The sequence below is a fragment of the Pseudomonas sp. S2_F07 genome (assembly GCF_054668325.1).
On the sequence record NZ_CP162758.1, the window covers coordinates 110,613 to 225,955 of the forward strand.

At 59.4% G+C, this 115,343-nt stretch carries 95 protein-coding genes and 3 pseudogenes (2 of these 98 cut by a window edge); 45 read left to right on the forward strand and 53 right to left on the reverse strand.

The window, feature by feature from the left end; all coding sequences use genetic code 11:
- Both AB4O40_RS00555 and AB4O40_RS00560 read right to left on the reverse strand, forming a co-directional pair.
- Positions 1-511: the 5' portion of an ABC transporter permease gene (locus AB4O40_RS00555; protein WP_046040455.1), read on the reverse strand. 179 nt of this gene lie to the left of the window's left edge; 511 of the gene's 690 nt are visible here — the first part of the coding sequence; its start codon is at positions 509-511; its stop codon lies beyond the left edge, outside the window.
- Positions 512-627: 116 nt separating this feature from the next.
- Positions 628-1,404, reverse strand: coding sequence for an ABC transporter substrate-binding protein (locus AB4O40_RS00560; protein WP_056722964.1), 777 nt, complete (start codon positions 1,402-1,404; stop codon positions 628-630).
- A gap of 441 nt (positions 1,405-1,845) precedes the next feature.
- Between AB4O40_RS00560 and AB4O40_RS00565 the strand changes: the two genes are divergently transcribed.
- A complete protein-coding gene (locus AB4O40_RS00565) occupies positions 1,846-2,685 on the forward strand; it encodes a hypothetical protein (protein ID WP_460160121.1) in 840 nt (279 codons plus the stop codon).
- 116 nt (positions 2,686-2,801) lie between these two features.
- Here the strand turns inward: AB4O40_RS00565 and arsH are convergent, their stop codons facing one another.
- Genes arsH through AB4O40_RS00585 form a run of 4 tightly spaced genes read right to left on the reverse strand, consistent with a single transcriptional unit; the run spans position 2,802 to position 5,659 of the window.
- Positions 2,802-3,494: an arsenical resistance protein ArsH gene (gene arsH, locus AB4O40_RS00570; RefSeq protein WP_056722956.1), complete on the reverse strand. Its 693-nt coding sequence runs from the start codon at positions 3,492-3,494 to the stop codon at positions 2,802-2,804.
- A gap of 11 nt (positions 3,495-3,505) precedes the next feature.
- Positions 3,506-3,976, reverse strand: a complete 471-nt coding sequence (locus AB4O40_RS00575) for an arsenate reductase ArsC (protein WP_056722955.1) — start codon at positions 3,974-3,976, stop codon at positions 3,506-3,508.
- A 28-nt stretch (positions 3,977-4,004) separates the two neighbouring features.
- A complete protein-coding gene (locus AB4O40_RS00580) occupies positions 4,005-5,288 on the reverse strand; it encodes an arsenic transporter (RefSeq protein ID WP_056722954.1) in 1,284 nt (427 codons plus the stop codon).
- Between the two features lie 23 nt (positions 5,289-5,311).
- Complete coding sequence (locus AB4O40_RS00585) at positions 5,312-5,659, reverse strand: metalloregulator ArsR/SmtB family transcription factor (protein ID WP_056722953.1); 348 nt, start codon at positions 5,657-5,659, stop codon at positions 5,312-5,314.
- A 157-nt stretch (positions 5,660-5,816) separates the two neighbouring features.
- Between AB4O40_RS00585 and AB4O40_RS00590 the strand changes: the two genes are divergently transcribed.
- Positions 5,817-6,320, forward strand: coding sequence for a GNAT family N-acetyltransferase (locus AB4O40_RS00590; RefSeq protein WP_460056715.1), 504 nt, complete (start codon positions 5,817-5,819; stop codon positions 6,318-6,320).
- A 42-nt stretch (positions 6,321-6,362) separates the two neighbouring features.
- Here the strand turns inward: AB4O40_RS00590 and AB4O40_RS00595 are convergent, their stop codons facing one another.
- From AB4O40_RS00595 to AB4O40_RS00615, 5 genes and pseudogenes are all read right to left on the reverse strand, one after another.
- Complete coding sequence (locus AB4O40_RS00595; RefSeq protein ID WP_056722951.1) at positions 6,363-7,196, reverse strand: DUF2950 domain-containing protein; 834 nt, start codon at positions 7,194-7,196, stop codon at positions 6,363-6,365.
- A gap of 80 nt (positions 7,197-7,276) precedes the next feature.
- Positions 7,277-8,806: a DUF3300 domain-containing protein gene (locus AB4O40_RS00600; RefSeq protein ID WP_460056711.1), complete on the reverse strand. Its 1,530-nt coding sequence runs from the start codon at positions 8,804-8,806 to the stop codon at positions 7,277-7,279.
- 156 nt (positions 8,807-8,962) lie between these two features.
- Positions 8,963-10,240, reverse strand: a complete 1,278-nt coding sequence (locus tag AB4O40_RS00605; protein ID WP_460056709.1) for a tyrosine/phenylalanine carboxypeptidase domain-containing protein — start codon at positions 10,238-10,240, stop codon at positions 8,963-8,965.
- 87 nt (positions 10,241-10,327) lie between these two features.
- Positions 10,328-12,454 carry a TonB-dependent receptor family protein gene (locus AB4O40_RS00610; protein ID WP_460160122.1) on the reverse strand — a complete coding sequence of 709 codons (2,127 nt, stop codon included), beginning with the start codon at positions 12,452-12,454 and terminating at the stop codon, positions 10,328-10,330.
- Positions 12,455-12,562: 108 nt separating this feature from the next.
- Positions 12,563-13,303: pseudogene (locus tag AB4O40_RS00615) on the reverse strand (Mut7-C RNAse domain-containing protein).
- A gap of 664 nt (positions 13,304-13,967) precedes the next feature.
- Between AB4O40_RS00615 and AB4O40_RS00620 the strand changes: the two are divergent.
- Positions 13,968-14,612, forward strand: a complete 645-nt coding sequence (locus AB4O40_RS00620) for a hypothetical protein (protein WP_460056703.1) — start codon at positions 13,968-13,970, stop codon at positions 14,610-14,612.
- A gap of 392 nt (positions 14,613-15,004) precedes the next feature.
- Here AB4O40_RS00620 and AB4O40_RS00625 read toward each other — a convergent pair whose 3' ends face one another.
- Positions 15,005-17,500 (reverse strand): arylsulfatase, encoded by a 2,496-nt coding sequence (locus AB4O40_RS00625; protein ID WP_223541872.1) that lies wholly within the window; start codon positions 17,498-17,500, stop codon positions 15,005-15,007.
- A 181-nt stretch (positions 17,501-17,681) separates the two neighbouring features.
- On the opposite strand from AB4O40_RS00625, the gene AB4O40_RS00630 reads away from it, so the two are divergent.
- The gene (locus AB4O40_RS00630) at positions 17,682-18,797 is read left to right on the forward strand and encodes a formylglycine-generating enzyme family protein (protein ID WP_223541873.1); all 1,116 of its coding nucleotides are present in this window, start codon (positions 17,682-17,684) and stop codon (positions 18,795-18,797) included.
- Positions 18,798-19,231: 434 nt separating this feature from the next.
- Here AB4O40_RS00630 and AB4O40_RS00635 read toward each other — a convergent pair whose 3' ends face one another.
- The 3 genes from AB4O40_RS00635 to AB4O40_RS00645 are packed head-to-tail and all read right to left on the reverse strand — an operon-like array spanning position 19,232 to position 22,103.
- The gene (locus AB4O40_RS00635) at positions 19,232-20,092 is read right to left on the reverse strand and encodes a phytanoyl-CoA dioxygenase family protein (protein WP_223541874.1); all 861 of its coding nucleotides are present in this window, start codon (positions 20,090-20,092) and stop codon (positions 19,232-19,234) included.
- 10 nt (positions 20,093-20,102) lie between these two features.
- Positions 20,103-20,882, reverse strand: coding sequence for an ABC transporter substrate-binding protein (locus AB4O40_RS00640; protein ID WP_223541875.1), 780 nt, complete (start codon positions 20,880-20,882; stop codon positions 20,103-20,105).
- A gap of 45 nt (positions 20,883-20,927) precedes the next feature.
- Positions 20,928-22,103 (reverse strand): M20 aminoacylase family protein, encoded by a 1,176-nt coding sequence (locus tag AB4O40_RS00645; protein ID WP_460056697.1) that lies wholly within the window; start codon positions 22,101-22,103, stop codon positions 20,928-20,930.
- A gap of 235 nt (positions 22,104-22,338) precedes the next feature.
- On the opposite strand from AB4O40_RS00645, the gene AB4O40_RS00650 reads away from it, so the two are divergent.
- The gene (locus AB4O40_RS00650; RefSeq protein WP_223541877.1) at positions 22,339-23,253 is read left to right on the forward strand and encodes a LysR family transcriptional regulator; all 915 of its coding nucleotides are present in this window, start codon (positions 22,339-22,341) and stop codon (positions 23,251-23,253) included.
- Between the two features lie 184 nt (positions 23,254-23,437).
- On the opposite strand, the gene AB4O40_RS00655 is transcribed toward AB4O40_RS00650, so the two are convergent.
- On the reverse strand, positions 23,438-24,604 hold the full coding sequence (locus AB4O40_RS00655) for an MFS transporter (RefSeq protein ID WP_460056694.1): 1,167 nt from the start codon (positions 24,602-24,604) through the stop codon (positions 23,438-23,440).
- Between the two features lie 94 nt (positions 24,605-24,698).
- On the opposite strand from AB4O40_RS00655, the gene AB4O40_RS00660 reads away from it, so the two are divergent.
- The 3 genes from AB4O40_RS00660 (at position 24,699) to AB4O40_RS00670 (ending at position 29,269) form a co-directional block, all read left to right on the forward strand.
- Positions 24,699-25,592: a LysR family transcriptional regulator gene (locus AB4O40_RS00660; RefSeq protein WP_460160123.1), complete on the forward strand. Its 894-nt coding sequence runs from the start codon at positions 24,699-24,701 to the stop codon at positions 25,590-25,592.
- A 514-nt stretch (positions 25,593-26,106) separates the two neighbouring features.
- Positions 26,107-27,558, forward strand: a complete 1,452-nt coding sequence (locus tag AB4O40_RS00665) for a DUF1254 domain-containing protein (protein WP_411741806.1) — start codon at positions 26,107-26,109, stop codon at positions 27,556-27,558.
- Positions 27,559-27,814: 256 nt separating this feature from the next.
- Entirely contained in the window at positions 27,815-29,269 is a 1,455-nt protein-coding gene (locus AB4O40_RS00670) for a TrkH family potassium uptake protein (RefSeq protein ID WP_223541879.1), read from the forward strand.
- Positions 29,270-29,335: 66 nt separating this feature from the next.
- Here the strand turns inward: AB4O40_RS00670 and AB4O40_RS00675 are convergent, their stop codons facing one another.
- A complete protein-coding gene (locus AB4O40_RS00675; protein ID WP_460056690.1) occupies positions 29,336-30,142 on the reverse strand; it encodes a lytic transglycosylase domain-containing protein in 807 nt (268 codons plus the stop codon).
- Between the two features lie 261 nt (positions 30,143-30,403).
- Between AB4O40_RS00675 and AB4O40_RS00680 the strand changes: the two are divergent.
- Positions 30,404-30,496: pseudogene (locus tag AB4O40_RS00680) on the forward strand (LysR family transcriptional regulator); the annotation flags it as partial.
- 123 nt (positions 30,497-30,619) lie between these two features.
- Here the strand turns inward: AB4O40_RS00680 and AB4O40_RS00685 are convergent.
- Positions 30,620-31,570 carry a LysR family transcriptional regulator gene (locus AB4O40_RS00685; protein ID WP_056722936.1) on the reverse strand — a complete coding sequence of 317 codons (951 nt, stop codon included), beginning with the start codon at positions 31,568-31,570 and terminating at the stop codon, positions 30,620-30,622.
- A 238-nt stretch (positions 31,571-31,808) separates the two neighbouring features.
- Between AB4O40_RS00685 and AB4O40_RS00690 the strand changes: the two genes are divergently transcribed.
- Positions 31,809-32,234: an ester cyclase gene (locus tag AB4O40_RS00690; RefSeq protein ID WP_223542269.1), complete on the forward strand. Its 426-nt coding sequence runs from the start codon at positions 31,809-31,811 to the stop codon at positions 32,232-32,234.
- A 233-nt stretch (positions 32,235-32,467) separates the two neighbouring features.
- Here AB4O40_RS00690 and AB4O40_RS00695 read toward each other — a convergent pair whose 3' ends face one another.
- Complete coding sequence (locus tag AB4O40_RS00695) at positions 32,468-33,142, reverse strand: DUF3313 domain-containing protein (protein WP_460056686.1); 675 nt, start codon at positions 33,140-33,142, stop codon at positions 32,468-32,470.
- Positions 33,143-33,474: 332 nt separating this feature from the next.
- Between AB4O40_RS00695 and AB4O40_RS00700 the strand changes: the two genes are divergently transcribed.
- Together AB4O40_RS00700 and AB4O40_RS00705 are read left to right on the forward strand one after the other, a co-directional pair.
- Positions 33,475-34,449, forward strand: a complete 975-nt coding sequence (locus AB4O40_RS00700) for a quinone oxidoreductase family protein (RefSeq protein WP_056722931.1) — start codon at positions 33,475-33,477, stop codon at positions 34,447-34,449.
- Entirely contained in the window at positions 34,446-35,372 is a 927-nt protein-coding gene (locus AB4O40_RS00705) for a LysR family transcriptional regulator (RefSeq protein ID WP_056722929.1), read from the forward strand. The genes AB4O40_RS00700 and AB4O40_RS00705 overlap by 4 nt, the downstream gene beginning before the upstream one ends.
- 262 nt (positions 35,373-35,634) lie before the next feature.
- Here the strand turns inward: AB4O40_RS00705 and AB4O40_RS00710 are convergent, their stop codons facing one another.
- Positions 35,635-35,790, reverse strand: coding sequence for a hypothetical protein (locus tag AB4O40_RS00710; RefSeq protein WP_177336460.1), 156 nt, complete (start codon positions 35,788-35,790; stop codon positions 35,635-35,637).
- A 547-nt stretch (positions 35,791-36,337) separates the two neighbouring features.
- Positions 36,338-36,676 (reverse strand): hypothetical protein, encoded by a 339-nt coding sequence (locus AB4O40_RS00715; RefSeq protein ID WP_056723139.1) that lies wholly within the window; start codon positions 36,674-36,676, stop codon positions 36,338-36,340.
- A gap of 315 nt (positions 36,677-36,991) precedes the next feature.
- Here AB4O40_RS00715 and AB4O40_RS00720 point away from each other — a divergent pair, with 315 nt between their 5' ends.
- The 5 genes from AB4O40_RS00720 to AB4O40_RS00740 are packed head-to-tail and all read left to right on the forward strand — an operon-like array spanning position 36,992 to position 42,038.
- Complete coding sequence (locus AB4O40_RS00720) at positions 36,992-38,470, forward strand: c-type cytochrome (protein WP_460056682.1); 1,479 nt, start codon at positions 36,992-36,994, stop codon at positions 38,468-38,470.
- Positions 38,471-38,513: 43 nt separating this feature from the next.
- Entirely contained in the window at positions 38,514-40,286 is a 1,773-nt protein-coding gene (gene ctaD / locus AB4O40_RS00725; protein ID WP_223542271.1) for a cytochrome c oxidase subunit I, read from the forward strand.
- Positions 40,283-40,975, forward strand: coding sequence for a cytochrome c oxidase subunit 3 (locus tag AB4O40_RS00730; protein WP_056722919.1), 693 nt, complete (start codon positions 40,283-40,285; stop codon positions 40,973-40,975). Before ctaD ends, AB4O40_RS00730 begins: the two co-directional genes overlap by 4 nt.
- A 6-nt stretch (positions 40,976-40,981) precedes the next feature.
- Complete coding sequence (locus AB4O40_RS00735) at positions 40,982-41,707, forward strand: heme-copper oxidase subunit III family protein (RefSeq protein ID WP_460056678.1); 726 nt, start codon at positions 40,982-40,984, stop codon at positions 41,705-41,707.
- A 13-nt stretch (positions 41,708-41,720) separates the two neighbouring features.
- Complete coding sequence (locus AB4O40_RS00740) at positions 41,721-42,038, forward strand: cytochrome C oxidase subunit IV family protein (RefSeq protein WP_008053359.1); 318 nt, start codon at positions 41,721-41,723, stop codon at positions 42,036-42,038.
- Positions 42,039-42,068: 30 nt separating this feature from the next.
- Here the strand turns inward: AB4O40_RS00740 and AB4O40_RS00745 are convergent, their stop codons facing one another.
- The 4 genes from AB4O40_RS00745 to AB4O40_RS00760 all read right to left on the reverse strand — a co-directional run bounded on the left by AB4O40_RS00745 (position 42,069) and on the right by AB4O40_RS00760 (position 44,263).
- Positions 42,069-42,629 (reverse strand): hypothetical protein, encoded by a 561-nt coding sequence (locus tag AB4O40_RS00745; protein WP_056722916.1) that lies wholly within the window; start codon positions 42,627-42,629, stop codon positions 42,069-42,071.
- A gap of 137 nt (positions 42,630-42,766) precedes the next feature.
- Positions 42,767-43,057 (reverse strand): hypothetical protein, encoded by a 291-nt coding sequence (locus AB4O40_RS00750; protein ID WP_056722915.1) that lies wholly within the window; start codon positions 43,055-43,057, stop codon positions 42,767-42,769.
- 175 nt (positions 43,058-43,232) lie between these two features.
- Positions 43,233-43,445, reverse strand: a complete 213-nt coding sequence (locus AB4O40_RS00755) for a hypothetical protein (RefSeq protein ID WP_223542267.1) — start codon at positions 43,443-43,445, stop codon at positions 43,233-43,235.
- 143 nt (positions 43,446-43,588) lie between these two features.
- Positions 43,589-44,263, reverse strand: a complete 675-nt coding sequence (locus AB4O40_RS00760) for a methyltransferase family protein (RefSeq protein ID WP_460056674.1) — start codon at positions 44,261-44,263, stop codon at positions 43,589-43,591.
- Between the two features lie 118 nt (positions 44,264-44,381).
- Between AB4O40_RS00760 and AB4O40_RS00765 the strand changes: the two genes are divergently transcribed.
- The 3 genes from AB4O40_RS00765 (at position 44,382) to AB4O40_RS00775 (ending at position 46,063) form a co-directional block, all read left to right on the forward strand.
- The gene (locus AB4O40_RS00765; protein WP_460056672.1) at positions 44,382-44,822 is read left to right on the forward strand and encodes a hypothetical protein; all 441 of its coding nucleotides are present in this window, start codon (positions 44,382-44,384) and stop codon (positions 44,820-44,822) included.
- Positions 44,823-44,930: 108 nt separating this feature from the next.
- Positions 44,931-45,317: a YkvA family protein gene (locus tag AB4O40_RS00770; RefSeq protein WP_460056669.1), complete on the forward strand. Its 387-nt coding sequence runs from the start codon at positions 44,931-44,933 to the stop codon at positions 45,315-45,317.
- 203 nt (positions 45,318-45,520) lie between these two features.
- A complete protein-coding gene (locus AB4O40_RS00775) occupies positions 45,521-46,063 on the forward strand; it encodes a DinB family protein (protein ID WP_223542264.1) in 543 nt (180 codons plus the stop codon).
- Positions 46,064-46,311: 248 nt separating this feature from the next.
- Here the strand turns inward: AB4O40_RS00775 and AB4O40_RS00780 are convergent, their stop codons facing one another.
- The 6 genes from AB4O40_RS00780 to AB4O40_RS00805 all read right to left on the reverse strand — a co-directional run bounded on the left by AB4O40_RS00780 (position 46,312) and on the right by AB4O40_RS00805 (position 58,473).
- Positions 46,312-48,537, reverse strand: coding sequence for a calcium-binding protein (locus AB4O40_RS00780; RefSeq protein ID WP_263291782.1), 2,226 nt, complete (start codon positions 48,535-48,537; stop codon positions 46,312-46,314).
- A gap of 829 nt (positions 48,538-49,366) precedes the next feature.
- Positions 49,367-52,465 carry an efflux RND transporter permease subunit gene (locus AB4O40_RS00785; protein ID WP_460056665.1) on the reverse strand — a complete coding sequence of 1,033 codons (3,099 nt, stop codon included), beginning with the start codon at positions 52,463-52,465 and terminating at the stop codon, positions 49,367-49,369.
- Positions 52,462-53,574 (reverse strand): efflux RND transporter periplasmic adaptor subunit, encoded by a 1,113-nt coding sequence (locus AB4O40_RS00790; RefSeq protein WP_223542262.1) that lies wholly within the window; start codon positions 53,572-53,574, stop codon positions 52,462-52,464. Before AB4O40_RS00790 ends, AB4O40_RS00785 begins: the two co-directional genes overlap by 4 nt.
- A 30-nt stretch (positions 53,575-53,604) precedes the next feature.
- Positions 53,605-55,122, reverse strand: coding sequence for an efflux transporter outer membrane subunit (locus tag AB4O40_RS00795; RefSeq protein WP_460056662.1), 1,518 nt, complete (start codon positions 55,120-55,122; stop codon positions 53,605-53,607).
- Positions 55,123-55,239: 117 nt separating this feature from the next.
- Complete coding sequence (locus AB4O40_RS00800) at positions 55,240-55,455, reverse strand: hypothetical protein (protein ID WP_460160124.1); 216 nt, start codon at positions 55,453-55,455, stop codon at positions 55,240-55,242.
- A 120-nt stretch (positions 55,456-55,575) separates the two neighbouring features.
- Complete coding sequence (locus AB4O40_RS00805) at positions 55,576-58,473, reverse strand: ATP-binding protein (RefSeq protein ID WP_460056659.1); 2,898 nt, start codon at positions 58,471-58,473, stop codon at positions 55,576-55,578.
- A 278-nt stretch (positions 58,474-58,751) separates the two neighbouring features.
- On the opposite strand from AB4O40_RS00805, the gene mhpA reads away from it, so the two are divergent.
- The 7 genes from mhpA (at position 58,752) to AB4O40_RS00840 (ending at position 67,630) form a co-directional block, all read left to right on the forward strand.
- Entirely contained in the window at positions 58,752-60,410 is a 1,659-nt protein-coding gene (gene mhpA / locus AB4O40_RS00810; RefSeq protein ID WP_414913065.1) for a bifunctional 3-(3-hydroxy-phenyl)propionate/3-hydroxycinnamic acid hydroxylase MhpA, read from the forward strand.
- 2 nt (positions 60,411-60,412) lie between these two features.
- On the forward strand, positions 60,413-61,057 hold the full coding sequence (locus AB4O40_RS00815) for a TetR/AcrR family transcriptional regulator (protein WP_223542091.1): 645 nt from the start codon (positions 60,413-60,415) through the stop codon (positions 61,055-61,057).
- A gap of 270 nt (positions 61,058-61,327) precedes the next feature.
- Positions 61,328-61,942: a TetR/AcrR family transcriptional regulator gene (locus AB4O40_RS00820; protein ID WP_223542092.1), complete on the forward strand. Its 615-nt coding sequence runs from the start codon at positions 61,328-61,330 to the stop codon at positions 61,940-61,942.
- 84 nt (positions 61,943-62,026) lie between these two features.
- Entirely contained in the window at positions 62,027-63,118 is a 1,092-nt protein-coding gene (locus tag AB4O40_RS00825; RefSeq protein WP_223542093.1) for a VOC family protein, read from the forward strand.
- 172 nt (positions 63,119-63,290) lie between these two features.
- Positions 63,291-64,247 (forward strand): fumarylacetoacetate hydrolase family protein, encoded by a 957-nt coding sequence (locus AB4O40_RS00830; protein ID WP_223542094.1) that lies wholly within the window; start codon positions 63,291-63,293, stop codon positions 64,245-64,247.
- Positions 64,247-66,148, forward strand: a complete 1,902-nt coding sequence (locus AB4O40_RS00835; protein WP_460160125.1) for an acyl-CoA synthetase — start codon at positions 64,247-64,249, stop codon at positions 66,146-66,148. Before AB4O40_RS00830 ends, AB4O40_RS00835 begins: the two co-directional genes overlap by 1 nt.
- 162 nt (positions 66,149-66,310) lie before the next feature.
- Positions 66,311-67,630: an outer membrane protein transport protein gene (locus AB4O40_RS00840; protein ID WP_223542096.1), complete on the forward strand. Its 1,320-nt coding sequence runs from the start codon at positions 66,311-66,313 to the stop codon at positions 67,628-67,630.
- Positions 67,631-67,908: 278 nt separating this feature from the next.
- Here AB4O40_RS00840 and pcaG read toward each other — a convergent pair whose 3' ends face one another.
- From pcaG to AB4O40_RS00870, 6 genes are all read right to left on the reverse strand, one after another.
- On the reverse strand, positions 67,909-68,511 hold the full coding sequence (gene pcaG / locus AB4O40_RS00845; protein ID WP_223542097.1) for a protocatechuate 3,4-dioxygenase subunit alpha: 603 nt from the start codon (positions 68,509-68,511) through the stop codon (positions 67,909-67,911).
- Between the two features lie 12 nt (positions 68,512-68,523).
- A complete protein-coding gene (gene pcaH / locus AB4O40_RS00850; protein ID WP_223542098.1) occupies positions 68,524-69,243 on the reverse strand; it encodes a protocatechuate 3,4-dioxygenase subunit beta in 720 nt (239 codons plus the stop codon).
- A gap of 126 nt (positions 69,244-69,369) precedes the next feature.
- Complete coding sequence (pcaQ, locus tag AB4O40_RS00855) at positions 69,370-70,293, reverse strand: pca operon transcription factor PcaQ (RefSeq protein WP_460056648.1); 924 nt, start codon at positions 70,291-70,293, stop codon at positions 69,370-69,372.
- 164 nt (positions 70,294-70,457) lie between these two features.
- Positions 70,458-71,459: a fatty acid desaturase family protein gene (locus tag AB4O40_RS00860; RefSeq protein ID WP_223542100.1), complete on the reverse strand. Its 1,002-nt coding sequence runs from the start codon at positions 71,457-71,459 to the stop codon at positions 70,458-70,460.
- A 33-nt stretch (positions 71,460-71,492) separates the two neighbouring features.
- Positions 71,493-72,287, reverse strand: coding sequence for a PaaX family transcriptional regulator C-terminal domain-containing protein (locus AB4O40_RS00865; RefSeq protein WP_409079328.1), 795 nt, complete (start codon positions 72,285-72,287; stop codon positions 71,493-71,495).
- Positions 72,288-72,590: 303 nt separating this feature from the next.
- Positions 72,591-73,544, reverse strand: coding sequence for a LysR substrate-binding domain-containing protein (locus tag AB4O40_RS00870; protein WP_056722914.1), 954 nt, complete (start codon positions 73,542-73,544; stop codon positions 72,591-72,593).
- A gap of 132 nt (positions 73,545-73,676) precedes the next feature.
- Here AB4O40_RS00870 and AB4O40_RS00875 point away from each other — a divergent pair, with 132 nt between their 5' ends.
- A complete protein-coding gene (locus AB4O40_RS00875; protein WP_409079329.1) occupies positions 73,677-74,846 on the forward strand; it encodes a M20 aminoacylase family protein in 1,170 nt (389 codons plus the stop codon).
- 59 nt (positions 74,847-74,905) lie between these two features.
- A complete protein-coding gene (locus AB4O40_RS00880; protein ID WP_056722910.1) occupies positions 74,906-75,694 on the forward strand; it encodes an ABC transporter substrate-binding protein in 789 nt (262 codons plus the stop codon).
- 138 nt (positions 75,695-75,832) lie between these two features.
- Here AB4O40_RS00880 and AB4O40_RS00885 read toward each other — a convergent pair whose 3' ends face one another.
- Positions 75,833-76,153: an isochorismate lyase gene (locus AB4O40_RS00885; protein ID WP_223542103.1), complete on the reverse strand. Its 321-nt coding sequence runs from the start codon at positions 76,151-76,153 to the stop codon at positions 75,833-75,835.
- 144 nt (positions 76,154-76,297) lie between these two features.
- On the opposite strand from AB4O40_RS00885, the gene arsN2 reads away from it, so the two are divergent.
- Entirely contained in the window at positions 76,298-76,747 is a 450-nt protein-coding gene (gene arsN2 / locus AB4O40_RS00890) for an arsenic resistance N-acetyltransferase ArsN2 (protein ID WP_460056643.1), read from the forward strand.
- A gap of 95 nt (positions 76,748-76,842) precedes the next feature.
- On the opposite strand, the pseudogene mhpT reads toward arsN2, so the two are convergent.
- Positions 76,843-78,059, reverse strand: a pseudogene (mhpT, locus tag AB4O40_RS00895) (3-(3-hydroxy-phenyl)propionate transporter MhpT).
- 345 nt (positions 78,060-78,404) lie between these two features.
- Here mhpT and AB4O40_RS00900 point away from each other — a divergent pair.
- The gene (locus AB4O40_RS00900; protein WP_223542105.1) at positions 78,405-79,712 is read left to right on the forward strand and encodes an OprD family porin; all 1,308 of its coding nucleotides are present in this window, start codon (positions 78,405-78,407) and stop codon (positions 79,710-79,712) included.
- Positions 79,713-79,772: 60 nt separating this feature from the next.
- Here AB4O40_RS00900 and AB4O40_RS00905 read toward each other — a convergent pair whose 3' ends face one another.
- Positions 79,773-80,261, reverse strand: a complete 489-nt coding sequence (locus tag AB4O40_RS00905; RefSeq protein WP_056722902.1) for a MarR family winged helix-turn-helix transcriptional regulator — start codon at positions 80,259-80,261, stop codon at positions 79,773-79,775.
- Positions 80,262-80,475: 214 nt separating this feature from the next.
- Here AB4O40_RS00905 and AB4O40_RS00910 point away from each other — a divergent pair, with 214 nt between their 5' ends.
- From AB4O40_RS00910 to AB4O40_RS00925, 4 genes are all read left to right on the forward strand, one after another.
- On the forward strand, positions 80,476-81,306 hold the full coding sequence (locus AB4O40_RS00910; RefSeq protein WP_056722899.1) for a p-hydroxycinnamoyl CoA hydratase/lyase: 831 nt from the start codon (positions 80,476-80,478) through the stop codon (positions 81,304-81,306).
- A gap of 83 nt (positions 81,307-81,389) precedes the next feature.
- Positions 81,390-82,838 carry an aldehyde dehydrogenase gene (locus tag AB4O40_RS00915; RefSeq protein WP_056722897.1) on the forward strand — a complete coding sequence of 483 codons (1,449 nt, stop codon included), beginning with the start codon at positions 81,390-81,392 and terminating at the stop codon, positions 82,836-82,838.
- A gap of 90 nt (positions 82,839-82,928) precedes the next feature.
- The gene (locus AB4O40_RS00920; protein WP_223542104.1) at positions 82,929-84,812 is read left to right on the forward strand and encodes a feruloyl-CoA synthase; all 1,884 of its coding nucleotides are present in this window, start codon (positions 82,929-82,931) and stop codon (positions 84,810-84,812) included.
- A gap of 8 nt (positions 84,813-84,820) precedes the next feature.
- On the forward strand, positions 84,821-86,062 hold the full coding sequence (locus AB4O40_RS00925) for a thiolase family protein (protein WP_460058016.1): 1,242 nt from the start codon (positions 84,821-84,823) through the stop codon (positions 86,060-86,062).
- Between the two features lie 93 nt (positions 86,063-86,155).
- Here AB4O40_RS00925 and AB4O40_RS00930 read toward each other — a convergent pair whose 3' ends face one another.
- From AB4O40_RS00930 to AB4O40_RS00960, 7 genes are all read right to left on the reverse strand, one after another.
- The gene (locus AB4O40_RS00930; protein ID WP_056722892.1) at positions 86,156-88,372 is read right to left on the reverse strand and encodes a DUF3604 domain-containing protein; all 2,217 of its coding nucleotides are present in this window, start codon (positions 88,370-88,372) and stop codon (positions 86,156-86,158) included.
- Between the two features lie 39 nt (positions 88,373-88,411).
- On the reverse strand, positions 88,412-89,410 hold the full coding sequence (locus AB4O40_RS00935) for a HupE/UreJ family protein (protein WP_056722890.1): 999 nt from the start codon (positions 89,408-89,410) through the stop codon (positions 88,412-88,414).
- Complete coding sequence (locus AB4O40_RS00940; RefSeq protein WP_413966573.1) at positions 89,407-90,318, reverse strand: peptidyl-prolyl cis-trans isomerase; 912 nt, start codon at positions 90,316-90,318, stop codon at positions 89,407-89,409. Before AB4O40_RS00940 ends, AB4O40_RS00935 begins: the two co-directional genes overlap by 4 nt.
- 244 nt (positions 90,319-90,562) lie before the next feature.
- Entirely contained in the window at positions 90,563-91,735 is a 1,173-nt protein-coding gene (locus AB4O40_RS00945) for a helix-turn-helix transcriptional regulator (protein ID WP_056722886.1), read from the reverse strand.
- A gap of 121 nt (positions 91,736-91,856) precedes the next feature.
- The gene (gene cysN / locus AB4O40_RS00950) at positions 91,857-93,749 is read right to left on the reverse strand and encodes a sulfate adenylyltransferase subunit CysN (RefSeq protein WP_460056636.1); all 1,893 of its coding nucleotides are present in this window, start codon (positions 93,747-93,749) and stop codon (positions 91,857-91,859) included.
- Entirely contained in the window at positions 93,749-94,645 is an 897-nt protein-coding gene (cysD, locus tag AB4O40_RS00955) for a sulfate adenylyltransferase subunit CysD (RefSeq protein WP_460056633.1), read from the reverse strand. Before cysD ends, cysN begins: the two co-directional genes overlap by 1 nt.
- Positions 94,646-94,757: 112 nt before the next feature.
- The gene (locus AB4O40_RS00960) at positions 94,758-95,228 is read right to left on the reverse strand and encodes an SRPBCC domain-containing protein (RefSeq protein WP_223541643.1); all 471 of its coding nucleotides are present in this window, start codon (positions 95,226-95,228) and stop codon (positions 94,758-94,760) included.
- Between the two features lie 209 nt (positions 95,229-95,437).
- Between AB4O40_RS00960 and AB4O40_RS00965 the strand changes: the two genes are divergently transcribed.
- From AB4O40_RS00965 to AB4O40_RS00995, 7 genes are all read left to right on the forward strand, one after another.
- Positions 95,438-96,553, forward strand: a complete 1,116-nt coding sequence (locus AB4O40_RS00965) for a DUF1214 domain-containing protein (RefSeq protein ID WP_460160126.1) — start codon at positions 95,438-95,440, stop codon at positions 96,551-96,553.
- The gene (locus AB4O40_RS00970; RefSeq protein ID WP_460056630.1) at positions 96,550-97,719 is read left to right on the forward strand and encodes a sulfotransferase family protein; all 1,170 of its coding nucleotides are present in this window, start codon (positions 96,550-96,552) and stop codon (positions 97,717-97,719) included. The genes AB4O40_RS00965 and AB4O40_RS00970 overlap by 4 nt, the downstream gene beginning before the upstream one ends.
- A 32-nt stretch (positions 97,720-97,751) precedes the next feature.
- Positions 97,752-98,540 carry an SDR family oxidoreductase gene (locus tag AB4O40_RS00975; RefSeq protein ID WP_460056628.1) on the forward strand — a complete coding sequence of 263 codons (789 nt, stop codon included), beginning with the start codon at positions 97,752-97,754 and terminating at the stop codon, positions 98,538-98,540.
- 12 nt (positions 98,541-98,552) lie between these two features.
- On the forward strand, positions 98,553-99,521 hold the full coding sequence (locus tag AB4O40_RS00980) for a DHH family phosphoesterase (RefSeq protein WP_460160127.1): 969 nt from the start codon (positions 98,553-98,555) through the stop codon (positions 99,519-99,521).
- A gap of 189 nt (positions 99,522-99,710) precedes the next feature.
- Positions 99,711-100,532, forward strand: coding sequence for an ABC transporter substrate-binding protein (locus tag AB4O40_RS00985; protein WP_409079466.1), 822 nt, complete (start codon positions 99,711-99,713; stop codon positions 100,530-100,532).
- Positions 100,529-101,374, forward strand: coding sequence for an amino acid ABC transporter permease (locus AB4O40_RS00990; RefSeq protein ID WP_460056622.1), 846 nt, complete (start codon positions 100,529-100,531; stop codon positions 101,372-101,374). Before AB4O40_RS00985 ends, AB4O40_RS00990 begins: the two co-directional genes overlap by 4 nt.
- Before the next feature lie 34 nt (positions 101,375-101,408).
- On the forward strand, positions 101,409-102,782 hold the full coding sequence (locus tag AB4O40_RS00995) for an LLM class flavin-dependent oxidoreductase (RefSeq protein ID WP_056722857.1): 1,374 nt from the start codon (positions 101,409-101,411) through the stop codon (positions 102,780-102,782).
- Positions 102,783-102,850: 68 nt separating this feature from the next.
- On the opposite strand, the gene AB4O40_RS01000 is transcribed toward AB4O40_RS00995, so the two are convergent.
- Both AB4O40_RS01000 and AB4O40_RS01005 read right to left on the reverse strand, forming a co-directional pair.
- Positions 102,851-104,023 (reverse strand): DUF1624 domain-containing protein, encoded by a 1,173-nt coding sequence (locus AB4O40_RS01000; RefSeq protein WP_460056618.1) that lies wholly within the window; start codon positions 104,021-104,023, stop codon positions 102,851-102,853.
- Between the two features lie 198 nt (positions 104,024-104,221).
- Positions 104,222-104,620, reverse strand: a complete 399-nt coding sequence (locus AB4O40_RS01005) for a hypothetical protein (protein WP_460056615.1) — start codon at positions 104,618-104,620, stop codon at positions 104,222-104,224.
- 276 nt (positions 104,621-104,896) lie between these two features.
- Between AB4O40_RS01005 and AB4O40_RS01010 the strand changes: the two genes are divergently transcribed.
- The gene (locus AB4O40_RS01010) at positions 104,897-106,234 is read left to right on the forward strand and encodes a Wzz/FepE/Etk N-terminal domain-containing protein (RefSeq protein WP_460056612.1); all 1,338 of its coding nucleotides are present in this window, start codon (positions 104,897-104,899) and stop codon (positions 106,232-106,234) included.
- Positions 106,235-106,446: 212 nt separating this feature from the next.
- Here the strand turns inward: AB4O40_RS01010 and AB4O40_RS01015 are convergent, their stop codons facing one another.
- The 4 genes from AB4O40_RS01015 to AB4O40_RS01030 form a co-directional block, all read right to left on the reverse strand.
- Positions 106,447-108,306, reverse strand: coding sequence for an ABC transporter ATP-binding protein (locus AB4O40_RS01015; protein ID WP_056722851.1), 1,860 nt, complete (start codon positions 108,304-108,306; stop codon positions 106,447-106,449).
- 83 nt (positions 108,307-108,389) lie between these two features.
- Positions 108,390-108,716 carry an AzlD domain-containing protein gene (locus AB4O40_RS01020; protein ID WP_056722846.1) on the reverse strand — a complete coding sequence of 109 codons (327 nt, stop codon included), beginning with the start codon at positions 108,714-108,716 and terminating at the stop codon, positions 108,390-108,392.
- Entirely contained in the window at positions 108,713-109,453 is a 741-nt protein-coding gene (locus tag AB4O40_RS01025; RefSeq protein WP_056722844.1) for an AzlC family ABC transporter permease, read from the reverse strand. The genes AB4O40_RS01020 and AB4O40_RS01025 overlap by 4 nt, the downstream gene beginning before the upstream one ends.
- A 381-nt stretch (positions 109,454-109,834) precedes the next feature.
- Positions 109,835-110,500 (reverse strand): LuxR C-terminal-related transcriptional regulator, encoded by a 666-nt coding sequence (locus tag AB4O40_RS01030; RefSeq protein ID WP_056722842.1) that lies wholly within the window; start codon positions 110,498-110,500, stop codon positions 109,835-109,837.
- A gap of 202 nt (positions 110,501-110,702) precedes the next feature.
- Between AB4O40_RS01030 and AB4O40_RS01035 the strand changes: the two genes are divergently transcribed.
- A complete protein-coding gene (locus tag AB4O40_RS01035; RefSeq protein ID WP_223541634.1) occupies positions 110,703-110,990 on the forward strand; it encodes a PilZ domain-containing protein in 288 nt (95 codons plus the stop codon).
- A gap of 89 nt (positions 110,991-111,079) precedes the next feature.
- Positions 111,080-115,343 carry the 5' portion of a beta strand repeat-containing protein gene (locus AB4O40_RS01040; protein WP_460056605.1) on the forward strand. The gene runs 1,226 nt beyond the window's last position, so 4,264 of the gene's 5,490 nt are visible here — the first part of the coding sequence; its start codon is at positions 111,080-111,082; the stop codon falls past the right edge of the window.

Genomic DNA, 115,343 nt, shown 5'->3' on the forward strand with positions numbered 1-115,343 from the left:
CGGAGATCAGCGCAGTGGATTTGGTCAGCACCAGCCAATTGTTGGTGAACCCGGGGATGGCGAAGCGAATCATCTGCGGCACCAGGATTCGCCAGAACACCTGCGCACCGCCCATGCCATAGGCCACGCCAGCCTCGGCCTGACCCTTGGGGATCGCCATGAAGGCGCCACGAAAGGTTTCCGAGAGGTAGGCGCCAAAAATGAAGCCCATGGTGCAGACGCCGGCAATAAAGGGGTTGATGTCGATATAGCGGGTGTAACCGAGCGCCAGGGCAATTCGGTTCACCAGATCCTGGCCGCCGTAGAAGATCAGCAGGATCAGCACCAGGTCTGGAATGCCGCGAATCAGGGTGGTGTAGCTTTCCCCGAGCAGGGCCAGCCATTTGAGCGGTGACAAGCGAAAGGCCGCGCCGATCAGGCCCAGGGCAATCGCCATGGACATGGACGTCAGGGCCAGGTTTATGGTCAGCCAGGCGCCATCGAGAATGCTCGATCCGTAGCCGTGAAGCATGATGAAGTTCCTCAAGCGAGCGCCGCGAGGCGCGCAAGACAAGCCCCGACAGGTGCCTGCGCAGGGCCGGCGCAGGGCCGGCGCCGGGGCTGGGGTCAGTGGGGCAGGGGTAAGGCCTACTCGCCGTAGATATCGAACGCGAAGTACCTGGTCATCACTTGCTGGTACTTGCCATTGGCGCGAATGGCGTCAATCGCGGCACTCAGGCGCGCAACGTTGGCACTGTCGCCCTTGCGCACGGCGATCCCGGCGCCCCGGCCAAAATACTTCGGGTCGTTGATGTCGGGCCCCGTGAGTGCGAAGCCCTGGCCGGCGGGTGTCTTGATGAAGCTCTCATCGGTGTTGACGATGTCGGCGAGGGTGGCGTCCAGACGACCCGAGGCGAGATCGAGGAAGGCTTCATTCTGTGAGCCGTAGCGCACCACGACGACGCCGGCTTTTTCCAGTTGCTCGGTGGCAAAGCGATCGTAAGTCGAGGAGCGTTGCACGCCGACTTTCTTGCCCTTGAGGTCGATCAGGGGGTCATTGATCACGTTGCCGGCCTTCATCGCGAACTTGCCAGGCGTGTGGTAGTACTTTTTGCTGAAGTCCACGGACTTCATCCGGTCTTCGGTGATCGACATCGACGACAGCACGGCATCGATCTTGCGCACTTTGAGCGACGGGATCATGCCGTCGAACTCCTGAATGACCCACTCGCACTTGACCTTCATTTCTTCGCACAAGGCGTTGCCGATGTCGTAGTCGAACCCGCTGACGTTGCCTTCGGGTGTCTTGAAGGAGAAGGGCGGGTAGGCGGCTTCGATACCGATACGCAGGCTGTCTTCGTCGGCATGTGCCAGGAAACTGAAGGCGCATAGCGCCAGAGCACCTAGAAGTTCTGTCTTGTTCATATTGTTGACTCCTGGAGGGCATTTGGGGGAACGGGTGCCCGCCATCCGGGTTGGCGCGGTGGATCAGTCCTGTGATCGGCGAGGCTATAAATGACACAATAAAATTCTATATGCAAGATATCTGAAAATAATCATATCAGTTTGCGGCGTGGCGATGCTCCAATGAGTCGGGTTGAAGTGGTTGCTCAATCCATGCGTCAGTCCCTGAAGCTGTTTTTTTGAACTCGGGCTGAAAGTACTTATCCAAAAAAAATGTGGGAATGTTTCCCACGCAACGATGCCAGCTGGCTTTCAGGGATCGTGCGGATACCGCAGCAGCTCGATAATGCTGCAGATTGATGGCCGTGCCGGTTGGCCGGCTGCTCCAATGGGCGGCCGGGAACTCACTGGACATTGCGTTCGATACGGAGATGAGTACGCAACTCCATGCGGAGGTGCATCATGCTGCTCAAGAAATGTTTATTGGCTCTGGCCATCGGTGGAGTCCTGTCGGCATCGACTGTCCTGGTGCCCGACTACATCGGTAGTTTCTCCAGCGTGTATGCCAAGGATGGCGGCAGCGGTGGAGGCGGTGGAGGTCACGGTGGCGGTGGCGGTGGCGGTGGCGGTGGCGGCGCTGGAGGTGGTGGCCACGGCGGTGATGGAGGTGGTGACGGTGGAGGCGGTCACGGTGCTGGCGGTGATGGAGCCAAGGGTGGCGATCATGGCGCTGCCGGCCATGACGGTGACGGTCATGGAGGTCCGGGGCGCGGCGACGCTGACCATGGTGGTGTAGCCGGGAACAAAGGCCCGGGCAATGCCCATGACAACGACGCTGACGACGCTGATCACGATGCAGACAACGATGCCGCCGATGCAGCCCGGGACGCTGCCAAGGCTGATGCCAAGGCAGCCCGTGACGCGGCCAGAGCGACTGCGGATGCAGCCCGTGATGCGGCAAAAGCGACTGCGGATGCCGCCCGGGACGCCGCCAGGGCTGAAGCTGATGCAGCCCGGGATGCCGCAAAAGCTGCTGGCTTGGCGGACGAAGACGCAGACGCCGCCGGGGACGCTGCCCGTGCCGCTGCAGATGCAGCGAGGGACGCGGCCAAGGCCGACGCAGATGCCGCCGGGGATGCTGCCCGGGCTACCGCGGATGCCGCGAGGGACACCGCCAAAGCCGAGGCGAAGGCAGCCAGAGAGGCCGCCAAGGCCGTGGCGAAGGACGCCGGGGAAGATATGGCGGACGCCCCGGATGCCCCGGACGAGCCGGATTTCGACGCGGTCGAGGTAGAGAACTAAGCCTGCACGTTCGGCAATGAACACCGCAGGCATAGCAGTAAAGAGTCGCAAGCCCTGAAACGTCGTGGGGTTTGCGACTTTTTTCGGTTATCGGGCCTGGGGGAACATTTCTACAGTCAGATCGACCGCTGATTCACGCGCTGAGTCAGTTCCTCTGCGGACTCTTTGCGTTCCGAGTAGCGGTCTACCAGATCGGGGCGATCCCGTAGCAGCAGGGTAAATTTCACCAGTTCCTCCATGACGTCCACCACCCTGTCGTACAACGACGAGGGTTTCATGCGATTGGCGTCGTCAAACTCCAGAAAAGCCTTTGGCACGGAAGATTGATTGGGGATGGTGAACATGCGCATCCAGCGGCCCAGCACACGAAGCTGATTCACCACATTGAAGGACTGGGAACCGCCGCAGACCTGCATGACCGCGAGGGTTTTCCCCTGGGTCGGGCGAACGGCGCCCAACGCCAACGGCACCCAGTCGATTTGCGCCTTGAACACTGCAGACATGGAGCCGTGGCGCTCTGGCGAACACCAGACCTGGCCTTCGGACCATTGCATCAGTTCGAGCAGTTCCTGGACTTTCGGGTGATCGGAGGGCGCGTCGTCCGGAAGCGGCAGGCCTGATGGGTTGAAGATCCGAGTCTCGGCGCCGAAGTGTTCGAGCAACCGGGCCGCTTCCTCGACCAGCAGGCGACTGAACGACCGTGCACGAGTCGAGCCGTACAGCAGCAGGATGCGTGGCTTGTGCTGGTCGTCGCGTCCGGCGATGGGCTGGGTCAGTGACGTGTCGAGATTGGGCAGGGGATGGGTCATGGGGGCTCCGGTCAAAGCGTGCCGATGCGGTCGAGTTCCCGCTTCAGCGCATCGCGGTCAAGTTGTGCAAAAGGCAGGTCGAGCAATGCCCGGCAACGCGTTTCGATGTGCGCCAGGGTTGAGTGGAACGCCGCCGATACCGTCGCTTCATCGCCCTTGATGTCCGATGGGTCTTCCAGGCCCCAATGAGCTTTCAGCGCCGGCCCGAAGTACACGGGGCACGCCTCACCGGCGGCCTTGTCGCAGACCGTGATGACGATGTCCGGCGGGTTGGCTTCGAACGCCTCATTGCCTTTGCTGCTCAAACCGTCGATGGCGATGCCGGCCTCTTGCAACGTGCTCAGGCTGCGGGGCAACACCTGGCCCTTGGGGAAGCTGCCGGCACTGACCGCCTCAAAACCTTCGGGGGCGAGATGGTTGAACATGGCTTCGGACAGGATGCTGCGACAGCTATTGGCGGTACACATAAACAGAACGCGCATGGTGATTCCTCTTTGCAGTCGCACAGGGCTAGACGCTCAGGCGCAGGGCCAGGGCAGACAAGGTGATGAACAGGATCGGCAGGGTCAGGACCACGCCGACCTTGAAGTAGTAACCCCAGGTAATGCGGATGCCCTTGCGCTCCAGGACATGCAGCCAGAGCAGGGTGGCCAGGCTGCCGATAGGGGTGATCTTGGGGCCCAGGTCGGAACCGATGACATTGGCGTAGATCATGGCCTCGCGCACCACACCGGTGGCGTCGCTGGCCTGGATCGACAGGGCACCCACCAGCACCGTGGGCATGTTGTTCATGCCCGATGACAGCAAGGCCGTGAGCAGGCCAGTGCCGAGCGCGGCGCCCCAGATACCGAATTCGGCCAAGTAGTTCAGGGCCATGGTCATGTAGGTGGTCAGTCCGGCGTTTTTCAGCCCGTACACTACCAGGTACATGCCCAGTGAAAAGATCACGACCTGCCAGGGCGCTTCACGCAGTACCCGTCGCGTTGAAATCACATGCCCACGCGCCGCCACGGCGAACAGCATCGCGGCACAGACCGCTGAGATGGCGCTGATGGGAATGCCCAAGGGTTCCAGGGCAAACAGCCCGATCAGCAGCAGCGCCAGGACAAGCCAGCCGACGCGGAAGGTCAGGGGATCACGCACGGCGCGTCGCGGATCCATCACGTCATCGAGCGCGTAATGCCTGGGAATGTCACGCCGGAAAAACCAGTACAGCACCACGAGCGTGGTCGCCACGGCAACGAAGTTGACCGGCACCATGATGGCGGCGTATTCGCTGAAGCCCAGGTTGAAGTAGTCGGCCGAAACGATGTTGACGAGGTTGGACACCACCAGGGGCAAGCTCGCCGTGTCGGCAATGAAACCGGCCGCCATGACGAACGCCAGGGTAGAGGCTGGCGAAAAGCGCAGTGCGAGCAGTATTGAAACGACGATGGGGGTCAGGATCAGGGCGGCACCGTCGTTGGCAAACAGGGCGGATACGCCGGCCCCCAGCAGTATCGTGAAGACGAACAGGCGCCGCCCGTCACCCTTGGCCCAGCGCGCCACATGCAGTGCCGCCCACTGGAAAAACCCGGCCTCATCGAGCAGCAGACTGATGATGATGAGCGAGATGAAGGTCGCGGTGGCGTTCCAGACAATGCCCCACACCAGTGGGATATCGCCCAGCGTCACGACGCCTGCCAGCAGGGCCAGGACGGCCCCCAGGGAGGCGCTCCAGCCGACGCCCAGGCCCTTGGGTTGCCAGATGACCAACACCATGGTGAGCAGGAAAATGGTAAACGCAGTAAACATGCACAGTCTCGATGAATGAAGGGTTAGCAGCAGGCGGAAGTGTTGAGCGGACGGTCGCCCATCGCGGCAAGGCGAGTACTGTCGTTCGCAAGCCAGTCGGCGTTTGCCAGCAAGGTTGTCTCGAGAACGTCGCGAACCCACGCGGGCAGTTCGGGGTTCAGTCGGTAATACACCCACTGTCCCTGGCGGCGGTCGAGAAGCAGGCCGCAGCCGCGAAGCTGGGCAAGATGGCGGGAAATCTTGGGCTGGCTGTCGTCCAGGGCGCAGACCAGCTCACACACGCACAACTCGCCTTCACGGGTGATGAGCAAGGTGGCCCGGGCGCGGGTTTCGTCGGACAGGCATTTGAATACGGCAGCAGGATTGAGCATTGGCGTGGCTCGACACATATGGTTATTCGAATATACGATTTTCCATATGTTTTGTGCAAGCCGCTCTGACTGAGAAGGTAAGGCTCGGTCCGGCCAGGATGTTCAGGTATGGGATAGACTCGAGCCAATTCGGCACAAGACAAAGGAGAGGTGGTGAATGGAATCGTTTAGCGTACGCGAGCTGAAAATGACTGACGCTCAAGCGTTGCTGGCTTTCGAAATCCAAAACCGTGAATGGTTCGAATCCCATATCGATGCGCGCGATCCTGCTTTTTACTCGTTGCAGGGTGTCGCCGATCATATCGAAAGCTATTTGTCCGATTTTGCCATCGGCGCCTGGCACCCCTTTGTCATCGAGGATTGCAGTCAGAGAATCGTCGGTCGAGCCAATCTGAAAAGCATCGATTCATCGACGGGTTCTGCGCAGGTGGGCTATCGGATTGATCAGCGCGCATGCGGCCAGGGGCTGGCAACACTGGCGTTGAGACACCTGATCCAGGAGGCACGGATGCGCTGGGGACTGGTGCAACTGGTTGCGTATGCTTTCAGGGAGAATGCCGGTTCCAGAAAAGTTCTGGATCGGTGCGAATTCAAGCTTGAGCAACCCTCCTGTAACGACAACACCGGGGGCGAAGACCGATTCGTCCTGTCGATCAGATAACTGCCTTGAGCCGTTCTGAAGGCTTGCAGCAGGTCGCGCCTGCTACTCCTGGTCCTCAGCCACCTCTTTCCAGCTGTCATCCGGATCAAAGCGCTTCATCGCCAGAGCCAGTTTTTCACTCTCGGGCCCCAGGTCTTTCTCGAACACCTGGCCTTCATGACTGATCATGAAACTCATCACGCCGGTGTCGTTGTACTTCACCGGCCAGGCGATCAGCGCAAAGCCCCGGCTCATCTTGTCACCGATGAGGTAACTGTAGGCGCCGCCAGGTGCCGAAGGACCCTGGCCATTAAGGATGCGGAAGCGGTAGCCGTGCCACTCTTCATCGGCAATGGCTTTGCCGAACGATGGCCCCAACGGGCTGATCTGGTCGCTGTCGTCTTCGGCCCAATAGAGTCCGTCGTGCTGGCCGGGGGTGCTGAAGATTTTCTGCGCATACTCGAGTGCGCCGTCATGGTCCCGATCCACTGACGCATAGTCCATCTGGGCATCGTGATAGGCCAGCACCGATTGCACCGCGGCAAGTTCATTGCGGCCGATTTGACGTGCACGGATCTCGGCACTGCCGGCCTTCATGTCGAAGCGCCAACCGTCCGCGGCTTTGGTCATGGGGATGGGCAGTGTCCAGTTGTTGCTGCCAACCGCCAGGATGGCCTTGCGGTCGCTGGTGTTTTCAATGTGGTGTTGCTCGCGGTATTGCTGCAAAAATGCATCCACATCTTCGCGCTGCACGCCTTCGCGGGGGATGTAGCTGTGCCAGTCGCTGCCTAGCAGCTCGGTCAGGCGTACCTGGTCGGAGTGCTCCGTGCCCAGTGCCTCGACGAAGGCTTCGGCGGCCTTTTCCGGGGTTGGAAAGGCCTGCTGTGCCGTCGCCATGCACGACCACAACAAGCCGGCGGCTATAACCAGGACATGAGGGAGCAAGCCCGTGAGTCCCTTCAATCGAGGATGGTTTTTCAACGGCGGCCCCCCCTTTGACGCGCTGGTGGATTGGACGGCCGGCTGACCTGGTGACCGGCTGATCGCGAGGCACTGGGGCGTTGGGCGGATGCCTGGCTGGCCCGGCCTCGATTGGCCTGGACGTTGGCCTGGGACGGTGACCGTGCGCCGGCGAACGCATTGTTGCGGGCACTGCCGGCACTGGCGGCGGGCCGTTTGTTCGTCGCTTGCCGCGTCTGCGCGGAGCCTTCCCGGCGCTGATTCAACTGGGAACTCTGGTTCCTGGCCTGCTGGGTCTCTCTCCTGGGCTGCTGGTTCTCCCGGGTGTTTCTGGTCGTGCCCTGGCTTCTGTCCGCTGCCTTGGGCCTGTCTGCACCGGCCTGCCGTCGATCGCCGCCCGCAGTTGCGGACTGGAGTTTGCGCGTTTGATCACGGGCTTCGCGGTTGCTGGTGGCAGGTCGTTCGATACCGTGCTTGTCCATTGAGGTGCGGGCATTTTCACGGGCCTGGGCGCGTTGGGCATTGTCTCCGCGATAGGCTTCCCGCTGATTGGCACCATTGAGTTGGCGACCGTACTGTGCGCGGCTCGCATTGTCCCGATAGGGCACGCCATTGCGATGCACCGGGTTGTGCTGCCATTTGTTGTTGTTGATCCGGTTGTTGGCATTGATGTTGTTGTAGCGATTGACGTCGATGTCGACGTCGTTATTGCCCCAGTCACATTCACCCCACAAGGATCCAACGATCGCCACACCGGCGCCAAACGCGAGTCCGGCCATCAGCGCCTGACCGGGGTAATAGGCCGGTGGCGGTGGATAGTACGCGGGCGGCGATGCCGGGTAGGCCCAGGTGCCGTAGGTGGTTGTCGGGTTATAGGTGGGGACGTACACCACCTGCGGATCGGCAGGCTGAATGATGATGGTGGAGTTGCTGGCCGGGGCCGCTTCAGGGGCCGGTGCCGCGTTCGTGGTCGCCGGTGCCGACGGCGCGACATTCTGGATCGTCACGTTCTGATACTGGTTGCTCTGCAGATTGCCGGCGGCCTGTGCCTGGCGACGCAAGCGTTGGGCGCTTTCCATGAGATCGTCGGGCTGCGCCAGGAAGGCATCACCCAGGCGCTGGACCCAGACGGGGTCCTGCCCCAGCATTACCAGAACCTGCGGGAAGGCGACCAGCGCCTGCACGCTCGGATCCCGGGGCTGGTTCGCCACCTGTCTGACCGCATCGTCACCCTTGGCGTCGGGGTGCGCCTTGGACCAACTGACCGCCTCGCCGACTTCCCCGGGGTAGGTGGAGGCCATCAGCACCTGTGCAAACAGTGGGTCCGGGTAAAGCGCAATGGGCGCCAGCATCTGATCCAGCTGTTCCTGGGTAAACACCGGATCCTTGGCCACCGGGGCGGCGGGCGCTGCCGTGGTCGCGCTTGCCGGAGCGGGGGCAGCGGCGGCTGTCGGTGTGGCGGCGGTCCCATTCGTATCCAGTGCCAGGCAGGACGATCCGCTCAAGAACAGTACAGCCGACAACGCGTAAAGTAATGGATTGTGCATTGCACCCCCCATGGGGTCAGGCAGGCTTGAAGTGGGTGGACCAATCCCTGGCAGGTGAAGCCGACTTTGCAAGCCACAGAGCCTGGCCTCGACACCGCTTCCTAATGGTAGCAGTTGATTTGGAGAGTCAAGGCTGCCTGTAAAATTGCGCGTCGATCACTGGGCGCTGGCATCGCTTTCGTGTTCTTCGGCGAATGCCATGAACACATCCAGGTCCAGCACATCCAGCTTGATCTGGGCGATGAACGCCGAGAAGGCCAGGTTGGCGGCCAGCAGGCGCAGGTCGGTGGCCCAGGCAGGAAGATAGACCGGCCCCTTGAGCCAGCCGGAATCGAACAGGGGCGCCAGGCGCACGGTGTCACCCAGGCTGAGGCGCCCGGCAAACAGATGCCCCACCAGTTCCGGCCGGTTATCGCGAATTGCGATACGCAGCAGGGTGTGGACACCGAGCAAGCCGGTCAGGTAAGCGGCATCCTTGGTGAACGCCGAACCACCCCGCAGGTCGGTGCCGCGCAATACCCTTTGGGTCGAGCGGAAGGATTCCTCTTCTGTCTGCCCGGCCGCCAGAAAACCTTCGAACACCTGGATGAAGTCGGCACCCTCCAGTGCCTGCTGGACGGCGAGCACGCGCAGGGCCAGGCGACGCAGGCGGTTGATGTCCATGCTGCCGGTGAACAGTTCGGCCAGGGTGGCAATGCCTTCCTGGGTCTGGGTGGTGCGGGGCGCTCCCAGGCCCAGGCTTGTGAGGTTGGGCTGGCGCGCGCCGTTCTGTGCCGTGGCGACATGCACGAAGGCTTCGTGTTGCAACAGCTGATGCTTGTCCAGTTCCGAGAACAGCGCGCTGGCCCGCAGGCGGATGCGGCTCGATCCGGCGATAGCCTTGGCGGCCAGGTTCGGATCGAGCACGACTGTGATCTGTCCGGCGCCGAAGAAGCGGTCAAGCTCCGGTTGAATCCAGGCGGCGAACGCCTTGGCCGGGATCTCGGCCGGGCAGGGTGGAATCCGCGCACCGCCCAGCAGGGCGTCGGTGGTCTTGAGGAAGAACCGGGCCGCATCGAGCATGCTCAGTTGCAAGCGCGTGTAATAGAAATCCGGGCGCCGGTACAGCGCTGACGAATATTGGGTAAAGGCGGGAGTGCCAATGGCCCCCAGCATGTGCCCGGCCGTGGCATAGCTACGGGCGGTCATGGCCAGGTAATTCCCGGCCGGATGCCCCACATCGCAATGGCCGATAAAGGTTTCCAGGGCGGCGATGTCGGCGCTGTGGTCGCGGGGCTGCAACTCGACCCCGGGTAACTCGGCCCGCCCGCCGCGCCATTTCGCCAGGAAGTCTTCCTCGACGCCGTCCGGCCAGGACAGGGCATCCAGCACGCGGATCTTGCGGGTCAGGCCGGGCAGGGCGGCATCGAGTTCGGACAGGGCGGCGGCGCTCATGGATAGCTCCTTGAGAGACGAAGTGGCGTTACAAAAGCTTAGTCGTCGCGTGCGGTTGCGTACGTTTGCGAAGACAGGCAAGCGGCCTCAGAGCAGGCTCCACGACACCCCGAGGTACATCGCCATGCCTTCCCCCGGGGTGGAGCGTGCCGCGTCCAGCCCTTTGTCGTCGTAGCCCGGCGTGACCGTGGCGGCATAGTGCTTGTCGGTCAGGTTGCGCAGGTCCAGCCAGGTCTGCCAGTCACCCTTGGGTGCGTTGTAGCCCAGCGTCGCGCCGAATAGGGCGTAGGGATCGGCGTAGTAGCTGTTGGCGTAGTCGACCGCCACTTTGGACACCCATTGCGTGTTGACCGTGGCGAAAAAGCCTTGTGGCCAGTCGTAGCGCAGTTCGCCCTGGTAATAGTGCATCGGCAGGCCCGGCAGGCGGTTGTCGCCGAAGCGTTCATCGTCGCGGTAATGGAAGTCACTGAAGGTATAGCTCTGGCGCAGGCTCAACTGGCCGCCATCGTCGGGCGACCAGAGGGGGCTCAGCAGGCTGGCTTCCACACCCTGGTGCACGGTGGGGCTGGCGTTGAGTTCGTAGGGCGTGGTGGCGTTGGCGTCCGGCAGCACCGAAAGAAGTTCGTGGCGCACCTGGGCGTAGTACCAGGCCAGGCTCCATTGCCCCAGCGTGCTGTCCCCGCGACCGCCGATTTCCAGGGTGGTGGCGGTCTGGTTTTGCAGCGTGACCGGTTGGCGCTGGGCGCCCGTGGCGACGCCGCTGCCTGCGGGGAATCGGATGTTTGAGCTATAGATCAGCGACCACGGGTGCGGTGCCTCGACCGAGCGGCTGAGATTGCCGAACAGTTGCAGGTCCGGTGTCAGTTGGTAGCGCAGGCCCACGCGTGGGGCGTAGTCCCAGTCGTGCAGGCTGGTCTTGCCACCTTCCGGCGGGTAGGTGACATCGCTTTCACGGCGGGTGTAGATCGCGGCGAGGCCGGTGGTCAGCCACAGGTCGTCGGCGATCTCCAGGTCATTGCCGGCATGCAGGACCGTGTCCGAGCCCTGGTAGGTGAAGTTGCGAATCAGTGTGCCTGGTGCATAACCGGCGGTGTTGCCGGTGGGGATGCGCACGAACTCGCTGGCACCGGCGTTGGGCAGGTGTTTGGTCATTCGCAGGCCCAGGGTGCTTTGGCTCTCCAGCCCCCAGAGCGTGTCGCGACGCTTGTAGTCGAACGTGCCGCTGACGTCCGTGTACGCCACCTTCAGGCGGTTGGGGCCCTCGCTCAAGTCCATGGGGTAGTCGTGGTAGACAAGGCCGGTCTGGATACTCGAATCGTCATCGATGTACCAAGTGGTCTTGTTGCCGATAAAGGTGCTGCCCGGCTCGTCGCGGCGGTCATCCCGCGCCACGTAGGCCGGGTTGGCCGCCCGTGGGTCGTGTTCGATGGAGTGCTTGGTCACCCGTCCCGCGAGGTCGTTGTCGGTCTGGCGGTGGCGCAGGTAGAAGCGCGTTTGCAGGTTGGGGTTGAAGCGGTAACCGAAGTTGGCGATGACCCCCTGGCTCTCGCTGGCCGTGTGGTCCTGGTAGCCGTCGGCGTTGGCGTCGGTCATGGCCACGTAGTAATCGAAGTCACCCAGCACCTGTCCGGAGCTGACCTGACGCTGCTGATAGCCGTGACTGCCCGTTGCGTAGCGTACCTGCAACTTCGGCGCGTCGTAGCCGGTATGGCTGACATAATCGATGGCCCCGCCCAGGGCCGGGGCGCCCCGGTCGAACCCGTTGGCGCCGCGCAGCACTTCCACATGGTCGAGCCACAGCGGTTCCAGCAATTCATAGGGCGTGCCGCCGGGACCGGTCAGCGGCAGACCGTCGAGCAGGGTGTACAGCCCCGAGGCGTGGGCGCCCGGGGCACGGTTGATGCCCGACCCGCGGATCGAGATCTTCACCCCTTCGTTACCCGCCGACTGGGCATAGATCCCCGGCTGGTAAGCCAGCACATCCTGGTTGCTGGCCACGCGGCCCTGCAACGGACGGCGCATGTCGACCACGTTGGTGCCTCCGGGCACCTGGGCCAGCCGGGCCCTGGCGTCCTCGATTCCCTGGTCTTCGTCGCTCTGGTCCTCGGCGCCAATCAGCACTTGTCCCAGCTCCAGGCCCTGCGCCTCGGTCATGGCCGGACAAACAAGGGCCAGGCCCAGCAGCGCAGCGGGCAAGGAATGAGGCGAGGGCATTGGGAAAACTCCAGACGTACGGGAACGGGCAATGAACAGTGCGACGCAAGAAGGTACGAAGGGAGCACATGGCAATTTTGTTATTTTTTTTCCGCCAAGGGCTGGCGGCTATCGGTTCAGCAGCGGTGCCAGCAATGCACACATACCGCGCCAGTGCGAACCCTCCCAGTAAACCCGTTGGCAGGCGTCGCAGCGCAGGAAGTGCGAATAGAGGGCGCCGATGCGTGGCGGCACCTGCGTCCGGGCCAGTTCCAGGCTGATCTCGTGCAGCGGCAGGTTGCAATGAAGGCACAGGCTGAATGGCCGCGCACTACGCGCCAGGTCGAGGCGCTCGTACAATTCGCGCAACTGCAGCGAGGGTTTCAGGGCATGCACATAACAGCCGTGGCTGATGATTCGCCGCTTGAGCAGTTCGCGGTCGCGGGTCAGCACGATGCGTCCTTGCTGCGCAGCGATCTCGGCGATCTCGCCATCCTCGAAGCCATTGTCGTAGAGGGTGTCGAAGCCGCTCATGCGCAGCAGGCTGGCCAGCCCGCCAAGGTGCGCATCCGCGACGAAACGCAGCACCCTTAAAGGTTGCGCACGAATTTTCAGCAGGGGGCTGATGTCCAGCGCTTCGAACTTGGGATACACCGCCAGCCGGTCACTGTCGAGGATCACCCGCTCCAGGCCCACCGACTCGCCGTTGAGCAGCACCAGTTCGACCTCGGTGTGCGGCACCCCGAGCGCCTCGATCATGTGCTTGACCGTCGCCCCTTGCGCGCACTAGCAGGTGAAGGGTTGCCGCCGCCGTTCGGCCGGCAGGAAATCGTTGAGCTCATCAAAGAAGCGGAAAGTTGCACTGGTCATGTTGAACAGTATGGCAGGGCTGCGGGGTGAGCGAGGTTGGTCGGGACATCTTCTGAATCGCCCCTGGTTTTGTCTACGTTGAATGACCGTTTGCCGGATGGCCGCATTCGTCCCATGGCGCTCACGTCAGGGTGTCTAGGGACCCTGGACGTAAAACAGGTGGGCTAATAGTTATGGTGCGTCAAGATCAGCACGTGTTTTGCGAAAAGTCAGGTAGCGGGCGTCTTCCGCAGCGAAAATCTCTGGGCCAGCTCCCATGTATGCGCGCATTAGCTCATCTGCTGCGCGGTCATCTTGACCATCATCGAGCAAAACCTGTCCAGGACGCAGGTGCAAAAAAGAATTTCCAATCCCGCCAGGGCTATCTGAATCGCACTTGATTTTGTAGCTTGATGGCCCGGGAGACTCCCTGTCGCAGAGTGGTCACTTTCGACCCATTGCTGTCGGTGGCGATAGTCAAAAACAGCCAGAAGCAGCTGCTCGGGTCTACATTTAATTCCACGGTCTACAACTACCACCGTAACGGTTCACCCACAAAAGCCTCATAGCTGCACAGCTTTTGATTTTTTAGAGGACTTCCTTGCCACCGAGCTATACGACGCTCTAGGCTCGGTCTGCTCTCGAACATGCGGCATCTATCAAATAGCTCATAGGGAAAATGGCTGTGATCAAGAACGTACTGATGATCGTTGGCTTCCTCGCTTTAGCTGGTTGCGCAAACCCCTACGCCAAAAGCTACAAGTCACTTTCTGATCCGGAATATATCGCCGCCTATCGAGCCGCTCCCGCTCCTGCGGAGCCGACCCTGGCGCTCGGCACAAACCCGGTCCAAGACGTTCAGACGTACTATGAAAATAGCTTTGAAGCACTTGGGTTTAGTATGTTCAGCGACGAATTATCGACACAGCAGAAAGCAATTGAGCAAGGTCGGAAAGTTGGTGCTGATCTGGTGGTCTACTACGAACCCATTTACCAGCGCACCAACACCCAAGCTGTACCGGTATCACTTCCCACTCAGCAAACTGTGACTAGTTATGGGCAAGCGACTGCTTACAATAACTATGGAGGATCAGCCACTGCATATGGCTCCTCGTATGCAACTGTTTCTGGGCAACAATGGACTGCGATCCAAGTTAGTCGGGATAGCTATTTTCAGACCGCCACGTACTACGTCAGGACCAACCAGCCCTTAGGACTGCATTTCCGCGCACCTACTACTGCGGAAGCTCAAGCTCTTGGCACACAGCGTGCTGTTGTGATTACCTCCATTGTGCGCGGTTCTGCTGCTTATCAAGCGGATAATTCTTAAAGCTGATAATCTTTCCGTTGGCCAAATCCCTAACGCTGCCGATTTTGTACGCGCGCGCCAAGGAAAGACGGTCGATGTCATGCTTGTCCGTAATGGCAAATCCATAATAAAGAAACTAACAATACCGTAGCTCAGACCCATGTGGTGATTGCATAGGTTTACCCTCCCGTTTGCAATCGAACTGACCAGCCATTTACGCCAGATTTAACCGCCATGTATCGTGGCCATGAACGGTAGTGAACGACCCATTGCGGACGGCCAGATTTCTTGAAAGCGGACGTTCGCCCTCTTATCTCAAGTACCTGAGTCGCCGGCACCAAAACCGAGCCCGGAATCTGGTGAATTCGCGGGCTGCTCGCTGGGGCAGCCCGCATGTTTCGTAAATGAAGGGATTACTGTGCTTTGTTCTTGGCCTCCTGCGTCTTTTGATCGAGAAGCTTCTGCTCCTCGGCAGTCAGCTTCGGTTTCTCCAACTTGATGGTCAGCTTGTCGAGTTTGCCGGTGAAACGGAATGGCGGTAGATAGTCGTTGTCGTCCACCCCCATGCGGGTATCCACCCCGACGTCGAAGGTTTCGTCGACCGTCACGAGGAACGGGATGGTGTGCGGGATCGATTTGCGGTCGACTTCCTTGCCGTCCACCGACAGGACACCGGTGCCACCCTTGCCGAAACCGTGCCCGTCGTATGTGAAGTCAAACACAACGGTGTGCTTGCCGGGCGTGAGCGCATCCTGGCCTTCCCAGCGGAAGTGTTCAACGGCCAGAAGGTTGTAGGCAAAGACAGGCTTGCCCTTCACCAAGTAGAAGCCATAGCCACCGAAGCGCCCACCGAGTGTGTTGAGCATCCCCTCGGCGCCGCCCGGTGGGATTTCCACCTCGGCCGTGATGGAGTAGGACTTGTTGAGGGTGTTGGGGGCGCTGCTTTCGGGCAGCCCGGACAATTCACTCGAGTACGTAAAGACAGTCCGGCCGGCGGTCGCGTTTGGTCGCGGCGTGGTGGCGCGCTGGAGTAAGTCGTTATCCAGCGGGAACACGTTATATTTCGCCGCCTCGATCAGGAAAAGCTCCTTCATGTCGCGCAGCTTGTCGGGCATCTTCGCGGCGAGGTCATTGTTCTGCGAAAAATCCTCCGCGATGTTGTAAAGCTCCCAATTGTATCCGTTGACAACGTCGGGCATCTTGCCCAAGCCGAGAAGCCAGGGCGCCAGAGGCGGGGTCGTGGAGGCGATCCAGCCGTCGTGGTAGATGGCGCGGTTGGCAAGCATTTCAAAGTACTGAGTGGTGCGCGTGGACGGGACGTTCGCGTTCACCTTGTCCCAGGTGTAGGCCATGCTCACACCTTCGATGGGCTTCTGAGCGATACCATCCACCATCACCGGTGCCGGGATGTGCGTGGCTTCCAGGATCGTTGGAACGATGTCGATCACGTGATGGAACTGTGTGCGGATGCCACCGGCGTCCTTGATACGGTCAGGCCATGACATGACCATGCCTTGCCGGGTTCCACCGAAGTGCGACGCCACCTGTTTGGTCCATTTGAATGGTGTATCGAAGGCCCAGGACCAGGCCACCGACATATGCGGCATAGTCTTGTCCGAGCCCCAAATGTCGTAGAATTTCAATTGCTCCGCGACCGGAACATTGATGCCTTGAATTGCGGCCATATCGAACGGGGTGCCGATGGTGGAACCTTCGGCGCTGGTGCCGTTGTCGCCGTTGATGTAAATGATCAGTGTGTTGTCGAGCTTGCCCATGTCCTCCACGGCCTGGATAACACGGCCGATCTCATGATCGGTATAAGCCACGTAAGCGGCAAACACTTCTGCCTGGCGGGCAAACATTTTCTTTTCATCGGCGTTGAGCGTGTCCCACTTCGGCAGATCATCCGGCCAGGGGGTGAGTTCGGTATTCACCGGAATCACGCCGAGCCGCTGCTGGTTTGCGAAAATCTGATCGCGCAGAGCATTCCAGCCCATGTCGAACTTGCCCTTGTACTTCTCGATCCATTCCGGTGTCGGTTGATGCGGTGCATGCGTGCCACCGGGCACGTAATAGACGAAAAACGGCTTGTCAGGCGCGGCCGCATTCAATCCATCCATGTACTTGATGGCTTCGTCCGCCATGTCGGTGATGAGGTTGTAGTCAGGCTTCCCGACCCACGGTTCGATCTGGGTATGATCGCGGAAGAGAAAAGGCTTCCACTGGTCGGACTCGCCGCCCACGAATCCGTAGAAATAATCGAAGCCCATCCCGCTCGGCCATTGGTCATAGGGGCCAGCCAGGCTGTATTGGTAGCTGGGGGTGTTGTGATTCTTGCCAAACCACGATGTGGAATATCCGTTTTCCTTCAGGATCTTACCGATCGTGGCACTGTTCTTGTCAATGATCGAGTCGTAGCCCGGGAATCCGGTGGACTGCTCGGTGATCACACCAAAGCCCACGGAGTGATGGTTGCGTCCGGTGATAAGCGCTGCCCGCGTCGGCGAGCAAAGTGCGGTGGAGTGGAACTGCGTGAAGCGTAACCCGGCCTTCGCGATCCGGTCCATGGCCGGCGTGGGGATGACGCCGCCAAAGGTGCCTGTAACGCCATAACCCTGGTCATCGGTCATGATCAGCAGCACGTTGGGCGCGCCCTTGGGCGGCACCACGGTTGGTGGCCAATAGGGCTTGGACTCCTTGACGTCCATATTGATGACGCCGCCGAACGGTGCTGGTGGCGCGGGCAGATAATTCCCGTCAATGGTCGTGGTCGCACTGGGTGAACCGGGCGTGCCGTTGACTTCCTGTGTCGCTGCATTGGCGCAAGAGAGCGCAAGCAAGGCAACTGCCAGTCCGGAACTGATGCGCTGGCGCAACGATAAAGGTTTATTCCAGTGTGCAGTGGCCATGGCCAGCTCCTGTAAACCCCCGAAACCCCAAGTTCGGAGTGTAGAACCGTTTTCTTCTCTCGCCAGCCCATCTCAACGTTAACCCGAGTGGTCGTTGACTTTGGAGGAGTGGTGTCTATACCTGATCTTGATACCAGGCAGGGTCAGCAATGGCCGCAGACTGAAATCAAGAGGAACGCAAATGCTTATCCGGAAACGGCGTTTAGGTATCGCCATCGTCTGCGCCGGGATCGTGTCGGTTTGCCTGGCGTTTGTGGTGTATCAGCACATTCGTGGCCCTATGCCTTTGACGCTGGGTGATGGAAAAAATGGCCCCCTGGAAATGGTCTGGCTTCCTGCCGGAGAATTTTTGATGGGGAGCGATCATAAGCAGGCTCGTCCAAACGAGGGGCCGGCGCACAAGGTTCGACTCGACGGGTATTGGATCGACCGCTACGACGTCACCAATGCCGATTTCGCCCGTTTCATTTCTGAAACACATTACGTCACCACCGCCGAACGCAAACCCAAATGGGAAGATCTGAAAGTCCAACTGCCGCCAGGGACTCCTGAGCCGGATGACAGCGACTTGGTGCCTGGCGCATTGGTTTTTGTCGGCACAGACAGACCAATCCCGCTCAATGATTTCAGCCAGTGGTGGGCATTTGTACCGGGGGCTGACTGGCGTCACCCGCTGGGGCCAGACAGTACCATCGAGGGCAAGGAAACCCATCCTGTTGTTCAGGTTTCACGTGAAGATGTGCAGGCGTACGCAGCATGGGCGCACAAGCGCCTACTGACCGAGGCTGAATGGGAATACGCCGCAAGAGGCGGACTGGAACAAGCGAATTATGCGTGGGGGAATGACTTCTCGCCCGGAGGGGAAAAGATGGCGAATACCTGGGATGAGGTACAGCCGTTTCCCGTGACCGGAGCCAGTAACAAATTCAAAATTGGCACCAAGCCGGTAGGCAGTTACCGACCTAACGCCTACGGGCTCTACGATATGTCCGGGAATGTTTGGCAATGGGTCGCCGATTGGTATCGTGCCGACGCGTTTAGAGTTGGGCTCAAGCGTCAACCGGCGGGTGAAGCGGCTGTAAACCCGGTGGGGCCATCCGACAGCTATGACCCCGAACTTGGGGTGACGGCCAATGCACCGCAGCGTGTAATCCGAGGCGGATCTTTTCTTTGTAGCGACAGCTACTGCACGAGTTTTAGAACCAGTGCCCGGCAGGGCGCAGACCCTATGAACTCTATGTCGCATCTCGGCTTTCGCTTGGCGATGAGTAATGACCAATGGGAAAAGAACCGTTGAATACAAAATGCACGCTGGCCATGCGTGAACACACGAATGACTGCTCTTGATCGATTCTGTTGAAAAAGTCGGCTTCGGTTTCCATTGCAGAAAAGTGCGCGTCTGAGATTCAAATCTGTGTTTTGCGCAGAAGGTCCAAGACTCAGATTTGACGTAGCTGCGTGCAAAAAATGCGCTTTCACCGCTCGATGCATGGCTAGCCGGGGCGGGTCGACTGTTTTCAACAGAATCGACCCATTGCAGACGGTCAGAAGTGTCTTCCTTTGAAATGGTAGCGATCCAGGCATCCAAAACATATCGCAAGATGTCGAGATTGTAAGAGGAAACCACATACCTTGGTTAACCGGGCACATGACCCGGTTTTCCCGTTCCGTGAAACAACTGACCCGTACCCATCATCTGCTTTTTCTGAGCCATCCTGCATCGTCAATCTATCACTCGGACATTCTGCTTTCTCGATGCCAGAGTGTCGGAAAAAGCTCGTGTTCCATAGGTTCACCTGATGCCAGAGCATCTTTAAGCCCAGGAAAGTCGGGTGAGGTGGCCCAAGGTCTCGGCGCATGCCGCACATCATCGCCTATGACCCTCACTGAAAACGCGCGACGACGGTTATGCCCGCCCACGCCAGCAGAGGCATGCAAGGTCAACATGTTGAAACACACCATGTCCCCTGGCGACAACGTCCATCCCAGAATGGGAAAGTCCTCGCGATGGCTTTCAATATCCGGTAGCTCGCCCAGTGTTCCCTCGGAAAACCATTTGGCCTGGCTGTCCATGAAGGACCGGGGCATCAACCAGGGGCCTTTGTGTGAGCCAGCGATGAATTCGAGGGTCGATTCCCTGGGCACGGGGTCAACAGGAATCCAGAAACTCACGGTGTCCGAACCCGTGATGTTGTAGTAAGGCTGGTCCTGGTGCCAAGGTGTGCGTTGGCGCGTATTGGGCTCCTTTACCAGCAAGTGATCATGGTGCAGGCGCACCTGTAGGCTGTTCAGCAGGGTGGCCGCGATGGGGGCGATGGCGGAGTTGAAGATGAAGTCGCGATAGTGTGCATTCTCTTGCCAGTTACAAAAGTCCTCGAAGAACCATCCCGGATCCGTAGGGCTGCTCGCCACTTTTGCGCGAGGGCTGGGATGGGCAAGGTTGCGCTCGATACCTAGCGTCAGTTCGCTGATTTGCTGCGCAGTAAACGCATTACGGATGCACACCGCACCATCAGTTTGAAAGGCACGTACAGTCTCGTCGCTGACGGGGATGGCAAAACGAGATTCACCGCGTTGTGTCATTTCGTTCATGGGGATTGCCTCAATCGCCGTAAATATCGAAGTTGAAGTACTGCTTCGCGATCTGGTCGTATTGGCCTGATTGGCGAATTCTGGCAATGGCCGTGTTCAACTGCTCTCTGAGATCAGGCTCGTTTTTTCGGACACCGATAGCGACGCCATCGCCAATGATGCTTTTGTCGGTGATGGGCTCACCGGCGAAGGCAAAGCCCTGGCCCTGAGGCTTTTGCAGTAATCCGATGTCGGCTTGTACCGAGGCCTGGAACGATGCATCCAGGCGTCCGTTGATGAGGTCTGAAAACACCTGGTCCTGGGTTTGGTAGGAAAGGATATTGATGCCTTGGCGGCCCCATTGCGACTTGGCATAACTTTCGTGCAGCGAGCCTTGAACCACCCCGACCGACTTGCCCTTCAATGATTCTGCCGTCGGCAGCAATCCGGAGTCTTTTCTGGCAACGAGAGAAGACGGCGCGGTGTAGATCTTATGGCTGAAATCGACCTGCTGGCGACGTGGCTCGGTGGCGCTGAATGCAGACAGGATGGCGTCAAACTTTTTCGCCTTCAACGCCGGGATCATGCTGTCGAAGGGCTGCTCGACCCAAACACACTTGACCCGCAACTCGGCACAAAGGGCATTGCCCAGATCGATATCGAAACCACTCAATGAGCCATCTGGCTGCTTTTGCTCGAAAGGCGGGTAGCTAGGGTCGACGCCGAACTTGATTACCGGTTCTGCCTGAGATAACGGGGTGATGATCAGCCCGAACAGCAAGGTGATGTATTGAAGTTTGCGTAGTTGCATGATGACCTCGTTTTTATTGGTTTTCTCGTTCTGGCAGGTCTTTGCTCAAGCGTTGAGTGGCAAGAAGGCCTCAGTCAACTTGACCCAATAGCCAGCGCCCCGAATCAGGATGTCGTCATTGAAGTCGTAGCGAGGGTCGTGAGCCATGCAGCTCTTTTCACCGTCGCCATTGCCGATGATCAGATAGCTGCCAGGGCATTGCTGCAGGAAGTAGGCGAAATCCTCGCTGCCATTGAAGGGCACGATGTCGTTCATCACCTGGTCCTCACCGAGCCAGTCGATGGCCACCTTGCTGGCAAACCGGGTCATTTCTTCGTCATTTACCAGCAGAGGGTAATCGGCACTGTAGTCGATGTCGGCGGTCGCGCCGAATGCCTGCGCCTGGGCGTGAATGAGGTGTTTTATCTGGCTCTCCAGGCGGTCCCGGACGGCGTTGTTCAGTGAGCGGACGGAAATCAGCATGTGCGCGCTGTCCGGGATCACGTTGGACGCCTTGCCTGCGTTAATGGACCCGACTGTGATAACGCTCATTTCCTGAGGTGAAATGTTACGCGAGACGATTGTCTGCAAAGCCATGATGATGCTTGCGCAGACCACCACGGGGTCGACGCTCAGATGCGGCATCGCGCCATGACCGCCTTTTCCGTGAATCGTGACATTGACCTGATCGGCAGAGGCCATGAAGGGGCCGGCCCGGAACCCGAGTTTTCCGACTGGGTAGCCAGGCATGTTGTGTGCAGCGAACACTGCATCGCAGGGGAACTGTTGCAACACGCCTTCCTGAATCATTCGTCGGGCGCCGGCCAGACCTTCTTCGGCCGGCTGGAAAATCAGGCGGATGGTGCCATCGAACGGATGGCCATGGGCGAGGGCGTAGGCGGCGGCGAGGAGCATGACCGTATGCCCGTCATGGCCACACGCGTGCATCTTGCCAGGTATCCGGCTGGCATAGGGCAGCCCGGTCTTTTCCAGAATAGGCAGTGCGTCCATGTCAGCCCGTATGCCGATCACACGCGAACCGGTGCCTTTTTTCAGCGTGGCGATGACCGCGGTTTCGGCGAAGCCGCGCGTCACGTCATAACCCCACCTGATCAAACGTTCGGCTACCAGCTCACTCGTCTCGACCTCCTGATAACCGAGTTCAGGGTTGGCATGGATCTGGTGGCGCAGTTCGCGCATTTCCTGCTCAATCTCTTTTAACAGCGTGATGGATTGTGTCATTGGCAGTGTTTTTCCTTGGTGATCAAGAGGAGAAACCAATCTGTCGCAAGGGCCACAATCGACGATGGCTTACGGCATCATGCGTTTCATCAAAGTGCCTGGGCTTTTTCTGGTACGGTCTTTTGCTGAGGTTCGAAGCTCAGTTGGTGTTGGTCCGAGAGTAGTGGGCCAAGGCAGCAGCTGACAGGCAATCGAAAGTAAACAAGGCAACCCTGGGTTAACACCGGCGGACACTATGAAGTTCTATCAACTCAATGCACTCGTGGCGGTGGCCGACGCGGGCAGTATCCGCGGCGCTGCAAAAAGACTCGACACTTCGCCGGCAGCGGTCACCAAGGCCATCCAGAAGCTGGAGGCAGACACCGCCACACAATTGCTGATCCGCAATACCTCAGGGATTGTGTTTACCGAGCTCGGCAAGAAGCTGTTGATTCAGGCACGTCTGCTGGTGGCACAGATGGTCTGTGCCCGTCAGGTATTGCCTGATTGCAAGGGGGAACTGGTGGGGTGCTTGTCGGTCGCCGTGACACCCTGGTTGGCGATGACGCTCATGCCAAAAGCCGTCGTGCGTTTTCGCCAGCTGTTTCCAAAGGTACAACTTGAATTGCATGAGGGGCTTTCATCGGTCGCGTGTCCGTTGCTGCGGGATGCGAGCGTCGATCTGTTTATCGGACGGCTTGATACCCGGTCTTCCAGCACCGACCTGACCTATCTGCCGCTGTTCACGGCCGATTGTGCGGTGGTCGCCCGTCACCAACACCCGCTGTCGAACAGCAGGACCATGGAGGACCTGGCGTCGGCTGACTGGATACTGGCCTCGCAACAAGATGGAACGATTTCGACGCAGGGGCATGTGCATTTCGCCCATTCGCTCTCGATCATCTTGAGCTTGCTGCGTGAAACCGACATGTTAAGCATCTTTCCCTGGCCGCTGGTGGAGATATGTGCTCAGCGCGAAGGCTTGTGCACCTTGCCTCTGCGCGAGCCGGTCGGCAGTGCCTCGGTGGGCGCCATCAGCCGAAGCGGGCAGCCCCTGCGGCCGGCGGCCGAGCGGTTTCTGGAGTGTCTGATCGAAACCATTCACCTGGAGATGGGGCATACGCAATCTCCTTATCGGCGCATGTTGCAGACCGTCGATTTGTTGGTCTGAGAGCTGTTATTGAAACTGAGTGGAACGTTACTGGTTTCATGGTTATACGTCACTGCCTGCTCCTGGCCGTTCTCTGCCTGTGGTGACCGGCAGAAAACGACCCAAAGCTGCCGGTCAGCAAAGGCTAAAATTGACCGATTGCCGCCCCTCATCGATCGTAACGAACCACTCCCCCTCATCTTCGTCACACCACTGCCGCTTCAATCGTTCTGGAACGCCAGGTATAAGCCAACACCATCAGCAGCCCCAGAGCAGCCATCGCTGCTCCGGCCAGGGAAATCGCCGGATAACCCAGACCGGCGTTGATCACCGCTCCGCCCAGTGCTGCGCCAATCGCGTTGCCAAAATTGAAGGCGCCAATGTTCACCGCAGAGGCAAGATTGGGCGCGTCCTTCGCTGCTTCCATGACGCGCATCTGTAGCGGCGGCACCAGGGCGAAGCTGGCGATACCCCATATCAGGATGGCAACGGCGGCCGGCAGCGGCCAACGCATCAGAACGGTAAACGCCAGCAAGACGAGAATCAGCACGCTCAGCGAAACGATCAGGGTGCGATCTATCGAGCGGTCGGCGGCCTTGCCGCCCCACATGTTGCCCAGCGTCAACCCCACACCGAACAGCACCAGCATGGCGGTGATGTAGGCGGTGGACGCATGGGTCTCGCTGCTGAGGATCGGCGCGATGTAGGTGAAGACGGTAAACATTGCGCTCGATCCGACTACGGTCAGGGCCAACGCGCCCAGCACCGGACCACGCCCCAGTACCCGAATTTCGGCCATTACACCGACGCTTTGCGGCGTCTTCAGGTTAGGCAGGGCGAACCACAATGCGGCCATGGTCACCACGCCGAGGCCGGTAATTCCCCAGAAAGCGGTGCGCCAACCGAACAGTTCACCAAACCAGGCGGCCAGCGGCACACCGCCGATGGTCGCCAGGGTCAGGCCCATGAACATCGCCGCAACCGCCCCGGCACGTTTCTGCGGGGCGACCACGCTGGCGGCGACGATGGAGCCAACGCCAAAAAATGCACCATGGTTCAGTGAGGTCACCACCCTGGCGACCATGAGGCTGTAGTAACCGGTGGCCAGGGCTGACATCAGATTACCCAGGGTGAAAATCGCCATGAGCCCGATCAGCAGATAGCGCCGGGGAATCCTGCCGGTGGTCAGGGTCATCAGCGGTGCGCCGAGCAATACGCCCAGCGCATAAGCACTGACCAGCAAACCGGCGGCGGGAATGGAAACGCCCAGATCCGCAGCGATACCCGGCAACATGCCCATGGGGGCGAATTCTGTTACGCCGATGCCAAAGGCACCGATGGCGAGCGCGACAAGTGGTGGATTGATACGCATGGAAGGCTCCTTATCTATGCTGCTAATGCTACAATCCAGTCTTTTCAGGTGGTAGATAGCATTTTTGGCAATCACCTTTGCGCAGGAGGCACAAGTGGATTTCAACGGCAGGTCAGGTGAAATGAGCGTGTTCATCACCGTGGCGCAGGAAGGCAGCCTGTCGGCCGCCGCGCGTGCACTGGGCCTGACACCCTCGGCAGTCAGTCGGATCATCGCGCGTACCGAGCAACGTCTTGGCACCCGCCTGCTGTTGCGCACCACCCGAGCGATCACCTTCACTGCCGAGGGCGAAGCTTTCCTGCGCGGCGCCCGGCGTATCCTGGCCGACATGGACGAGGTCGAAGAAGCCATCGCCGACCAGGGCGTACCCGAGGGGCGATTGCGGGTCAGTGCCGCCCTTGGCCATGGGCGGCTGGCCATCGTTCCTTTGGTCGCAGCATTCAGCGCCCGTTACCCGAACATCGTCGTCGACCTCACCCTCGGCGACGAAGTGGTCGACATTCTCGGCGGGCAGGCCGACGTCGCGGTCCGCTTTGGCCATCTGCCCGACAGCCCGCTGACCGCGCGCAGGATCGGCGACACCGGCCAGGTAGTGGTGGCATCGCCCGAGTATCTGCAGAGCCACGGCATCCCCCAGGAACCGGAAGACCTGCTACAGCACAACTGCCTGCGCTTCAACTTTCGGCGTGCCGAACCCAACTGGCCGTTCATCCGCGATGGAAAAGAGTTTTCCCTGAAGGTCAGCGGCAACATCGAATGCAGCAGTGGTGAAGCGCTGGCACAACTCGCGCGAGTAGGTGCCGGCATTGCACGTATCGGTGAGTTCAGCGTGAGCGAGGATCTGCAGCGCGGCGACCTGATTCCGCTGTTGGAAGCCTGGAACCCCGGGGACCAGGAACCGATTCATGCGGTGTTCGTCGGCGGGGCGGCAATGCCGGCGCGGGTGCGATTGTTCGTGGACTTCTTGCTGGAACATCACCGGATGTAAGCGGAGGCGTAAGCTGATATTTCCGGGTACTCGTGATGTTGAAGTGACCAAAACATTTTTGGGTGCGCTATCAATAGGTGGCTTGCCTTACTGGAACAATCGCGAACTCTGGCATTGATGGGTCGTCCGCACGTCTTAAATGGCCGTCGTGAAAGACCGCTTTTGGCCGGTTTCTGCCTGTCACGATAGGCAGAAATCGACCCATAGCGGGCTTTGGCGGGCCTCTAAAGTGAATCTCTGACTATCCGCTTTTTGGCTGCTGATCACGATTGGCCGTCTAGAAGCCAGATGGTCCGTAACGGCAGCGCGTAAGTATTACGGAATTGAATCGGAGTTGCTCAGTTGCGCAAGGTGATGCTGGCTTATTGTGATCTACACTCCCTGAGCGCGTGAGTAGACGCTTCGCCACAAGAAGTATTCAAATTATTTCACCGTGACCATGAACGCTCACGGTGCCAGCTTGCTCAAAACTAACGAGGTAGAAATGAACAGGAAGTTTAACCGGGGCTGGTCAATGGCTGCGGCATTCGTCGTAGTGGGTTCAACGCTTTTTGCGGGGTGTGCGAGCAAGAACGACCCGATCACGCAGGCAGACAAGACGGATGTGACCAAAGGCGTACCCGCGCCAAGTCTGGAGCAGACCAAGGCAATCGCCGAGGAAGGCTTTATTTACGGCTTACCGCTGGTCATGAACTACGCCGTAATGCACGAATATGCTGTGGACAAGGGCGGCCCGCAATACAAGGCGCCGTTCAACCAGATCAAGAACGAGCCTCGCGTCTTCACCTACCAAGACACGGCCATCATCACTCCGAACAGCGACACCCCTTATTCGTTTGTCTGGCTGGACCTGCGCGCGGAGCCGATGGTGATCTCGGTGCCGGCAGTGGACAAGCGGCGTTACTACTCGGTGCAGATGATCGACGGCAACACTTACAACTATGGTTACATCGGCAGCCGTACCACCGGCAACGAGCCAGGCGACTACATGGTGGTCGGTCCCGACTGGAAAGGCGTGCCCCCTCCCGGTATCAAAAAAGTCTTCACCTCGACCACTCCCTTCGCCGTGAGCGCCATTCGGACTCAGCTCTACAACGCCAAGGACATGCCGAATGTCGAGAAGGTGCAAGCGGGCTACAAGGTCCAGCCGCTGTCCGCCTTCCTCCATCAACCCGCGCCACCGGCTGCGCCGAAGATTGATTTTGTCCCGGCTACGACGGAAGGCATCAAGGCCAACTTCTTCGAGTACCTGTCGGCCGCGATGGAGTATGTGCCGCCATCGGCTGACGACCAGGAGATCCGGGCCAAGCTGGCGAGCATCGGGGTGGGACCCGGTCGCACCTTCGAATTCAAGGATCTCTCGCTCGAGCACAAGGCCGTGGTCCTGCTCGGGATGAAGGCCGGTGACCAGAAGGTCGACAAGTTCCTCGCGAGTGGGACGAAGATAATCAACGGCTGGAACGTCGGCGCGTACTTCGGCGACCAAACGTTCTACAAGGCCGACTGGTTGAAGCGTGCCGGTGCCGCGAAAGGCGGTCTCTACGGCAACGATGCCGTCGAGGCGATGTATCCCAACACGCGCACCGACGGCACTGGCCAGACGCTGGATACCGGCAAGCGCAACTACACGCTGACTTTCCCGGCCGGCAAACTGCCGCCAGTCAATGCCTTCTGGTCGGTGACCATGTACGACGGCAAGAGCCAGCTGCTGATCAAAAATCCGCTCAACCGTTACCTGATCAACTCGCCGATGCTGTCGGCGATGAAGAAAAACACGGATGGTTCACTGACGCTGTACATTCAGAAAGATTCCCCCGGCAAGGCTAAGGAAGCCAACTGGTTGCCCGCGCCCGACGACACGGTCTTTCTGGTGATGCGCCTCTACTGGCCGAAGACCGCACCGCCTTCGATTCTTCCCGCCGGCGAAGGCAGCTGGCAGCCACCGGCGCTGGTGGTCTCGAAGTAGTTCGCCTCTTGCGGCCCATTGCCGACACCCGCCGTGGGCAGGTGTCGGCCAGTCCTGCGTTTTCGCCAATAGCAGCCGAACATGAAGGGCTGCTATTGGCCGGTTTCTGCCTGTCCTGACCGGCAGAATTCCACCCGATAAAGCCCGTTCACGCACGCAGCCTATGGGGTTGCCCGTAGAAGCTTTACGCAAAATTTACGGGGTCTTCAGGTTGGGTATCTAATACTGCGCGGTGTTAATTTGGAACGCTATTGTCATGTCCCTCGCAGCAATTCGGCTTATCGGCTTCATCCTGGGCATTTTTCTGATCACGCTGGCCATAAGCATGGCTATTCCCATGATCACACTGGTGGCCTATGAGCGTAGCGACGATCTGTCGGCCTTTCTCTGGTCGAGTTTGATTACCTTCATCTGTGGCCTCCTGTTGATCGTGCGGGGACGCCCGGATACTGGCCAACTTCGTCCCAGGGACATGTACTTGCTGACTACCGGAAGCTGGGTAGTCGTGTGCACCTTCGCAGCGTTACCAATGGTGTTCATTAGCCAAATCAGCTACACCGACGCATTCTTCGAAACGATGTCTGGCATCACAACCACTGGTTCGACGGTACTCACCGGTCTGGATACCTCATCTCCCGGCTTGTTGATATGGCGCTCCATGCTGCATTGGTTGGGCGGCATCGGTTTTATCGGCATGGCTGTGGCGATCCTTCCACTGTTGCGAGTAGGCGGCATGCGTCTGTTCCAGACAGAGTCCTCCGATTGGTCGGAGAAAGTGACACCGCGTTCCCATGTGGCAGCCAAGTACATTCTTTTGCTCTATCTGGGGCTTACCGGGTTTGGAGCTCTGGCGCTCTGGCTCGCTGGAATGACGCCATTTGAAGCGGTCAACCATGCAATGTCGTTAATCTCTACCGGAGGGTTCTCAACTTCGGACGCTTCCCTTGGGCATTGGACGCAACCAGCGATTCACTGGGTGGCGGTAGTCATCATGATTCTGGGCAGCCTGCCGTTCACCTTGTACGTCGCGACATTGCGGGGCAATCGGCGTGCGCTGATCAAGGACCACCAGGTCCGCGGATTCATTGGATTCTTGCTCGTCACATCGCTGGCTGTGGGTACCTGGTTATGTTTTCACAGCGATTACGGATGGTGGGATGCGTTTCGTATCGTGGCGGTCAATGTGACCTCGGTCGTCACGACCACCGGAATTGCGGTTGGCGACTACACCTTGTGGGGCAGCTTCGCTGTCTTGCTGTTTTTCTATCTGACCTTCGTCGGTGGCTGTTCCGGCTCAACGGCAGGCGGTCTTAAAATCTTCCGTTTTCAGGTGGCTGGCGCTCTACTGGTCAGCAGCTTGAAGCAGTTGATCCATCCTCGAGCGGTGATTCAGAAAAAATACAACGGCCATCCCATCGATGAGGAGATCGTGCGCTCGCTTTTGACCTTCTCGTTTTTCTTCACCATCACGATTGCCGCCATCGCTTTGGGCCTGGCTCTCATTGGGCTTGATTGGACAACCGCGTTGAGCGGTGCCGCTACGGCGGTGTGTAACGTCGGACCGGGTCTTGGCGCAATCATTGGGCCGGCCGGTAATTTCTCATCATTACCGGATGCCGCCAAATGGCTGCTCACGGTTGGAATGCTTCTAGGAAGGTTGGAAATCCTGACTGTGTTGGTACTCGTAACTCCAGTTTTCTGGAGATATTGACCCAGCTAGTCGAGGGCTGAGACTACAAGCTACATGAGGGACGAAAATCAGCTTGTCGATACTTACCTAGCGATGGTTGCGATAGCGTTCGGTCAAGGATTGCACGAGGGTGACGTAGGATTGCGTCTCGGCGTAGGGAGGCACCCCGTTGTACTCGACCACGGACGCTTCGCCGGCGTTGTAACCTGCCAAAGCCAGCACCTGGTTGCCGTTGAAGCGCTTGAGCAGCCAGGCCAGGTAGCGCACGCCGCCACGAATGTTCTGTCGTGCGTCGAACGGATCGTCCACGGCGAAGCGCTGGGCGGTGGCGGGCATCAACTGCATCAGCCCCTGGGCGCCGGCTTCGGAAATGGCGTTGGGGCGAAACGCCGATTCGGCATGTATCACTGCGCGGACCAGCGCCCTGTCGACACCATAATGACCCGAAGCGGCTTCGATCTCCCGCCGATAGGAAAGGGTGTCCAGGCGCAGTGAGGCGACCTTGAAATCCTTCGGCGCCATGCACAGATAGCAGCCCTTGATGTAATAGAGCTCAAGGACATCGACCCGTGCGGAGATACCGACGGGGCGCCGGCTCACATATTGACGAGTACCCTTGTGGATGAAGGTGAACACCCGAATCCGCACCGCGCCTGAGTCGTCGTCCCGCACAACCCGTGGCAGGGCCATTGCCTTGGCGCCGACACCGGCGCCCGCCATGCCATTGAGGCGAGTGCAACGGGCGCTGGCGATGGCTTGGCTGGTGTAGCTGATGGCGCCGTCCCCGGCTTGGCACTTGAACATGGCGCTGGCGCACAGAGGAGCGACCAGCAAGGCCAGCTCGATGCAGCCAAGAAGGCTCTTGCGAGCCCATCGCCATGTTCTGGATCTCATCACATCGCTCCGCGCCGCAGGCGCCGATCGGGCCTGGGGCACCTGGCCCGGGCGCTACCTTCGGAGGGCCCATTCTGCGTGACCCGCCTTTTGTTCTGATAGTTATACCCCTTGTAACCGGCTTTGGAACTTGCGTTGACGTATGGGGTGGCGGCGTTCCCGGGCGAGGCGCAGGCCCGAAGGTCTTCGCCACGCCGTCAGCATCGGTCAGGCGCAGGCTGCCTTCTAGGATGTGGCACATCTGGTCGTAGTCGCACTGGCATCTCGGTCTACGCACTGACCGAAAAACCGCTGCTTCCTGCGAAGACCCAGCGGTTCATCGAGTTCATACGCGACCATCTCAACAGTGCTTAATGCCTGACGACTGGATAGGGGGCATCCCGACGCAAACGAATGTCTCCTTCTGGCCGATTGCTGCCTGTTCTCAAGGCTGCCCGTCAATTCGATGGGCTATTGCAACGATTAGAACTCCTTCTCTCACGGAAGGTATCCGCCCATTTTTTGGGTGTTGTGCATAATCTCTCTTAGTGAGTCCAATAAAGCGGAAGCGGCAGGTGACAATGTAGCGTCTGCTAGTCGGGAAACACCAATTTGTTCCAGAATTAGAGGTTCAAAAGCCGGGAGGCGGATTAGTTCCTTACTGTGTGCTGGGTCAGAAATAACTGATTGTGGTAATATCCCAAGAAAATCGGTCTGTTTTAATAACCAAAGTATATTAAAGAATGATGCGGTTTCTATCGTTGCATGTGGTGGATTGATGTCATTTCGATGAAAGATATTATCGAACTGCTTCCGTAAAGTAGTTTCTATTGGGGGCAGTATCCATGCTTCGCGCGCGAGCTCTTCCAGTTTAACCTCTGTTTGCTGGGCAAGAGGGTGGTCACGGCGCGCAACGATGACGGCGTTTTCGCTAATAAGTGCCTCCTGAGCGACAACGACGCTTGAGCTGACATCGGAAAGTCTCCCAATCAAGAAGTCCAATTCGCCCGAGATGAGCCGAGGTATTAGTTCTCCGCTTACACCATCGATGATTTTGATGCGGATGCTTGGTCGGCTTGCCCAGAGTCGTGCGATGGCTGCTGGCACAAGATAACTTGACCCTGTTAACACGCTTCCTATAGCAACACGCCCGGCATGCCCTTTTCCAAGCGCGTCGATTGCTTGGGATACATGATCCAGTTGGGCAAGGATCATCCGGCTGCGCTGTACAAAGTCCCGACCAAGCTCCGTAGGCGTAACCCCCCTACGATTTCGGGTGTAGAGCTGAGCCCCTACAGCCTCTTCCAGATCCTGTAGTAGCTTGCTCGCTGTAGGCTGTGAGAGGTTCAGCGAGCGTGCGGCGTGCAAAACACTGCCATATTCAAACAACGCAATCGCCAGGCGGAAATGCCTGACTGTTGCCCATTTTTCCAACCGTTCCAGACTCATGTGGTATTCCAATATTCGATATCAGGTCTAATATATTCTAGATTTACGAATACCATAACCCCTCCTAGAATGTACCTGGCGCGCTGGGTCGTTCCAGTTAATCACTCGTGAAGTGTGCAAAAGGTCTTATTCGAATTGATGTAACGCTTCTGGTATACGGCTCCTTTTGAGCGGGGCGGCCTTTTATAAAGCTTTGGGATGTATTGCTTGTTATCAATCTGAGAGGAGTAAGTGTCGTATGGGTGTCAAAAATCTAGATACGGTGAAGAACTACTTTAAATACTGCGTGGATGGTAAGGATGTTGAGCGGGTTTCCGAGTATTTCGATGTCAATGTGGTTGTGCATCGACCGGACTGCGATGCTCCGATAGGTGGTTTGGAAAACTTTAAGCGAGCCTTGAGCGAAAATGTTCTCGAACGATATAAAACAATTGAAACTACGTTCAGCAAGGAAGTTGTCACGGATGACGTTGTTGTAGTCGCGTTGACGCACTGTGCTACTGGCTCGAATACATGGCACGGCTTTAACGTAGAAGGCAAGAGCTTGACTTGGACCGCTCTGACGTATTTTCGGTTTAACAAAGAGGGGAAAGTGATCGAGGAGATCGTTGAGCGGAACGAACTGTTTATGGCAAAGCAACTCGGAATCATCAGTTACGAGTAACTTAGTTAAATTCCAAGGGGGAATAAGTCCACCGTGGTGAAATTATACTCCCCACGGTGGTCAGGGGCCGCTGTTGGCCGATTGTTGCCTGTCATCAACGTCAACTGCCGGCCCAAAGCAGCCAGTGTGTCGTCGTGTTCGCGGGCAAGTCGGATCGCCGCCTCAACATATACAGGGGCGCGCATCGGCTGGCAGGGCGCAAGGGGAGAAAGAAGCTGAAAGTTTATTAGCGGTCAGCTGTGGATGAACGTCCAGAGATCGGTATTCAGTTTTTCGATAGCGTCTTTAAAGTCCTTGGTGGTGATTTTCTGACTTTCGTTCTCTAACGGGTTGCCGAATACCTTACGCACCACTTTGGCCATTGTTTGATTGGTTCTTGCGTCAATGAACTCGGCTTCAATGAATAGGTTAGTGTCTTGATCCCGGTGACCGGTAGCTGCCTGTGTCGCTCCGACAACGGCCGCAATCGGCATCACTTCATACCACTTCATGCCTTCGTTCGAGGCGCTGACGCCAGTGATTGCCGCACGAAGAATCAGGGGGCGTGACCTGGCTGGTGCGGCGGCGTTAGACACCCTCTGGTATTTCTGGCCCAGTACGATTTTGGCCTTCCTGGACATGAAGTCCTGCAAGTCGGCCAGCGTTTGTTGATTGACCTGTTCGTTGGGTTTGGGCGAGGGATAAAACTCCAGCGTTCTGAACGCGATGGTGTCATACGCATTCGGGTTCCACGACGGGCTCACCCAGCGCATTGCCTTCTCACCCGTGGCGGTGGTCACTTCTTGCAGGTTGTTGTAGTTGGACAGGAAGCCCGAATATTGCTCGCGTTCAGTGACTTGGGAGGTGCAACCGCTGAGTAGCAGGTATGTCAGTGCGACGCCAACAAACAGTTTACGGTCCAGGGACATGGTGGGTTCACTCCACGATTTAGTCGTGCTCAGTCAACTGAAAAATAGAAACGCCAAGTCATGTTTCCCTTCATGGCATGAATGAAGCGTTGTCGAACCGACCGGAGAATTGATTACCGTTGTGAACTGGATCTGCTGCGCCGACATGTCGCAGAGCCAGACCCAGCCCGACTGACGTTGATGTCCCCAGAGCATAGTCCGCTATCGGCGATTACATTGCTGCAATCAGTGCATTAATGTCCTGCAATTTCCCAGTCTTGTTCATCAGCAGATCAGTTCTCACACTGAGACCACTCATTTGATTACGGCTTCTGACTGATGGAGAAATGACCATGGTATCTGCGATCCGGTTTAACCAGTTCGGCAACCCTGAAGTACTGAACCTGGAGGCACTGAGCGAACAATCACCAGGCCAGGGCGAGGTATGGCTTGAGCAAGAGGCTGTGGGTGTCAACTTTCTCGACGTTACCCAGCGCAAGGGAGCGGTGCCCATTCCCTTGCCGTCCGGGCTTGGGCTGGAAGGCGCGGGGCGTGTTGCCGCTGTGGGTGCGGGTGTCAGCAACGTACGAACAGGGGATCGCGTGGCTTATGCCACCGGTCCGATCGGCTCCTACGCTTCGGCCCGGCTTTATCCGGCGGAGCGGCTGGTCAAAATTCCGGATTCGCTGTCATTTGAAGATGCCGCAGCCGTCATGTTCAAGGGCATCACTGCGCAGTACCTGTTGAAAGCCACCTATCCCGTAGGGCCCGGCACCACCATTGTGCTCTACGGTGTGGCGGGAGGGCTGGGGGAAATCATGGTGCCGTGGGCCAAGCACTTGGGTGCCACCGTGATTGGCGTAGTTTCAAAGCAGGCCAGTGTCGAGAAAGCCCTGGCGTCGGGGTGCAATGAAGTCCTGGTGTTCGATGCTGCCAGCCTGGCCTCCCAGGTCGCTCGAATCACCGACGGTAAAATGGTCGACGTCGTCTATGACCCGATAGGGCGTGTTTCTTTCCAGGCATCCCTGGATAGCTTGCGACCACGGGGGCTGATGGTGTCGTTTGGCGCTTCATCAGGTGCGCCGTCAGCCGTGGAGTTGTCGACACTCAATGCCAAAGGCTCGCTGTTCCTCACACGTCCTTCGTTGGCAGCCCATACCGCGAGTGCCTCCGAGTACCAGGAACGAGCGCAGGATGTGTTGGCGGCCATCGGTGCGGGTATTATCAAACCTTCGGTCCGGGCAAGCTACTCTCTGGCGGACGCAGCATTGGCGCATGCCGACCTGGAGTCGGGGCGTTCATCGGGGGCGATCATTCTAAAACCATGAATCTTGATGTTCTGAACAATCAGCACAGTGATGAAATCGCTGCGTTTCTGGCCGTGGCCTCGCAAGGCTCATTTGTCGGGGCTGGCCGGCTATTGCAGCGACACCCAACCGTCGTCTCGAAACGCCTCGCCGCAATGGAAAAGCGCCTTGGCGTTCGGCTCGTGGAGCGCTCCACCCGCCAGGTTCGAATTACTGAAACAGGTGCCAGGCTGGAGCAGCGCCTTCGCTCGGCCATCGAATTGATGAATGAAGCGCAGCAGCAGGCGTCCGAGGGCGCCAGCGAAATCCGCGGTACTTTGCGCCTTGCATTGCCGGCAGCCATGGGCAGGCGTTGGCTTGGCCCGATGCTGCCGGAGTTTCTCGAGGCTCATCCGCATGTCTCGATCCTCGCAGACTACAGCGAGCGTCTGGTCGACATCATCGATGAAGGTTTTGATGCGGCGATCCGAATCGGAGAGTTGGAAGACAGCCGGTTGATCGCCAGGAAACTGAGTGACCATCGCCGGATACTCTGTGCCTCGCCTGCTTACATCAGGCAACACGGCATGCCCGAAACGCCACAGGACCTGATCCGGCACAACTGCCTTCGCTTCAGCGGCCTGGCGTCTTTTCCCCAGTGGAGACTCCATCGCGGCAATGAGCTGCAGACGGTTTCTCCCAAAGGAAACCTGACGGCCAATGACAGCGAGTCATTACTGGCAGCGGCCCGCGCCGATGCCGGAATATTGGGGGCAGGTGACTGGTTGATGAGGCGCGATATTGCTGCCGGGAGGCTGTTGCAGGTCCTTCCGGACTGGCAATTGGATACCGCCGGTGGGGTCTATCTGGTCAGGCCATCGGCCAGGTTTCCGGGCGCGGTGGTTGTCGCGTTCAAACAATGGATCGAGTCAAAGTTTTCCCCTGCGCCCCCATGGGCCATTTGACCGCTTGACCTTCGGTTTCCACCTGGCCGACGCATGGCTGCCGGCCATGTGTGTTTATAAAATCAGGTGGTGACTCATTTTTTCCATTGGGTCAAAACCAATACAAGGTAGCTGCGGACCACAACCAGCCGAAGCAGAGGGTGATGGCAAAGTAGATCGCCACCATCATCAGAGGCTGATTCCACATGACACACCTCCCATAGTCGCTTCATTTACATGGGTGCCTGGTAAAACGGGCGCTCGTCGTAGGAGCAATAACTTGTCAAAACACTCCAAGGGTGAACTCCATCGCCAGTACAACGGACAACGCCAGCGTCATCACCAACGCAATAAACATCAGGCCTAACTCAGCGAGCTGCTTATAAAGGGCCATTGGTCGCTTGGTGATTCGAGCGATTGATCTATTAGTGGAAGCCATCACCCGTCCTCACGTTTGCGTGGAATACGCACCACAGGCTGGACCTGGGCAACAAGGCGATGGAACTGCATGGTGGTGTCGCTCGATTCATTTTTTCACCCCTCGCGTCATGCCTGATCCGGCGAGCCCCGCCGCCTCCGTGATGTCCGGGACGACAGCTGTTGCGGGTATCAGGGGTGGTGCAACTAATGAGCCATTTCAATAGGGCGAAGAAAAAACTCAAATGAATTAACAGGCTGATTGCGAGGTCTTCAAGCGAGAGAACGGGGAAGGGGGGAATATCCCTCAATTTTGGTGGCAAACACCTGGTCGGGTGGGTGTAGTACCCCATTTATGGAGAGAATCGCGGCCCTGTTTCACCGATCGCTTTTGCCAGGGGCTACTTGCCCCTGCGGCGAGGTGGATTTAACGGGACGGGAAGGGCCGCTTCTGTCTGGGGTTTCAACCGGTCGAAGCAACACACTGAATTGTGTTTAAAAGACCCGTGAGTTTTCGGTACCGCACATTATCCCGCGGAGAAACTCCGATACCGGGAATCACGTAACCGCTACTCAAGCAGTTGATCAATCAACACTGCGTTGGTGTAGATCAGGCTGCCGTCACTCGCTCGGTGTCCAACCAGATGGAACTGTCCGCGTTCGTGTTGCAGATAGACACGCATCTGGCAGTCGGACAAGGGGGCATATCCCTCGGGCATGATCAACTCCATCGAGTCCATATCGACATCGACCATGGCTTCACGCTCGTGGGTCTTCTGCAAGCGCTCTTCGGCCTCCTCAAGACGGAGGTGGAGAGGTCCGTCGACGTAGAAATGGACTTCCCCCATCGGGGTGGACTTTTGGGCGTTGCCGGTTTTGCACCAGCCTTCGATCGTCAGCGCACTCATGACGAAACCTCCCATTTGGATTGCTGGACTCTGTAGCTATCGTCCCTGCTCAATGCCATCACTCATGTTTGATGACTACTCAATGGCAGGGTTCGATTTTTGGCGCCGCTTCTGGCCAATCTCTGCTGTTCGTCATCAGAAATTCAGTATAGCCGGTCGCCGGGCCTCGCCTGCCAACCTCACGGTACATCCGATGGGCTCTATACTTCTTACTGACTTTGCCGCCCGGACGGGTGGCATTTGCCTGCCCTGCTTGGAAGTCAGCGGCGATGCTTTTGCATACCCAATGAACAACAGGAATAGGATGAAGAGGAAATGGTAATAGCAATTGTCCTGATACTAATCGTTATTGCATCAGTGCTATTCCACATACTTGCGCCTTGGCATGCGACACCGGCAGCTTCCAACTGGGGGTCCATAGACACCACCCTGTTCATCACGCTGATCATCAGCGGCATATTTTTCATTGCCATCACGGTATTCATGGCGATCGCGGTGATGCGGTATCGGCACAAGGAGGGTGCCAGGGCGGCCTACCAGCCAGAAAATAAAAAGCTGGAACTGTGGTTGATTATCATCACTTCGGTAGGTATCGCCGGGATGTTGGCCCCAGGCCTGGTTGTCTACAACGATTTCATCCGGGTGCCGAAAGAGGCTTACGACCTTGAAGTGGTCGCCCAGCAGTGGCAGTGGGCCTTTCGTTTTCCCGGCCAGGACGGGAAGTTGGGCAAGTCGGATATCAAGTTTGTCGACTCCGCCAATCCCCTCGGCGTTGATCCCAAGGATCCTGCGGGGCAGGACGATGTGCTTGTCATGAATAATGAAGTTCGCCTTCCGCTCGATCGGCCGGTGAAAGTCTTGTTGCGGGCTAAAGATGTCCTGCACGATTTCTATGTACCGCAAATTCGCAGCAAGATGGATATGGTGCCGGGAATGGTGTCGTACTTTTGGTTTACGCCAACTAAAACCGGAAAGTACGAAGTCCTTTGCGCTGAGTTCTGTGGCGTAGGTCATTACAACATGCGCGGCCATATGATCGTGGAAGAGCAGGGCGTCTTCGATCAATGGCTCAAAGGCCAACCGACGTTTGCGCAGACATTGACGGCAACTGCCAAACCCGGTCGAGACAGCGTGCTGGAAAAAGGCCGGCAGTTGGTCGAGCAACTCGGCTGCAAGGCCTGCCATAGCCAGGATGGCGGTGCCAGTCTCGGCCCGGGATGGAAGGGGCTGTACGGCCGTACGGAACAGCTTGCCGATGGCACCAGTGTGCAGGTCGACGAGGCCTACCTGAAAGAGTCGATTCTCGATCCGAAGGCCCGACTGGTACAGGGCTACCCGCCGGTCATGGTGGCCTATACTCTCAAGGACGATGAACTGGGTGCCGTCATCGCCCTGATCAAATCACTGGGTGCTGCGGGGAAAGACGGTGAACCTTCGACCGGCGAAGCGTCGAGCCCGGGTGAAGACCTGGTGGCGCAGGGGCAGCGGCTGGCCGGGTCGCTCGGCTGTCTGGCCTGCCATAGTGTCGATGGCAACAAGGGCGTCGGCCCCGGCTGGCAGGGCCTGTATGGCAAGACGGAAACCCTTGCCGACGATACGAGCGTAAAGGTCGATGAGGACTATCTCAAGGATTCGGTTCTTCATCCCAATGCCAAAATCGTCAAGGGCTATGCCGCCGTCATGCCAACCTTGGCTGCGAGTGACGAGGAGCTCAATGCACTGATCGCTTTCATCAAATCCAAAGCGAATGCTGACGCTGATGCGAACAACGCGCAGCCAGGGAAGTCGCCGTAAAGCAGCCAGCAATACACTGAAACTTCGGCAGGAGGATGACGTGATGGCCTATGCGGAGCAAGCCGAAACAGAAGCACTGCACGAGCCCAAAAGTTTCCTGACCAAATACATCTGGAGTCAGGACCACAAGGTCATAGCCATTCAATATTCGTTGACGGCCATCTTCGTGGGTCTTATCGCTCTGGTGTTGTCCGGCTTGATGCGCATGCAGATAGGCTTCCCCGGCAGTTTGGCGTTCATGGACGCCAGTACTTACTATCAGGCGATGACCATGCACGGCATGATCATGGTCATTTACTTGCTCACGGCCTTGTTTCTGGGGGGCTTCGGCAACTATCTGATCCCGCTGATGGTGGGCGCCCGCGACATGGTCTTCCCCTACGTCAACATGCTCAGCTACTGGTTTTACCTGGTGGCGGTAGTTGTGTTGCTCAGCAGTTTTTTTGTCCCCGGCGGCCCCACAGGTTCCGGCTGGACGCTTTATCCGCCTCAGTCCATTACCCAGGGGACACCGGGGGTCGAGTGGGGCATTGTCCTGATGCTCGTCTCACTGGCGATTTTCATTGTCGCGGCCACCATGGGCGGCTTGAACTACGTCACCACGGTGTTGCAGGCGCGCACGCACGGCATGACCCTGTTTCGCATGCCGCTCTCAGTATGGGGCATCTTCATGGCCTCGATCATGGCCTTGCTGGCCTTCCCGGCGTTATTTGTCAGTGCGGTCATGATGCTGTTCGACAAGCTGTTGGGCACCAGCTTCTTCATGCCGGCGATGATCTCGCTGGGGCAGCAGCTCGATCACCAGGGTGGCAGCCCGATATTGTTCCAGCACCTGTTCTGGTTCTTCGGCCACCCGGAGGTCTACATCGTTGCTCTTCCGGCGTTTGGCCTGGTCTCCGACTTGATCAGTACCCATGCGCGTAAAAACATCTTCGGCTACCGAATGATGGTGTGGGCCATTATTGCGATTGGCGTACTCAGCTTTGTGGTCTGGGCACACCACATGTACGTCAGCGGAATGAACCCGTACTTTGGTTTTTTCTTCGCCGTCACCACCTTGATCATCGCGGTGCCGACCGCGCTGAAAGTCTATAACTGGGTACTGACCCTGTGGCGCGGCGACATCCATTTGACCGTGCCGATGCTGTTTGCCCTGGCCTTTATCATCACCTTCCTGGTCGGCGGCCTGACCGGGTTGTTTCTCGGCAATGTGATCGTGGACATCCCGCTCTCGGACACCTATTTCGTCGTGGCCCATTTTCATATGGTCATGGGCGTTGCACCGGTACTGGTGGTGTTCGGCGGCATTTATCACTGGTTCCCGAAAGTCACCGGGCGCATGTGGAACGACACCCTGGGCAAGCTGCATTTCTGGATTACTTTTCTGGGTACCTACGCCATCTTTTTCCCCATGCACTACCTGGGATTCCAGGGCATGCCACGTCGCTACTACGCCTATGAAAACTACGCGTTCATCCCGCAGTCCGCGCAAGACTTGAATGCCTTCATTACGGTGGTCGCGTTGACTGTCGGCGTTTCCCAGTTGCTGTTCCTGTTCAACATGGCCTGGAGTGCATTCAAGGGCAAGCCGGCAGGCAGTAATCCCTGGGGTTCGGCCAGCCTGGAATGGCAAACGCCGGACACCCCGCCGAAACACGGTAACTGGGGAGAAAAATTGCCGGTCGTGCATCGCTGGGCCTATGACTACAGCGTGCCGGGGATAGAGCAGGATTTCGTGCCGCAAACGGTCTCCGCCGAGGAGCTGGAGCACATGCGGCAGTTCAGTGCCGGAACCAGGGCGGACATCAAGACATGAACAGGCTGCTATTGAGAAACGCCGGCGGCGCTGACCCCGGCGGCAGTTGGAGCCGCGACCCTGAGGGTAATCAGGCCGCCGAGGATGCCGTTAGACGGCAAACCGCAAGGGTAGGCCTGCGCTTGTTTCTGGTGGTGGTGAGTTCGTTATTCTTCCTTTTCCTGATCGCCTTTGTCGCCCGTTCTCAAATGGTCGACTGGCTACCCCTGACAGAGCCTTTGGCGCCGTTAGGCAATCTCCGGCCGCTCTGGCTGAATTCGGCTTTTCTGGTAATCAGTTGCATCGCACTGCAGTGCTCGCGCATGGCCGCCCGCAAGGCTCGGCTGGGCGCAACGGTCATTGGTTTTGCGTTGGGGGGTGTCTTTGCCATTGCCTTTCTGGCGGGGCAATTCTGGGTCTGGCAGCAATTTGTCGCCTGGGGCTACTTTGTCGCCAGCAATCCAGCCAACAGTTTCTTCTACCTGTTGACGGGCCTGCATGGGCTCCACCTGCTGGGCGGGCTGATCGCCTGGTGCTGGATCGTCGCCAGATTCTTGCGTCATGTGCCACTGGCGCAACTTGGCGCCAGCGTAGAGCTCTGTGCCATTTATTGGCATTACTTGCTGGGCCTTTGGTTCGTGCTATTCGCGCTGCTGGCCAGCACGCCGCAAACCTATGAAGCCATCGCCAGATTCTGCGGCCTGAGGTGAACAGCCATGGCATTGCACTCACAAGCCCAAGCCCAAGCCCAAGCCGAGACCAGTTTATCCAATCCGCCAGGCTCGCCCCCTGCACCGGGATGGCAGGGCATCGCCAGCGACTGGGCCTCGGATAAGGAGGCCTTCAAGCAGGTGCCCTGGGGCAAGGCGATGATGTGGATATTCCTGCTCAGCGACACGTTTATATTCACCTGTTTCCTGACCGGCTACATGTCGGTACGCATGACCATCACCAGCGCCTGGCCGAACCCCAGTGAAGTGTTCGCATTGACGATCGGTGGCAAGGAAATCCCGCTTATTCTCATTGCCATCATGACCTTTGTGCTGATCAGCAGCAGCGGCACCATGGCCATGGCCGTCAATTTCGCCTATCGCCGTAACCGCGCGAAAACCACGGCCCTGATGCTGGCGACCGCTGCCCTGGGGGTCACTTTCGTCGGCATGCAGGCATTTGAATGGAGCAAACTCATCGCAGAAGGGGTGCGCCCCTGGGGCAACCCCATGGGAGCGGCGCAATTTGGCGCCAGCTTTTTCATGATTACCGGTTTTCACGGACTGCATGTATCGATCGGCGCTCTCTATCTCAGCATTGTGGCGCTGAAAGTATGGCGCGGAGATTATGAGCGCTCCGGAAATTATCAGAACGTCGAGATAGCCGGGCTTTACTGGCACTTCGTGGATCTGGTGTGGGTATTTATTTTTGCATTCTTCTATTTATGGTAGAGGAGCACGGGTGATGGCACATGCTCAGGGTCAGCAACATCCGATCAGTTTGTACCTTAAGATCTGGGGGCTGCTGTTCGTCCTCAGCACGCTGTCGTACCTGGTCGACTATTTCCACTTCCATGGTTACCTTCGCTGGTCCCTGATTATCACGTTCATGTTGTTGAAGGCAGGATTGATTGTCTCCATCTTCATGCATATGGCATGGGAGCGCCTGGCCATGGTCTACGCCATACTGGTGCCACCCTTGTGTTTACTGGTGCTCATCGGGCTGATGGCCACCGAGGCAGACTATGTCTTCCTCAGCCGGGTCATTTTCTTTGGCCAGTAAGCAGCTGTCGGATGGCCTTGAGTCTCCTGGCTAACCCGATATCACTCGCTTGAACTGATGCCATTTGTGCTGCCAGGCCACTGTCCAGTGGGGGGCTGCAGTTCCGGTGCCGGCAATCTTCAGCTTCGGATGCTGTTTGATTACCTGGTCCAGTACCGATTCCTGATTCGGTTCAACATCCACGAAGAAGATATGTTTACCTTCTTTTACTGCCTGTTTGAAATTGCGGAAGTGAGTGTTCGGCACCTGGAACCCAAAAAAGCCGCCTTCCCAGATGCAGAAGCCCAATACAACAATGGCAAGGAAAATAAAGGGCATCCAGCCTGCGGGGGATTCGGTCCAGCCCATCCAATAGGCGCCGCCCAGGACAAGTGCCGCGAGTGGCACGCCGATCACCGCACCAATCTCACCAGAATGAACAGCATCCTGTTCCATTAGCGAACTGATCTCGTGGAGGTGATGTTCTTCTACATCAGCAACTTTTTCACTGAGTACATGGATCTGTTCGGAATTGATGCCGCTGGCTTCCAGTTCATATTCAACGTTTTCAAGATCGTTGAGATTGTCACTGATGTAATAGTGTCGATTCATGCCACACCTCCCGTTTCGGGTTTGCTGTAGACCTCCGATGTCCGGCAGCAGTCGGTAGCTGTACTGTGGGGGGGAACGTTGCACACCTCGTGCAATCTGAAAAAAAGTATAGCACTCACCATCATGCGGACCGGACGCTAGTTGATCTGCACAATGACCGGACCTTCCGTTACGATCGGTGGGTTCGAGTGAATATTCGATGCATTTTTCTGAATCCATTCACGCGCGACTTTCAGGCTCGCATCGCTGCCGGCCTTGTCCGTGCAAACAGTCACCGACGTGCCACCATCACCCGTATTCAACAGTGTGTAGCTGACGAGGCCAGGTACTGTCCGCAGGGTCGCTTCGACGTCGGCATTACGCTGTTCCAACAGCCCGAAAAGCTCCTTTGCTCCAGTACCCAGGTAGGTTCTTATAACTGCGTACATAGTCGTCTCCCTTGGGAGTGCCGCCTTGAGGCCGATCCAGATCCGTTGATGGCCGCTATCACTCAAGGTTTCAGTTCGCCCTGATTTATTAAGCTTAGCCAAACGCAGGCGACAATCGTAATGCAACGACCACCGGCCATTTTTGGCCGGAAGCTGCCTCCCACGACCGGTTGACTCATGAACGCTGCGGTTTCTGCGACAGTGTGAGCGACCACATCCAGACGCTCAAAACCGCGAGCAACAAGAAGGCGAGCACGCTTGGCCACAGCGGCATGGGATACCCATTAACGAGCACCTCGGGGCGAATGATCATGCGCCCCAGTTGTGCCAAGGCCATCAGTGCGTAGACGGTGCCGGCCACTCGCAGCCCAATGATTGGGGATTTCATGCTGTTCTCCTCGACCTGACCATGAACGTTACAGGCGAGCAAAAGCGTTGTTTTTGCCAGCCCGGCGAACGAAGCCGTGAAGGGGTGCCAACCTTGGCGTGTTCCCCTCCAGCCGTTCGGCAACCACTATCTGACCCTGGTCTTCACCAGAGGCCGGGGACCAATCTCCACCGTACTCGACGGGCATAGTCGTCATAACCCGCAAGCTCGGACCGTAACAACCGGTCTTCCCATGCGGTGCGCAAGACGAGTAACGCCGACGCCAGCGCAGCGGGCACCAGTGCCCAGAACGAGCCCAGTGCCAGGGCCATGCCAATGAACAGGAACAGTGCGGCGATGTACCCGGGGTGACGCACGAAACGGTAAGGGCCGCTATCGATCACGCGCTGATGCCGCTCGGCCTGGATGCGCACACCTGGCTCGAAGAAGGGGTTCACCGCCTGCGCCCAGCCCGTCACCGCGATGCCCGCCAGCACAGCGATGTAGCCGCCTGGCACCCACCAGGCCGGTACCTGCGACCAATGGAAACGCCCGGCATCGAGCGCCGCGACCGGCAGGACGGCAGTCATCGCCGGCAATATGAGCGCCAGTAGTGATTTGTCCCAGCTTTTCGTGCCCGGCTGAATCCGGCTGCGCGCGCGATAGATCACAGGGTTGACCCACGCCAGGACAAGGCCTGACGCGCCAAAAGCCAATATCAGAACGAACAGCAATACCCATCCAGGTCGCCAGGCGATGGTGCCGGCCGGCAGGAAGATCAACACCAGCAGCGCAAGCGGCAGGCCGATTGCATAAGTGATGGCCGTGCGCCGTGACATCGCCTTCGGCTGCCGGGGAGCTGCTGTCTTTTCCATTTTGCTAGCCATATTCGATAGGCCCGCAAATGGAGTCTAGAGTTCCCCTGACCACCGAGCGAAGGTGATTGAGGGAACTCTCATGTCCGCCACAGCACAATCCAGAGCGCGCACGCGCGCGTTCGCACGCGTCATCGGGCCTTGGCTGGTCATCGTGCCCGGCATCATCGCCGTACGGGCGCCAGACATGGGGCCACTGGCGGCCGACTTCTTCGCGAGTCCGCTCACCGTGTGGTTTGCCGGCGCTCTACTGTTGTCCGGTGGCCTGCCGATCATCGCGTTCCATCAATATTGGTCGAGCGCCGCAGCGTTTGTGATTTCCCTGTTCGGCTGGTTCCTGGCGCTTCGCGGTGTTGTACTCCTGGCCGCGCCGCAACTGATTGAACGTGGCGTGGCTGTATCGGCGAGGATGCAGTGGCTGGTGCAAATCGGCTTTGGCATCGGCGTGCTGATCGGTCTCTGGCTCACCTATGTCGGCTGGATTGCCAAGCCCGATTCATCGCCGGAGAATGGTGTTCTATGAACATGGCACGCGGTAAATCCGGAGCTCGAAAAACAGGCTCGCCAAGGTTCTCAGACCTTTCTGAGCGACGCTTGGGAAGCGTCCTGCGTAGGGGTTGACAATTACGACATGAAACGCGTACTTGATCGTTTACGTGGCTGGGCCAGAAAGCTGAAACGGCAAACCATGGTTCTCTGGTTTTGCTATCGGCATCCACAAACACCCTGGTTGCCCAAATGGATTTCGGTTTTTGTCGTGGCGTATGCGCTGAGCCCAATCGACCTCATTCCTGATTTCATTCCTGTGCTTGGATACCTGGACGACGTGATCATTTTGCCGCTTGGCATTCTGCTCGCTATTCGGCTGATGCCCACGCAGGTGTTCGAGGACTGTCAACTCAAAGCGAGTGAGTGGGAGAAAAGTCATCTCAAGCGGCCAGTGAACAGGTTTTCTGCAGTGATCGTTGTATTGGTTTGGCTCGTTGCTGCGGCTACATTGGGGGCTTACTTCCTCTGATCAGAAGCAAGTGCCCCCACCGGGCGGTCTTGTTTGAATGACTCCAGCTGGCCGATTGCTGCCTCTGATGAGGGGCAGCTACCGACCCAAAGCAGCCGGTCACGTGTCTACGAAATCAGGCGCGATTCAAAAAGCCTTGCTCTAGAATGGCCCCCAGATGAGCGTGGAACGCTTGTCTAGTATTCACTCAAAGGATGAACACGATGGGCCGCACCAACCATATCTGCCTGATGGCGATCTATAACGATTGGATGAACGTAAAGGTTTATGAGGCGGCCAGAAGTCTGACAGATGAAGAGCTGTCCGTGGATAGGAAAGCATTCTTTGGTTCTATTCTCGGGACGTTGAACCACCTGGTGGCCGGGGACACTATCTGGCTAAAGCGATTTGCCAAGCACCCGGCGAATCACTTGGCTCTGGAGCCGATTCGACAGCTCCCTGCCGCCCAAAGCCTCGACCAGTTACTGCTCTCAAATATCCGAGAACTTTCGACGCATCGCGTTTGGCTCGATCAGGTAATTGTCGAGTGGTCTCGCTCGATTACAGAGTCGGATTTAGATTACACCCTCAATTACACGAGCATGAAAGGAACCCCCGCTGACAAGAGTTTTTATGGCTTGGTCACGCATTTCTTCAACCATCAGACTCATCACCGAGGCCAAGTTACTACTTTGCTGTCACAAGGTGGTGTCGACGTAGGCGATACTGATCTGGTCCTCCTCATTCCTTCCGAGTCCCGCACATAATCTAAAAACCAGCACTAGACCGGGACTTTCATGTCATACCGGGCCGGTAAACCAGCGTGGCCATCTGAAATGACTACTGTGCCCTGAACGGACGCTAGGGGTGATCGGCTCAGTCGTCAGCGAGTGCTTCTGGCCGATTGCTGCCTGTCGCCAAGGGCTGCAATCGGCCAGAAGGAGAGCGTCAGATACGTCTGCAAAATCAAGGGTGACTCGCGACGCGTCACTCTGTCAGATGCCAGATCCGCAAGTTAAAGTATAAAGTCCGCCGTGGTCGCGCTGTTGAGACCGACTATCTGGATGGCGAACTCGGCGGCGCTGTCGGCATCGGTATTGCCGTAGAGCACGCCCGCTGAAACTTTCAACTGGCCGGCCGCACTGAAGGCTGCGGTACTGCCGATGATCGAGGTGAAGGCTTCATTGGTGGTCGTCGCCGTGTTGGCATCAAGCGTCGACAGGTCAATCTTGTCGCTGCCCCGCACGAAGTCGCTGATGACATCCCAGGTGGAGCTGATCGTCCCCATTTCCAACAACGAATTGAAGTCGAAAATATCGCTGCCAGCGCCGCCGATGAGGGTGTCCTTGCCTAGTCCGCCCGTTAACACGTTGGCTGCCGCATCGCCTTTCAGCGTATCGGCGTAGCTGGATCCGGTGAGATTTTCGATGGAGAGGAGGCGATCGACACCTGCACCGAGTGTATTCTGGGAGGCAGTCTTAATGTTCAGGTCGACCTTGACCGCAGAGGCTGCCCCCTCGTAGGTAGCCGTGTCCACGCCGCCACCCCCATTTATGGTGTCATTGCCAGCCGCACCACGCAGGACGTCATTACCAAGTCCACCACTGAGTGTATCGTCACCGTTGCCTCCATCGAGGCTGTTGTTATAGGCATTGCCCACCAGGCGATCGTTCGCGTAACCACCAATAACGTTTTCGATATTGAGAATTCGATCATCCTCGTAACGGGATGCCAGGACACGCTGCTCGCCCGTGAGGTTGAGATCGACGTTGAGCGCCAATCCCTCTGCTGCGTAGGACAGGGTATCGATGCCCTCACCGCCGTCCAGAAAGTCGTCGCCAAGACTGCTGATCAGCAAGTCATTACCGGTGCCGCCCGATAACACGTCGTCTCCCAGGCCGCCATTCAGAGTATCGTTACCGACGCCACCCTTGAGGATGTCATAGTTGTCGCCACCATCGAGCTTGTCGTCGCCAATGCCGCCCTCCAGTGTGTCGTTACCATTGCCACCGAACAAACTATCGTTACCGCTGCCACCCACCAGTAGGTCGTAACCATTGCCTCCCTCCAGGGTGTCAGCGCCGCCTTCGCCGAACAGGCGGTCGCTGGACGAGGAGCCAACGAGACGGTTGTTGCCAAGGCCACCGAACAAATCGCTTCTGTCGGTGGCGAACTGATTAGAGTTGGCCGTGCTCGTATTGAGGAGCAGGTTGGTCGTTGTCAGGTTGGCGACCGATACTCCCGTGAGCGCCAGCTCAGCCGAGTAGCCGCCGTTCCAATTTGTGATGACATCGCCACCTTTGCCGTCCACCGCCTCGACCAAGCGCTTGAGGCTATCGATATCACTGATCCCGAGCGTGCGGACATCGAGCTTGTCCTGTTCCGCGAGACTGAAATCGATGACTCGGGTCGAGTCGTAGTAATTGCTCCCCCGCTGAGCGATGAATACGTCGCTACCAGCCCCGCCGATGAGCTGATCGCTCCCAGTGCCACCGTTCAGGATATCGTTGCCACTACCGCCTTCGAGCACATCTCCATCAGCGCCACCGCTCAGGGTATCGTTGCCGGCACCACCGACCAAAAGGTCATTCCCAGCCATGCCGAAGAGGGTGTCATTGCCGCCTTCGCCAAAAAGGCGGTCGCTGGACGAGGAACCTGTAAGCCTGTCATTACCCAACCCTGCGAACAGATCGCTCCTTGAGGTTGCGGTCAGCGTATCGTCTTGGACGGTCGTATTGAGAAGCACATTGGACGCGTCCAACTCCTCGATCCCGGTGGCCCAAAGATTGTTCAGCGTGGTCGTCGAATAATAACCGTTAGTATTGATTGTAAATAAAAGCTTGTCATCGTAATTGACTTCAAACAGGCGATTAAGCGTCTCGATGTCGGAGATGCCGACCTGACGAAGATCCAGCCGATCTGCGGACACGTCAAAATCCGTGATGGTTTGCCCTATATAACTGGCTCCACGATTTATGACGAAAGTATCTGCCCCTGCGTCGCCTGTAAGGACGCTATTACTGCTAGTGCCCGCGTCCAGGATATCGTTGCCGTTGCCGCCATTCAGGGCGTCCGACCCACTGCCACCATAGATCGTATCGTTACCATCATTGCCATAAATGGTATCGTCACCCGTTCCGCCATAAATAACTTCGGCGATGTTGGCGCCATAAATAATATCATAGCCGGTGGTTCCATAGATGGTGGTCCCGGTTACCGTCCTTCCATTAACTGTTGCCATTTAGACTCTCCTTTCTTTACTGCCAAAAAAGCGGCGCTTCTGCCACAGGCTAAACTCCAAGCAGTAACTCGAGGTGCAACCCATCCTCGTACATGCTCATGTTAAACTCTTGCTTGGTTTAAAAATCGGTGCGCTATTCTCAATCCTGCTCCACTTGCGTGGTTACAATCCAAAGTCGACACTGGCGACTAGCCAAGTTCGATCAATAGTTGACTATTAGATGTATCTACGAAACCAGGGGGAATCACTACACCTGTTCACAGATGGCTGATGGCAAGTTGGGGGCGTAAGTCGACCCGACTTCCACATTGGCTTTGGAAAATAAAATGCCCCGTACGTTGGTGCCGTAGGGGCTTTTTGACGCCATTCCACTGCGCCTGACTACCCTGACCTCATTGTTCAGAATGGATCAGCAGCAATTTTTTCGGCTGTTACTCCTCATGCGGTCCCCAAGTCTGGATGATATCAAAACGATACTACTGAGAGTATGGGCTCTGTCAAGTAGGTTGCACATGGAGAAGAGGAAGCGTTCAGCATCGCTGATACGTACATCGGTAACCCCGATGAGCTGAATAGTGAACTCGGCGGTGTTGTCCGCGCTGTTGCCGGTCAGCGTGTTAGCCAGGCTGTTGCATCGACCGGTTGAATCCACAGCCTATAGCAGTCTGTCGTAAGCAGCTCCTTTGGCCATCAGCATTTCCTGTGAGCCGCGAGGGGGCGAAACAGCGTAACGTTCGCAGAGCCTCGCGGCAGACCTCGGTTTTTTCAGAAACGGCGCTGGGCAAGCCTTTCCAATAGCGGTGAGGTCGGGAGCACAGTGCCACGGCACTCATTCCTCAGAAGCGAGCGCGGCATCCCCCATCACCTGTCGGGTGCCAGCGGCCGTCTGGCGGCCCACCTTGAACCACGCGGCGTACAACGCCGGGACGAAGAAAATCGTCAGCAGCGTCGCCACAGTCAGGCCGCCCATGATCGCTATTGCCATCGGCCCCCAAAACACACTGCGCGTTAGCGGGATCATGGCGAGGACGGTAGCCAGCGCCGTCAGCATCACTGGACGGGCCCGGTGAATGGCAGCATCCAGAACAGCATTCCACGGCTCACGCCCTTCGGCGATCTCGATTTGCACCTGGTCGATCAGGATCACTGCGTTGCGCATGATCATGCCACCCAGTGCGATGATGCCCAGGATCGCGACGAAACCCAGCGGCGACTGGAACACCAGCAACGCCGGCACTACACCGATCAAGCCCAGCGGCGCGGTCAGCACCACCATCCACATGCGGGAGAAGTTCTGCAGTTGCAGCATCAACAGTAGAAGAATGGTGATCATCATCAGCGGGGCCACAGCCAGCAGCGCCTTGTTGGCCTTGTCACTTTCCTCCACCGCGCCGCCCACGTCGATGCGGTAGCCCGACGGCAACTTCGCTTCGATATCCTTGAGCAACGGCTGGATTTCTTGCGTCACCGATACACCTTGCTCGCCATCCTTCACGTCGGCACGCACCGTGATCGCCATGTCGCGGTTGCGGCGCCACAGTACCGGCTCTTCCAGTTCTGAGCGCACCTGTGCGATTTGCGACAGCGGCACTACCGTACCCTGGCGTGTGTAAAGGTTAATGTCTTTCAGTGTGTCGAGGTTCAAGCGTTCCTCAGGCACGGCACGGGCCACGATGTCGATCAGGTCCTCGCGCTCACGCAGCTGCGACAGGGTTGCGCCGTTCAGCACTGTCTGGGTCGCCAGCGACACGTCGGCCGGCGTGAGGCCAAGCGCGCTCGCCTTGTCCTGATCGAGCGCCACTTTCAGCGTGCGCACCGGGTCGTTCCAGTCGAGCTGAAGGTCGCGCACCTTCGGGTTGGCCCCAACCACCTTCTCCACGTCGCGGGCAATCTGGCGCACCACCTGGGTATCGGGGCCTACGACGCGGAACTGCACCGGGTAGCCGACAGGTGGCCCCAACTCGAGCCGGGTCACGCGCACCCACGCCTGTGGAAATTGTTGGTCAGCCGAGGCCACCAGCCGCGCACGTACTCGCTCGCGCGCGTCCAGATCCTTGGTCATCACAACGAACTGGGCAAAGCCCGGATTCGGCAGCTCGGGGTTGAGCGAGAGATAGAAGCGCGGTGCGCCGGCGCCGGTGTAGGCGGTATAGAAACGCACGTCCTCGTCCTTCGCCAGGATCTCCTCCATGTGCTTGACCTGCTCGGTGGTCGCGGCGAACGAGGCGCCTTCCTTGACGCGCAGGTCAATGACCAGTTCAGGACGCGAACTGTTGGGGAAGAATTGCTGCGGCACTAGCTTGATACAGGCCAGAGCAAGCACCAGGGCGCCAAACGTTGCACCGATGACCACCCAGCGGCGCTCGATGGCGGCGTCGATCAGGCGGCGCAGGCTGCGGTAGAACTTCGTGTCATACATATCACCATGCTGGTGCTTGCCCAAGTCGTTGGGCAGCATCTTGACCGCCAGGTACGGCGTAAAGATGCCGGAGCAGATCCACGAGAACAGCACCGCGGCGCCGACGATCCAGAAAATGCCGCCCGCGTACTCGCCGGTGGTGGACTTCGAGAGGCCGATCGGCAGGAAGCCCACGACGGTGATGAGTGCGCCGGTCAGGCGCGGCATGGCAGTAGACTGATAGGAGAAGGCGGCGGCCTTCACGCGGTCCATGCCGGTTTCCATCTTCGCCACCATCATCTCGATGGCGATGATGGCGTCATCCACCAGCAGTCCCAACGCTATAATCAGCGAGCCGAGCGAGATGCGCTCGAGGTTCCAGCCCATCGCCAGCATCACCAGCGCCACGCCGCCCAGCACCAGCGGCACCGTGGTTGCGACCACGAGGCCGGCGCGCCAGCCCAGGCTGGCCAGGCTCACCGCGATCACAATGATCAGCGCTTCGGCCAGCGCGTGCGCGAAGTCGTGAATAGCATCCTTCACCGTGGTGGGTTGGTCGGCCACGAGCTCCAGCTCCACGCCGTGGGGAAGTTCCGACTGGATCCCGGCGACAGCCGTGTCCATCGCCTTGCCTAGGTCCACGATGTTGCCGTCGCTGGTCATCGTGATACCGAGTATCAGCACTGGCTGGCCGTTGTGGCGCACCGTGTAGGTCGGCGGATCCTCAAAGCCACGGGTAACGGTCGCAATGTCGCCGAGCTTGATCTGCCGGCCGCCTGCGGCGATGGGCACGTTGCGGATAGCCTCTTCGCTGGCGAACTGGCCGCTTACGCGTACCATGACGCGGTCGCCGCGGGTGTCGATCTGGCCTGCGGGCAACAGGGCGTTCTGGCTCTTGAGGCTTTCGGCGATGGACAGCGGTGTAATGCCCAGTGCTGCCAGGCGTTCGTGCGAGAACTCGACGTAGACACGCTTGGCCTGCTTGCCGATGAGATCGATCTTTTTGACCATCGGCACCTTCAGCATCTGGCGCTTGATGTCTTCGGCCGCGTCCGACAGGTCGGCGTGGCCGACGCCGTCGCCCTTGATGGCGTACATCAGGCCATACACGTCGCCGTACTCGTCGTTCAGGATCGGGCCGATCACGCCGTCAGGCATCTCGAGGCTCAGGTCGTTGAGTTTCTTGCGCGCCTGGTACCAGGCCTCGCGCTGGTCAGCCTTGGAAGTTCCGCCGCGCACGGTGAGCGTCATGCCCGCGTAGCCTTGCCGTGCGTAGGTGACAACCTTCTCGAAGTTGTCGATCTGCTCGAACTTCTTCTCCATGCGATTGAGGACCTGGTCCTGCAATTGCTGGGCGGTGGCGCCCGGCCAGATGACCATGGCGGTCATGGAGGGCACGGAAAAGTTCGGATCCTCGAGTTGACCGAGCCTGGTGAAACTGAAGGCACCGGCCACCGCGACAATGAGGAGCATGAACAGGACGATGGCGCGATGGCGCAGCGCCCAGTCGGTGAGGTTGAAGTTGTTCATCGGGCGGCCTGCTGCGTGATGTTTGCGTCAATAATCTCTGTACCGGGGAGCGCGACCTTCAGGCCGGATGCCATCTTCTGGACGCCGGCGGTGACGACCAATACGCCGGCTTGCGGCCCGGAGACGAGCACCTCGTCGTTGCGGTAGCCCCACACCGCCACACGCTCCAGTTCGACGATGCCTACCGGATCCTTGCCCGCGGGCGTGACCACCCACAGCGCCGGCTGGCCGCCGTTTTGCGTCAGGGCAGTGGCTGGCACTGCCGCCACAGAGACACTTGTCATGACTCGCTCGGCCATCACCGTGGCGGTGGCGCCCAGCGGCAGCGCCTGCATTGGCTTAAGCCGCGCGCGATAGGTGCGCGTCTGCGCCGCAGCCTGCGGCGATAGCTCGCGCAGCGTGACATCGAAGACCTCGTTCGGCGCACTGGCCAACGAGGCCTTGAACTGCGCGTCCTTGAAGACGGACAACTGATCCTCGGGCACGTCGATGACGATCTCGGATTCATCCGGATTCGCAACCGAGACCACGGGTTGGCCCTCCGCCACGACCTGGCCTGCCTCGAAGCGCACAGCCGTGACAACACCGCTACGGGAGGCGCGCAGCACGGTGTATTTGAGCCGGTTGCGCGCGAGCTCAAGTTTTCGCGCCTCGGCCTCGGCGGTCGCATGCGCGGTTTGAGCATTGGTCTGCGCGCGCTCGTTGTCGGCCGCACTGACCGAGCCGTCAGCCTTCAACGCAGTCAGGCGCTGGCGGTCCGAGTCGGCCTGGCGCGTCTGCTCGACAGCAATCGTCCACTGTTGTCTCGACGCTTCCTCAGCGAGGCGGTAGTCGCTGTCGTCCAGCACAGCCAGTACGTCGCCTTCGCGCACAAACTGGCCTACCTCGACCTTGCGCTGCGCGACCTTGCCGCCTACGCGGAAGGCTTGGTCGACTTCATGCCGCGATTGCACGGTGCCCACGTATCGGCTGCTTTCGCGGGCATTGTCGTAGCTAATTTCAACGGTGCGTACCGGTCGTGGTGCCTGCACGGACGGCTGATCCGGGCTGCACGCGCAAAGCATAGCGGCGACGGCCAAAACGCCGACCGTAGTAAGGGAATTCTTCAAGACGGTTCCTCTTTGGAAAACGACAGATTCTTAGGAAAGTGGTGGCCGGTCGGCTTTGGCGGATGCGGTTGGGTTGGAGGGTTGTTCGAACACCTGCCAGCCCCCGCCCAGTGCCTTGTAGAGCTGCACGCTATCGAGCAGCAGGCGGGTGTTGCTTTCGTTGGAATTCAGGCGTGCCGCCAGGCGTGCCCGCTGCGAATCCAACAGTGGCAACAGGTCGATTTGCCCGCGGTTATACAGCGACTGGGCGCGGTTCTGTGCAGCCTCAGAGGACGCGGCGGCCAATTGCAGCGACCCCGAGCGGCGGCGTTCCTGCGCAAGCGTGACGAGGGCGTTTTCCACATCCTCGAGCGCCCGTACGATGCCGTCTTCCGCGCGCAGCAGCGCCTCTTGTTGAGCACTTTCGGCCGCTTCGTTGATCGCTTGCGTGCGCCCGGCGTTGAAGAGCGGCATCGCCAACAGGCCCGCGACGTTGGTGAAGCGCGCAGCGCCGAGATCGGCACCGTTCAGGTTGAGACCCTGGCGGCCGAAGGAAGCGCCGAGAAAGAGCTGCGGGAACCACTCAGCTTTCGCTTGCTGGCGACGAGCATTGGCGGCGTCGAGTTGTGCCATCAGCGCCAGTACGTCAGGTCGGCGTTGCAGCAACTCGGCGGGCTGGCCGGGCTTGGCCTCGGGCACGTCGATCAAATCACCGCTTGAAGGCTGGATGTTTGTGGTGTTGAAAGACTGGTCTGCGGTCAGCACTGCGATACGGTGACGTGCCACCGCCACTTGGGTTTCCAGCGGCGGAATCTGCGCCCGCGCCGACAAGGCGTCGGTCTGCGCGCGTTCGACGTCGAAAGCGGATGCCAGCCCGACCTGTTGACGTGCGGTGACCAGACGCAGCGTCTCGTCCTGCATCGCTGAGATTGCACGAAGCGTCGCGACCTGGCGCTGTGCACCGACCAGTGTGAAGTAGTTGCTGACCACGTCGCTCATCACCAGCAGGCGCACTCCACGCATGCTGTGTTCCGCGGCCAGCGCATCGGCGTCAGCCGCCGCTGCGCCGGCGCGCAGACGGCCGCTCAGGTCGAGTTCCCACGAGACGTCCAGACCCACACTGGTGGTCTTGGTATCCGGATAGCCCTGTTTCGTGGCCAAGTTGTAGCCGCTGCGGCGGTCACTGCCGGAGACGGATGCGCCGACGCTCGGGAGCAGCCAGGACTGGCTGACGGTTTCGCCGGCACGCGCCGCGCGCAGGCGCTCGGCGGCAATCTTGACGTCGCGGTTCTCGCGCGCTGCCCGGTGCACCAGATCCGTCAGCAACGGGTCGTGGTAGACCTCCCACCACGCCGCCTCGGGTTCCATTTCGGAGGCCGTGCTCGCGGCGAAGTTGCTCGGCAGGTCGACCGACGGCTTGACGACCGGCGTGGAGCAACCGGCCAGGGCGAGGGCGATCGAAGTGGCAAGGGCGGCCGCAACGGCGAGCCCGGCCGGGCGCTCGGCCCGTTTCAAGGTTGTCCGAGCGGTGTGAAGGGGCAGTGGAAAGGAAGCTGGAAGTCGCGGCATCGCATTGGACTCGTGAAGATTCGAGGTGGCATCAGCGTATGGCCCGGGGTGCGCGAAGTCGTCAGCGAAGGGTCGCCGTTCGGTCGCCATATCGAGCGCATATTCATGTGGGAGACGTCACTCGCCGTCGGCATCTGGCGTGTGCTCGCCGGCTGCCAACGCGAGGTCCGAGGCAATCGACTCCAGCAGCTCTTCGGCTGACGAAAACTCGCGCTGTCGTCCGGTGACCAGGTTTTCGAGGCGGCCCACCGGGGCCCCCGGCGCGGCGTCGCTACGCAGCTTCACTACGTACGAGCGGCGGCTCGGGTATTTGGATTCAGGGTTCAGGATCATCGCAGGCCAGGGGGCAGGAAAGTTCGACGACAGCGTAAGCGGTTCCCTGGGGCGAGTCGTAAGCGAAAGGTCAGACTTCGGTCGGGACAGTAACCCTTACCGCAGAGAAATCGCGTTGCTTCAAGCCGGCTTGGCCGCGTGAATCAGCGAGCGTGCGCGTTTCGCCAGCTCGGTTGCGTCAGTTTCGGGTGACTGGTCAACCAGCGTGGCCAATGCCTGTTGGTCCTCGGCCGTAGCGTCAGGGTGCTCGCACAGTTCGACCAGCGCTTGCATCTCCAGCCACGGTGCTTCCTGTGCGCGAGCTTCTTCAACCGCGCGCCGCACCGCAACGATGCCGGCGTCGGGCTGACCCTGTGCTCGCGAGATCGCTGCCTCCAGCAGCAATAGCTGTGGCAGGTATACGCGCTCGCCCAGTTCCTCGCCCACCCGAAATGCTTCCTGCAGCTCGACTTGCGCTGCGGTGCAATCACCTGCGAGCAGCAGTGCCTCGGCGGCGTAGCCGAGCACCTCGCTGGCACCGGAGCGCATTCCAAGCCCGGTGTGTTCTTCATAGGCCTCACGGATGCGATGGTAGCCGTCGCGCGGTGCACCGTTGCGCGCGTCGGCCCAGCCGCGCCACCAGCGGCAAGCCGTTCGCCCCAGTGCGAGCGAATACTCATCGACCAACTTCTGCATGTCGTCAGCCAGCGCGGCCACACGCGGATGGTTCCCCAGCCGCACCTCGATCAGCACCTCCTGCCAGGCAGCGACCAGCCACGTCATAGGCTGGCGAAGCGCTTGCGCGCGGGTCCAGGCTTGCTGCATATGGGCCCGGCCTTGCTCAATCAGGCCAGAACGCACGAGTTCTATGGCCAGCATACCGTGCAGCATGACCTGAGGATCGACCGCAAAGACCTCGTTCGTCCCGATGTCCAGCGGCTCGGCGATCGCGAGGGCGCGCTCCAGCCAACGGCGGGTTGTCTGCGTGCGACCCTGGAGATGGTGCACCTCGCCCTGCACGATGCACGCCACCAGCATGAGCACTGGATCGTGCGCCTCGCTCGAGAGGGCTTCGGCGCGTTCCGCCACCTCCAGCGCCAACGCATAGTCGCCGCGCAGACCGAGCAGATAGCCGAATCCGTGCAGCAGGCGACCGCGCATTGGATGCTCGGGTACATTCGTTAACAGCGTGTAGGCGCGTTCGAACGCGTTCCTGGCTTCGCTGCCGACACCAAACGTGTGGAAAGCCGACACCCCCCGCAGTGTGGCCAGGGTAATTTCGAGCGCATCGCGCTCCATCCCTTCTGGTGCCTGCCGCAGCAGGACCAATGCGCGTTCAGTGAGGCCGATGCACAAGTCCGGGCTGAAGTGCAGCAGCGCGGCTTCTGCGGCCTCGGCGTAATAGCGCAGCGCGATCATCGGCTGCCGGGCCCGGTCGAAGTGCGTCGCCAGCTCCGAGGCAGCAACCGGCACGCCGGTCATGCGCTCGCGTTCGAGGGCAGTGCCAACCTGGCGATGGAGGTGGGTGCGCAATGAGCGCGGCGTGCGGTCGTACAGTACCTGGCGGAAGAGGGCATGACGAAACGAGTAGGGTTGCTCCACCGTCTCCTCGGGTTCGGCGGCCCGCGACCGCGTGAGCCACACCTGCTCGCGCACCAGTTCCTCGCAGGTGTGGGCCACAGAAGCGAGGTCGCGTTCGAGGGCCAGCGAAACCGTCTCAACCCGGAATTCGACTCCGCATACCGCTGCCGCCGAGAGCAGCGCAAGCTGCTCCGGCCCGAGCCTGGTGATGTAGTGATCAATGATGGCCGCGAGGTTCTCGGGAACCGCCATCCCCGCCAGCCGGGCCTCGATGGTGGCGTCGTCGTCCGTGGTGTCCATCACTTCGCTGATGACTGACGACACGAACAGCGGCACACCGTCGGTGCGCTCGTGCAGGGCACGCACGAAGGCTTCATCGCGGGCCAGAGAGGCCGAACGCAGCGCGACATAGTCAGCGACCTCGGTTTCCGAGAATGGATCGAGCACCACTTCCTCGCACAGACGTTGCAGGCGCAGTTCGTGGCGCAACGAGTTGAGCGGATGATCGAGCGCCACCACCTCGGCGACGCGGAAGCTCGCCAGCCACATAAGCCGAGTGCGGCCACGTCGCCGCGCCACATAGTCGATGAGCTGGACCGTCGCCCGATCGCTCCAGTGCAGGTCTTCGGTTATCAGCAACAGCGGCCGCTGCTCGGTGTAACGGTCCAGCAGTTCACCCATTTCCCGCAACATGCGATCCGGACCGATGCCGGCAAGCTCGCGCCGCAACGCGTCTCGCTCTTGCGCGGTGCTCAGCCACGGCAGTTGCAGCAACCAGGTCGGCGCCACGGCGCGCATCAGCGTCGGCAGGGCAGGGTCGCTGCGGCACAGATCGGCCAACGCCTCCAACACCGGCAGGTACGGCTCGCCGGTGCCGTAGTGCTCCACGCAATGGCCGCGTGCGCAGGCAATGCCGCCAAGGCTGGCGAGGAAATGCTCGATTAACGTGGTCTTGCCAATCCCCGGTTCTCCGGCAAGCCAGAGCACTGCACGTTGCCCGCCGTAAGCCCGTTCCCATGCCCGCTGCAGTCTTGAAAGCTTGTCGGTGCGACCAATGAATGTCGGTAATGGATACGCTTCGGCCGCTGGCACCGTAGCGGGTGCCGACGGCATCGAAGGCGCAGGGGAGGGCGCGGCGATGAAGCGATAGCCGCGTCGCGACACAGTCTCAATGAAGCGGGGCTGCCCGGGGTCGTCGCCCAGCACCTTACGCAGATCGCTGATGGCCGTCTTCAGTACTGAATCGCTGACGAACCGATGCCCCCACACGGCATCAAGCAAGGCATCCTTGGTCACCAGCGATCCAGGTTGGCGTGCAAGTGCGCACAGCAGGGTGAAGGGCGTTGGCGCCAACGCCACGGCTTCTCCGTTACGTAACAAGCACGCGTTGGCCTCGTCGAGCTTGAACTCGACGAAGCAGAGCTGGACTGGATTCGGATGGGACTGCGGACGCGCCACGTTGGATTCCTGAAGACTAAAACATGGGTGTGCCCTCGTGAGGCATGGCACGTGGTCACTCCAATAACAACGCTGATCGACTCAGAAGCCAAGCCTCACCGGTCGGAAACTGGCCCTCGGCACAGCCCCGCATTGCCTCATCGTGGTGCGGTAATGATCCCGGAAAATAAATGACAAAAATATCAATATTGAAAAATATCTCAATATTACTTACCTTCACCCTTGCCTGACGATGAGATCTCCATGTCTCACGACTTCAATCACAACAAGGGCTCGAGATGAACAACAACAATAAAGGTACCGAACTGCCTCCCACCGCTGTCGATGTGCTGGTCGTCGGTAACGGTCCGGTAGGGGCGACAATCGCGGCGCTGCTCGGCCGCTATGGGGTAAAGACACTGGTAGTGGACAAGACCCATGAGGTCCTGCTGATGCCCCGCGCCATTGCCCTGGACAACGAGGCGCTGCGCATCCTGCAACTGGCCGGATTGTCGGAAGACGCTTTTGAGAAGATCGCTATCCCTGAAGTGAGGATGCACTCCCCGGTCCTCGGGCAATTCGGTCGGGCCAATACTGCGGGGTGCATCGACGGCCATCCCAAACTGGTGACTTTCTATCAACCCGACCTCGAACACGCGATGCGCAGCCAGGTTTCCCGGCTGAAGACAGTGACCAGTCTGGGAGGGTTCGAGCTCGAGAACCTGGTCGAGGAATCAGATTGTGTCGTCGCCACCGTACGGGGCGATGATGGCCAGGCGTTTCCCGTTCGCGCCCAATACCTGGTAGGTGTGGATGGTGCAAGCTCCAGGGTCAGGTCACTGATTGGCCAGGAATTCGAAGGGCAGACCTATGGTGAGGATTGGCTGATTGTCGATGCCAGGAACCGGCATACGTCAGCCATTGATCACGTTGAGTTTATCTGTGATCCACGGCGTCCAACGCCGCACATGCCCGCTCCCGGCGGAAGGGAGCGTTGGGAGTTCATGCTGCAACCAGGCGAATCCCGGGAGGAGCTGGAAAGCCCCGAAAGCATAGCCCGACTGATCGCGCCATGGATCAATCCGCAGGAGCTGGAAATCGAGCGAAAGGCGGTGTATCGGTTCCACGCGCGCTGCTGCAACAGATTCAGCAAGGGACGCATCTTTCTCGCGGGAGATGCAGCCCACATCACCCCCCCATTTGTCGGGCAAGGTCTCGTAGCGGGACTGCGCGATGCGGCCAATCTTGCCTGGAAACTGGCCTGGGTCCTTCGCGGCCAAGCCGCGCCTTCAGTGCTCGAAACCTATGACCTGGAGCGTCGCCCCCATGCCCAGGCGATGATCAACCTGGCGAAACTCATGGGCCGCATGGTGATGCCGAGAAACAAGGTCGCAGCTTTCTTCATTCACGGCCTGATGCGCACGCTGGCGTTGACTCCCGCTACCAGAAAGTACTTCGAGCAGTTGGACATAAAGCCAAAGAACATTTTCAAACAGGGGCTGTTCGTTCAGCATCGTCGTGGCGACAAGCTGGTTCGTGGCAGTCTGTTTCCCCAAGCCTGGGTTCGCAACATGCAACAGCAGATCCAACTGAGCGACGATGCTCTTGGAGCCAACCTGACCCTGGTTGGGTTCGGTGTTGACCCGTTGTCACTGCTGACCGCTGCCGAGGTCGTTGCCTGGGACAAAATGGGCGGTCACTTCTTGCAGATCGGACCCTGCGGCCAGCGCTCCGGCGGCGGTTGCGACTTCATCGAAGACCTGAACCATGACATCCTGCCACTGGCTGCCAAAGGCACGCTGGTTGCGGTTCGCCCCGACCGTATCATCATGCACCACGCCCCAGGCGTAGAGGCGGGCAGTCTCGTTCGAGATTGTATGGGCCTGTTGGCTAGCGCCGACGCCACAGCCGATAGCGCTTCCATTACCATAAACGAGCCCCCTCGATTAAGAGCCTGAAGATGCCTTCCCCCACTTTTCCTTCAGAAGTAACTGAGCAAGAGCCTCTCACTCGGGGCCACAAGAAGCGTGAACGCACCCGTCGCGGCCTGGTGGATGCGGCATTGCGTCTTGTCGCACGCAAGGAGGTGGGGGAGATTGCACTGCTTGATGTCGCCTCGGAAGCCGCGGTATCCAACGGCACCATCTACAACTATTTTCGAACGCGCGACGAAGTACTCGAGGCGGTTGGCATCGCCATGGCGAGTGAGTTCTCCGATGCCATTTCCGCCCTGAGTTCGGACGTGCACTGCGGTGCACGGCGGCTTTCGATAGGTGTGCGCATGTTCGTATGCCGGGCCGCCGAAGACTACGAATGGGCCAACGCACTGCTGCGCATCATCAATTTCGATCAGGCGATGCGCTCGCGTTTGGCTGACCATGTGCTGGGCGACCTGCGTGAAGGTCTGCGCGAGGGCATTTTCGCCTACGAGAACGAAGGCATTGCCCTGGACATGGTCGTATCGTGCACAACCGGAGCCATGCGCTCGGTTGTCGAAGGACGTGCAGTGGCGGAGCACGACCAGCGGGTCGCCGAGATGATTCTCCTGGCTCTGGGTGTAACACCTGCCAGGGCCAAGAGAATCGCCAGCAAACCGCTACCCTAGTACCGATGTCATCTCGGCCCGCCAAGGTTTACATGGGGCCGGTTTGACGGCCTTGCTGAGAATTATATTGAACGCGCTCGTTCAATAATTTCAGTGTGGAGAAATCCGAATCCCCTCCATAGACCTTACCGAACCCCTCATAAACCAGGTTAATACGAGGGATAAAACGCTTCGCATGGTAGTGATCGGAGCTGGTTCAGAAAAACAGGGTTGACTCATACTGAACACAGGTGTTCAATTGCTCCATGAGGTAATCCTGGAGAGAGAACCGTGGAATCCCTGAATCCAACACAGCGCCGTATTCATCAAGCTGCCTTTCGCCTGTTCGCTGAAAGAGGCACCTCACAAGTGAACATTCTCGACCTCGCCCAAGAGGCCGGAGTGGCGCGCGGAACGGTCTATAGCAACATCGACAACATGGAAAGCCTGTTCGAGGCGGTCGCCAGTCATCTCGCGAAGGAGATGCATGAGCGCGTCAACAAGAGCTTCAATTCCCTCACCGATCCGGCTCAGCGTCTTGCCAATGGCATTCGATTGTTTATTCGTCGGGCTCACGAGGACTCCCAGTGGGGGGCGTTCATCCACAAATTCGCCATGAGCAATTCTTCGTTGCGCGAAATGTTCAGCAGCCAAGCGACGACGGATCTTCTGAGCGGACTGTCCAGTGGGCGGTACACGTTTGAGAAGGCGCAATTGCTCTCTGTACTGACGCTGATATCGAGCAGCGTCCTCGGCTCGATTTTCCTGGTACTGGAAGGGCACAGAACGTGGCGCGAATCGGGCTCTGACACGGCCGAGCTGGTGCTGCGGGCATTGGGTGTATCACCAGAGGAGGCTCGTGCGCTGGCGACCACAGAGTTGCCAGCACTTCCTTCCCTCGACTGAGTTAGTTAACTGACCCAACCAGACACCCCTGATTTTCAGGGGTGCGGGGACGGCTTTGCTCTAAAAACCCGGAAAACAAGAACAATGACCCACAAAAATGAAATGCCCCGGTTAGCGACACTACAACCTGCCCGGCATCCGCAACCGACGGTGAAGGCCCGGGATCTGACTCACCTGATCTTTCAACGGCCGGACTTGAACGAGGCGGCGCGTTTCCTGACGGACTTCGGCCTGACGGTCAGTCAGCAGGACGCCGATACGCTTTACCTGCGCGCCACCGACCCCACTGCATACTGTTACCGTGTCCATCGTGCAGAACAGGCACGTTTTGTCGGCTTCGGACTGGCAGTCCAGTCGCTCAAGGACCTGGAAAAACTGGCGCGAATCCCAGGCGCGTCGTTGGTCGAGAAATCGGAACATCCAGGTGGTGGGTATTACGTCAGACTGACCGATCCTTCCGGGTTCATTGTGGAAGCTGTTTGCGACCAGACAGCAGGTAAAACGCTGGCACACCGGGCACCGCTTGCCTGGAATCTGGCGCACGAGCAACCGCGGATCAACGCCACGCAGCGTCCGCCGATTGCCCCCCCTGAAGTGCTCAGGCTTGGCCACATCGTGATCGAAGTGGCTGACTACCAGGCGACCTGTGCCTGGTATACGCAGCATTTCGGGTTTATTCCCAGCGATGTTCAAGTACTTCCCGATGGCGCCCCCATCGTCGCCTTCATGCGCCTTGATCTTGGTGAAACGCCAGCGGATCACCATACGCTCGCGATCGCGCAAGGGTTCATGGCGACCTATAGCCATAGCGCCTATGAGGTCGTCGATGCCGACGCGGTGGGCATGGGGCAGCGCGTCCTGCGAGAGCGGGGGTGGGAGCATTCATGGGGAATCGGTCGGCACATCCTGGGCAGTCAGATCTTCGATTACTGGCAAGACCCTTGGGGTGATAAGCACGAGCATTACTGCGACGGGGATATTTTTACGGCCAGGCAGCCTACAGGCATACATCCGGTGAGTCCCGAGGCAATGGCGCAGTGGGGGCAGCGCATGCCCAAGAGTTTTACAAAACCCAAGATGAGTTTGGCCAAATTGCGTGTGCTGATCCGTAACCTGCGACGCAGCCCGGACATAACCATTCGTAAGTTGATAACGCTCATGCGGATGTTTGGGTAAAGCCGCCATGTCGGGCAATGCAACAAGGTATGGCCGGCGAGACGTGCTCAAGGCCGGCGCCTTGATCGCCGGCGGCTCGTTGATCTACAGCATCGCCAGCCCACCCTCAGAACAAAACCTCAGTTCTCGTGCCGCCGAGCCCGGGACAAACGCCGCTCCAGGAGTACCTTCAATGTCTGCTGTACACGTAGTCCGCTTCGAATTTCAGAACGGTATCCACTGGGGCGTGCTACGCCAGGGCCGTATCACGGTGGTTCCCGGTGCTTTTGAAACCACCGGTGATTTCATTCGCCAGAACAGTATCGACGACCTCGCTCAATTGAAAGGTACGGAGCTTGCCGAGGGCGAAGTGAAACTGCTGTCGCCGGTGACCCGTAACCAGCAGTTCGTCTGCCAGGGCGCCAATTACCGTCAGCACATGATCGAGTCGGGCATGGACCCGGATGCGAAGAAATTCAACATGATCTTCACCAAGGCGACGAGTTGCCTGGTGGCGGCTGACAGCGACCTGATCAAGCCGCGCACTGTGCGCTTCCTCGACTACGAAATTGAATTGGGGCTGGTGATGAAACGCGCGATTACCGGCGCTGTTGCTGTCACCGACGCCAATCTGCATGAGTTCATTGCAGGCGTCGTCATCGTCAATGACTACTCGGCTCGTGACATTCAGATTCCCCAGATGCAGTTCTACAAGGGCAAGAGCTTCCGCACTTTCGGTCCGGTCGGCCCGTACCTCTGCCTACTGGATGCCACGAGCATTCATTACCTGAAGGAGCTGCAACTGCGCCTGACCGTCAACGACCAGGTGCGACAGAACGACAGCACGGCCAACCTGGTTTATGGCCCCGCTGAAACCCTTACCGAACTTTGCGCCCTGCAAGATTTCGCCGCTGGAGACTTGATCGCCACCGGTACGCCTGCCGGCTGCGCTCTGACGGTACCGTCGCCTGCCAAACAGCGCATTGCGGCCCTGATGCCAGAAGCGACCAAGTGGAAGCTTTTCCTCAAGGCGCAGGAAGGTCGGACGCAATATCTCAAGCCCGGCGACGTAGTCGAGGCGCGCATTCGCAGTGCTGATGGCGTGATCGACCTCGGCGTGCAACGCAACCGAGTCGTGGGGGAAGCCTGATGGTTGTGCAGACCCTGAGTGACATTGAAAGCCTCGAACAAGTCCCGCTGTCGGCACGTGGCCTGGCTTCCAGTACTTATGAAGCACTGCGACAGGCGGCCCGGTGCTCCCCCCAGGCACCGGCGCTCAGCTTCTTCGCCGATGCCGCGGATTTCAGGCGCACCTACAAGTGGAACTACTCCCAGCTCTTCGGGGATATCACCCGCGCAGCGAATGCCTTCGATGACCTGGGCATAAAACCGGGCGAGGTGCTTGCCTTTGTCTTGCCCAATCTTCCGGAAACCCATTTCACGATATGGGGCGGGGAGGCGGCGGGCATCGTCATGGCGATCAATCCTCTGCTCGAGGCCGGGCAGATGGCCGGCTTGCTGAATGCCGCGAAGGCATCCGTGGTGGTGACGCTCGCGCCGACGGCGGGCAGCGATCTTTGGCCCAAACTGGCTTCGCAGCTGGATCAGTTGCCTACGGTCAGGTCTGTCGTTTGGGTCAGCATGGAGCCCTATGTCGCCGAACCTGTGCGTGGGGCTCTAAAGGCCGTGGCACTGAAGGAGCGAGACTTGCACAAGGGTATCGCGATCCACGATTGGCAATCGCTGATGAATACTCAGCCGCACACACACCTCAAGAGTGGACGGCAAATCCGCCAGGATGAGTGCTCCTCCTACATCTGCACGGGCGGCACCACCGGGCTCCCCAAGATCGCCGCGCGTACCCATGGCTCGGAAGTATTCAATGCATGGGCCATGGCAGCTCATATGCAGCCACGCAGCGGTGGCCAGGTGATCTTTTGTGGCCTGCCGCTGTTTCATGTCAATGGACAACTGGTGACGGGACTGATGCCTTGGACTCAAGGCGACCATGTGATTCTCGGGACGCCTCATGGGTATCGTGGCGAGGGGGTGATCCCGCGATTCTGGGAGATGGTCGAGCACTTCGGTATCAACTTTTTTTCCGGCGTGCCAACGGTCTATGCCGCACTTCTGCAAAATGAATGTGAGGGCCGCGACCTGTCCAGCCTTCGCTATGCAATGTGTGGCGCCGCCCCCATGCCGGCTGAGCTTTTTCGGGAGTTCGAGCGCCGGACCGGGGTAAAGATCCTTGAAGGTTACGGTCTGACCGAGGGCGCCTGCGTCTCCTCGATCAATCCGCCCCATGGCGAGCGCCGCATCGGCTCCATCGGAATACGGATCGCCTACCAGAATATGCGCGCGGTCCTGCTCGATGACTCTGGAGCTTACCTGCGCGACGCTGACGTGGATGAGATCGGCCTCATCACGATCAGTGGACCGAACATCTTCAGTGGCTATCTGGAGGAACGTCATAACCAGGGCCTGTGGATCGATATCGATGGTCAACGCTGGCTGAATACGGGCGATCTGGGTCGTCAGGATGCGCAGGGTTACTTCTGGCTGACCGGACGCAAGAAAGAGTTGATCATCCGCGGCGGTCACAATATTGATCCCAAGCAAATCGAGGAGGCGCTGCAGGCGCATCCCGCCGTCGCCCTGGCCGCTGCGATCGGCAGCCCCGACGCCTATTCGGGCGAGGTGCCGGTCGCCTACGTTCAACTGCGCCCCGGGCAACATTGCAACGCCGGAGAACTTGAGTCGTTCGCTCAACTCAACATCAGCGAGCGGGCTGCAGTTCCCAAGCGCATTGAAATCCTCGAGGCGTTGCCACTGACTGCCGTGGGCAAGATATTCAAGCCCGCCTTGCAACAGCGGGAAATTGCCAAAGTAGTCCAGGAGGAAGTGGAGCGCCTGGGGCTTTTGGATATTGCTGTCGAGGTCGTGCAGGACAATCGCCGTGGGCATGTCGCCTGCGTCAGGGCAGGAACTGACCAGGAAGTCCTGGCTCCGCTCTTGGGTCGCTATAGCTTTCAAGTCGAGTGGCTTGATTGAGTTTCTGATTCACATCCGTAAGTCCAGCAGTCGTGCCCTGGCGCTGTTCGGCCAGGGCGTTTAACACAACTTCGATCAACTCCAACCGGCACTGAAAAGTGCACAGGAAGGCGAAGCCTTGCCTGCGTGCAATCAACAAAAACAATAAACAAGAGGTGGAAAATGAACTTGAATAGCCGTGTGATCCCGTGTCTCTCTGCTCAGCGAAAGTGTGCTGTCTGGATTAAGTTCACCAGTGCCATGGTACTACTCAGCGCCTCTTCTATTGCAGGTGCCAATGGCATTGCTCTAAACGAACAAAGCGCAAGCAGTGCGGGAACTGCTTATGCGGGACGGTCATCTTCCGCGTTGGACGCCAGCACCATCTTTGGAAATCCAGCGGGCTTGACCAAGTTGAAGCGTAGTGAGATTTCCGGCGGAGCCGCGGTCGTCTCGGTGAGCGACGACATTAGTGATGCACAGAGCAGTGCCTCAGGAACGAATAAAGGAGACTCGGTACCTTTGGGGGGCGTGCCCTTCGCCTATATGTCGACGCCGCTTGACGATCGTTTTTCGATGGGGCTGGGCTTCTATGCACCGAGTGGCCTGATCAATGATTACGAGGGCTCTTTCCAGGGCCGCTACCATGGTTCCTATAGCACGACAAAGGAAATAACCCTGCAGCCCACCATTGCCTATCGGATCAATGATTACGTGTCCATTGGTGGCGGGCCGACCATAAACCGTTTCAATGCAAAGCTTCAGAATTACCTGGCCACCGGCGCCCTGAACAACGGCGAGGACACACTGGTTACCATCAAAGGCGATGACACGGCACTTGGCTACAACGTCGGCATCCTGGTTGACTTTACCGAGGCTACCCGTTGGGGGATTAACTACCACTCGAAGGTGGACTATGAGCTCGAAGGGCATACTGAGGTTTCCGGCTCCCCGAGCGTTATCCCGCTGGACGGAAATTATGACAACAAGATAGACATTACTATGCCCGAATCAGTGGACACGTCCATCACCCATCATTTCAATAGTCGCTGGACGGGATACCTGGGGACCACCTGGAAACGTTGGAGCCGGATCCAGAAGGTCGAGGCAATCAACAGCGGTCTTTCCCCCCTGGGTCAGGCAGCTGGCCTGGGACGTGTGACCGAAGAAATGAACTGGCGCGACACTTGGGCCACCGCAGTTGGCGCCTCCTGGCAATTGAACCAACAATGGCTACTGCGCGCAGGCTACGCCTATGATCCGTCGCCCATCAGGAATGCCGATCGCAGCGTACGTGTCCCGGTTGGGAATCGCCAGGCCGTGACCTTGGGCGGTGCTTATTCGCCGAGTTCCGATCTGACGATAGACTTTGCTTATGGTTATCTCTGGGATTCCAAGGTTTCGGTAAAGCAGTCGAACAACTCCGGTCTTCAGCCTGAATACAGTGCCAGGTACGACAATAGTGCGAATGGCGTTTCAGTGCAGGCAACCTATCGGTACTGATCAACTCTCAATCAGCGCCAACAGCCACAGGCACCCCATTGAGGTCAGTCCAGACGGGCCGCAATCGACCCGCAGTTGAGGGTGATGAAGGTAAGAATCGGCTGAGTAGTCAGTCAGATGTGTTTTCGAAATCAGGGGCTACTCACACCGCCGCAGATTAGCTATGAACTCTCAACAGTTATGGTTTTACCGCGTGAGCCTCGTCAATGTGGGGAGCGTCCGCTGGTTTCTTCTGCGGAACTATAAAACTCACTCCCCGCAGGGGGAGGCTGACATCGTCAGAAGTCGAAGAACACCGTTTCCGCTTCGCCTTGAAGGTGAATGTCGAAGCGATAGGCCAGCTTCCCGTCAACCGTGCAGCGCCTGGCAATCAGGGATTCACGCCGATGTGGCTGTTCGATCAGATTCAAGACGGGGTCCACGGCATTCGCCTCGGATTCGTCGTCGAAATACAGCCGCGTCTGCAGGTGAATGTTGATGCCTCGGGCGAACAGCGACACATTGACATGCGCTGCCATGGGCACCCCCGAGGCATTGTTCACCGGGCCAGGCTTGACGGTTTCGATCGTCCATTCGCCGGCATCGGTAGTGGCGGTACGGCCAAAGCCGTTGAAAGGTTTTTCCAGATCGAAAGCGCTGTCGTAGTGGCCTTCGTGATTGGCCTGCCAGAGCTCCAGGAACGCGTCACGAACCAAGTGGCCGTTACCGTCATAAACGTGACCCAGCAATAGAATGTGCTCACCGGGCGCGCCAGGTTTTGCCATCACATTCCAGATTTCCTGTTCCCGCGGCGGGTTGCCGGCCGCTTCCAGCGCCAGTCCGATATGGACATAGGGGCCGGCTGTTTGCGATGGGGTTTCAGGCAGAAGTTGAACGGGCATGTGCAGGCCTCCTCAGCAGTTTTCGAAGTGGGTCTTGCGCTGGCCGCGCAGGACGATATCAAAGCGATACGCCAGGCAATCCATGGGATTGGCCATGCTCATGTCGAGCCTGGCGATCAGGCTCTGTACCGCGTCCGGATTGGCGATCGACTTGACGATCGGGCACATGGGAATCAACGGATCGCCTTCGAAATACAGCTGGGTAATCAGGCGCGTGGCAATGGACGGGCCACTGATGGAGACATGGATATGGGCGGGCCGCCAGTCGTTGGGGCCGTTGCGCCATGGGTAGGGGCCGGGTTTGACCGTACGGAAGCTGTAGTTGCCATCGCGGTCGGTCAAGGCACGGCCGACGCCACCGAAATTCGGATCGAGAGGCGCCAGGTAGCTGTCTTTTTTGTGGCGGTAACGACCACCGGCATTGGCCTGCCACATCTCCACCAAGGTGTGGGGAATCGGCTTGCCGTACTGATCGCAAACCCGGCCCGCGACGATGATGCGTTCACCGACGGGCAGGCCACCGTGATTGAAATTCAGCAGCAGGTCGTTATCGTGCCGGCCCATCTTCAGATGGGAAAAATCCGGGCCGCTGGTTTCCGAGACAGACTGGGGAATGCTCACCAGTGCCTGGCGGGGGGAGCGCAGGATCGAAGTCTTGTAGTCAGGTGTCAGGGCTTTGGGATGCCAATTACGGTCACGAATGGCGAAGCGGCTTTCATGCGCATCAGACATGTCGTTTTTCCTATTGTTATGGTTGGTCAGAGGCAAGCACTGCGATGGCAGCGACTTGCAGCCCAGTCTCCTCTTGTGCGGCCCAACCCAAAATTGAAAAAACCGACTTGTTGCATGTCCAAATGGTTATGGATATTTCCCTTCGCAATATTCTTGTCCGACCTCGCGCAGTGCCTCCACGCACCACTGGGCCGCGGGTGTCACCGGCAACACAGGATTTGTGCAGAGCCCCACGGAACCACCGGCTTCACGCATACCCAACTCCACCAGCTCACCTAGCTTCAAGTCCTGCCTGACCGCGTCAAAAGGTGCGACCCAGATGGCCTGGCTGCATTGGACGTAGCGCCGGCTCAGGGCAATCGACAGGGTTTCCAGGCGTTGGCGCGAGGGGGTGATCCCGTGCTGCACAAACAGGCTGTCGGCGAATTTGCGGATCGTCGTCCCGGCCAGCGGTAGTACCACCGGATAGTCTTCAAGGTTGTTATGCCCCGGTGGATCACTCACCACTGGATGGTCTTTACGTACCACCAGGGTCATGGATTCGCTGTAAAGGTGCTCGAACGTCAACCCGTGAATCGATGGGCTATCGGTCATCCTGCCGACCACCAGGTCCAGTTCGCCGACACGCAGTTGGGACAGCAGGTAGGCGCTCGGCCCGGTCACGACACTGACCGCCAGGGCGGGATGCCGGTCATGTAAACGGCAGACAACCTCAGGCACCAACAGGCTTTCGACGGTGGAGAGCACGCCCAGGCGTATGGCAATCGGCTCATGCACGCCGGAGCGCAAACTGTTGACCCCTTCACGCAGCGATTGCACGCTCGGCCCCGCATAACGCAAAAAGGCCACCCCGGCCTCGGTCAGCGTCGAGCCCTTTTTGCTGCGCTCGAACAGCCTGGCATCCAGCAGGGATTCCAGTTCCTTGAGCGTCTTTGAAAGCGCCGGCTGGCTGATGGCCAACTTGTCGCAGGCACGTGCCAGGCTGCCCTGGCGCGCCACCTCGAGAAAACACACCAGATGACGGAATTTGATTCGGGTGTCGATGTTCAATCTGCTGCTCCGCCTTCGTGGTATGGCATTCATTATTCCTGATGGCCGATACCGGAAAAACGTAGGTCATCGGTCGGCATTCGGCAGTTCGCAGCCCGGGATCACCCAAAGCAGACGGTTACCTCAAACCGCTTGGTAACTGTTCAGACAATCTGATCCTGAATTTAATTTACCCACCTTTCACTCTTGCTCCGAGAACTCACCAGCCTGAGTACCTCCAGATAAGAAGGGGGCTCGGGCACAATGCCGCGTTGACGTAGCAACGCGTGCAGTTGCGGTAGCCGGAAGTACGGCACGGATGCCATCAAATGATGCTCGATATGATAGTTGACCCGGATTGGCGCTACGCATGCCCGCGCGATCCAGCCGGCGTGGGTGCTGCGCGTGTTGCGCAGTACATCCGGGCCCGGCTCCAGACAGGCATGCTCTGCCATTGAACGGATGCGAATGAACAGTGGGAATGGGGTGATGTAGGCCAGCACCCAAACGCCATACAACCAGGCATTGCCACAACCCCAGAGCACGGCTAGCAGCAAGCCATTGGTGATCAGCATGCCGCTGGCGTTTTTCAGGAAACAAAGTGGATAGTCCCACCAGCGCCGCTCCTGTTGGGGCAAACGACGGATGTCGCTGGTCAACGACCACTGCAGCACGCCGGCATCCATCAGGAAACGACCCAGCAAGAACTTCAACCCGGTGACCCCCGAGAGATCGCGCAGGCATTTACGCAATATTGATGATCGAGTCGTGGGTAACCCGGCCACCAGGCACAGATCGGGGTCTTCTGCCGTGGAGGTCTTGGCGTGGTGGGTCAGGTGGTATGGACGATACTTGTGCAGTTCATTCCAGACCGGTCGCGCGCACAGCCAGTCCACCAGCACATCGTTGCACCACTTGGTCTTGAACAATGTTCCGTGGGCGGCGTCATGCTGCAAAATGCCGAAGCACAACTGACGCCCGGCAATGATGACCATGCCAATAATCAGGGCAAGGACCAGGCCCCACCAAGGCAGGACGGTGCGTGCCCACGCCAGGCTCGCAAAGGTTATGGCGACTACGGCCCAGGTAGACGCCACTGCCCAGGTGCCCCACACATCCGAACGCTCGCTGAAGGATTTGATTTCGTCGCGGCTGAGAATGTCGCTGATTTTGGTTTTGTTGCGCATATCTATCCTCGCTGGCAGGGGGCCGTTGATGGGTTAGTTGAGCGTTGGGGCTTGTTGTAGAAAGGCACGCCAAATCCGGTGGCCGCGATCGACGAAATGCCTGACGCAGGCAAAGAACTCGTCACGCAGTGCAACATCGACCAAGGGGGGTGGCAGCAAAGGGTCGAACACCACCTGGCGAATCGCTTCGCGACCAAGGTGGAAAGACTCGCGAGCGGCTTGATCCAGACCCAGTTGTTTGGCGTGTGATGACCAGTTATTTAATGTTTCGCAGTGGCGACGATAGCTGTCATTCAGCGCCATCCCATCCCACAGGCCTTGGATGCGACGGGTTTGTTCATCATCAAAACCCATGGCCTGAAAGACCAGTGCGGCAGGCTCCATTCCGAGCTCTATCAGTCGCCGCTGCAAAATTTCGACGCCGGGTTCGAGATTGTTTGGACGTACGTAGAGATCTTTTTCCAGCTCGGCGAAGCCGAGCATGTGCAGCGCGCGTTCACGCTGGCGCAATACCCTGCGGTCACTGCGCCCCAGAGCATTGCAAGCGACCATCAGATAGCCGCCAGACCAGGGACGAAGCTGTTGATCCAGATTGCGCCACTCAAACAACTGCGTTGAAAGCTCGATGGCCCGGGATCCCAGCTGATAACTGCCGCGGCCGGCGCCTTCAAGCAGCGCTTCGGTCGTCAGCCTCGCCAAGGTAACCCGGACATTATTTGCACTGATTCCAAATAGGTTACAGGCGGTGATGGCCTCCCTTACATGCAAGGGGGCGCCACTTTTTGCAACAAGCAGATCGAGCACCAGGTTTTTTGCGCACGGTTTCATAAGCCCCCAAAATTTATTACAGCAATTGTCATATTTTCGGCATGGGCATTAATATTAATCAATATGACAAAAATGCCTTTTCTGGGTAATTTGGCGCGCTGCCTGTCGTGATGGTGCTGAAGTAGCGAGCGGTAGAAGCGAAAGTCGTCCTCTGGCAACCATCCGCAAGGTCCGCATTTGGCCGAGAGCCGCCTGTCGCCACGTGCAGGAATCAGTCAGAAGAGAACGCTTGTCGCCGGTACCTGCGGCCAGATTCGGCCCAAAGACGTCCTGACGTATCAGACATAAAACTGTCGGGTCACCTCACAGCCGCAGCCGTAAGGTTTCAAACAGCGCGCGGTCTTCCTTTTTGGCCGAGCGCGCATGGCGCCGAATGACCTGTAACAGGCATTCGGTGAAGCAGACCGCCGGATTGCTCAGTGCGCCATTGCGGCGAGTCACGATGCTCAGCTGTCGGGGCTCGAACTGCTCAGTCAGCCCCAGTGATACCACACGCCCCAGAAATGGCGGGGCTGTGCTTACGATGGACGGCCCCCAGGTGCACATGTCGGCCCGCTCGACCATCATCTGCAAAATGGCCAGTGAATGAGCACGCACGATTCGATTCTCATCAATTTGCGCGCCGTGTTTCCAGAACAGTTCCTGCATCAGCCCATCGTGCCCGTCCGGCGCGTAGTTCAGGGTCCAGTTTTCTTCCAGTAACTCGTGGATCGATCGCGCATGCTGTCGGGCGTGACCTTCGCGGACCAACACCGAGGTCTGGTAATCGAGCAAGGTTTCGCAGGCGAATTCCTGACTCGATTGTGTGGGATGGAGTTGGCCAATCGCGAAGTCCATGCTGCCGTCGCGCAGCAGCGGTTGGGCAACGGCCATCAGGCTTTCGAACAGTTCCAGCTTGATTTGTGGCATACGTTCGCGAAACACCGACACGACTTCGGGCAGGAAGGTCAGGGCGACCCATGGGGTGATCCCGACGCAGAGCCGGCCTTGAGCCTTGCCACGCATGTGATCAAGCTCGGTCTGTGCGTGCTCCAGTTGCTTGATCACCAGCCGGGCGTGAGTCAGCAGCACTTTGCCGTATTCGGTGAAGTTCAGACCGCTGGCGGTTCGGGTAAACAGCGGTAGCTGCTGGCTGGTTTCCAATTCGCGCAACGCTTTGGTCACAGCGGCCTGGGAAATCTGCAGCGAACGAGCGGCCGCGCGGATACTGCCGGTTTCGGCGCTGGCAATCAGCGCCTGTAATTGATGCAGTTTCATCTGCTCACCCTGGTGACAACTCATGGTTGTCATCATAACCAAACTGCGCCTCCCCAGCCCAGCGTCCGTTCCCTAAGATCGACCCCAACAGCGCATTCGCTGCTGCACAGCCCCTGTCGAAGGAGAACACCCATGGATGCCGGCCTGGTCCTGCCTGGTATTGCCGCGATGCAAGATGAAATGATCGCGATACGCCAGAGCATTCACGCGCACCCTGAACTGGGTTTTGAAGAATTCGCCACCAGTGAACTGGTTGCAACGTGTTTGACTCAGTGGGGCTTTGAGGTCAGCACCGGGGTGGGCAAGACCGGGGTCGTTGCCACCCTGGAAAATGGCGAGGGTCGGTCCATTGGCTTGCGCGCTGACATGGATGCGTTGCCGATACAGGAAACCACCGGTTTGCCCTATGCCAGCCGGCTCGACGGTGTCATGCATGCCTGCGGTCACGACGGTCATACAGCAGTCCTGCTGGCAGCCGGTCAGTATCTGGCCCGGACACGGGCGTTCAAAGGCACCGTGCACCTGATTTTCCAACCGGCGGAAGAAGGGCTGGGCGGTGCCAGGAAAATGCTGGAGGACGGGCTGCTCGAACGGTTTCCGTGCGACGCGATCTTCGCCATGCATAACGTGCCGGGTTATCCCGTCGGGCATTTGGGTTTTTACAGCGGACCATTCATGGCGTCCGCCGACACGGTGAACATCAAAATCATCGGCAACGGTGGCCATGGCGCGGTGCCGCACAAAGCCGTCGACCCGGTGGTGGTCGCTGCCTCGATCGTGATGGCCCTGCAAAGTATCGTCTCGCGCAACGTCAACCCGCAGGAGATGGCGATTATCACGGTGGGCTCCCTGCATGCCGGGAGCGCCTCGAATGTCATCCCGTCCAGCGCCGACCTGAGCCTGAGCGTACGCGCTCTGACCCCCGGGATTCGCCACTTGCTGGAGGTCAGAATCACTGAATTGGTCAAGGGCCAGGCCGAGAGTTTTGGCGCCCGGGTCGACATCGATTACCAGCATTGCCATCCGGTGTTGATCAACGATCCCGAACAGACAGCATTTGCCCATGAAGTCGCCCGCGACTGGCTGGGAGAGGAACACCTGATCGATGACTTGCGACCGTTCACGGCCAGCGAGGACTTTGCTTTTGTCCTGGAAAAATGCCCCGGCAGCTATCTGGTGATCGGCAATGGCGAGGGAGAGGGCGGGTGCCTGCTGCACAACCCCGGCTACGACTTTAATGACGACTGCCTGCCGGTGGGCGCCAGCTATTGGGTCAAGTTGGTCGAACGTTTTCTGTGTTGAGACAGCGCATTTTCGCCCGTTGTGCCGGTAAAAAATCTGCGGCCTGAAGAGGAATAAAAATGAACAAGATGATTGCAGCCGTTTCCCTGGTGTTCCTGACGGCCTCGAGCCTGGCGGGGGCGGCCGACTGGTCTGGCAAAGTGTTGAAATTGGGGGTGGACCCGACGTATCCACCGCTGGAATACAAGAACCAGGATGGCACGCTGACCGGCTTTGGGGTCGACATCGCCGAGGCGTTGTGCGCCGAACTGAAAGCCCGATGCGTCTGGGTGGAAAGCAGTTGGGACGGGATGATCCCGGGACTGCTGGCGCGCAAGTTCGATGCGGTGGCGTCGTCGATGACCATCACACCCAAACGCCTGGAGCAGATTGCGTTTACCGACAAGGTCTCCAATGCTCCGGCACGGTTAGTGGCCAAACGTGGATCGGGATTACAGCCGACCCTCGAATCGCTCAAGGGCAAGCGCATTGGTGTGGAGCAGGGTTCGACCCAGGAGCACTACGCCAAAGCGGTTTGGGGTGCCAAAGGCGTGGACGTTCTTTCCTATCAAAATCAGGATCAGGTATACGCCGACCTGGTCGTGGGGCGACTTGATGCCTCGTTGCAGGGTGCCATTCAAGCCAGTTACGGTTTCTTGAAGACAGCGGCGGGTAAGGACTATGAATTTGCCGGTGCCACTCTGGATGCCCCGGGCTTCTTCGGCGTCGGTGATGGCCTTGGTCTGCGCAAGGAGGATGTCGCGTTGCGCGAAGACTTGAACAAAGCCCTGGCAACCATTCTCGCCAACGGTACTTACGCGCGGATCAACAACAAGTACTTCGACTTTGACGTCTACGGCGCCCGGTAACGGTGCCCGATAACGGCGCCAGGTAGCGCGTCGTCGTTAGTTTGAACAGGGCGCTCGTTCGAGCGCTCTATTGCCCCCTTCAATTCTGCCGTCGCCGGGCTCGCGACCGACCCATGGCGAACAGCCCGGACTTTAGAGTCAGGTGTCGGATTGATGAGCCGCCCAGTGTTTCATTTCTTCTGCAATGAAGTGGTTCACCAGGTCACTGTACATCTTCTCGATTGCATCAGGGCTCAGGCCCTCAGCCTCGGCCCACTCGCGTCGTGTCGCCAACATGGCCTTGAAACGCTCCGGAGCACGCACCGAAGTCACTGAGGTCTTGTACTTCGAGGCAGCCAGTACGTAGTGAAAGCGCTTGCCCAACAACTTGATGACAACCTGGTCAAGGGCATCGATTTCGCGTCGGATATCCTCCATGCCTGCACACTCTTCGGGCTGCAACTGATTGATAACGTCCATGTAGGTGACTCCGTTTGCTGAGATGTTCGTGGGTTCGGAAGAAGTAACGGCGCGCGGTCTTTCGTGAGGGCGGCTATTGAGCTGCCTGGCCACTTCATTGAGCCTGCTAGCATTGGATGTCAGCGAGCCAAACAAGGGTGGACCATGGAGACAAGAAAAGTAGCGCTGAATGAAATGGACCATCTGCGCAAATCATTAAGCCAGGCAGGGCTGCCCTTCAGTGATGTCAGCGAACCGGATCGACAGTTTTACCGGTTTGAAGTGGATGGGCAATGGGTGGCTTATGGAGGGCTCGAAGGTGCGGGTTCCGATCTGTTGCTGCGCTCGATAGTCGTTTGTGAGACGCATCGTGGGGAGGGGCTGGGTAAAGCGGTGTTGTCTGAACTGGAACGCTTGGCGCTCTCTCAAGGTGTAATCCGGTTGCACCTGCTGACCCAGGGCGCTGCTGGTTTTTTCGCTGCCAATGGGTACGAACTGCTTGGCAGGGACGAGGCACCTGAGGTGATCACCCAGACCGTTCAATTCAAGCATTTGTGCCCCGCATCGGCGAGCTATCTGCGCAAGATGCTTAACCGTCTCCCTTGTACTGATTAGTCATTGATGCGCATCGATTGAGGCTGATTCGGTAGTCAAAAAAATGCCCGGCCAATTGCCGGGCATTTTCATTTCTGCGACCCAGGTTACGGAGCTCAGTTTGCCGCTTGCGGTTGAGACTCGGTGGTCGCTCCGTTGCGGGCGATCACGGTCAGGATCGACAGCGCGGCGATCACCAGCCCCGGTGACGTTGCCAGCAGCACGCCCGTGGTGCCGGCACCGGCGGCGAGGATCTGGCCGGCGGCCGGGGGCCTGCCACCGAGCCGAGCCGGCCGATGGCCACGGCCGCGCCGACTCCGGTGGCGCGCACCGATGTCGGGTAGGAAGGGGGCGCCAATGCATACAGCACCAGCTGTGCGGCCATGACGAACAACCCGACGGCAAACCCGGCGATGGCCATTGGCACGATACCCACCGACAGGCCGACCCCGGCCAGCGCCGCCAACACCCCGGCGTACACGAACAGGACCACTTTCAGGCCGTTGCAGCGGTCCAGCATCACCCCGCCGAGCAGCGAACCAATGGCGCCGCCGATGTTGAACAGCATCTGCACCATGCCTGCCTGGGGCTTGGTGAAGCCCTGTTCCAGCAACAGTGAAGGCAGCCAGTTGAGCAGCATGTACATCACGGTCAGGGTGAAGAAGTAGCTCAACCACAAGGCCAGCGTGCAGCGTGCGCGTCCTTCGCCGAACAGCGCCTGAGCGGTAGACGAGCGTGAGCTGCTGGTCGTGATGTGTTGCTGGCGGAACGCGGTGGATTCGGGCAGCAGCAGGGCCATCAGCGGCACTACGAGCAAGGGCGTCAGACCGCCGATGATGAAGGTGGTTTGCCAGTGCTCACTGGAAAACATCGCCACCACGGCCGCCAGCGCGCCGCCCAAGGGCACGCCGCAGTACATGACGCTGATGGCGGTACCGCGATGGCGCTCGCTCACGGCCTCGGCACACAAGGCAATCAGGTTGGGCAGGGCGGCACCCAGGCCCAGGCCGGTCATGAAGCGCACCAGCAGCAGGCTGGAGTAGTTCTCGACATAGGCGGTGCAGAGCGAGAAGACACCAAACAGCAGCACGGCGCCGACGAGGATTTTCTTGCGGCCGATACGATCGGCCACCCAGCCGCCAAAAAACGCACCCGGCAGCAGGCCGATGATCCCGGCGCTGAACACCCAGCCCATCATCTTCGGGTCCAGGGCAAAGCTCTGGCGCAATCCCGCGGCAGCGGTGCCGGCAGCCTGCAGATCGAACCCCTCGATCAGCGCAACGATAAAGCACAAAGCGATTGTCAGCGTCGAGCGACGCGATGGACTGTCCATGGGTGAACCTCATTGTTGTTTTTGTTATGCAGTCGAGCCCGCCATGTGTTTGGGGTGCCGTCGCTGACCGCTGGTGATTAAGATAACAAAGATAACTAAAAAAAGAACACCGTCCTGAAAATTGTAAAAAACACAAATAAAGTGTTTAAAAACAGTCTATTAAGAATGCATTCAGATGGTTATGTGAAAATAGATAATAATATTAATGTTCGATTATCGGTCATCTGCGATTGACGGCGACCCTTGGCTGTTTCCATTCTCTGGTCGTGAAGCCGGCAGTCCCGTGCGGATCCGGCACCCACGAACAACAATAAAAAGTGGACATCGAACATGCCAAAACGCCCTATGAACAGCGGTTCCGTAGCGTCACTTCCCTGCGTCTGCAGTGTCCATCCAGGGTGGGTCGTGGCACTGCTAGGCGTCAGCGTTCTGCCCTCTGAGCTGCGGGCCGAGGGGTTTATCGAGGACAGTCACGCAAACTTGACCCTGCGCAATTACTACATGGACCGTGACTACAAGGATGGCGGGGCCAAGTCTGCTGCGCGGGAGTGGGCCCAGGGGTTCATCCTTGGCATGGAGTCGGGGTTTACCGAAGGGGTTGTGGGTTTCGGTCTGGACGTTCGCGGGTTGCTGGGGGTCAAGCTCGACTCCGCGCCGCATCGCAGCGGCACCGAGTTGTTGCCGGTGTCGGCCAGCGACAAGCGCGCGGCGGATGAATATTCACGGCTCGCCCCGACAGCCAAACTAAGATTTGCCCAATCCACGGTGAAGAGCGGCGATGTCTCGATTTTCCTGCCGTTCGCTTTCGCCAGCCCATCGCGACTGTTGCCACAGACCTTTCGCGGCACGACCCTCAGTTCCAAAGATTTCGATGGCCTGACCCTCAACACCGGCTACATCGACCGCATCAACAAGCGCGATTCCACGGACTATCAGGCCATGAGTATCGCCACGCCAAACCGGCGATTCAACGGCGCCGCCACGACCTCGCATCTGGCGTACGTGGGGGGCGATTATCAGGTCAACAAAGAACTCAGTCTGCGCGCCTACCATGCGGAGGTGGCCGAGTTGTACCAACAGGACACCCTGGCGCTGCTGCACAACCTGCCGCTCGGCGACGGTGTGTTCACCAGTGACTTGCGCAGTTTTTTCAGCCGTGAGGATGGCGCCGCCAAAGCGGGTGAGGTGGACAACCGCAACCTCTCGGCATTGTTCGGCTACCGCCTCGGCGGGCACCGTGTGAGCCTCGGCTACATGCATTCCAGCGGCGACACGGCGACGCCCTACATCTCCGGCACGGAGTTGATGGGCATGAGCGAACAGACCATGGCTTCGGATTTTCTCAACGCCAAGGAGCGCACCTGGCAAGCGATCTATGACTACGACTTCGTCGCGTCCGGGGTGCCCGGCTTGAAGGGAAGGTTGCGTTACGTGCGCGGCGACAACATTGAGCTGGCCGCCTTCAACGCCGAGGACCGCAAAGAGCGCGAATTCCAGATGGAACTGGGTTATGTGATTCAGAGCGGTCCGCTGAAAAACGTCGGGCTGTTGGCGCGCAAGGCGATCTATCGCAACGACTTCCCGAGCGGTACGGCCTTTCGTGACGAAAACCAGACCCGGTTCCAGGTGCTCTACACCTTGCCTATCTGGTAACGCCAAGTTGCTCGATGTTCCTGGCCGGCCACCCCTCGGGGGTGTGCCGGCATAACGCGTTCAGTCCTGATAAACCTTCTTGAGCAGGCGCAGCAGTTCTTCGCGTTCCCCGCCGGTCAGCGCTGACGTGGAGTCGAAATCGCTTTGCGCGGCGATTTGCTTGAGCTCCTTGAGCAAAGTTTCGCCGGTCTTGCTCAGGAAGATCCCGTAGGAGCGTTTGTCCGGCTTGCAACGCACCCGCACCGCCAGCGCGCGGCTTTCCAGTTTATTGAGCAGCGGCACCACCTGCGGCGGCTCGATGGCCAGGGCCCGGGCCAGGTCGGCCTGCATCAGCCCCGGATTCTGGTCGATGATCGCCAGGGCCGAGAACTGCGCGGGGCGCAGGTCGTGGGCTGACAGGCGACCGATCAGGTTCTGGAACAGCTTGAGTTGGGCGCGCCGCATCGCGTAGCCGATCAGGTCATCCAGTGCCGAATCCAGCGGTGCCTGCAGCTCGGCGGTGGCGGACGGGGACTCGCTCTGGTCGGCGAGGGGAGAGGGCTTGGCCATTGCGGGTGAATCCTGAAGAGGTGGAGGTTAACAAGTGTATCTAGTTTGCCGGGGTTGGCCGCTGATAGCTATGCCCGTCGTTCACAGCGATGGGGTGGAAGGATATTTGCGGGTAGATAAAAAAATGGTTAATTCGATTAATAGTTAATTGACATAACTAAGTCGCTCCTTTAATTTCCAGTCATCTTCAAGCCAAGAACAAGAGAGCATCGCCATGAGCAATTACGAAGGTCGCTGGACAACCGTCAAGGTCGAGATCGAAGAAGGCATCGCCTGGGTCATCCTCAATCGCCCGGAAAAACGCAACGCCATGAGCCCGACGCTCAACCGGGAAATGATCGATGTGCTGGAAACCCTGGAGCAGGACCCGGCGGCCGGCGTGTTGGTGCTGACCGGTGCCGGTGACGCCTGGACCGCGGGCATGGACCTCAAGGAGTACTTTCGCGAAGTGGACGCGGGCCCGGAGATCCTCCAGGAAAAAATCCGCCGCGAAGCCTCGCAATGGCAATGGAAACTGCTGCGCATGTACGCCAAGCCAACCATCGCCATGGTCAACGGCTGGTGTTTCGGTGGCGGCTTCAGTCCGCTGGTGGCCTGTGACCTGGCGATCTGCGCCGATGAAGCAACCTTCGGCCTCTCGGAAATCAACTGGGGCATCCCGCCGGGCAACCTGGTGAGCAAGGCCATGGCCGACACCGTGGGCCACCGTCAATCGCTGTACTACATCATGACCGGCAAGACCTTCGGTGGGCAGAAAGCCGCCGAGATGGGCCTGGTCAACGAAAGCGTGCCCCTGGCGCAACTGCGTGAAGTCACCGTGGATCTGGCGCGCAACCTGCTGGAGAAAAACCCGGTGGTGCTGCGTGCGGCCAAGCATGGCTTCAAGCGCTGCCGCGAGCTGACCTGGGAGCAGAACGAGGACTACCTGTACGCCAAGCTCGACCAGTCGCGCCTGCTCGACACCGAAGGTGGTCGCGAACAGGGCATGAAGCAGTTCCTCGACGACAAGAGCATCAAGCCCGGTCTGCAGGCCTACAAGCGCTGAGACTGATCGCCGGGTGCATGTCTGCCCCGGCGCTCTGTATCGCTCGACTGTATTCCCGATAAAGACAATAAAGAGGAATCACCATGCTGGACGTGCCCCTGCTGATTGGCGGCCAGTCGCTGCCTGCCCGCGACGGTCGGACCTTCGAACGCCGCAACCCGGTGACCGGTGAAGTGGTATCGCGGGTAGCCGCCGCCACCCTGGAAGATGCCGATGCCGCGGTGGCTGCGGCCCAGGCAGCGTTTCCCGCCTGGGCCGCCCTGGCGCCCAATGAACGTCGCACCCGTTTGCTCAAGGCCGCCGAGCAGTTGCAGGCGCGCAGCGACGAGTTCATTGCTGCGGCTGGCGAAACCGGGGCCATGGCCAACTGGTACGGTTTCAACGTGCGGCTGGCGGCCAACATGCTGCGTGAAGCGGCGTCGATGACCACCCAGATCAATGGCGAAGTCATCCCTTCGGATGTGCCGGGCAGTTTTGCCATGGCCCTGCGCCAACCCTGCGGTGTGGTGTTGGGCATTGCCCCGTGGAACGCCCCGGTGATTCTCGCCACCCGCGCCATCGCCATGCCGCTGGCGTGCGGCAATACCGTGGTGCTCAAGGCTTCGGAGCTGAGCCCGGCGGCACACCGCCTGATCGGCCTGGTCTTGCAGGATGCCGGATTGGGCGATGGCGTGGTCAACGTCATCAGTAATGCCCCGGCCGATGCCCCGGCGATTGTCGAGCGGCTGATCGCCAACCCGGCGGTGCGGCGGGTCAACTTCACCGGTTCGACCCATGTCGGGCGCATCGTTGGTGAGCTCTCGGCGCGTCACCTCAAACCGGCGCTGCTGGAGCTGGGCGGCAAGGCGCCGTTGCTGGTGCTCGATGATGCCGACCTGGATGCAGCGGTGGCGGCGGCAGCCTTTGGCGCGTATTTCAATCAGGGCCAGATCTGCATGTCCACTGAACGGCTGATCGTCGATGCCAAGGTTGCCGATGCCTTCGTCGCCAAACTGGCGGCCAAGGTCGAGACCTTGCGCGCCGGTGATCCTGCGGCGACGGATTCAGTGCTCGGTTCGCTGGTCGATGCCAGTGCCGGCACGCGCATCAAGTCGCTGATCGATGATGCCGTCGCCAAGGGCGCGCGGCTGGTGATTGGCGGGCAACTGGAAGGCAGCATTTTGCAGCCGACCCTGCTCGATGGTGTCAACGAGAGCATGCGCCTGTACCGCGAAGAGTCCTTCGGCCCGGTAGCGGTGTTGTTGCGTGGTGATGGCGATGAAGCGTTGTTGCGTCTGGCCAACGATTCCGAGTTCGGGTTGTCGGCGGCGATCTTCAGCCGTGATACCGGGCGTGCCCTGGCGCTGGCCCAACGGGTCGAGTCGGGCATCTGCCATATCAATGGCCCGACCGTGCACGACGAAGCGCAAATGCCCTTCGGCGGGGTCAAGTCCAGCGGCTACGGCAGCTTTGGCGGCAAGGCATCCATCGAGCATTTCACTCAGTTGCGCTGGGTCACCTTGCAGCATGGACCACGGCATTACCCGATCTGAACCGCAGAAATAACAATAAAAAAGGCTGCAGCTACCACCATGCCCATTCGTGCGGCTTGGTGGTAGCGTGCCTTGATGGAGAACAAGCACGTGAGTTCCGAATTCAGATCGCAACCCCACACCGAGGCCGGCGCGCCGCGCTACCGCCACGTGTCCATCGGTCGCGCCGCGGTCGAGGTGACAGAGCGGCAGGGCGCATTGCACATGCGTTCCCTGGAGCCATTGGCCGAGTATCCGCCGCGCCTGCTTGACCGTCTGGTGCATTGGGCCCGGGTGCGTCCCGAGCAGACTTTCATTGCCGCCCGCCAGGCCGACGGTGAGTGGCGCCGGGTCAGCTATGCCGAGATGCTCGACAGCGTTCGCGCCATTGCCCAGCGCTTACTGAGTTACGGGCTGTGCGCAGAGAAACCGTTGGTGCTGCTTTCGGGCAACGACATCGAACATTTGCAACTGGCGTTCGGTGCCCTGTACGCGGGCATTCCCTACTGCCCGGTATCGCCGGCCTATTCGCTGTTGTCCCAGGATTTCGCCAAGCTGCGTCACGTCTGCGAGCTGCTGCAGCCCGGCCTGGTGTTTGTCAGTGACGCCGCGGCCTACCAACGCGCCATCGAGGCGGTGCTGCCGGCCCAAACGCCATTGATCACCGTCCGTGGCCAAATCGCCGGGCGTAACCAGGTCAGCTTTGCCAGCCTGCTTGAGCAGCCGGGCGGGGCCGAGGCCGAAGCCGCGTTTGCCGGCACGGGGCCGGACAGCATCGCCAAGTTCCTGTTCACCTCTGGCTCGACCAAACTGCCCAAGGCGGTGATCACCACCCAGCGCATGCTGTGCTCTAACCAACAGATGCTGTTGCAGACATTTCCGGTGTTCGGCGAAGAACCGCCGGTGCTGGTGGACTGGCTGCCATGGAATCACACCTTCGGCGGCAGCCATAACGTCGGCATCGTGCTCTACAACGGTGGCAGCTTTTACCTGGACGACGGCAAGCCCACGGCGCAGGGTTTCGCGCAGACCCTGCGTAACCTCAAGGAAGTGTCGCCCACCGCCTACCTGACCGTGCCCAAGGGCTGGGAGGAACTGGCCTCGGCACTGGAGCAGGACGCGGAGTTGCGGGAGATCTTTTTCAAGCGCATCAGCCTGTTTTTCTTTGCTGCGGCCGGTCTGTCGCAAAGCGTCTGGGACCGCCTCGACCGGATCAGCGAACAGCACTGCGGCGAGCGTATCCGCATGATGGCCGGGCTCGGCATGACCGAGGCTTCACCGTCCTGCACCTTCACCACCGGGCCGTTGTCCATGGCCGGTTATGTCGGCTTGCCGGCGCCCGGTTGCGAGGTGCGCCTGGTGCCGGTGGACGGCAAGCTGGAAGGACGCTTTCGTGGGCCGCACATCATGCCCGGCTACTGGCGGTCACCGCAGCAGACGCTCGATGCGTTCGACCCGCAGGGCTTCTACTGTTCCGGCGATGCGCTCAAGCTCGCCGACCCGCGTGATCCGCAATTGGGGCTGATGTTCGACGGGCGTATCGCCGAAGATTTCAAATTGTCATCCGGCGTGTTTGTCAGCGTCGGGCCCTTGCGCAGTCGTGCGGTGCTCGAAGGTTCGCCCTATGTCCAGGACCTGGTGGTGACCGCGCCGGATCGCGAATGCCTGGGCGCGTTGGTGTTTGCGCGGATGTTCGAATGTCGACGGCTATCAGGGTTGGCGGCCAGTGCCAGTGACACCGAGGTGTTGGCCAGCGCGCCGGTGCGCGAATGGTTTGCCGGCTGGTTGCAGCGACTCAATCGCGACGCCACGGGCAATGCCAGTCGCCTGGAATGGATCGCCTTGCTCGACGAGCCGGCGTCTATCGACCGGGGTGAAATCACCGACAAGGGCTCGATCAATCAGCGTGCGGTATTGCAGTGGCGCGCGGAGCAGGTCGAGGCGCTGTATCGCGGGCTCGATCCGGCCATCCTGCGTGCCGGGGCGAAGTCGTGAGCGAAGTCCTGAACACCGGCGGGCAGTACTCGGCCTTTACCGATGCGGCGATTTTCGATGCGGTGCGCACGCCGTGGGTGGACCTCGGCGGGGCGTTGGCCGAGGTGTCGCCGATCGACCTGGGCATCAAGGTCGGGCGCGAAGTACTGGCGCGCGCGCAAGTCGATCCGCTGGCGGTCGACAGCGTGCTGGCGGGCTCCATGGCCCAGGCCAGCTTCGATGCCTACCTGCTGCCACGGCACATTGGCCTCTACAGCGGCGTGGCGCAGTCGGTACCGGCACTGGGGGTGCAGCGCATCTGCGCCACCGGTTTCGAACTGCTGCGCCAGGCCGCCAGGCAATTGGATGACGGCGTGCAATTGGCTCTGTGCGTGGCCACCGAATCGATGTCGCGCAATCCGATTGCGGCCTATACCCATCGAGGTGGCTTCCGCCTTGGCGCGCAAGTGCAGTTCAAGGATTTTCTCTGGGAAGCCTTGTACGACCCGGCCCCCGGGGTGGACATGATCACCACCGCCGACAACCTGGCGCGGCGTTATGGGCTGAGTCGCGAAGCGGTGGACGCCTACGCCTGTGCCAGTCATCAGCAGGCGTTTGCGGCACAACAAGCGGGGTGGCTGGCACCCGAGATCGTTGCCGTGGGGCATCAGGTGTTCGAACTGCAAGGCTATCAGCCACGGGGCATCCGCCTGTCACGCGGTGTCGCCACGGTGAGTCAGGACAGCCACCCACGACCCGGTGACATCGCGGCGTTGGCCCGGTTGCGCAGCGTGCACGAAGACGGGGTGCAAACCGCCGGCAACAGTTGTGCGGTGGTTGATGGCGCGGCGGCTGCCCTGGTCGGGCGCGCTTCGGCCTGTCGGGATATACCCTTGGCCTTGCTGCGGGCCAGCGCGGTGGTCGGGGTGGCGCCGGAGTTCATGGGCATCGGTCCGGCACCGGCGATTCGCCTGCTGTTGCAACGCAGCGGCCTGAACCTGGAGCAGATCGGTCGCTTTGAAATCAACGAAGCCCAGGCCGCCCAGGTCCTGGCGGTGGCTCAGGAACTGGAACTGGACCCTTCGCGTCTGAACGTCCAGGGCGGTTCGTTGGCGCTTGGCCACCCCTTGGCCGCCAGCGGCTTGCGTCTGGTGCTGACCCTGGCCCGACAACTGCGTGAGCACAATCTGCGTTACGGCGTCGCCGCGGCCTGTGTTGGCGGCGGGCAGGGCATGGCGCTATTGATAGAGAACCCGGCCTGGTGTGCTTGAGATTTCCTCGGCTGGCGGACAGCCTGTGTTGTCCGCTAATGAACGGTTCGTGAGGGTATTGATCTTGCTGCAACGGGGCGTCCAGCCCCGACGCTACTTGACCTCCTCAACTTCATAATTCACATAGCCAAACTCATTGCTGCGAACCGCCATGTATTTGCCGTTTTGCTCGAATACTGTGGCCTCGAAGGGCGTACCGCCGAGTGTTGTCACCAGATGCCCGTCCTTGATTTCATATTTGGCCGGCACGCCAAACTGGCCGTCATGCAGCAGGTTCAGGTATTCCCCTTGCGTAGGCGGCTTGCCATCGACGCTGGTGACCAGGCGTTGGCCTCCTGTTCCATAGACGATCTCGAACGTCTGGCCCGTGACGGTATTGCGCACCTTGATGGTCTTACCCACCACGTAGGCTTGCAACTGCTCGTTAGTGAGCGCTTTGGCGCCTTCGCTTTTCAGCTGGTCGATGGTTTTGCCAGCAGCGACAAGCTTGCTGTCCTCAACGGTCGGCGTGTACCAGATCGGCGAAGTCCACGCACGCTCCTGGACGGTGGCCGAGACATCGGCCGGTGGCGGCACTTGCAACTTGGCCGCGTCATAGGTGCTCCAGCGCGGGGTCGGAATCTGGAGCACGCGGGCGTAGTAGAACGCGTGCTGGGCCGGATCGAAATCCGGATCGACCCAGACTTTTTTCAGCTCGGTGGCACCAATGGTATTGGTGTAAGTCGCCTTGGAAACATCGACCGTGGAACCCACCGGTGGGATTTTGCCGGTGGCCTGGTCCGGTTGGCGATCACCGGACCAGGCGACGTCGTAGATCTTCTCGAAGGTCTGGCCGTTTTTGGTCCAGCCCTTGATGATCTGGATTCGGTCGAGGTTGCCATCGTCGACATCCTTGACCGCCCACACCACGAAGGACGGCGCCTGTTTGCCCTGTTTTGCCGGCAAGTCGCCGCCCATGGGAACGCCCTTGGCGTAGGCCGCATGCACCCAGTCTTTTTCATTCCACAAACCGCTGTCGAAGCCCCAGCCACCAAACATGCGCACGGGGATGCGCACGCCGCTGGTGCCATAGACTTCTTTGCGCTTCATGGCATCGAAGATCGCTTCGCGGGTGTTTTCTTCGGCCCAGACACCGGCCAGACCGGAAGTGCTGGTTTGCAAGGCAATCAACCCCGAGTTCTGTTTGCCGGAAAGACGCGCCGCCGGGGTGCTGTCGGTAAAGCCGTGGGAGCCGAAGTTGTAGCTTTGGGAATAAGGAATCACCCCATTGTGCGAGTCGCTGGCGCCGACCACGCCCATTTTGTAGGGGTTGTATCCACGGGCTTGCTGCAAAGCCATGCCGTTTTGCCAGGCTTGCCTTACGTAACTGCCATTGATTTTCGACGTGCTGTTGTCGATGCCGAGCAGGAAATTCATGATTTCATAATTGGCAAATTCGTCTGTCGGCGACAGTTCGGGGTGGGTTTCCGAGGTGCCCTTTACCTGGTGAATTTCGGTGAGGGATTCATTGCGCATCCGCGTCTCGGCCCAGGCGGCATCGATGGGGCGGCCACGGTCATCTACGTCCACTGGGAACATCAGGCCGTTGCTGAGATTGGCGTTGTGGGAGATCGCCAGCACCTCGTTGCCTTTTTTGCGTTGATCGTCCATCCAGCCCCACAAATCCTCCGGTTTGTCCGAATCGAGGGCTGTGAAGGGCAGGTCCGGCACCTTCTTCGAGTCGCGAAAAAACACATTGCGGTGCATGTTTTGATTGTTGGGGGCCGAGGTCCATTCATAGGCGACAAACGTGGTGAACTTGCCGGGCTTGTAGTACTTGTCGGCGATGGCGATGCTCTGCTGCCAGATATTGCCGGCGACCTTCGGATCGATCAGCTCCTTGATCGGGTGGCTCAAGCTGCCGGCGATCCATTTGAACACCCGGTTGAAATCTTCCGGGGTTTTGACAATCAGCTTTTGCGCGATGGGCTGCTTGCTGAAGTCTGACTTCGGATCGTTGGCCAGGGCGATTACGCCCACGTATTCCGAGTGGTCGGTCACGCCATGGAAATCCAGCGGGCGACCCTTGAGTTGTACTTCAAACCCCATTGGATGCTTGATCGGCATCCCCAGTGAGAATTGGTACGTCTGCTCGGGATCGACCTGGTGGTTGCCGATCAGGTAGGCATCAATTGACCAGGAGCTGTGCGAGTGCGTCTGGCCAAAGTAAACCTCGCGATCCGGGTTGCCCTCTGCCAATGCCAGCGTGCTGACAGTAAACACGGCGCAACCGAGCAGTGTTGGTGCGGTGAAGTGTGTAGGGTTTTTCATATTCCACGTCTCCGGAATACGGCAATGACAGGGTGCAACTCAGGACAGGAAACTCGAGACTCTTTCGAAAAACCAGAAGGCAGCCAGCGTGCCCAACCCGTAAGAAGCAATTGGTCGGGCATACAGGACTGCAGGCTGTGGCAATCGACAACGCAGCAGCAGTTCGCGCAGGCTCAACACGACGGCGACGAACATCAACTGGCCGATCTCGACGCCGACATTGAAGGTGAACAGCGCCAGCGGCAGGTCGCGCTGCGGCAATCCGATTTGCGCCAGCGCACCGGCAAAACCGAAGCCATGCAACAAGCCAAAACAGAACGCCACCACCCATGGCCACTGGAGTGTGAAACTGGTTTCGTCACGGTTCTTGCGGGCGATTTCCACTGCCAGCAACAGAATGCTCAGCGCGATCGTCGCTTCCACAGGAGGGCCGGGCAGCCGCACCGCACCCAGTGTAGCGAGTGCCAGAGTGACGGAATGGGCGAGGGTGAATGCGGTGATGGTCTTCACCAGCATCCAGCCATTACTCACCAGCAACAGGAGACCGAAGACGAACAGCAGGTGATCGAAGCCTCCCAGGATGTGCTGGATGCCATGGACCAGAAATGCACCGGCCACCGAAAACGCTCCCGGCGTGGCAGCGATCTCTATCCAGGGTTGCGCAGGGTGGACGAGGGTGGTCGTCAGGCTGCCATCCAGGCGCGAGACACGCACCAACACATCGGTGATGCTCGCTTGCAGACCGATGAATTCAATACGTTGCCCGACCAGCCCTGCGGGACCGGCATCAATGACGCGACGCTCGATCAGTGAATCGTTCAGTTCGCTTTCCACGGGCTCAACGACAGTACGAATACCTTCGGCAAACCGGAGCGCAATCGGCAATCGCATGCCTGAAAGCAGCGGCGTGCGCCACAATGCGTCATAGCGCCCGACGGCCGTTTCGTTGAGTTCCAGGTAAGCAGGGCGCGACTCATGGGCCATGGCCGGCAGCCCCATGAGCCAGAGCACCAACATCAGCCAGACTGCGCGCCTCATCGCGACCGCTGCGTCTGTGTGGCGGCAATCGCACCGGAAGAAGCAGGCATCATCACTACGACCTCATAGCGTGCTTTCAGTGCATCGAAACTCGCGCGTTTCGATGCACTGCGCTGTTCGGACAACCAATCGGACTTGACCTGCCGGGCCACGGTTTCGAAGGGCGGAGGAGGTGATTTGGTCAGTGCATCAATCCACACCAGATGCCAGCCAAAACCCGACTCCACAGGCCCCGCCCACCCCCCCGGCGTTTGTTTGAACAATGAAGTGGCGAACGTTGAACCAAAGACCCGCGCCACCTGATCCCGGGATTGTTCTGTATAGGCGTTTTTGAACATGAAGGCATCGCCTTCACCACTGTTCTTGTCAGATAGCCCACTGAGTGCGGACTGAGCCTGCGCTTGCGCATCCGCGCCACGTTTGTCGAAGGCGAAAAACAAATGATGGAAGGTCAAAAGTGGCGGCGGGGCATATTGGTCCTGATGCTGGATATACCAGGCCTCAAGTACACCGGGTGCCGGTTCGCGAAGTGACGCTACATCCTCGGCGAGGAAGTCCATTTTTTGCGCCAGTCGGCGGCGAATAATAGTGTCATCTTTATCCAGGCCAAGTTTCAGCGCTTCGCGATAGAGGATTTCCTCTTTCACATATTCCTCAATCAGGCCCTGCAACTGTTGCTCCGATGCGGGTCGTTGCCATCGTGCCAGCCAGGAAATCGCGATCCGCTGAACAACTTCGGGGGTGATTTCGATGCGTTGCGGATCTTGATCAAGGGTTGAACGGTGTAAACCTCCGTACAACACAAAGAGTGCAAAGCCTGCGATCAGAAAGTGCAATAGCGGCTGGTGGAGACATCGCTTGATTAACGAAAATCGAGATTCTTTCGCTTCGCAGACGCTAGAGTTCATGACTTATTGCCCCACGCCATTCTGCGAATGGTTTTCGCAGCAGAACGGAGTATTGCTGCTGTGACGCAACTTTCCACCAAGGCTAATCACCATAAGCACTATGGCTTAGTCGCAATCGGATTAACCAATTCCCCTAGGCCGTCCAGTCTTCTGTCTATACAGTCCGGGACGGAGCGCATGTCGCCATTTTCACCCGTCAGCGCGGCTTTCGGTGCAACGGGTTGATACGGCTGCGATATGACCGCTACCCCAACGACGCCACGCTATTGAGCAAGGTCTTGACCAGTTGCGCCTGGCGCGTGGCGCCGGTCTTGGCGAACACTCCGCGCAGGTGGGCGCGCACGGTGTTGCGCGAAACTCCGAGTGCCTCGGCCGTCTCGTCGAGGGTCTGGCCGTCCATGACCAGCATGGCCACTTCGGTTTCCGTGCGGGTCAGCTGAAACAGGCTGCGCAGCAGGTCTCGGGAGGCTTGGGGCGAGTCGGCGGGATCGCGGATGAATACCACCACTGCGGGGCGTCGGGCGCTGTTGTGGGTCTGGTAGTTCATGGCAATCGGGCGCAGCAGCAAGTTCAGCGGCATCTCGCCGCTGGGCCGCGACAGGGTCAGGACTTGCAGGTCGTCGAGGCCCCGCGGGCGCTGTTTCAGCACCGCCTGGATGGCCTGCTGCAGTGTGCGGTTCTCATGGTTGGCGAAGGCACAGAGCTTGTCGTGCTTGCACTCCAGGCCGTCATGGCTGTCGAACAGGCGCTGGGCGGCACGGTTGCAGCGCATCATCCGGCCGTTCTCGTCGAGGATGGCCGTGCCCACCATCAGGCGGTCGATGGTGGCCGCGTAGAGCTGGCGTTCGGCATCCAGTTGATCCACCGCCGAGTGCAGGTCCACCGCCTGTTGCAGGTGCGGCAACAACAGGCGGATCAGGTTGAGCTGCGCCGGGGTGAAGGCTTCGCTGGCGTGGTCGCGGCAGGCGAACAGCGCGCAGTGCATGCCGGCGGCGGTGCGCATGTTGGCCACCAGCACATCGCGCAGGTCCAGGGGCTGCAGGTAGTTGCGGTAGAAATCATGGGCCAGCCAGGCCTCTGTGCCCAGCACCTGGTCGGCACTGGCCACCTGGTCCGCGGGCCAGTCGAGGAACGGGCAGATCGAATAGAAGTGCTCGCTGTAGGAGGGCTCGCCGGGCAACAGCGCGCCATGCACCGAGGCATTGACGATCAGCCCGGGGCGTTCATGGTCGGGGTTGCGCAGCACCAGGGTGAAGAAGCTGACGGCGAAGCGCTGGCGCAGGGCTTCGAGCAAACTGGCCCAGGGCGTTGGCTCCAGCGTGCCGTGGTAGACCAGCCCGAGCAGGCTGCTGAGCTCGGCAGAGGGGATGTCGATGCTGGCGTGCAGGTCCGGGCAGGTGGAAAAGGGCAGGGTCATGCGCGCCTCTTTGGCTGCGTGTTGTCATGGGCGAGTATCGACCGGGGTTACGACAGCAAAATCGTCCGTTTGGCCTAGGGGCGCAGCGCATGCCCAAGGGGCAGGCTGCGCCCGGCAGCCGTTACAGCGCCAGCAGGGCTTCGACGATGCGTTCGGCGGCGGCCTCGGCGGACTCGAACTGGGTGTCGATGTGGATGTCCGGCGCCACCGGCGGCTCGTAGGGTGAGTCGATGCCAGTGAAGTTTTTCAGCTCACCGCGCCGGGCCTTGAGGTACAGGCCCTTGGGGTCGCGCTGCTCGGCCAGGGCCAGCGGCGCATCGATGAAGATCTCGAGGAAGTTGCCGTCGCCTGCCAGACTGCGGGCCATGTCACGCTCGGCACGGAACGGCGAGATGAACGAGACCAGGGTGATCAGCCCGGCATCGAGCATCAGCCCGGCCACCTCCGAAACCCGTCGGATGTTTTCCACCCGGTCGGCTTCGGTAAAACCCAGGTCGCGGTTCAGACCGTGGCGCACGTTATCACCGTCGAGCAGGTAGGTGTGCCGGCCCAGGGCATGCAGCTTGCGTTCGACCAGGTTGGCGATGGTCGACTTGCCCGCGCCGGACAAACCGGTAAACCACAGCACTCGCGGCGATTGGCCCTTGAGCGCGGCGTGGGCCTCGCGGTTGACGTCGATGGCCTGCCAGTGCACGTTCTGCGCACGGCGCAAGGCGAAGTGCAGCATGCCGGCGCCGACCGTGCGATTACTCAGGCGGTCGATGACGATAAAGCCTCCGGTGTCGCGGTTGTCGGCATAGGCATCGAAGGCGATCGGCCGGTCCAGGTGCAGGTTGCACACGCCAATGCCATTCAGTTCCAGGGTCTTGGCCGCCAGATGCTCGAGGCTGTTCACATCGACCCGGTGCTTGAGGTTGGCGCAGCTCATGCCAACGGTGCGGTAACCGATTTTCATCAGGTACGGGCGGCCCGGCAACAGGGGCTGTTCGTCCATCCAGACCAGGGTCGCTTCGAACTGGTCGGCCACCGCCGGCGGGGCGTCGGCCAGGGCGATCACATCGCCGCGGCTGATGTCGATCTCGTCCTTGAGGGTCAGGGTCACGGCCTGGCCGCACAGGGCTTGCTGCTGCTCCCCGGCGCTGCCCAGGATACCGGTGATCTCGCTCTGCTGGCCCGAGGGCAGCACGCGGATACGCTCGCCGACGCTCACGCTGCCGGCCACGACGTTGCCGCAATAGCCACGAAAATCCAGGTTCGGCCGGTTCACCCACTGCACCGGCAAACGGAACGCCGCATTGCTCTGCCGGTCCTGCTCCAGCGGTACGTCTTCAAGGTAGGCGAGCAGACTCGGGCCCTGGTACCAGGGCGTGTTGGGGCTGGCCTGGAGCATGTTGTCACCGCGCAGTGCCGACAGCGGGATGCACTGGATATCCAGCAGGCCGATCTGCGCGGCGAAGGCGCGATACTCGGCTTCGATGCGCTCGAACAATGCCTGGGAATAGTCCACCAGGTCGAGCTTGTTGATCGCCACCACCACCTTGCGAATACCCAGCAGCGACACCAGGTAACTGTGTCGGCGGGTCTGGGTCAGCAGGCCCTGGCGGGCGTCGATGAGGATCACCGCCAGGTCGGCGGTGGACGCGCCGGTGACCATGTTGCGGGTGTACTGTTCGTGGCCGGGTGTGTCGGCGACGATGAACTTGCGCTTGTCGGTGGCAAAAAAACGGTAAGCCACATCGATGGTGATGCCTTGCTCGCGCTCGGCGCTCAGGCCGTCCACCAACAGGGCGAAATCCAGTTCGTCACCCTGGGTACCGAGCTTTTTCGAGTCGGCTTCGAGCTGGCCCAACTGGTCCTCGAACAGCACCTTGGATTCATACAGCAGGCGGCCGATCAGGGTGCTCTTGCCGTCGTCGACACTGCCACAGGTGATGAAGCGCAGCAGTTGCTTGTTCTGCTGTTGTTGCAGGTAGGGCGTCAGGTCGCCATTGCGTGCATCGGTGATCGCGTTCATCAGAAATACCCCTCTTGTTTCTTCTTCTCCATGGAGCCCGCCGAATCGCTGTCGATCAGGCGGCCCTGGCGTTCCGAGGTGCGGCTGACCAGCATTTCGCTGATGATCGCCGGCAGGTTGTCGGCGTCACTGTCGATGGCGCCGGTCAACGGGTAGCAGCCCAGGGTGCGGAAGCGCACCTTGCGCAGTTCCGGGGTTTCTCCCGGCAGCAGCGGCAAGCGCTCGTCGTCGACCATGATCAGCGTGCCGTCACGGCGCACCACCGGGCGCTCCTTGGCGAAGTACAAAGGCACGATGGGGATCTGTTCCAGGTAGATGTATTGCCAGATATCCAGCTCGGTCCAGTTCGACAGGGGGAACACCCGCAGGCTTTCACCTTTGCGCTTGCGGGTGTTGTACAGGCGCCAGAGCTCCGGGCGTTGCTGCTTGGGGTCCCAGCGGTGCTGCTCGGAGCGCAGGGAAAACACCCGCTCCTTGGCCCGCGACTTTTCTTCGTCGCGCCGGGCACCGCCGAACGCGGCATCGAAACCGTAGTGGTCCAGGGCCTGCTTCAGGCCCTGGGTCTTCCACACATCGGTGTGCACGGCCGAGCCGTGGATGAAGGGGTCGATGGCCTTTTCCACGCCTTCGGGGTTGATGTGCACCAGCAGTTCCAGGCCCAGGCGTTCGGCGGTCTGGTCGCGAAAGGCGATCATTTCGCGAAACTTCCAGGTGGTGTCCACGTGCAGCAGGGGGAAGGGCGGCTTGCCCGGGGCGAAGGCTTTCATCGCCAGGTGCAGCATGACCGCGCTGTCCTTGCCGATGGAGTAGAGCATCACCGGGTTCTCACACTCGGCCACCACTTCGCGGATGATCTGGATGCTTTCCGCTTCCAGCCATTGCAGATGAGTCAACATCGGATACCTCCTCGTGTTCTGCCGGGATGGGTGCCGGCTGAACACCACGGTAGGTAAAGCACCGCCGGTGCCTCTTCGTCTGCTCGGACGAAGAAGCGCCGGCGGTTGAAGATCACGCGACGGACGCGTACAGCGTCTCGGCACGGACCTTGAGGGCATGGGCAACGGCATCGAACCCTTGCTTGACCCAAGCGCCATGGTCGGTCATGACCTGGTCGGCGGTGGCGCCGAGGAACTGGTCGGTGGTGTGGTAGCGGCAACTGGCCGCGCCGGTGTGCTCGATGTGTTGCTCGCGACGGGCCGCGTCGGGATTGCCGGCGTTGGCATACATCTCCCAGGCGAGCAGCCGGTGGGGCTCGAAGTCCGCCAGGTACTCGATCACGTGCAGCAGTTCACCCGGGCGCCCCGGATTGGGCAGGAACAGGTTGACCGGCTCGCCGAGCACCAGGCTCGACTCGACCTTGACCGTGTAGGGGTTCCACTGCGGGTAGGCGGGCAGGTCGATGAGGATTGCCCAGACCAGTTCGGCCGGGGCGGCGATGTCCACGGTCAGCGAACGGACCAGGTTTTTTTCTGCGCTCATGGGTGGCTCCTGTGAGGATGACTGCGCGCTACGGACGGTGGCGCCAGTGAGCCCCGGGCTCAGGCGCGATCCTCACCGCTTGTACCCGTCGGCTCCTCGTCCCCCCGGACTAGATCGGGCGTTTAGTCCGCATGGACGAAGAACCGTTGCCGCGCTTCTCCCTAAGGTCGTCTACAGCGGCGGGCCCTCCGCCGGCAGAGGAGACTGACATGGCTACAGACACCCCCCAACAGGAGGTCATCAGCGGTGAGACCTGGACCCGGTTTTGCGAGCAGTTGCGCCGCAGCGGCGAACAAATACTGCGTGCCGAAGCCCCGGCCGACGAGCAGACCCGCGCCGAAGGCTTTCGCTACCTCACCCGCTTGCTGCGCATCGCCCTGGAGATGCACCCGGAATTCGCCGACCCCGACTTCCCCGGGTTCATCACCCCTTCCCATGAAACCGCCAAGATCGGCGCCGACAACCCCGACAACCTGTACCGCTATGCGCGCCTGAACGGCGAGCACGAATACCGGGTCAGCGGCCAGCGCGGCAGTGTCGCCTACCTGAGCTTCGGTTCGCAGAAGGGCGGTTACGAGACGGACGGCAAGATGATCCAGACCGGCTTTATCGACGCCGGGCAACTGCAACTGGATGCCGAGGGCAATTTCGAAATCATCCTCAGCCAGCGCCCGCCGGCCAGCGGCAACTGGCTGCCCCTTGAGCCGCAGAGCAATGCGCTGATCGTGCGCCAGACCTTTCTCGATCGCAGCAGCGAGCAACCGGCGCAACTGCGCATCGAGCGCCTGCAGGCCAGCCAGGCACCCGTGCCGCTGGATGCCGCGGGCCTGCAACAAAGCCTGCAGCGGGTCGGCAGTTTCGTCGAGAACACTGCGCGCTTGTTCGCCGACTGGGCCCAGGGTTACCAGCAGCACAGCAACCAGCTGCCGCCTGCCGACCAGGCGCTGTGCCAGTCCGTGGGCGGCGACCCCAACATCTTCTATTACCACTCCTGCTGGGCGCTGGCCGACGACGAAGCGCTATTGATCGAAGTCGATCAGGTGCCGGCCTGCGACTTCTGGAACCTGCAGATCAACAACTACTGGATGGAGTCGCTCGACTACCGCTACCACCGCATCTGCCTGAACAAGCACTCGGCACAGCTTGCGGCGGACGGCAGCCTGCGCATGGTCCTCAGCCACCGTGACCCGGGCCTGGCCAACTGGCTGGAAACCGCCGGCCATCCCCACGGCACCCTGTGCCTGCGCTGGGTCGGCGCCACGCAACCGGTTCACCCGACCACCCGCGTGGTCAAACTCAATGACCTCAAGGAGCTGGCACTATGAGCGGCAACGATTTTTCTCCGGAGCTGCTGCTGGCCGAAGCCAGCGCTCGCGCAGGTGGCCTTGAGGATTTCGGCCCGGGTGATTTTCGCCAGGGCCTGGTGGTGCTGGCTGACGCTCTGGAAAAAGAAGCACGGTTGTCGTCCCGGGGGCGTGAACTGTTGCGCGAGAAACTGCTGGCGCAACTGGTGAACCGTCTGGTGATCGAAGACCATTGTCGACGCTTCCCGGAAATCCTCGAACTGCAAATCAACGATCCGTTGGTGATCGTCGGCCTGCCACGCACCGGCACCACATTGCTGCAACGCACCCTGGCGGTGGACCCGCAGTTCAGCAAGGCACAGTGGTGGGAAACCCGCTACCCGGCACCACTGAGCGGGGAGACCCTGGAGCAACCGTTGCAGCGCCTGGGCCTGGCGCGCGCTGAAGTGGCGGCGATGATCGAGTTCCTTCCGCAGTTGCTGGCCATCCACCCACTGGACGCCGAGCAGCCCGACGAAGAGTTCATGTTGATGGAGCACTCGTTCCTCTGCGCCATGGACTCCTACGTCAACGTCCCCAGCTACACCGCCTGGCTCGACCGTCAGGACCAGACCCAAGTCTACCGTTACCTCAAGCGCACCTTGCAGTTCCTGCAATGGCAGCAGGCACGCCGTGGCATCGCCCCCGGCCGGCGTTGGTTGCTCAAGAGCCCGCAGCACCTGCATACCCTGGAGTTGTTGTTCGACGTGTTCCCCGGGGCGCAGGTGGTGCTCACTCATCGCGAACCGGCCAGGACCATTCCCTCGCTGGCCAGCTTCATCCATACCCTGTGGCAGCTGTACAGCGACCAGGCCGATGCCATCGCCGTCGGCGAGCAGTGGAACCGGCGCATGGCGCGGGCCTTGCGCCATGCCATGGCGGTGCGCGAACGCATGCCGGCCGAGCGCTTTCTCGATGTGCAGTTCGAAGACACCCTGGCCGCGCCCCAGGCAGTGGTCGAACGCATCTATCGCTTCGCCGGCCTTGAATGCACGCCAAAGGTCCGGGCGGCCATGGACCAATGGTTGTCCGCCAACGGCCGGGAAAAACGCGCTGCCCATCACTACAGTCCTGACCAGTTCGGCCTCAGCGACACGCTGCTGCAACGTGACTACGCCGAGTACCGCGCCCGGCATCTGCAAGCCTGAGCCTGTCCCAAAACAATAAGAGGATTCATCCCATGCTGCTTAAAGACAAAGTCGTGATGGTTTCGGGTATCGGCCCCGGGCTGGGTATCAAACTGGCCCTGGAGGCCGCACGGGAAGGGGCGCGGGCCGTGGCCATCGGCGCCCGCGACATGAGCCGCCTGCTTGAGGCGCAACAACGCATCAAGGCGGTCGCCGGGCATTGCCAAGTGCTGTGCGTGGCCACCGACATCACCGATGTGCAGGCCTGCAAGCGTTTCGCCGAAGCCACCCTCGAGCAATTCGGCCGTATCGATGCGTTGATCAACAGCGCCTTTTCCCATGGCGGATTCCAGGCGGTGGACGAGGCAGACAACGACCCGCTTCGCGAGGCGCTGGAGGTCAACCTGCTGGGCTCGCTGAACATGAGCCGCGCGGTGCTGGCGCCCATGCGCGCGCAGGGTGCGGGGGCGATTGTGATGATCAACACCCTGGGGGTGCGCAAGCCGTATCAGGGTGGGGCGGCCTATGCCGCGTCGAAAAGCGCCCTGGCGGCCAGCGTGCGCTACCTGGCCAGTGAGCAGGCGGCCCATGGTCTGCGGGTCAACGCCCTGGCCTGTGGCTGGATGTGGGGCGAGCCGGTGCAGGCCCTGGTACGACAAACGGCTGCCGCCCGGGGTGTCAGCGAAGAACAGGTGCGCGTCGAGTTCAGTGCCGGCATCCCTGGCGGTCGCATGCGCAGCGACGAGGAGTGCGCCCGCGCTGCGTTGTTTCTGGCATCGGACTACGCCAGTGCGATCAATGGCGCGCAGCTCGATGCCAACGGCGGCGAAGTCATGCACTGAGGAGGACGGCAGATGAACACAATCGATCACTGCGCCTTCAACGGCGATGCCGACGGTCTGTGCGCCCTGCAGCAGTTGCGCCTGGCGGGAGAACTGGGTCCGCAGGTGCACCTGGTCAGCGGGGTCAAGCGCGACATCGAACTGTTGCGCCGGGTCCAGGCCGGACCCGGCGAGCGGGTCACGGTGCTGGACGTGGCCCACGAGCAGAACCGCGAGGCCACCCGGCGCCTGCTCGACGCCGGCGTCCGGGTACGCTACTTCGACCACCACTTTGCCGGCGAACTGCCTCGGCACCCGGCATTTGAGTCCTTCATCGACACGGCTGCCCAGGTGTGCACCAGCCTGCTGGTCAACACCTGGCTGGACGGGCGTCATCACCGTTGGGCGGTGGCCGCCGCCTTTGGTGACGGCCTGGCCGGGCCGGCGCGGGCGCTGGCGAAGCAGCATGGCCTGGCCAACGATGAGGTGCAGGCCCTGGAGGAGCTAGGCCTGCTGCTCAACTACAACGCCTATGGCGACAGCCTGTCGGACCTGCACTTCGAGCCGCTGGCGCTGGCCGCCGAGTTGCTGCCTTACCACGACCCGCTGGATTTCATCCGCCACAGCACAAGCTTCACCACCCTGCGCATCGGCCACGCCGCCGACATGGCTGCTGCCGCAGGCCTTGAACCCTGGCACGAGGGCCGGGGCGCGCGGCTGTACCGCCTGCCCGAGCAACCCTGGGCGCGAAGGGTCAGTGGCGTGTTGGCCAACCAGCTGGCGGCCGGTGCACCGCGCAAGGCGATCGGCTTGCTCAGCGCCGGGGCGGACGGTGACTGGGCGTTCAGCCTGCGGGTACCGGAAGAGGCCGGGCTGGCGGCGGATGCCTTCTGCCGGCAGTTTCCAACGGGGGGAGGGCGCAAGCGTGCTGCCGGGATCAACCGTCTGGCCGACGCGCAATTGAAGGAAGTCGCCGCACGCCTGCTCGATTGCTATCGCTGAAGAAAGAGCAACGCCCCGAGCGGATCGGTCGGGGTGTTGCTTGCCACCAAGGGTCAGCGATACAAGCGCCTGAACCGCTCGATCCAATATAGCTTGAACGCAGTCTTATATTCCATAAAGGAAGTACAAAGTATTTTTATAGTGCGTTTTAATCTATTCAGTATTTTGAATCGATTGGAGCACTTGTCTGTGAACACTAAGGCGCTTTTACCTTTTGGCTTGGCATTACTGGCTACCTGCTCGACGGCGTTCGCGGGCGCCACCCTGGATCGCGTAACCGGCAGCGGGGAGCTGACCGGCGTTCTGATGGAAAGCTATCCGCCATTTTCCTTTCTCAATGAACAGAACCAACTGGACGGGTTTGACGTGGATGTCGCCAAGGCCGTTGCGCAACGGTTAGGGGTGAAGCTCAAGCTGCAGACACCGTCCTGGGATGTCATCGCTGCCGGACACTGGAACGGACGCTATGACATCTGCGTCTGCTCGATGACCCCGAGCAAGGCACGGGCCGAAGTGTTCGACTTCCCGGTCGAGTATTACCAGTCACCGGCCGTGATCGTGGTGAATGCCAAAGACAAGAACATTGCCACGGGCAAGGATCTGTCAGGTAAAAAAGTCGGTGTGATCAGTGCGTCGACCTATGAAGCCTATCTGAACAAGGATCTGGTGATCGAGGGCGCCGAGGACAAGCCGTTGAGCTATCCATTCGAAAGCGTCCAGGTCGCGCCGTACGACAACGAAACGGTAGCCTTCCAGGATCTGGCCCTGGGTACGGGCGTGCGCCTGGATGCCATGGTCACCAACCTCATCACCGCTCGCGAACGCATCGCCCAGGATCCTCGCTTCAAAATTGCCGGCGACACCCTGTATGCAGAGCCCAACGTGGTAGCGATCGAAAAGGGCGATCCGCAATGGAATGCCAAAGTCACTGAGGTCGTCACCCAGCTCAAGGCCGACGGCACATTAAGCAAGATTTCACAGAAGTGGATCGGTGCCGATATCAGCCAATGACAGCCCTCAATCCACACCCGGCCAAGGCGACTGTCGCCCCCGAGACCCAGACGCGTCGTTTCAGCCCGCTACCTGGTTTTCGCACTCGCCTGTATTTGACCTGGGCAGTGCTGTTTGCCCTGTGCGTCATGTTTTTCATGAGCTTCGATCTGAAGTTCTCGATCATTGTGCAGAAGCTGCCCAACCTGGTCGGCCTGCATTTGGGGCCTGACGGTTTCTTGCAGGGCGCCGCGCTGACACTGTTCTTGTGCTTCTGCTCGATCTGGTTTTCATTGCTCCTTGGCTTCGTGACGGCACTGGCACGCCTGTCTCGCAGTGCAGTGGCTTTCGGCATTGCCAGTTTCTATGCGTCCTTTTTTCGCGGTACTCCGCTGCTGATCCAGATCCTGCTGATCTACCTGGGGCTGCCGCAGTTGGGTGTGGTTCCGGGCGCCATCAGCGCGGGGATCATTGCGCTGTCGCTCAATTATGGTGCCTACCTCAGCGAGATTTTTCGTGCCGGCATCATGGCTGTCGCACCCGGGCAGCGCGAAGCGGCGATGGCCCTGGGGCTGAATCCGGCGGCAACATTCCTGCACGTCGTCCTGCCGCAAGCCATGCGCACGATCATTCCCCCGACAACCAGTCAGTTCATTTCAATGCTCAAGGACTCTTCGTTGATATCGGTGATGGGGGTCTGGGAAGTGATGTTCCTGGCGCAGTCGTACGGTCGCTCGTCCTACCGCTACATCGAAATGCTCACCACCGCAGCCGTTATCTATTGGCTCCTGTCCATTGGGCTGGAGTTGATTCAGAACCGTCTTGAACGCCACTACGGCAAGGGTTTCAAGCATCAGCGCTGACCCGTCCGTTTAATGACTTTTTACAGGTACTACGATGTCCGATCCGAAACCTCTGTTGTTTGCGTTATACGAGCAAGCCAGTGTTGGCTGTGGCGGCGCGCCGAGCCTCTGGACGCACCCGGCTGACGAACGACTGACCATCAATTCCCTGGGCTACTGGTCGAATCTGGCACGCATCGCCGACCAGGCTCATCTCGACATGCTGTTCTTTGGTGATGTGCTGGGCTTCTACGATGTGTTTGGCGGCAATGCCGACGCGGCCATGAAGTGGGCGGTGGAAGCACCGGCCAACGATCCGTTGATGATCATCCCGGCATTGGCCGCCGTGACGGAAAACCTCGCCTTCGGCGTCACTGTCACTACCAGTTACGAGCATCCTTTCACCCATGCCCGGCGCTTCAGCACACTGGATCACCTGACCAATGGCCGGGTCGGGTGGAACATCGTCACCTCCTACCTGACCAGCGCCGCTCGCAACTTCGGCCTGGAGCAGATGATCAGGCACGATGATCGCTATGAGCGCGCGGATGAATTTCTCGATGTGGTCTACAAGCTCTGGGAGGGCAGTTGGGCAACCGATGCCGTGGTGGCCGACAAGTCTCGCCAGGTCTATGCCAGGGGCGATCGCGTGCGACCGATCAACCATGTTGGCGAGCATTACCGGGTGGCCGGGCCGCATTTGACGTCCCCGTCACCGCAACGTACACCTTTGCTGATCCAGGCCGGTTGGTCAGGCCGTGGTCGCGAGTTTGCGGCCAAGCACGCCGAACTGATTTTCATCGCCAAGTCCAACCCGCTGGAGATTCGCCAGGGACTGGAAGATATATGGACGCAGGCCAGGGCACGGGGGCGTCACGCCGAGGATGTGAAGTCGCTGACGGTGCTGCGCATCGTCACCGCCAGGACCGAGATCGAAGCCCAGCGCAAATATGACGAGCTGCAAAGCAACTATCACTTGCAGGCGCAACTGGTGAGTTATGCCGGGGATACCGGTATCGACATCAGCCGCTACGCGGACAGCGATGCGTTGTCCACTCACACCGAAGGCATGACCTCTTATGTGATGCGTCCCGATGGCAGTGGCAAGCCCTTGACCGCCGGCGATGTCAAACAGCGCTTTGCCAACGTCACCCGGGGCAGTGACCTGATTCTGGTGGGAACGCCGCAACAAGTGGCCGACCGGATCGAAGAGCACGCCCGTATTTCCGGCACCAGCGGCTACATGCTCAACCCGCTGATCAGCCCGGGCAGCCTTGAGGACTTCGTTGAGCTGATCATTCCTGAACTGCAAAAGCGTGGTTTGTATCGCACCCGGCCACAGAGCGGTACTTTCCGTTCGCGGTTACGGGAAGATGGCGCTAGCCATTTACCGGATTCGGCCTACGGCGCCTCATTCCGCTTTGATTAAGGGTTTCAGGACGGGACATCTTGAAAAAGGGGCTCTCCAGGGACCCCTTCATTGAGCAAATATCCTGTTCAGAAGTATTTGAGCCATCCGATATCGCGACGGCGTGCCTTCAATGCCGCGAACCAGCGCACGGGTAAATACAGGGATAGAGCCAAGAACACCGCCGTCAGCCACACAGCCCAAATGCTGTCGAAACCGAAAAAAACTCCCTGGTTCAATCCGAACAGCGCCACGCCGACCAGATACAGCGCCTTGAGTGCGTAAAGGTGAAGCAAGTAGAAGAACATCGGCGCCGCACCAAAGACGGCCAATGCATTGACCCACTTGCGTTGTCGGGCCCGTTCCAGGGCACGTAGCAGTAACAGCCCCACTCCCAGCGTCAGTGAAAGAAACAGCAGGGAAGGTGGGTATTTTGTAATGTTGAAGAAGCTCATGAGGGTTTGCGTGATGCCTTCATGGGCGACCCAATGCGCCTCGCCATAACCATTGATGGCTCGCAGCGCGACAAATCCGATCAATGTCCCGGCCCCGGCAAGCAGCAGATTACGTTGACGCTGCGCGGCCAAGACCTGGCCGGCAAACCAGGGGCCGATACTGTATCCAAGGGCAATCACACCGATCCAGGGAAGCACCGGATAAGAGGTGCGCAGACGCAAGCTGTCGGAGAAATCGATCCAGCCGCGATCATGCAGAATCGCCCAAGGTATATGCATGGGCGAGCCTGCCGCGAAGTGAACATTATCCAGCAGGTTGTGCCCGGCCACGATCACCAGGCCCAGGCAGCACAGCATGGGCCTGGGTAACCAAACCAGTCCGGCCAGGGCAATCATGCAGATGCCAATGGCCCAGATCACTTGCATGTAGATTGCCGTAGGCGGGAACTGAAAAGTCCAGGCGAAATTCACCAGGGTGAACTCAAGCAGCACAAGGAACAGACCGCGCTTGAATAAAAAGGCTGACACATCGCCCTTGCCCTGGTGTTTTTGGCCATACAGGTAAGCGGAAAGCCCGGTGAGCAGTATGAAAACCGGCGCACACAAATGGGCAAGTGTGCGGCTGAAAAATAGCGCCGGCTCAGTGGATTCGATGTCCATCGGGTCTGTTACCTGACGGTGCAAAAAGAACGTTTCGCGCACGTGATCCAACAGCATCAGGAGGATTACCAATCCCCTCAGGGCATCAATGGACAGCAGGCGTTGGCTCAAGCCTGTGATGGGCGGGACATGGGTAGAAGTTGTCATCGAATATCGCAAGCAGGGAGTGGATGGCTCTGCCAGTGACAACGGGCAGCTCATGTTTATATTGGTTATAACATAACATGTTTGCCTGCTTCGTGGACATTCGCATGGGGTGGCTAAATCGGTGTCATCGTCACGTCGAGGAGGGCGAAAGCGCATCGCTCGTACCTCATCGACGTTTTTAGCCTGCGGGGCGTCGCATTAGCGACGATAGTAGCGGCGATCGTCCTCGTAACGGTACCGCATGGCCCGGTCCTGGTGGCGCTCCCAATCACGGCGGCGTTCGGCTTCCCGGCGAGCTTGTTCTCTACGCCAGTTTTCTCGATGCCAGTCGTCCCGGCGCCAATCGTCTCTACGAGAGTGCCAACGGCCGTCATGCCAGTATCGGTCGTCATGGGCAAGCAACGGCCCTGTCTGCTTGTCGGACATGCTGGCCAAGGTCGGCCAAGGGTTGCCAGCAGCCTGGACGGGAACCTGAACTGCCGCGACTTCAGGTGCCAAAACAGGGGTTGAGGTCTTCATCTGTGTGGCTGATGCCGAGCCCACTGCCGCGAACGCGAACAGGCCGAAGAGCACCATCCGTGGGTCATGGAATTTCATGAGCGAAGACAACCTCTGATTGATTTCTGGGCGTGTGGCCATCCGGCTGCGGGAATCCTGCGGGTTCTCGCCTGGCGAGTGGATGTGCCTATCCACATAGACCGATAAACAGGAAAAAGTTCTAGGGGGCCGCTGTTTAAATAGCCAACGGCATAAGGGGGCGGGATCCAGGCATTAATCCTCGAAAGTTATTGAGCGCAAATAAACGCTCGGACGCGACATCGGGCGTGTAGAATAGTTCCGTTTTAATGGAGTAAATTGTGCAATGGAGCTTGTATGAGTCACGCAGAGTCGCTACCGTCATCCCGCCCCATCCCGGTTTCGTACAATACCCAAGCAATTGATTTGGGTGAGTTATTCACCACCCTGTGGCGTCAAAAGTATCTAATCGCAGGCATAGCCTTGGCAGTCACAGCGATGGCAGCGGTCTACGCTTTTACAGCGACACCTCAATACCGGACGAAGACATTTCTTCGTCCTCCGTCTATTAAAGACCTTGACGCACTCAATCAGACTGGGGTTTACACCCTCAATCCCGAGGAATCACTCAGGCGCGTAGGTGCTGCACTTAACTCCTATGAAGTGCATAAATCCTACTTCGATAAGCACCAAGAACAATTCTCCGGTATTGACTCAGGCGACTTGAAACAGGCCTTCGAACGCTTCAACAGCGAAGCGTTCAGGGTTATTCAGCCAAGTACTAAGATCGGCGACAACCTTACAACATTCGTCGGACTGGAAATCACTTATCCGGAAACCGTCGAAGGTCATCTCATTCTTAATGGGATCGTGCAAGAAGCCATAAAAAGCGAGCGCAAGCAGATTCAGGACGACTTGAACAGTGTGATTGACAACAGTCTCAACACCCTGGAACGCAAGATGGGCATTGCCCGCGCTAGTTATGAGGCCGATAAGGACTCAACGATTGCTAAAATCAGTGAAAGTGACGTTCTCAAGCGCGCGCAGCTGCAGGATGAGTTGCGTGCAGTTCGTACAGAGCTGCGCGACCGTCGGGAAAGTCGTATCACCCAGCTGAACGAGTCCATTCACATAGCTCGTGAGTTGGGGATCGTGAAGCCGACTACCCCTACGGCGATGGGGCAAGGTAACGGCGTAAGTCAGGGCAATGTTTTTCGTGCGGAAGTTTTCAACGAGCAGTTCCCGCTGCACTTCATGGGTACTGAAGCTCTTGGTGCCGAGCGAAATGCCCTGTTGGCACGAAAGTCTGATGACCATGCCAGCCCTCGGATCTCCGAGATCAAAAAAGAGCTTCAGCTTCTGGATCAAAATCGGCAGATTGAACGACTTAAATCGCGTAAAAACGACGATCTATTCCTCAACACGCTGGTTGATATGAGGGCAGAAAAAACACGGCTGGAACATATCAATCGCGACCTGAGTGAACTGGTTTTGGTAAAGGTTGATCAGCAGGCTATCAAGCCAAACCAACCGATCAAGCCCAATAAGTTGCTGATTCTGATTCTCGGGATATTCGGGGGCGGTGTGCTCGGCATATTCGTCGCACTGATACGCGGCATAGTACTTAACCGCTCTGCCAGCCATTACGAGTTGAGTACCGGAAAAGTACTTATAGGGCAATCAACCATACAATAAGCATTAAGGAGTCATGTCGCATAACTCCGAAGTTATGCGGCGGCTCTCTCGGGCTTGGCGGTGAAAGCATTGTGATGTCGTGTGAGTCTGTCGCAGCTGCTCAATGATCTGCAACACTCCTTCTGCTTGCACGGAATTTAGTTGTTTTGCATCGACCGGTTGAATCCACAACACAAAGCTGCCGCTTGGAGATCATCCCCGGCCGTTCACGCTCATACCTGATCCATAGCCTCGGTCATCCCCCGATCTTCACCCAGGAACCCGCCACTCTGATGGTGCCACAGCCGCGCATAGATGCCGTTCCTGGCGAGCAACTCGGTGTGGGTGCCCTGTTCGATGATGCGTCCATCGTCCATGACAACAAGTCGATCCATTGCCGCAATCGTGGACAACCGATGGGCGATGGCGATTACGGTTTTTCCCTCCATCATTTCATCGAGGCTTTCCTGAATGGCCACTTCGACTTCCGAATCCAGCGCGCTGGTCGCTTCGTCAAGTAGCAGGATAGGGGCGTTCTTGAGCATCACTCGGGCTATGGCGACGCGCTGGCGCTGGCCGCCCGAAAGCTTGATGCCGCGCTCGCCCACCAAGGTGTCGTAGCCGGTGTGCCCTTGCCGGTCGCTCAGTTGGCTGATGAACTCATCGGCCTGGGCATTGGCCGCGGCACTGCGGATTTGTGCGTCGCTTGCATCGGGTCGACCGTAGGCGATGTTGTCGCCAATGGAACGGTGCAGCAGGGAAGTATCCTGGGTGACCATGCCGATGGCGCTGCGCAGGCTGTCTTGCGTCACGTGCGCAATGTCTTGCCCGTCAATGCGAATCTGCCCGCTGTCGACGTCATAGAAGCGCAGCAGCAAGTTGATGAGTGTGGATTTGCCCGCGCCGGAGCGGCCCACCAGGCCGATTTTTTCGCCAGGACGAATGCTCAGGCTCAGGCCATCGAGCACTTGGCGTTCGCCATTGTAGTTGAAGCTCACGTTGTCGAAGGTTACCGCTCCGCCGGAGGTCACCAGGACTCCCGCGCCTGGCGCATCCTGCACCTTTGGGCCGCGGGTAAGGGTTGCCATGCCATCCTGTACGGTGCCGATGCCTTCGAACAGCGAGGCCATCTGCCACATGATCCAGTGCGACATGCCGTTGATACGCAACGCCATGGCGGTAATCGCCGCCACGGCACCTGTGCCGACTTCGCCCAGGTGCCACAGCCAAAGCGCATAACCGCCTGCTGCCATGATCAAAGCCACCACCAACGCTTGGTTGACGATCTCGAATTGGCTGACCAGGCGCATCTGGCGGAAGCCGGTCTGCTTGAAATCCTCCATGGCCGCGCGCGCGAAGTGCGCTTCACGATTGGAGTGGGAGAACAGTTTCACTGTCGTGATGTTGGTGTAGGCGTCTGAGATACGTCCGGTCATCGACGACCGCGCATGGGCTTGTTCCTGTCCGACTTTCCCCAAGCGGGGGACGAAGTAGAGCATGGCCAGCCCGAACAACACGATCCAGGCAACGAAGGGCAGCATCAGTTTCAGTGCGAAGCCGCCGGCCAGTGCGATGATCGCGATGAAGTACACCCCGATTCCGGGTGCGATCTCGATAAGGGTGAACAGCACGTCGCGCACGGCCAGTGCAGTCTGCATCACCTTGGTGGTGACCCGTCCGGAGAACTCATCGGAAAAGAACGAAAGGCTTTGCCGGAGCATCAGGCGGTGGAAGTCCCAACGCAGTCGCAACGGCAGATTGATCGCCAATATCTGGTGCTGAACCATGGTTCGCAGAGCCACCAGCCCGATGCTGGCAAGCATTACGATGCCCATGCCCCACAACACGCGACTCTCCTGCGCAGCCGCATCACCACCGGCCTGCCAGGTCGAGAGCAGGTCCACGACCTGGCCGAGGAAGGAAAACAGCCAGGCTTCGTAGATCGACACGCCGGCACTGAGCAGCGCAAACGCAAGAATATAGCCGCGGGCGCCCCGTGTGCACGCCCAAAGGAACCGAGTCAGGCCTTCGGGTGGCGGTGGTATCTCGTCGGGCGGGAAGGGGTCGAGTCTTTGTTCAAATGCGCGAAGCATGCTGGTCTCCGAAACGATCAAGTAAGGAGATTCTGCCATTTAAAGGTTACTTTGAGGGTTATATGGAGTGGCGGGTCAGCGCTTCATGATCCGATCAACTTGAAAGCCCAAAGCGCCGCCATGCCTGCCGCCAGTGTCAGGACAGTATTTCGAGTCTTCCACGCGACCCAGGCAGCAACAATGGCGGCGGGGATTTGCGGGTTGCCGAGCACGAATTCACTGTGCCCGTTGGGATACACCACGGCGGGGAGTACCAACGCCGCCAGCACACTTGCCGGTACGTAGAGCAGGGCTCGACTCAGCAGGTCGGGAATTCGCCATCGACCATAGAGCTCGACAAACGAAAGGCGCATCACAAAGGTTCCCACGCCTACTGCCAGAAACATCCCCCACAAAGCCAGGTCACTCATCGTGTCTCCTTCTCGACGCCGTCAGAGCTCATAGTGTTCAACGGGCTTCTACGAATGTTCTCGATCAATAACCCTGTAAAGACTCCACCTATCGAAGCCATTACCAATCCAAGGTTGTAGGGCATATTGACTGCCAACACAGCGATCAACCCGCCGACCGCTGCGGCCCCCAGGCTCGCCGCACTACGCAGATTGGGAACGAGAAGCGCCAGAAAAGACAAGGGAATGGCAAAGCTCAGTGACCACGACTCGGGGATACTTGCGCCCAGAAAGACCCCGGCCAATACCGAGAGCTGCCAGGTTAGCCACATGGCCACAGCAGTACCGGCATAAAAGTAATGTCCGAATCGATCTGGTTCTCCCGAGGAAAACCTTAGACTGTAGAGCGCGAAAGACTGATCGGAAAGCAGGTAGGACATTGGCCATGTCCAGCGACGGGGCAGGTGATGCAGGCGAGGTGCCAACGAAGCGCTGTACATGATAAAGCGCAAGTTGATGATCAAGGCTGTAACCACAATCGCCACCGGCAAGACACCGTTATGTAGCAGCTGGAGTGCAACCATCTGTGCGGATCCAGAGTAAAACAGCAGCGTCATGCCCATCGTCATGCCAGGCGACATTCCCATTTCGATGGCCATCACTCCGGTAACCAGCCCGAATGGAATCACTCCGGGAGTCAATGGAATGAGCGTTCGAACGCCGTGCATGAAAGCTTCCATTCCTGTTCGATACTGCATTTCGTTTCCTTTTGACCGGCGCTGCGAGGGCTTCGTGGAGTGGAGTGTAGGCGCCGCAGGAGCATGGGCAGAATCGACTTTTTTTCTGAGAAAACAGGTACTTTTTGTTATGGCAAGAATTCCCCAGCCTGATCAGGCACTCATGAAAATGCCATCGTTCAAGGCCATGCGGTCATTTGTTGCTGCCGCCAAGTACCGGGATTTCACCCGGGCCGCAGAAGCGTTGTGCTGCTCCCCGGCGTTATCAGCGCTTTGGCTTTCACAGCTGTCGGAGCAGGTCGACTGGAACGTGTGGTTCGCTTTTCAATCCCACGATCTACAGATACCAACGGCGCAAAGCCCGCATTACTGCGCGGTTAAGAGGCATTCAGTCAAGAGTCCTCAATCGCCTGTGGAAAGCCCATGCTTGTGTGCGTAGGCGTACAGATCTACGCGGTTAGTCAGGCCCAGCTTGCTGTAGATCGATGTCAAATGGTTGCGCAGCGTGTGCTCGCTGATGTGCAGTTTCTCGGCCACCAACTTGCCAGGGGCTGAGGGATCGCTGGCCAGCGATGCAATGGTTTGCTGCTCGCGGCGTGTCAGCCTGGCGATTTTGTGTTGCTCCGGATCTATATCGCGATCGGCTTTCTTGCGCGCCAGTTCAAGGAAGATACGGCTGGTCGCATTGCGGTCAATCCAGAGTTCGCCTTCATGCACTTTTTCTATGGCTTTGAGCAAAATTGAGGCGGATGCCGACTCCCGCTTATCCACCACCCCACGTGCGCCCGCCAGCACCGCACGGTCATGCAGTGCCTCGTCGCTCGACCCTGTCACTACCAGAATCCTGGCTTTGGTCCGGCTGTGCAGTTCGGCCAGCGACTCGATGCAGTCCTCGCTGTCCAGGTCCAATACCACCACATCTGGTGTGTACAGGTGCAGCGAAAGCAGGTATTGCGCCACTGACGCCGTCGAACCCGCCAGCGCCAACTTCGGTTGAGCGCTTTCCACCAGACGCTCAAGGCCCCAGGCCACGAGCGGTAGAGCGACTAACAGGACTTGAATTGGCATGCGGCTCGCTGCCTCTTTAGGCGGGTTGTGTTAGCTGATCATGATAGCAATCGTTGCAGATCCTGGCTTTTTCCATAGCGCTTCAGGCACCCCCTCCCATGACATTTGTCCCGTAAAACACTGTTTTTCCGGGTGATTGACTCCCAGAAAAAAGGGATAGAGCACTCATGTAAAACACAGTGGTCGTTTTTAGACTGCAGCCATGAAAGACGCACACCGAATTGAGCCCCGTGAACAAGTCACCCTGTCGCTGCAACTGATCGGCGGGGGCAACGGTGTCACCCGTGACATCAGCGCCTCCGGATTGTATTTCGAAACCGATAGCGAGCAGCAGGTGGGCAACTTGATTGACTTCGAGATCGAACTCGACACTCCCGGCGGCCCGATGAAATTCAAGGCGCAAGGACAAATCGTGCGCGTTGAGCAACAGGATGGTAGGGCGGGGCTGGGTGTGAAGCTGCTGGCCAGCCGGCTGGTACCGGTGGAGTGAAGTGTTCGTGGGTTGAGGAAGAATCGGCTTGTGGCTGTTAGCGGCCCACAGCGGTTTTTTTCTCAGGGTGACATTCTAGGGAGAAAAACATGGCTAGCACTACAACTACCAGCGGCGGAACCGTTACCTCGTTCTCCAGCACGCCGCAGGCGAAGGATGACGTCCTTAACACCACTGAAAATCTGCTGGGGGTCATGTATTGGGACGTCATGTCCAATGACCTCGGTGGCAACGCGAAGACACTCTGGTCACTCGACAACGCGGACAGTCTTTCTACTGCCACCAAGGTTTATGCTCCGGCCGACCTGCTGACCCAGGATACGGCGAGGGCTGAGGCGACGAGTACTGACACCAGCTTGAATGGTGCAAGGATCTGGATCACCCCGGATGGCAAGGTCGGCTACGACGCCGCTACTTTCACCACTGCTTTCAAGGCACAACTCCAGGCGCTTGCTACTGGCGAGATCCTGACGGACAGCTTTACCTATGCGATGCGTCTGGGCAACGGAACGCTCAGCTGGGCCACCGCGACAGTGCAGTTTTCGGGCGAGAATGATGGTGTGACGATCGGTCTCGGCGCGCAGGCCGGCATGGTGACCGAAGACGCCGACACCACTGCGAGCGCAACCGACTCGCTGGCGGCCAGCGGCACGATAACCTTCAATGACATCGACCTGAGCGACACGCACACGGCGACGTTCGCGCCGGCGGGGGGCAATGCCACTCAGCTTGGTACATTCATACTCTCGCCGGTAAGCGAAGCCGCGAACGCGGCCGACGGTTCGGTGCAATGGACGTACAACCTGAGCAATACGGCGGCGCAGTACCTGGCCCAGGGACAGACAGTCACCGAAACTTACCTGGTCACCATCAGCGATGGTCATGGTTCGTCGGTAACGCAGAATGTGAGCGTCACCATCACCGGCACCAACGACGCACCAACGGTGACGGCGGCAGAAATCGAAAGCGGTGCAGTGACCGAAGACGGCACCACGGTGGCCAACGGCAGCTTCGCCTTTGGCGACGTGGACCTGGCCGATGACGCCCATGTGGCCAGCGTGAGCGCGCCGGCCGGTGCGCTGGGTACGCTGGTGGCCAACGTCAGCGACGAGAGCACCGGCGACGTGGCGGGCAGCGTGGGCTGGACCTATACGCTGGACAACAGCGCGGCGCAGTACCTCGCCGAGGGCCAGACCAAGACCGAAGTGTTCACGGTGACGCTGACCGACGACTTCGGGGCGACGGTGACCAAGGACGTGACGATCACCCTGACCGGCAGCAACGACGCGCCCGTGCTCAGCTTCGCGACCGGCCATGATGCCGGCGCGGTGCAGGAGGACACCGCGCTCAGCGTGAATGGCCAGTTCAGCTCGGCCGACATCGATCACGACGCCACGGCGACCTGGACCATCAATGGCTCGCCCACAGGCACCTACGGCTCGATCGCCGTGGACACTACCGGCCAGTGGACGTACACGCTGGCCAATGGCACCGATGGTGTCGCCAGTGCGGTGCAGTCGCTGAAGGCCGGCGAAAGCCATGAGGACGTGTTTACGGTGCAGGTCAGCGACGGCCTGGGCGGCGTGGACACCCAGCTGGTGACCGTTACCATCACCGGCAGCAATGATGCGCCCGTGCTCAGCTTCGCGACCGGCCATGATGCCGGCGCGGTGCAGGAAGACAGCGCGCTCAGCGTGAATGGCCAGTTCAACTCGGCCGACATCGATCACGACGCCACGGCGACCTGGACCATCAATGGCTCGCCCACAGGCACCTACGGCTCGATCGCCGTGGACACTACCGGCCAGTGGACGTACACGCTGGCCAACGGCACCGACGGTGTCGCCAGTGCGGTGCAATCGCTGGCGGCTGGCGAGAGTCACAACGAAGTGTTCAGCGTGCAGGTCAGCGACGGCCTCGGCGGTGTCGACGCCCAACTGGTGACTATCACCGTCACCGGCAGCAACGACGCCGCCGTGCTGTCCTCGGCCAGCGTTACGCTGAGCGAAACCAATGCTCCGCTGACCACCGGCGGCAGTCTGACCATCAGCGATATCGACAGCCCGGAAAGCTTCCAGGCGCAGTCCAACACCGCCGGCAGCTACGGCCAGTTCTCCATCGGCACCGGCGGAGCCTGGACCTACGTCGCCAACTCCGCCCACAACGAGTTCGCCGCCGGCACCACCTACACCGACAGCTTCGCGGTGAGCAGTGCCGATGGCACCCTCACTTCGGTCACCGTGAATATCCTCGGCACCAATGATGCGGCCGTGCTGTCCGCCGACACCGCCAACCTCAGCGAGACCAATGCCGCCGTCGACATTTCCACCACCGGCACCCTGACCATCAGCGACGTCGACAGCGCCGCAACCTTCGTCGCGCAAACCAACACCGCCGGCAGCTACGGCCAGTTCTCCATCGGCACCGGCGGAGCCTGGACCTACGTCGCCAACTCCGCCCACAACGAGTTCGCCGCCGGTACCACCTACACCGACAGCTTCGCGGTGAGCAGTGCGGACGGCACCCTCACGTCGGTCACCGTGAATATCCTCGGCACCAACGATGCGGCCGTGCTGTCCGCCGACATCGCCAACCTCAGCGAGACCAATGCCGCCGTCGACATTTCCACCACCGGCACCCTGACCATCAGCGACGTCGACAGCGCCGCAACCTTCGTCGCGCAAACCAACACCGTCGGCAGCTACGGCCAGTTCTCCATCGGCACCGGCGGAGCCTGGACCTACGTCGCCAACTCCGCCCACAACGAGTTCGCCGCCGGTACCACCTACACCGACAGCTTCGCGGTGAGCAGTGCGGACGGCACCCTCACTTCGGTCACCGTGAATATCCTCGGCACCAACGATGCGGCCGTGCTGTCCGCCGATATCGCCAACCTCAGCGAGACCAATGCCGCCGTCGACATTTCCACCACCGGCACCCTGACCATCAGCGACGTCGACAGCGCCGCAACCTTCGTCGCGCAAACCAACACCGCCGGCAGCTACGGCCAGTTCTCCATCGGCACCGGCGGAGCCTGGACCTACGTCGCCAACTCCGCCCACAACGAGTTCGCCGCCGGCACCACCTACACCGACAGCTTCGCGGTGAGCAGTGCGGACGGCACCCTCACTTCGGTCACCGTGAATATCGCCGGCAGCAACGACTCACCGACGATCACTTCCAACGGTGGTGGTACGACGGCGTCGGTCAATGTGGCGGAGAACACCACGGCGGTCTCGACAGTGACGGCGACCGATGCTGATCTGCCGGCGCAAACACTGAGCTACTCGCTCCTGAATACGGCCGGGACGGACTTCAGCAAGTTCTCGATCAGTTCGAGCGGGGTGCTGACGTTCAACTCAGCGCCCGATTACGAGAATGCCCAGGATGTCGGTGGTACTGACGGCGACAACGCCTACGTCGTGGACGTTCAGGTGGCCGACGGCAATGGCGGAATCGATACGCAGACGATTACGGTAAACGTGCAGAACGTCGTTGAAACTCCGATTGATACAACACCGCCAGCGTCACCGACTGGGCTGACTTACAACAACTCCGGTACAAACCATAAGCTTTCAGGGAGCGCCGAAGCTAATTCATTCATTAAGGTTTACCTGGACAATGGCAATGGCGTGTTTGGCGCCGGCGACACAGAAATTGGGACCGGAACGACCAATACCGGTGGTCAATTCGCCAATATTGATTTGACTGGCAAGTTTACGGGTGCCAAGACGCTATTTGTCACGGCTATGGACGCGGCAGGCAACGTTAGTGCTGCAACAAGCATTAACCTGACTTACCCTGCGGGAGTGTCCGGAGAAGCAATAAACCTTGCGATTGCTGATCCATCGGCAGGCCTGAGCGATAGCTTTGTTGTCACAATTGCCGACGTTCCGTCAAATTGGACTCTAAACGCCGGAATCAACAACGGCGACGGCACCTGGACCGTGCAGACCAGCGATCCCGGAGCATTGACCGTGACAACACCAGGAGGCTTCGCGGGTGCTGCGGTACTCCACATCAACATGAACTGGACTAACGCCGACGGCAGTGTGGGCAGTTCCTATGTATTCAATAACGTCGAGGCCTTTGTCCCCGACACGCCGATCTTCGCCTTGTCCGCTGACGACAACCTGACCGGTTCGTCCGGTGCCGACACCTTCGTCTTCGCCCAGCCGATCGGCAACAATCAGATCTACAGTTTCGATGCCATGGCAGACAAGATCGACATGATCGGCTTCACGGGTGTCACCGGTCTTGCTGACTTGAGCATCACTAACGACGCCAATGGCAATGCACTGGTCAGCATAAGCTCCGGCCAGACGATCACCCTGAAAGGTGTCGATGCAGCGA

What these genes read in the sequence shown, in the direction of transcription:
- AB4O40_RS00860 (WP_223542100.1), bottom strand. Translation starts at nt 71,459, where the DNA reads ATGCGCAACAAAACCAAAATCAGCGACATTCTCAGCCGCGACGAAATC.
- AB4O40_RS00780 (WP_263291782.1), bottom strand. Translation starts at nt 48,537, where the DNA reads ATGGCAACAGTTAATGGAAGGACGGTAACCGGGACCACCATCTATGGA.
- AB4O40_RS01020 (WP_056722846.1), bottom strand. Translation starts at nt 108,716, where the DNA reads ATGAGTGACCTGGCTTTGTGGGGGATGTTTCTGGCAGTAGGCGTGGGA.
- AB4O40_RS00625 (WP_223541872.1), bottom strand. Translation starts at nt 17,500, where the DNA reads ATGGCCACTGCACACTGGAATAAACCTTTATCGTTGCGCCAGCGCATC.
- AB4O40_RS00605 (WP_460056709.1), bottom strand. Translation starts at nt 10,240, where the DNA reads ATGAGCGCCGCCGCCCTGTCCGAACTCGATGCCGCCCTGCCCGGCCTG.
- AB4O40_RS00970 (WP_460056630.1), top strand. Translation starts at nt 96,550, where the DNA reads ATGAGCGGCAACGATTTTTCTCCGGAGCTGCTGCTGGCCGAAGCCAGC.
- AB4O40_RS00715 (WP_056723139.1), bottom strand. Translation starts at nt 36,676, where the DNA reads ATGAGTGCGCTGACGATCGAAGGCTGGTGCAAAACCGGCAACGCCCAA.
- AB4O40_RS00585 (WP_056722953.1), bottom strand. Translation starts at nt 5,659, where the DNA reads ATGCTCAATCCTGCTGCCGTATTCAAATGCCTGTCCGACGAAACCCGC.
- arsN2 (WP_460056643.1), top strand. Translation starts at nt 76,298, where the DNA reads ATGGAGACAAGAAAAGTAGCGCTGAATGAAATGGACCATCTGCGCAAA.
- AB4O40_RS00825 (WP_223542093.1), top strand. Translation starts at nt 62,027, where the DNA reads ATGACCCACAAAAATGAAATGCCCCGGTTAGCGACACTACAACCTGCC.
- AB4O40_RS00630 (WP_223541873.1), top strand. Translation starts at nt 17,682, where the DNA reads ATGCTTATCCGGAAACGGCGTTTAGGTATCGCCATCGTCTGCGCCGGG.
- pcaH (WP_223542098.1), bottom strand. Translation starts at nt 69,243, where the DNA reads ATGTCTGATGCGCATGAAAGCCGCTTCGCCATTCGTGACCGTAATTGG.
- AB4O40_RS00775 (WP_223542264.1), top strand. Translation starts at nt 45,521, where the DNA reads ATGGGCCGCACCAACCATATCTGCCTGATGGCGATCTATAACGATTGG.
- AB4O40_RS00595 (WP_056722951.1), bottom strand. Translation starts at nt 7,196, where the DNA reads ATGGCGACGGCACAGCAGGCCTTTCCAACCCCGGAAAAGGCCGCCGAA.
- AB4O40_RS00875 (WP_409079329.1), top strand. Translation starts at nt 73,677, where the DNA reads ATGGATGCCGGCCTGGTCCTGCCTGGTATTGCCGCGATGCAAGATGAA.
- AB4O40_RS00990 (WP_460056622.1), top strand. Translation starts at nt 100,529, where the DNA reads ATGACAGCCCTCAATCCACACCCGGCCAAGGCGACTGTCGCCCCCGAG.
- AB4O40_RS00750 (WP_056722915.1), bottom strand. Translation starts at nt 43,057, where the DNA reads ATGTACGCAGTTATAAGAACCTACCTGGGTACTGGAGCAAAGGAGCTT.
- AB4O40_RS00980 (WP_460160127.1), top strand. Translation starts at nt 98,553, where the DNA reads ATGAACACAATCGATCACTGCGCCTTCAACGGCGATGCCGACGGTCTG.
- AB4O40_RS00960 (WP_223541643.1), bottom strand. Translation starts at nt 95,228, where the DNA reads ATGAGCGCAGAAAAAAACCTGGTCCGTTCGCTGACCGTGGACATCGCC.
- AB4O40_RS00610 (WP_460160122.1), bottom strand. Translation starts at nt 12,454, where the DNA reads ATGCCCTCGCCTCATTCCTTGCCCGCTGCGCTGCTGGGCCTGGCCCTT.
- AB4O40_RS00665 (WP_411741806.1), top strand. Translation starts at nt 26,107, where the DNA reads ATGGCTGCGGCATTCGTCGTAGTGGGTTCAACGCTTTTTGCGGGGTGT.
- AB4O40_RS00945 (WP_056722886.1), bottom strand. Translation starts at nt 91,735, where the DNA reads ATGACCCTGCCCTTTTCCACCTGCCCGGACCTGCACGCCAGCATCGAC.
- AB4O40_RS00735 (WP_460056678.1), top strand. Translation starts at nt 40,982, where the DNA reads ATGGCATTGCACTCACAAGCCCAAGCCCAAGCCCAAGCCGAGACCAGT.
- AB4O40_RS00645 (WP_460056697.1), bottom strand. Translation starts at nt 22,103, where the DNA reads ATGACACAATCCATCACGCTGTTAAAAGAGATTGAGCAGGAAATGCGC.
- AB4O40_RS01035 (WP_223541634.1), top strand. Translation starts at nt 110,703, where the DNA reads ATGAAAGACGCACACCGAATTGAGCCCCGTGAACAAGTCACCCTGTCG.
- AB4O40_RS00640 (WP_223541875.1), bottom strand. Translation starts at nt 20,882, where the DNA reads ATGCAACTACGCAAACTTCAATACATCACCTTGCTGTTCGGGCTGATC.
- AB4O40_RS00995 (WP_056722857.1), top strand. Translation starts at nt 101,409, where the DNA reads ATGTCCGATCCGAAACCTCTGTTGTTTGCGTTATACGAGCAAGCCAGT.
- AB4O40_RS00870 (WP_056722914.1), bottom strand. Translation starts at nt 73,544, where the DNA reads ATGAAACTGCATCAATTACAGGCGCTGATTGCCAGCGCCGAAACCGGC.
- AB4O40_RS00755 (WP_223542267.1), bottom strand. Translation starts at nt 43,445, where the DNA reads ATGAAATCCCCAATCATTGGGCTGCGAGTGGCCGGCACCGTCTACGCA.
- cysN (WP_460056636.1), bottom strand. Translation starts at nt 93,749, where the DNA reads ATGAACGCGATCACCGATGCACGCAATGGCGACCTGACGCCCTACCTG.
- AB4O40_RS00865 (WP_409079328.1), bottom strand. Translation starts at nt 72,287, where the DNA reads ATGAAACCGTGCGCAAAAAACCTGGTGCTCGATCTGCTTGTTGCAAAA.
- AB4O40_RS00745 (WP_056722916.1), bottom strand. Translation starts at nt 42,629, where the DNA reads ATGAATCGACACTATTACATCAGTGACAATCTCAACGATCTTGAAAAC.
- AB4O40_RS00965 (WP_460160126.1), top strand. Translation starts at nt 95,438, where the DNA reads ATGGCTACAGACACCCCCCAACAGGAGGTCATCAGCGGTGAGACCTGG.
- AB4O40_RS00670 (WP_223541879.1), top strand. Translation starts at nt 27,815, where the DNA reads ATGTCCCTCGCAGCAATTCGGCTTATCGGCTTCATCCTGGGCATTTTT.
- AB4O40_RS00685 (WP_056722936.1), bottom strand. Translation starts at nt 31,570, where the DNA reads ATGAGTCTGGAACGGTTGGAAAAATGGGCAACAGTCAGGCATTTCCGC.
- AB4O40_RS00705 (WP_056722929.1), top strand. Translation starts at nt 34,446, where the DNA reads ATGAATCTTGATGTTCTGAACAATCAGCACAGTGATGAAATCGCTGCG.
- AB4O40_RS00720 (WP_460056682.1), top strand. Translation starts at nt 36,992, where the DNA reads ATGGTAATAGCAATTGTCCTGATACTAATCGTTATTGCATCAGTGCTA.
- AB4O40_RS00830 (WP_223542094.1), top strand. Translation starts at nt 63,291, where the DNA reads ATGTCTGCTGTACACGTAGTCCGCTTCGAATTTCAGAACGGTATCCAC.
- mhpA (WP_414913065.1), top strand. Translation starts at nt 58,752, where the DNA reads ATGAACAACAACAATAAAGGTACCGAACTGCCTCCCACCGCTGTCGAT.
- AB4O40_RS00785 (WP_460056665.1), bottom strand. Translation starts at nt 52,465, where the DNA reads ATGAACAACTTCAACCTCACCGACTGGGCGCTGCGCCATCGCGCCATC.
- AB4O40_RS00655 (WP_460056694.1), bottom strand. Translation starts at nt 24,604, where the DNA reads ATGCGTATCAATCCACCACTTGTCGCGCTCGCCATCGGTGCCTTTGGC.
- AB4O40_RS00690 (WP_223542269.1), top strand. Translation starts at nt 31,809, where the DNA reads ATGGGTGTCAAAAATCTAGATACGGTGAAGAACTACTTTAAATACTGC.
- AB4O40_RS00880 (WP_056722910.1), top strand. Translation starts at nt 74,906, where the DNA reads ATGAACAAGATGATTGCAGCCGTTTCCCTGGTGTTCCTGACGGCCTCG.
- arsH (WP_056722956.1), bottom strand. Translation starts at nt 3,494, where the DNA reads ATGACCCATCCCCTGCCCAATCTCGACACGTCACTGACCCAGCCCATC.
- AB4O40_RS00765 (WP_460056672.1), top strand. Translation starts at nt 44,382, where the DNA reads ATGTCCGCCACAGCACAATCCAGAGCGCGCACGCGCGCGTTCGCACGC.
- AB4O40_RS00915 (WP_056722897.1), top strand. Translation starts at nt 81,390, where the DNA reads ATGCTGGACGTGCCCCTGCTGATTGGCGGCCAGTCGCTGCCTGCCCGC.
- AB4O40_RS00580 (WP_056722954.1), bottom strand. Translation starts at nt 5,288, where the DNA reads ATGTTTACTGCGTTTACCATTTTCCTGCTCACCATGGTGTTGGTCATC.
- AB4O40_RS00940 (WP_413966573.1), bottom strand. Translation starts at nt 90,318, where the DNA reads ATGAACTCTAGCGTCTGCGAAGCGAAAGAATCTCGATTTTCGTTAATC.
- AB4O40_RS00815 (WP_223542091.1), top strand. Translation starts at nt 60,413, where the DNA reads ATGCCTTCCCCCACTTTTCCTTCAGAAGTAACTGAGCAAGAGCCTCTC.
- AB4O40_RS00675 (WP_460056690.1), bottom strand. Translation starts at nt 30,142, where the DNA reads ATGAGATCCAGAACATGGCGATGGGCTCGCAAGAGCCTTCTTGGCTGC.
- AB4O40_RS00885 (WP_223542103.1), bottom strand. Translation starts at nt 76,153, where the DNA reads ATGGACGTTATCAATCAGTTGCAGCCCGAAGAGTGTGCAGGCATGGAG.
- AB4O40_RS01005 (WP_460056615.1), bottom strand. Translation starts at nt 104,620, where the DNA reads ATGAAATTCCATGACCCACGGATGGTGCTCTTCGGCCTGTTCGCGTTC.
- AB4O40_RS00800 (WP_460160124.1), bottom strand. Translation starts at nt 55,455, where the DNA reads ATGATCCTGAACCCTGAATCCAAATACCCGAGCCGCCGCTCGTACGTA.
- AB4O40_RS00590 (WP_460056715.1), top strand. Translation starts at nt 5,817, where the DNA reads ATGGAATCGTTTAGCGTACGCGAGCTGAAAATGACTGACGCTCAAGCG.
- AB4O40_RS01025 (WP_056722844.1), bottom strand. Translation starts at nt 109,453, where the DNA reads ATGCAGTATCGAACAGGAATGGAAGCTTTCATGCACGGCGTTCGAACG.
- AB4O40_RS00730 (WP_056722919.1), top strand. Translation starts at nt 40,283, where the DNA reads ATGAACAGGCTGCTATTGAGAAACGCCGGCGGCGCTGACCCCGGCGGC.
- AB4O40_RS00835 (WP_460160125.1), top strand. Translation starts at nt 64,247, where the DNA reads ATGGTTGTGCAGACCCTGAGTGACATTGAAAGCCTCGAACAAGTCCCG.
- AB4O40_RS00935 (WP_056722890.1), bottom strand. Translation starts at nt 89,410, where the DNA reads ATGAGGCGCGCAGTCTGGCTGATGTTGGTGCTCTGGCTCATGGGGCTG.
- AB4O40_RS00575 (WP_056722955.1), bottom strand. Translation starts at nt 3,976, where the DNA reads ATGCGCGTTCTGTTTATGTGTACCGCCAATAGCTGTCGCAGCATCCTG.
- AB4O40_RS00710 (WP_177336460.1), bottom strand. Translation starts at nt 35,790, where the DNA reads ATGGCTTCCACTAATAGATCAATCGCTCGAATCACCAAGCGACCAATG.
- AB4O40_RS00910 (WP_056722899.1), top strand. Translation starts at nt 80,476, where the DNA reads ATGAGCAATTACGAAGGTCGCTGGACAACCGTCAAGGTCGAGATCGAA.
- AB4O40_RS00650 (WP_223541877.1), top strand. Translation starts at nt 22,339, where the DNA reads ATGAAGTTCTATCAACTCAATGCACTCGTGGCGGTGGCCGACGCGGGC.
- AB4O40_RS00695 (WP_460056686.1), bottom strand. Translation starts at nt 33,142, where the DNA reads ATGTCCCTGGACCGTAAACTGTTTGTTGGCGTCGCACTGACATACCTG.
- cysD (WP_460056633.1), bottom strand. Translation starts at nt 94,645, where the DNA reads ATGTTGACTCATCTGCAATGGCTGGAAGCGGAAAGCATCCAGATCATC.
- AB4O40_RS01030 (WP_056722842.1), bottom strand. Translation starts at nt 110,500, where the DNA reads ATGCCAATTCAAGTCCTGTTAGTCGCTCTACCGCTCGTGGCCTGGGGC.
- AB4O40_RS00635 (WP_223541874.1), bottom strand. Translation starts at nt 20,092, where the DNA reads ATGAACGAAATGACACAACGCGGTGAATCTCGTTTTGCCATCCCCGTC.
- AB4O40_RS00975 (WP_460056628.1), top strand. Translation starts at nt 97,752, where the DNA reads ATGCTGCTTAAAGACAAAGTCGTGATGGTTTCGGGTATCGGCCCCGGG.
- AB4O40_RS00760 (WP_460056674.1), bottom strand. Translation starts at nt 44,263, where the DNA reads ATGTCACGGCGCACGGCCATCACTTATGCAATCGGCCTGCCGCTTGCG.
- AB4O40_RS00565 (WP_460160121.1), top strand. Translation starts at nt 1,846, where the DNA reads ATGCTGCTCAAGAAATGTTTATTGGCTCTGGCCATCGGTGGAGTCCTG.
- AB4O40_RS00795 (WP_460056662.1), bottom strand. Translation starts at nt 55,122, where the DNA reads ATGCCGCGACTTCCAGCTTCCTTTCCACTGCCCCTTCACACCGCTCGG.
- pcaG (WP_223542097.1), bottom strand. Translation starts at nt 68,511, where the DNA reads ATGCCCGTTCAACTTCTGCCTGAAACCCCATCGCAAACAGCCGGCCCC.
- AB4O40_RS00770 (WP_460056669.1), top strand. Translation starts at nt 44,931, where the DNA reads ATGAAACGCGTACTTGATCGTTTACGTGGCTGGGCCAGAAAGCTGAAA.
- AB4O40_RS00840 (WP_223542096.1), top strand. Translation starts at nt 66,311, where the DNA reads ATGAACTTGAATAGCCGTGTGATCCCGTGTCTCTCTGCTCAGCGAAAG.
- AB4O40_RS01010 (WP_460056612.1), top strand. Translation starts at nt 104,897, where the DNA reads ATGAGTCACGCAGAGTCGCTACCGTCATCCCGCCCCATCCCGGTTTCG.
- AB4O40_RS00900 (WP_223542105.1), top strand. Translation starts at nt 78,405, where the DNA reads ATGAACAGCGGTTCCGTAGCGTCACTTCCCTGCGTCTGCAGTGTCCAT.
- AB4O40_RS01000 (WP_460056618.1), bottom strand. Translation starts at nt 104,023, where the DNA reads ATGACAACTTCTACCCATGTCCCGCCCATCACAGGCTTGAGCCAACGC.
- AB4O40_RS01015 (WP_056722851.1), bottom strand. Translation starts at nt 108,306, where the DNA reads ATGCTTCGCGCATTTGAACAAAGACTCGACCCCTTCCCGCCCGACGAG.
- AB4O40_RS00700 (WP_056722931.1), top strand. Translation starts at nt 33,475, where the DNA reads ATGGTATCTGCGATCCGGTTTAACCAGTTCGGCAACCCTGAAGTACTG.
- AB4O40_RS00905 (WP_056722902.1), bottom strand. Translation starts at nt 80,261, where the DNA reads ATGGCCAAGCCCTCTCCCCTCGCCGACCAGAGCGAGTCCCCGTCCGCC.
- AB4O40_RS00560 (WP_056722964.1), bottom strand. Translation starts at nt 1,404, where the DNA reads ATGAACAAGACAGAACTTCTAGGTGCTCTGGCGCTATGCGCCTTCAGT.
- AB4O40_RS00600 (WP_460056711.1), bottom strand. Translation starts at nt 8,806, where the DNA reads ATGCACAATCCATTACTTTACGCGTTGTCGGCTGTACTGTTCTTGAGC.
- AB4O40_RS00930 (WP_056722892.1), bottom strand. Translation starts at nt 88,372, where the DNA reads ATGAAAAACCCTACACACTTCACCGCACCAACACTGCTCGGTTGCGCC.
- AB4O40_RS00740 (WP_008053359.1), top strand. Translation starts at nt 41,721, where the DNA reads ATGGCACATGCTCAGGGTCAGCAACATCCGATCAGTTTGTACCTTAAG.
- ctaD (WP_223542271.1), top strand. Translation starts at nt 38,514, where the DNA reads ATGGCCTATGCGGAGCAAGCCGAAACAGAAGCACTGCACGAGCCCAAA.